Genomic DNA, 84231 nt, shown 5'->3' on the forward strand with positions numbered 1-84231 from the left:
GAAACGTATCGACTTGTAGTGCAACAGTAACAGTAGAGGACAACACAGCACCAACAGCAGTTTGTCAAGACACCACAATACAACTAGATGCTTCAGGAAACGGAAGCATCACGACTTCAGATATAGACAATGGATCAAACGATGCCTGTGGAATAGCAAGCTTGTCATTAGACCAAACGAGTTTTGATTGTACTAATATAGGTGCTAACACAGTAACGTTAACAGTAACAGACAATAACGGAAACGTATCGACTTGTAGTGCAACAGTAACAGTAGAAGATAATGTAGCACCAATAGCAATTTGTCAGAATGCAACAGTTGTATTAGATGCTTCAGGAAACGGAAGCATCACGACTTCAGATATTGACAATGGATCAAACGATGCCTGCGGAATAGCAAGTATGTCATTAGACCAAACGAGTTTTGACTGTTCTAATGTAGGAGCCAATACGGTAACGTTAACAGTAACAGACAATAACGGAAACGTATCGACTTGTAGTGCAACAGTAACTGTTCAGGATAACACAGCACCAACAGCAGTTTGTCAGAATGCAACAGTTGTATTAGATGCCTCAGGAAACGGAAGCATCACGACTTCAGATATAGACAATGGATCAAACGATGCCTGTGGAATAGCAAGTATGTCATTAGACCAAACGAGTTTTGACTGTTCTAATATAGGTGCTAACACAGTAACGTTAACAGTAACAGACAATAACGGAAACGTATCGACTTGTAGTGCAACAGTAACTGTTCAGGATAACACAGCACCAACAGTTCCTAATCTACCTGTAATTTCTGCAGAGTGTAGTGTGACAGTCCCTGTTCCTACAGTATCAGATAATTGTTTGGGAACAATTACTGGAACTACATCTGACCCTTTAACCTATACAACTCAAGGATCATTTGCAATAACATGGAATTTTGATGATGGAAATGGAAATTCTATTAATGTTGTACAAAATGTAGTGGTTGATGATGTTACAGACCCAACAGCTATCTGCCAAGATATTACTGTTCAATTAGATGATACAACAGGTTTAGCTACAATTACTAGTACTCAAATTGATAATGGATCTAATGATAATTGCGGAGTAGTTAATTTATCTTTATCGCAAAGTACTTTTGATTGTACCGATATTGGAACAAACATAATAGTATTAACAGTAGACGATGGTAATGGAAACAGTTCTACTTGTTCAGCTTCAGTAACAGTTACGAGTCCAACTATTACAGGTGGAACTTTGATAGGTCATTTGGTTGATGGTAGTGGTGATCCAATTAATACGAATCCAGATTCTAATATCATAGAAGTAACGGCATGCCCTGATGAACCTCAATATGCTTTGTTGAATTTAAGTGGTTACACTGGGACTATTTCTGGTTATGAAGTTTCAACAGATGGTGGACTTAGCTGGAGTTCTCCTTCAAACGATAGTACTAATGCAACATATACTTCACTTGCAATAACCGAGACTACTTTAGTGAGAGCTGTAATTGCTTTTGGTAGTTGTGAGGCGAGATCAAATATTGTTTACTTAGCAGTCATTCCGCCAGATATTCCTCCAACTATCGTAAGCCATAGTGATTTAACAATTTGTTTAGGAAGTGATATAACTGTTGTGGCTCAAAGTGAGTTTGGAATTAATCCTGACTTAACTGAAGGAGGATTATTCAATACATCTAACCTTAATAATTTAGGGTGGTTAGTTGATGGTATGGCTACTTGGGATGCGAGTGGGAATACAGGAAATGATACGTATTGGAAAGGAACTAATGGTCCGAAAAATTTTAACAATAAATGTTATGATTCGCCAGAAGGAAATAAATTTGGAATAGCTAGTGGTATTCCTCCATATGATAGTCCAAATCATACAATAACACCATTAACAACTCTTGAAACACCAATATTTAATACATTAGGATTAACAACTGCTACTTTAGAGTTTGATCAAGCGTATTTTTTAGAGGCTGGAGCATGGGTGAAAATAGAACTTTCATTAAACGATGGTGCAACTTATCCTATTACTTTAGATCCAGGACCTTCTTATAATTATACTGGTCCTAGCAGTACTACTTTTGGAAATGTTGGATTTGGTGGAGGTGGACCTAATGGATGCAATGGAAGACCTCAGACTTATGTCGATAATCATGTTTCTATTGATCTTCAGGATTATATTGGTCTTGTTGGTTTACGAATTAAATTTACCTATCATGGGACAGCTAATAGTGCTTGGGCATTAGAAAATATTACTATTCCACAAGCTCCTATTGATGAAGTTATAGAATGGACAGATGAAAGCGGAGTTGTTGTTACCACAGGATCAACAACAACAATTACTCCTGTTACTCCAGGAGTACAAACCTATGGTGTTACCTCTTTGATTAATGGTTGTCGTTCTGATGGAGACGAGGGAACTGAGTTTATTTCTGTTAACGCAAGTTTAGCTTATGCAGGCGAAGATATAACGCAAATTGTTGCCGAATGTGGAGAGGAAGTGAGTTTAAACGCTTATGATAATACTATAACTGCTGCTGATAATATTGTTAATGGAGTTAATAATCCTGCAATATTTACTTCAGGTACGTATCCAGGAACTGGTGTTGCTGGTGTTTGGTCTGCAGTTTCTATTTCTGGGTGTGGTAGTAGTTATTCTTTTTCAGATATTTCTAGTCCAAGGTCAAAATTTTTCGCTGAACCTGGAACTTATGAATTGACTTGGACAATACCTTCTGTTGGGTGTTCGGATGTTATGTTAGTAACTATTGAAAGTTGTCCTACTGTGGATTTTGATGGAATTGACGACCATGTAACATTTAACAATAATTATAATCTATCAAATCAATTTAGTCTTGAGGTTTGGGTTAAGCCAGAATCTGTAGTGGGTACTCAAGCCATTTTTTCTAAGCGTGATGCAAATGATTTATCTACAGGTTATGATTTAAGACTTAACAACTCTATTGTTCAATTTAACTGGAACGCCTCAGGAACTATTCAATCGTCATACCCAATATCAACAGATAGGTGGTATCATATTGCAGTAACTAACAACAATGGTACATATAGAATGTATATAGATGGAATTGAGGTTAGTACAGGAGTCTCTGGTGCTTCTCCTTCAAGTAATTCAATGAAAAGTTTAGTAGGAGCAATGGATCAAGCAAATAATGCTCCTAATAGACCTGTGAATTATTTTAATGGATGGATAGATGAATTAAGGATATGGAATTCTGCATTAACCGTTGACCAAATTCGTCAAATGATGAATCAGGAAATTGAAGATAATACAGCTGTTATTGGAGCTGTAGTACCACTAGATATTCCTGGTTTAAATTGGACTGATTTAGATGGGTATTATCGTATGGATTCTAATTGTGGGTTCTTAATTCCTTATAAAGGTATTAGAGGTCAACTTATCAATATGGATACAACTCAGCCTAACACAGCTCCTTTACCTTATACATCTAGAGTTGATGGTCAATTATGGTCTACTGATAATACATGGACAGAATTTGATGTTTGGGATGCGCCTAATAGCATTGGTGTTGACGGAGTTACTCCAATCGATTGGAATATAGTTGAAACTTCTCATAATATTGATTCAGGTAACAAGGATATAACAGTGTTAGGTTTATTGTCTTTAGTACCTAATAAAACATTAAATATTACTGACCCAGGAACCTCTCAAGATGAATACAATGATGGTCAGTTTTTAAGAGTAACTCACTACCTTAAATTGGATGGAAATATAGATTTATTTGGTGAGTCTCAGTTGCTTCAAGATGAAGGTAGTATATTGGATGTTACAAGTTCTGGTCAGTTAGAACGTGACCAACAAGGAACAACTAATTTGTATAATTACAACTACTGGACTTCTCCTGTTAGTGAATTAAGTACAACATCTAATAATAATCCGTTTGCAATTAATAGTGTTTTAAGAGATGGAACTAATTCAAATACACCATTAAGTTTGTTATGGACTACAGCTAATGACGCAATAGGAAGCACAACTCCTATTACCTTAAGTAGTAGATGGTTGTATGCTTATGAAAATTACCCTGAAGATACTTATGCTGCTTGGAGAGACTTGTCTGAAAATGATGCCCTATCAACAGGTTTAGCATTTACAATGAAAGGAAGTGGAGCAGGAGACCCAGTAAATGATGTTCAAAATTATGTTTTTGTTGGAAAACCTAATAATGGCACTATCACTACTCCAGTTACTATAGGTAACCAAGCCTTAATAGGAAATCCATACCCTTCAGCAATTGATGCTAATGCCTTTATTTTTGATAATATTCCAGGTGGAAATCCAGGAACATCTCAAAGTATAGATGGAACATTGTATTTCTGGGAACATTATGTTTCTAATTTCACTCATATTTTAGAAGATTATGAAGGCGGTTATGCAACGTATAACCTTACAGGAGGAAATCCTGCAGTATCACCTCCTTTAGTGAGTGGTAGCGGAACACCAACCAAGATACCTGGACGATATATTCCTGTTTCTCAAGGGTTTTTTGTTACAGCAAGTCATTTAGGAGGAACTATTCAATTTAAAAATAGCCAGCGTGTATTTGTTAGAGAAACGTCTGCAAACTCTCAGTTTATAAGATCTAGCAATTCAAATGCTGGTACATCATATCAGGTTGATAGTGATCCAAATCAAGACATTAAACGTGTTAGAATTGAGTTTAAAACTACTGATGGTAATATTCGCCCTTTATTATTAGGATTTGTGCCAAATAATATGGCTACTGATGGTATTGATGTTGCTTATGATGCTGAAAATGCTGATGCGGAGTTTTCAAACGACCTGTTTTGGAGAATAGAAGACAGGAATTTTACAACACAAGGAGTAGGAGATTTTGATATTAATAGTCAATATCCTTTGGCAATGTTTATAAATACCTTTGGTACTTATGAAATATCGTTAAAGGCTTTAGAAAACTTTGAAACAGATATTGATGTATATGTGTATGATGCCTTAATGGGTACTTATTTTGAAATAAATAATGAAGCTTTCCAAATATTACTAGATCCAAATGATTACTTAGGTCGTTTTTATATCACATTTACAACAGAAAGTAGCCTATCAATTGATGATGAAGTTTTTGCCAAAACAATCATTAATTACCTAAACAATACTCAAGAAATTTATATTAAAACACCTGATGTATCTGCTATTAAAAATGTGCAGTTAATAAATATGATAGGTCAAGAAATTCAGAATTGGGATAATATACAAGCATTTGAGTTAAATGGAGCAGTAAGAATTCCTGTGACAAACATTCCAGATGGAAGTTATATTATAAAAGTTAGTTCAGATAAAACAACAAATAGTGTAAAAGCTATTGTGAAAAACAACTGATCATTTTCTGTGGTTTGAATTATCTTGTATAAAGTAAATTGATAGCTTTTTTTTGTAATTTTAAGCATTGTTAAATGCTATATTATGTCTGAAGAAAAGCTAGGATTAAATACCATTTGTACACATGTAGGTGAGATTAAAGACGAACAGTTTAAAGGAGCTGTATCTCCAATCTATATGTCAACATCTTATCAGTTTGAAGATGTGGATGTAAAACGTTATCCTCGTTATTTTAATACGCCTAATCAAGAATTTTTATCCAAAAAAATAGCAGCTTTAGAACATGCTGAAGCAGCTATGATTTTTGGTTCTGGTATGGCAGCTATTAGTACTACACTTTTTGCTTTTTTAAAAGCTGGAGACCATTTGGTAGTTCAAAACACATTGTATGGAGGTACAACAAATTTTATTAGGGAGGAGTTTCCAAAGCATAATATAGAGTACACATTTACAAATGGATTTAATGTGTCTGACTTTGAAAATGCGATAAAACCAAACACAAAACTTATACTTATTGAAACGCCTTCAAACCCTCTATTAACAATTACTGATATAAAAGCTGTTGCAGATTTAGCAAAATCAAAAGGTATTGTAACCTGTATTGACAATACTTTTGCGAGTCCTGTAAATCAAAATCCTATTGATTTAGGAATTGATATTGTAATGCATTCAGCTACTAAATATTTAGGAGGTCATAGTGATATTTTAGCTGGAGCTATTGCAAGTTCTAATGAGCACATTGATACCATTTGGAATGTTGGTAAAAATCTAGGAGGAAGTTTAAGCGATTTTACGGTTTGGATGCTAGAGCGTAGTATCAAAACGCTTGGTCTTAGAGTAAAAGCCCAAAACCGAAATGCTAAAAAAATGGCTAAGTTTTTAGATGCGCATATTGACATTAAAAAAGTGTATTACCCTGGTTTAAAAAGCCATCCGCAATATGAACTAGCTAAATCGCAAATGAAAGGTTTTGGAGGTATGTTGTCTTTTGAATTAGCTGACGGATTAGACGCTAGCCAATTTCAAAAAGCATTAAAATTGATTAAACCTTCAATGAGTTTAGCAGGTGTAGAAAGCACAATGCTATCACCACATAAAACCTCACATGCATTATTAACACAAGAACAACGAGATAGTTTAGGAATAAGTGATAATTTGATACGTTTTTCTGTAGGAATTGAATCTCGAAAAGATTTAATGAATGATATTGAACAGGCTATTCATTCAGTGAAAAAGAGCCAACTAATAAGTTAAAAAAGAAATGAAATTAGATATACTTGCTATAGGAGCGCATCCTGATGATGTAGAGTTGGGTTGTGGCGCAACAATAGCCAAAGAAATTGCCAATGGTAAAACAGTAGGAATTATTGATTTAACTAGAGGTGAATTAGGAACACGAGGTACTGTTGAAACTCGAAAAGAAGAGGCTGAAAACTCAGCTAAAATATTAGGAGTTTCGGTAAGAGAAAACTTAGGATTTGCAGATGGTTTTTTTATAAATGATAAAAAGCATCAATTGGAAGTCATAAAAATGATTCGTAAATATCAACCAGAAGTCGTATTGTGTAACGCTATTGATGACAGACATATAGACCATGGTAAGGGTAGTAAATTGGTTAGTGATGCCTGTTTTTTAAGCGGACTTACAAAAATTGAAACTGAAATAGAAGGGGAACCACAGGAGCAGTGGAGACCTAAACATGTATACCATTACATACAATGGAAAACTATAGAGCCTGATTTTGTGGTTGATGTTTCTGATGTAATTGATATTAAAATGAAATCTGTATTAGCTTATAAAACACAGTTTTATGACCCTAGTAATACAGCACCAAACACACCAATTTCAAGTAAAAACTTTACTGATAGTGTTAAATATAGAGCTAGGGATTTAGGACGGTTAATAGGAGTAGAGTTTGCTGAAGGCTTTACTGTAGAACGCTATGTAGCAGTAAATAGCATATTTGATTTAAAATAATTTAAAAAAACACTTTGTAGAAAATAGTAAATGAATTACATTTGCAATCCAATTTAAAATGGTGGTTGTAGCTCAGTTGGTTAGAGCGCCTGATTGTGGTTCAGGAGGTCGTCGGTTCGAGACCGATCTTCCACCCAAAAATAAAAGCCTTTCAGTATTCTGAAAGGCTTCTTTTGTATAATGCATTTAGGCTTTAATCTTTTTTGGCTTTATCAACAATAAGTCTTTGCTCTCTATTAGCAACTTCCCAAGCAGTATAAAACACTAGGCGAGTTCTGTTTTCTAATAAATCGTATTCAATTTTATCTGGTGTGTCTGTTGGTCTGTGATAATCTTCATGAGTTCCATTATAATAAAAAATAACAGGAATATTGTTTTTAGCAAAGTTATAATGGTCAGACCTGTAGTAAAAACGGTTTGGATCAGTTTCATTATTGTATTTGTAATCTAAATTTATCTTTGTGTAATTATTATTTGCCTTTTGTAAAGCACTATCTAGCTCAGAGCTTAACATATCAGACCCAATTACATAAACATAATTTCTGTCGTCCTTATGAGCTTCATCAACTCGACCAATCATGTCAATATTTAAGTTGGCAACCGTATTTTCTAAAGGAAAAATAGGATCACTGTCAGTATAATATTTTGAACCCAAAAGTCCCTTTTCTTCACCTGTAACGTGTAAAAACAATATAGAACGTTTTGGTCCATAGCCATCATTTACAGCGGTTTTAAATGCCTCAGCAATTTCTAAAATAGCAACTGTGCCAGAGCCATCATCGTCAGCACCATTGTATACTTTTCCATCCTTTATACCCTCGTGGTCTAAGTGAGCAGATATAACAACAATTTCATCAGGTTTTTCAGTTCCTTTAATAAAGGCAACCACGTTTTCTGAATGTACTGGAGTTACTTCACTTTTAATATCAATAGACAAACTAGTATTAATAGTCTTAGCTTGGTCGTCTTCAAGGATATTTTCATAAATGGCTTTAGCTATTGTGCTGTTAACCATAAATTGTGGTAAATCAGAATCATTGTTTATTAATGAGATTCTACCTTTACTTTGCGAATTAGAAACTCGTTTGTAATAAGCTGCATATCTAGGAAAAGTAACGTCGTCTAAAATAATAATAGCTTTCGCACCTTTTTCTGATGCAACATTCTTTTTTGCACTTCTAGCTCTTCGACCTTCAGACCAAGTAGTATTTTCAGTTTTACCTGTGGTAATATAAGTTCCATCTTCGTTTTTAGGTTCACCAGCTTTAATTAATACTACCTTATTTTTAACATCAATATTTTTATAGTCTGAATAATTTTCGGCTTCAATACCATATCCTGCATAAACAATGTCATTTACCGAAAATGATTGCGTTGTTGGGCTTCCTATAGAAAGGAAATCTTCAAGATTAAGTAAGTTTTTATTGTTAAGTTGAATACTTACTTCAGGAGTTTTTCTGGCTTCAAGAGCCACTTCTTGAAAGTAATCATCATCACTTAAAGGAGATGGTATTTCTAAGTTTTTGTATTGTTGTTTTAAGTATTCTACTGCTTTTTTTTGTCCTGGTTCTCCTGTATTTCTACCTTCAAATTCATCAGAAGCATAAATGTAGAGCATTTCTTTAAGTTCTGCAGAGGTAATCGTGTTACCATACTTGGTTGGGTCAGCTGGAGCTTTAGGTTTGGAATCAACTGAGTTTTTTGTTGAGTTACAACTAAATGCTAAAGCGCTTAGAGTAACTCCTAAAATTAATTTTTTCATTAGCTGTTAATTAGTTTGGAGAGAATGTATGTAATTAAAAATTTAGCGATAATACAAAAAGTTATTGGTAACCTTGATTAAAGCTTAAATCTTTAACAGATTTTAACAACAATTTTTAACATTATTTTTTGTCGGCAACTATACGGTTTTTGGAATTGGCTAAATACCAAGCTGTAGTAAAAATAAGTTGTGTTCGTTTTTGAAGTAACGGATAGTTAATTTTGTCTGGAGTGTCAGTTGGTTTATGATAATCTTCATGCTCTCCATTGAAATAAAAAATTACAGGAACACCTTTTAAAGCAAAGTTATAGTGGTCAGACCTATAGTAATAACGGTTGATATCGCTTTCTTTGTTTAATTCATAATCGAGTTCAAGATTTGTGAAAGTATCATTTGCAATTTCAGAGATGTAATGTAGCTCAGTACTTAATCTATCATCGCCAATTACATATATATACTCAGGGTTTTCAATATGTTTTTCATCTACTCGACCAATCATATCTATATTAAGATTGGCAACTGTATTTTTTAATGAAAAAACAGGATGATCAGTATAATAAGTTGAGCCTTTTAACCCAATTTCCTCACCAGTAAGGTGTAAAAACGCAATACTTCGTTTTGGACCAAATCCTTTTTTTTGTGCTATTTTAAAAGCTTGGGCAATTTCCATTAATGCTGCTGTACCAGAAGCGTTATCGTCAGCACCATAATAGATTTGATCTTCTTTTACACCTTCATGATCTAGATGCGCAGAGATAATGATAACTTCGTCAGGGTATTCTGTACCTTTTATATAAGAAATTACATTTTGAGAACTTTTTATGTCATCAGAAAAGAATGATTCTGGAATTTGTTGGTAATAGTTGTTTTCTCCTAAAGGGGAACTTATAGCTTCATTGATATAATAATCTTTAATGTAGTTTGAAGCTTTGTGGTAACCTAACTCTCCTGTTTTCCTTCCTTGAAATTCACTAGAAGACAAATCGTAAACCAGTTTTTTTAACTCGCTAGAGTCAATGGTTTTAGAAATTTCTTTGATTTGTTGTGAGTTCTCAAAAACAATATTGTCTTTAATATCTTGAATTTTTTCGCTATATCTTTTTGTTGCACAAGAACCTACTAAAGATAGTGCTGAAGCAAAAATAAATACCTTCATCTATTAACCTCTTATTTTCAGTCAAATAAACTAAAAAAAAAGGGAATACCGAAGTATTCCCAATGATTTTTAAGCGATGGATTTTTAATCTATTTCAAGACCATCGAGTTCTTCCATATCAATATCATCAATCTCTTCAATGTCAAGATCTTCAAGGATTTCTTTAGAATCTTCAACAGATTCATCTGCACGTTCTTGGAGTTCTTCGGTATCACCAACTTCAACTTCGTTAAATACCGATTTGTAAGTGGTAATTCCTATAGATACAATTGTAAATATAAAAATATACTGAACAACTTTTTTAGATTGGTTTTGTTTTTTTGATAGGTAAAAAATTGCAAGCCCTAAAATAAATGCTACAATAGCAGGGATTAATGCAATGTTTGATAATGGAGTTACAGCTAAAACTACAGCAAGAATAGCTGCAATAAATCCTAGTATTACTAAAAATTTTCTCATTGATGTTTAATTTTTTAAGCCAGAAGCCGATTTTATTTTTAACTCACCACTTCCTACTGCAATTTTAAATTTAGCGTAAACAGGAATTTTATTTTCATCGGCAGTTAACCATAATAAGTTGTCATTAGAACCTTTAAGTACATTACTGTTATTTATAGAAATAGCTAGTTTATAGCATGTTTTTTTACCAATGTTGGTTGAAATAGTTTCAGTTCCTAAATATTTAAAATTAACAACGTTTTCTTTGTTGTCAAACAAAACAGTAAATGATTTAGAGGTTCCTGTTGAGTAGCTAGAAAAATCTAAAGTTCTCAATTTGTATAGAGTAGATACTAAATCGCGCGTGGCACTTCCTATGGATACATTCTTGTTTTCATCCCAAAAAGTTCCATCTTTTCTCTTTTTTCTTTTTAAACTTTTAACAGTACCAGTTTTATGACTGTATTTGTACTGCATAAACTTGTAATAACCACCTTCGTTTATATCTCTTTTGTAAAGATAAGGCGTAAGTGTTTTAGGGCTTACGTAGCTTTCGTATAAGTCTCTAATTTTAAAAAAATTATCCCATTTGCTATATGTGGCAGCAGTACATTTTAGCCTTAGTAATGTAGCTTTAGAGGTTTTTACCTCACTAGTTTCCATAGTTACTTGGGCTAAGTCAGTCATTAAACCTGACATATTATAAGAAGCAGTAAATGTTAATTTTTCTCCAGCGCCAACAGCATTGTTTTGAGAATAGGTGAGTGATGAGATTAAAATAGCGAGTACTAAAATAATTCTTTGCATAGGTTTTAGTTTGATTTCTATAACGAAGATAATAACATTTATTGTGCCAAATGTATTTTTAATTTATAACAATAAAAAAACGCTTCATAAAATTATGAAGCGTTTTAAGCGGAGAAAGAGGTTACCGAACTATATATATTTTAACATTGTTTAACATTTGTCATAATCTTTTAAATACCTTGTTATAACTGACTTTATATAAAAATATATATATTTGAGTTATAATAAGACATAACAAAAATGTTAACTATTCTGTCAGCTATTCTGTCAGCTATTCTGTCAGCTAGTTGTTAAATAAGGGTCTATGAAGCACACTTTTTTTCTCAAAAAGCCAAAGTCTAAAGAAAACACACTTATTTTTTTCTCTTGTTTTTTTAAAAAAGAAGGCAAAAAATTTGTTTACTCAACAGGAGAAGTAATCCATCCAAAGTATTGGAATAAAACCACAAAATTACCTTATCGTTCCGGAAGCAACGCAGCGAATAATGCATCAAGCATTCTAATGCAGCTTAATAGATACACTGAAGAATTTAATAAAATAGTTGAACGATATAAAATATTAGAGCAACCATTATCAAGAAATGAATTGAAGAATGAATTTAATAAGTTATTCAAAAAAGATGCTTTAAATGTTAATAGTTTTTATAATTCTTTAGACCAATTCATATTAGAAAAAAAGAAACTTAAAGAGTGGAAACCTTCAACAGCTAAAAGGTACGAGTATCTCAAAACTCAACTAGAAAAATTTGAAGAGGAAAAAAAATATAAATTATCATTTAACTCTATAACTGAATCTTTTTATACTACATACCTAGATTTTTGTTTTAATGATGAAAAACATTTCTCTAATACTGTGGCCAGAAATGTAGGTTTACTTAAAACGTTTCTTTATTGGGCTTACGATAAGAAAATTACATATAAAGACGATTTTAAAAGTTTTAAATCACCAAAAAAGGTAATCACAAGGCAAGAAGCTTTAACTATTGATCAATTAACAGACATTTTAGAACATAACTGTAGTACTAAAGGTTTAGAAAAGGTTAGGGATGTATTCGTTTTTCAATGCTTTACAGGATTGCGTTACAATGAGCTCTTTAGAATTAATAAGCGAACTATATTTAAAGATTACATCATTATAAAAGAAGAAAAGGATAGCTTAAAAGAAGAAAGGAAAATTCCACTAACTAAGGTCGCGAAATACATTTTAAATAAGTACGACAACAAACTACCATTGATATCCAATCAGAAACAGAATAAATACATCAAGGAGGTGCTTCAGGAAATGGAAAAATATGAACGTGAAGTAGAGTTTACACTGACCAGGAATAAAGAGCAGAAGACAATGTACAAACCATTTTATGAACGTATATCTACACACACTGCGAGAAGGACCTTTGTAACACTAATGCGTAACAACAAAGTGCCTGCTAAAACCATAATGGCGATTACAGGTCATAAAGATATGAAAACCTTTGAGGCTTATTACAGTGTTAATGATGATACAACCAGTATAGCAGTTGAAGACACTTTTAAAGCGGTAGAGTTACCTAAACTTAAAAAGGCTTGATTATGAAAGAGACTAATAAGTTTGAAGGAATATTATTTGAAAAAGTTGAAGGTTTAGAACGTAAATATGCTGGCTTGCTTTATGATTTTAGTGGAAAAGAGCAAATAGCTAAATTTCAATTCTTTAAACAAAATATAAAGTCAGATAATTTACTAATGTTAAATGACTATGTGGTTGATAAGCTTTTGAGTTTTAATGTAATCAAAACTGATCCTGATGCAGATCCGAGTTGGGAAGAAGATTTTAAAAATGATAAATTTCTAAAGAGCCATTTTTTTTACAATAAGTTCTATTGCTTGTCTAATAATTTTTTTGATGAACTATATAATCTTTTAAAATATACAGCTGAAGATGTTGATAGCTTTTTAAATCAAAAAAGCTTAATCGATTATGAGATAGATGCATATTATGATAATCTAAGCAAAGTTGAATTTTTAAAGAATAAACATACGGAGTTGTATCCAAAAGAAAGTGAACACTATTTATATTATACTGAGAAACATATTAGTAAGTCAATCTATAATTATTCAAATAGTTGGTATGATTATGTTAAGGAACAATTGTTTGACTACCCAGATGCCCTATACAATTACTTAGTTTTTGGAAATCTTATGATTCTTCCTTTTTGCTCACTAAGGAAAAAGGATTCTATATTATCAAAATGGAAAGAATGTTATGTAACACAAAGTCTATTAGCATACATTAAAGAAAAAATTACCGAGCTTGAGAGTATTTCTAAACCTGAAGTTTTACATATTAAAGAAATTATAGGTGCAGATGCATGGAAAGAAATCTTTATTAGATTAAAAGAAGCTAAAATAGTAAATGATAATTGTGAAATTATTATCAATAAAAAGGAGATAACTAAATATGGAATTATAACATTTCTAGCATTAAAAACATTTAATACTTACTTACCTCTGGAATTAAAATTTAATCCAGAGAAAAATGAGTTTGGCAATGGGGCAAGACTTGCGGAAATTTTAAGCAAAACTTTTAACGAACCAAAATTTAATAGAGGAAGGATAAGTGAATGGAAAGATAAACTATCTGGAGAGCCTAAAAAAAATAATCATCTATATCATTATTCCTCTTTTCTTAAAGAAATACAAATTTGAGCTCTTTATTAAAAGGACACACGGACATCCTTGTGTCTGTCTTATAAATACTACATTTTAAATAAATTAGGGCATAGTTTAGCGATTAGAAATTTAAAAAATTATCGCTATGACAGATCATGTTATTCAATTAGAGAAAGTTTCAAAAAAAGAATTTTTTGAACGAATAGAAAATATAATTGACGAAAAACTTTCAATATTAATTAAAGTCGATAAAGACGAAAAACTTTCTGTCAAAGAAGTTGCAGAAGAGTTAGGACTTGCTGAGCTAACTATAAGAAATTATATCAAAAAAGGGATTTTACCAGCTGTCAAAATTGGGCGAAGAGTTTTTGTGATAAAAAAAGATTTAGATTCCACTTTACAAGAAGTCAAATCCTTAAAATACCGAAGAGATTAAAAAAGATTAAACCTTGCTGTAGCACCAACATCAGCAAGGTTTATGTATTGTTTCACGTTTATAAAACACTTAGAGATGCAAGATACAGAAAAAAAACCTCGTATTGAAATCCTAGAGCCAATATTAAATTATATTGATGCTAATCAAGTTAAGTTTAACCTGGATATTATCAAGGTTCCAGTTGCTTTTCGTCCTCCTACTAGAACTCTACCAGATATATTTTCTATTAAGCTTGAGAATTTTACAAATTATCAAGTGATTCAAAGAAAAATAAACATAGCTCTAGATGCTGTTAAAGTTCAGGCTCAAAACCGTAAGGACCTCTACCAGGTTATAATGATTTTAAAAACTGCTCAATTTTCAGATAGAATCGGTGAAGTCCCATTAATAAAATTGTATAAGGATTAGTTATGACAGCAAAAACTACAAAACAACTCTTGTTGGAATCTATTATTAAGCCGTTTGAAAGAATTGAAGTTCCTCCTACAGTATTAAGTATTGACGGTGTCAGGTTTGGATCATTGGGGAACTTTTCCTGTTTAACAGGTAAGTCAAAAAGCAGAAAAACCTACTTGTTGTCAATTTTTATTGCTGCTGCATTAGATTCGGAAGAAGAAATATTTCAAAGAATTAGATCTGAAGTTTCAGGTACAAACATACTACACTTTGATACAGAACAAGCTAAGCATGATACACAGAAAGTGTCTAAGAGAATACATCGCTTATTAGAAAGAAAAGAGGAGATTGAGAATTATAAGTGTTATTGCTTGCGTCCACATCTGCCACAGACGCGAATTGCAATAATTGAAGAGGCAATATACAACACTCCAAATTTAAAAATGGTAGTAATTGATGGTATTGCAGATTTAATTGTAGGTTACAATAACGAAGAAAAAGCAACTGAAATAATTAATAAGTTTTTGAAATGGACTTTTGAATTAAACATACATATAATTACAGTTATACACCAAAACAAAGGAGATAATAACGCAAAGGGACATTTAGGGTCGTTTGTATACCAAAAAGCAGAAACGGTTCTTTCTGTTGAAAAAGATGGAAATGTATCAAAAGTTATGACTTCACATAGTCGAGGTGTAGAAATACCACCAATGAGCTTTAGTGTTAATGAGAATGATTTGCCTTTTTTTGTGGATTATATTCCAAGTGTAAACTCAAAGTCAAAACCAACTAATCCTTTTGATATGGATCCAGATGTTCATAAGAATCTGTTGCAAGATGTATTCAAGAATGAAGATGCTATAACATATAGCACCTTAAAGGAAAAAATTAAATTTTTTCTTGGTTCTTACAGTCTTCCGAATGGAGATAGTAAGTGTAAAGAGTTTTTAAGATATTATAAGGAACTCAAATATATAACTCAAGAGAAAAATCAGGGTCCTTATAAATTGAATAAACAATGGTGGGTTGGTTAGTTATATGTATATACATTCAACCAACCAACCCACCTAATAATATGTATCAGAGGTTTACTAGGTTGGTTACTGGGTTAGACTCAACCAACCTATCTATTGATAATCATATTATGGCATCTTGTGGTTGTACAACATCACAAGTAAATAGAGTTGACATTTATTGTTTCTGTAAAGAAAATACAAGAAATCGATTTTGGGGAAGGTAACGATCTGTTTCTTTTTCCTGTGCATGAGCATCATCACTTTAAGATTGAAACGTTTGATGTTGTTTGGACTTGTAACCCTACAACAAAAACTAAGGAGAGATATGATGAGTATTTTTCGTTTTTGATGAAATATTTAAAACAACATTATGATGCTGATAAAATTGAGCTTAAGAAAAAGATTTTTCTTAATTAATGAAGTAGTGCAACAACGTTGTGCAACCACACAATGATATAATGCTCTAATACTAGTAAAATAAGGGTTTTTTGTAATTAAGTTGTGTTTCGGTGTGTAAAGTTGTAGTGCAACAACGCGTGTTTGGTTTAATGAAACTACTTTGAAATGATATGCAAATTTACAAGCTTTATTTGTCTAGTTTTTTGTAGGTTTGTTAAGTCCGTTAGATAAGAGAGACTGCTTTTTGGCTTTGCTTTCATGTAATCTAACGGATTTTTTTCAGTTTATATCTATCTCGGTTTTATGTGGTTGCACAACGTGGTAGTACAACCAAACAATTGTATTGCTCTACAGTACCAGTGAAACTGAGCTTATTATGTTATTTCCCCATTTTTAGTTGTGAAAAGTTGAAGTACGACAAAAACCACTTTGCGTGAGTGTAATAACTTATTATCCTATTTTCACCCTGTTTTTATATATTTGTTCTGTCCGTTAGATAACACAGATTCCTTTTTTGGTCTACTGTTACGTAATCTAGCGGATTTTTATTGTTTTGTATTTAGCGCTTACTTGTATTTGGAATTATGTAAAAGATACTGTGATAGATGATATCTATTAAAAACATGTTAATAATAATTTTTTGCTATATTTGATTTAAATTTAACATGTTATGAGAACCCAAATTTACACTGAAAATCCAGCAGCTTTAAGAGGCTTTTTTAGCTGGTTGAAAAAAACAATAAATAACGTGGTATCTGCTGTTGTAGAAGTTTCCCGTGATCCATTCTTTATTTTAGAAATTGTACACGATGCATTTGATGGAGGTGGTTTTACTTTTGGTATTGGAAACAATAACGGTTCAGCTAATTTGTTTAGAGAATCTGGATACTTTGAACAAGTAGTTTCTTTAAATGAGTATGAAGAAAATATGCTGGACCTATGGGTAGAGCAAAGATTTTTACCATTTTTTAAGCAATATTTTTTAAGATTAAAACAATTTAGCAGTCAAACCCCCACAATAAGTAATTTTACTGATTACTATAATTCTGTGCATGAGTTTTTAGGACTGATTAAATGGTACAGATCATATGTGTTAATAAACGGAGAAAGCGGGCTTACGATGAATGCTTTAAAAGTAAGAAACCAGTTTTTAACTTTCCAGATAAACTTACTAGAAACAGAACTTAACAGCTACATCCAAGAAAAATCAATTTCTGTATCGTCAAGGTTAACATCTAAAACAATAAATACAAACGAGTACATTCAGTTGCAGTTAAACATACCTAATAGTTTGGAAATAGAGGTCTTACAGATAACACAAAACACTATAAGCGATCCAGGAATTAATATAATTAATGAGCCAACACCTAAACCTTCAGATAATACTTCAAGTACATCAGGAATAATTTGGATGCTTGTTGGATTTGGTGCAATGTATTTATTGAGTAATGAAAAAGATAAAGTAAATGAAGAGGAAACTGTAGATTAAAAGATGCACAACAACTTATATAAAATACCCTAGAAAAACTAGGGCATTTTATATTTTATTAAGTGTTACGCTACACACTTATTGAATGCTTGCTTAATAAGGATGAATAGTCATATTTAAACTTTAAATGTTTTAGCCCAGAAATATATTCTTCAGAACTCATTGTCAACTTTTTACTTTTAAGTACTAAAAACTCCAGCTTCAGAGAGGTTTCATTACACTGTTGTTTTGCTTTAAGTTCCTTTTGCTTTTCTTCGAGTAAGTTATTCTCTACCAATTTTGCTTTCTTTTCAGCTTTAGCAAGTCTTACCTTTAATTGTTCGAGTAATTTATCCATTTTCTAAATATTTTAAAATAAATATAAAGATTAAAGTGGTTTTCCACAAACATTAAAATAAGAGCTAAAATGTCATCTGAAAAAGAAAACCCTTGAAAACAGTGGTCTTCAAGGGTTTTAAGCGGAGAAAGAGGGATTCGAACCCCCGGAGGTGTGACCCTCAACAGTTTTCAAGACTGCCGCATTCGACCACTCTGCCATTTCTCCGATTGCGGATGCAAATATAGAACCCTTTTTTATTTCTTTCAAATAAAAACAACAATTTTTTATACTAAATATAATACTATAGAATTAATTTATGGAATGTATATCCTCTAAACCTATGCAAGTGTTAACTTTGCGCAAAAATTTAAAAATAAATAATGGATATAATAAATAGCCTTAAATGGCGATATGCAACAAAAAAATTTGATGCAACTAAAATTATTTCTAACGAAAAGCTAAATATAATTAAAGAAGCATTTAATTTAACAGCAACATCTTTTGGTTTACAAACTATAAGTATGGTTATTGTTTCTGATAAAGAAGTTAGAAATTCTTTAGTAGAGCATTCATACAATCAATTACAAGTAAAAGAAGCTTCACATTTGTTGGTTATATGCATACAAGATAATATTACTGATGAAGATGTTGATAAACATTTTGATAATGTTAGTAATATAAGAAACACACCAGAGCACATTTTAGCACCTTTTAGGTCAGATTTAAAAACCATGATGCAGCGAATGACTGAACATGAAAGACAACAATGGTCAGTTAAACAAGCTTATATTGCTTTAGGTAATTTAATGACTGTTTGTGCTGTTGAAAAGATAGACGCTTGCCCTATGGAAGGTTTTAAAGCTGATAGCTATGATGAAATTTTAAACTTAAAAGATAAAAATTTAAAATCTGTATTGTTACTACCTGTTGGTTATAGAGCAGAAGACGATATGTTTGCTTCGTTTAAGAAAGTTAGAAAGAATGTTAATAATGCTGTTATTGAATATTAATAATATTCGTTAAAAAAGGCTTTGCCTTAATCGCTGAATAATTTATATTTGTTAATCTTATTAATTAATACTTCACTTATGAAAAAGCTTATCGTATTATTCGTTTGCCTAATTAGTTTAAACTTTTACGCACAAGAAAGTCAGTTTAATTGGTTAACAGATTTAAACACAGCTGTTAAAGCTTCAAAAGACCAAAACAAACCAATTTTGTTATTCTTTACTGATACTAATTCAACTGAAAGTCAGAAAATGAATATTGAATTATTCAAATCTCAGGAGTTTAAAGCTATCGCTGATAAAGCAATACTTTTAATTGCTGATAACTCTTCTGAAAACAATATACCTAAGCGATTAATTATTCATTATAATAAAATCAATCAATTTTCATCATTTGTAACTTTAGATTCTACAGGGAAAGCAATTGGTACTCCAACGACTGATTTCAGTACAGAATCATTAAACAGTTATATTTCATTTTTAAATTCGCTTTAAAATTAATACATGCCAGGATTTGAGCTTTTCGGAGATGCAGAACGAAAAGAAGTAAATGACGTTTTAGAGAGTGGTGTTTTAATGCGCTATGGCTTTGATGCTATGCGTAATGGTCACTGGAAAGCAAAAGCGTTAGAACAAGAACTTCAAAGTACATTACAAGTTAAACACGCGCAATTAGTATCTAGCGGAACAGCTGCTGTATCTATAGCATTAGCTTCAGCAGGAATAGGTTCGGGAGATGAAGTTGTCATGCCAACATTTACTTTTGTGGCTAGTTTTGAGGCTATTATGATGTTGGGCGCAATTCCAATTCTAGTAGATATTGATGATACTCTAACTTTAGATCCTGAAGCTGTAAAAGCAGCAATTACCCCAAAAACTAAAGCCATAATGCCTGTGCATATGTGTGGTAGTATGGCAAATTTAGATGAGCTGCAATCCATTTGTAAAACACATAATCTAATATTAATTGAAGATTCTTCGCAAGCTACTGGTGCCACTTATAAAGAAAGACCTTTAGGAAGCATTGGTGATTTAGGTTGTTTATCGTTAGATTATGTAAAAATTATTACTTGTGGTGAAGGAGGAGCTGTATTAACCAACAACGAAAAGTATTATACAAATTCTGATCACTTTTCAGACCATGGTCATGACCATAAAGGAAATGATAGAGGAGCAGAAACTCACCCGTTTTTAGGCTATAATTTTAGAATATCTGAACTTAATGCAGCTGTTGGTTTAGCTCAACTGCGTAGGTTAGATGAATTTGTAACAATTCAAAAGAAAAATTATACAATTATTCGTGAAGCACTTTCTGTAATTCCTGAACTTACATTTAGAACAGTGCCAGAAGGAGGAGAAGAAAGTTATTCGTTTCTTAGTTTTTTCTTACCTGATTTAGAAACCTCAAGAAAAGCAGTAAAAGCTCTAAAAGACACTGGAATTGATGGCTGCTTTCATTACTATGATAATAATTGGCATTTTATTAGAAAGTGGGAACATTTAAAAGATTTAAAAACACTTTATCCGCTTTCTAAAGAAGTAAAGGATGGGTTAAAGTATCTTCAAACTAAAGATTTTTCTAAATCTAATCACTTTATCGGTAGAAATATTTCTTGCTTAATAAAATTATCTTGGACAGAACAAGAGGTTAAAGAGCGTGCTTCTAAAATGGTAAAAGCCATTCAGTCAATTCTTTAAATCCCTATTTTGTTAGGCAATTTCTTCAATGTTACATTTATTGTATACTTTGTTACAATAGTGATACTCCCTTTTTTGCTTTGATTATAGTTTTACAATGCTATTAATTGAAGGAGAAGGGAGATGACAATATACAACACTGTTGTTTCCCTTTTATTTTTAAATACTTCAAGGTTAATCTTCTATATCATTATGAAATGTATAACCTTAACTATCAAAACTTTATTTGTTGTTAATACATGTGCGGTTTCTATAATATATGGACAAGACATTAAACAAGAAAATAAGACAGATGTAAAGTAACATTTAGTTATAGAGCAAAATAAATACTGTTTACAGTTTTTTTAAATAATCGTTTTACAGTCAGTTTTAAGGTAATAGGAGATTTTAGTATAAAGATGTTTTTTGAGCATTTTAAAAACACTCAATTTTGATCAGTTAGACTAATCATGGAAAAGGACCAAATATCAAAACAATTTTATAGTAACCAAAATCAAATTGACGATTCGTCAAGGCGAACATTTTTTAAACAATTGGTACTTGGTAGTATGGGATTTTATCTTTCACCAATGCTCTTGCAAAGTTGTAGTAAAGATGATTTAGGTAAACCTCCTTTTGGCGTGTGGAAAGACATGATTAAAATTTTAGAGCAAAGTCCAGATCATTTTATTGGTAGGCGAAACGCTTTAGTTACTTCTAAAAACCCAGAAGCAATGACCAACTTTGTTAGAGATAGTTTTCAAATTATTCCTTGGCAAAGCGATTTTCTTCACCATTCTGCTAATGGTACTATTTATGGGAAAGAGATGGCTTTACGCTGCGGACTTGCAACACCTCGCGAAAAAGCTGAAATTTTAAAAGACATGCTAGTAGATGCTGGTTATGAGGCTAAAGTAGTTTTAGAAGAAACCGAAATAACCTTAGATGAAGCAAAGGCAATAGTTTATCAAAAATTAACTCCAGAATTTGCGCCACCAATTACCAATAAAAAAATGCGCAAGTGGCAAAAAATGATGGGAGTAACCAATAAAGAGGAAACTCACAAACAAATACTAGATATTGTCGAAAGTTCCGAAACACTAGCTAATAATCTTTTAAACAATATTGATAAAAAATATATTAGAGATAGAACGGTTAATTTCAGGTTTCATAAAGCCTATGTGCCTTCGGTTGTTTTTTATGAAGAAGGAGTTGAAAAATATGCGCATGTGTTTGACCCAAAAGTACCTTTTGGTAATTTACATCCTACTAACAAAAAAAAGACCTTTAATAAAGCAGGCGAATATAAAGTCCCAAAAGATGAAGATGTTACTATTACACTGTCTTGTAGAAACGCCTTAGACCATTGGAGTGAAACTGAGCTGTTAACAGGAACTTGGAAGCTTTCTGAATTATTAGGGAATCAGTTGCAGGTTCAGTTTCTCAATAATATGAGTTTTGAAGAACAGTCAGTAAAATCTATTTCTGAAATTACTTCTTTCACTCCTTGTTTTGCACTTCAAGATATTAATAAGGATGCTACTTATCTAGAGGAGCGTACAGTTTTAGGAGAACCAATAACCTTAGAAGCTGTAAAAATATTTGAAAATTATAATCCTGATAGTTTGCCTAATAATGAAGAGCCTTCAGCTATAAAAAAAGTACACTCTTTTGAAGGAACAGTTTTTCCACAGGCATTTCCAAAAGTACGATTGGAGCTAAGCCCTAAAGATGCTCAAGGAAATATTATTGAAGGTATATCAATAGGCAATTTTGAAATTACTGATAATGGACAAACTGTTTCAGGTTGGATGAATCAAAATGTGCTTTCACCCAAAATTTTATTGTTATATGATACGTCTGCAAGTATGCCTGGTGAATATGCAGGTGATAATATAAAACTGTTTTTACAGAATACCGAAGCAGCAATCAAAAAAACCTATCCAAAAGCAAAAGTAATACTTCAGCAAACGGGTTCAAACATTTATACAGCATTACTCAAATCAAAACAGTTGGATGTAGATGTAATTCTTTATGCAACTGATGGCGATAATAATGATGCATTTGATGCGTCATATACACCAATTTATGAGGCTGGTCCACCTGCTATTTTTCTTAATGTAAAACCCCAAGGTACAGTATATAAACATTTGAGAGAAAATATGGACTTTATTGAGATTGCTGCAGATGATCAAGAGCTTACCATTACTGAGATTACTAAAATTATTGATGGTTTAAAGTTTCCTACTTATGTAATAACATATTCTGCTTTTGCTGAAAAAGACGCACATAATGTAGAAGTTAAGCTAAAAGATACAACACATAAAGTCAATTTAAACTATAAGTTTCCAGAACCTAGTGACCATCTTTTAGGTAATCGTATGGTTGGACTTTATCTCACCATAAAACGATTAGGAAAAAATCCTATTAAACGTGTGTTAGCAGGTTATGAGCCTCATAACGATTTTTATGCTAATCCAACCCAACTCACCCGAAAAATGATAGATGAAGTGCACGAAATGCTTCTTGGAGGTGCAGTTATGGCTTTTGAACGAGAAGCACCAACACTTTCTATTCAGCTAACGGAGTATTTACAAGCATTAATGAGTAATCAAAACTGGTTTGAAGCTTATCAAGAAGGCAATATTAAAACAGCGGTTGAAGAAATAGCTAAAGGTGGTTTTAGTTATCCTTCTCTATTATTAAGTATGTTGCAGCCTATTCAAAATAATGTAACAGAGCAAGCCATAACCTATCCAAACGGATTTAGATCTTGTATTGTTAAATTTTCTCCAGGATTTTATAATAAGGAAACCAAGACTTCTTTCGATTTTTTACCAACTTCAGAATATCAAACTGTAAGTAGAAGTGGAACTGGAAATTTTGAGGAAACCTTAAAGAAAACAGCTCAATTAGCAATTTTAGAAGGTTACGTGTTTGAAGATAGTGCCTATTCTCAACTCAAAGAAAAACCCTTACTACTAAATAAAGCAATGGGACGAGATGAACGTTTCAGTTCGCAAGCTCTTGGAAGCGATTATCATTATTATGGAAAACAAATATTTGGAGGAGGTATTTTAAAACTTTTTGATACATCCTTACAAGTAAAATCATTTTGGAAAATAGATCCAATTAAAGGTGAACTCTATGGCATTTTACCAAACCAAACAGGTGGAGGCTCAAGAACCACTTACCAACAATTGATGGAGCTAGATAAGGTTATAGAAGGTTATAAAGAAGTCTTATCTGCCATGAATTTTGGTCTTACTGTTACTGGGCTTGGAAATTTACCATTAGGTCTTGTAGCAGCTTATAGCTTAACCCTAGTCAAATTATATGCACTAGCATCTCAAGCTTTAATATTGATGAACACAACAGGAATGGATGAAGATTTAACTATTGCACTCCAAGCTTTAGCCTGCGATTTATATAAGGAAATACTATATGATTCTTTTTATGGAGTAGGTACAGCTGCCAGCACCATAGAAAACCTAATTGGTGCTATGGGAGGAATTGACGGAGAAGATTTCTCATTCTTTAAATGCTAAATATTTAATACAATATAAAATCATGAAAGCAAAAACACATATAAAAACATTGATAGCAATTATAATGCTGCTACCAAGTATAATTTTTTCTCAAGAAGATTACGAATTATGGGGAATGACTTTTCGAGGAGGAAAATCTGATATGGGAACCATATTTAAGACAGATGAAAATGCCGAAAATCTTGAAGTTCAATACGATTTTTTTAAAACTGATGGCTATGATATAGATAGTGGAGTAATAGAAGCCTCTAACGGAAAGTTTTATGGACTGTCGCCTTATTCGGGACTTTATTTATATGGTGTTTACTATGATAGCGATAATATTGGTGGAGTTTTGTATGAATATGATCCTGCAACTGGAGTGTTTGAAACTAAATTTAGGTTTGGTGTTGATGAGTTTGAGGTGATCAATTCAACAAACGGAAAGCGTCCTGAAGGAGCACTTATTGAAGTTAATAATAAACTTTATGGAATGACTAGAGAAGGAGGAGACCATGGTGATGGAGTCATTTTTGAATATGATTACTTGCAAGATACCTTTACAAAACTTCATGATTTTAATGATTTAAATGGTAGAGCACCAGAAGGAGAACTTACATATGCTTCTAATGGAAAACTATATGGAATGACTTCTGTTGGAGGTGATTATGATGATGGTGTTATTTTCGAATTTGATCTCAACACTAATACTTACACAAAAAAGATCGATTTTGATGATAATGCACTAAACCCTGGAAGAAGACCTTATGGTTCATTGTTCGAAGCTAGTAATGGAAAGCTGTATGGCTTAACCAGTGAAGGTGGTACAAATGATTCTGGTGTATTATTTGAATATGATTTTATTACCAATACATTGACTAACTTATTTAATTTTGGATTAGCTGGAACTTCTGGAGCTTATCCGCTGGGAACATTGGTGGAAGGTCCAAACAATTCTTTAGAACTATTTGGTACAACTTCTGAAGGAGGTACAGAAGATTACGGTATTCTTTTCAAATATAATATATCAACAAGTACCTTTACTACACAGTTAAGTTTTGCATCTTCAAACAATTTAGGTTATTCGCCAGGACCTAAGCTTACTCTGGCATCTAATGACAAGCTATATGGAGTTACAGAGTATGGTGGAGCTAGTGGAATAGGATCCTTGTTTGAGTATAATCCATCTACTGGTCAATCTAGTTTACTATATGGTTTTAATATAAATTCTGGGTATTATCCATATGCTGGTCTTTTTGAAGCTTCAGACGGTAAATTATATAGCGTAGCTAATAAGACGCGTTATGGAGTAGTAGACTCTTTCAATAGTATGTTTTATAGTTTTGATTTATCTACAAATAGTTATAACCCAATTTTAAAATTTAATAGCTCAACAGATGGAGCAGGACCTGATGGAAGTTTAATATATTCTGAAAACAGACAAAAATTCTATGGCTTGACATTAAGAGGGGGAATAAATGACTCAGGCGCAATTTTCGAATATAACCCAATAAGTAATATTTATACAAGGCTACATAGTTTTGATGAACCAGATAATAGCTCTGAAATGGGAATTTTGCCAAGAGCAAGTCTACTAGAGGCATCTAATAGTAAGTTGTATGGAACAGCATTTAGAGGAGGAAGTAATGAACTAGGTATGCTGTTTGAGTTTGATTTATCAACAAACACTTTTGCTAAGAAGCATGATTTTGGTCAGGTGCTAGGTGGAACACCATTAGGTGATTTGGTTCAGGCTTCTAACAATAAAATTTATGGAATGACATCAGTAGGAGGACAAGGTGTTTACATGGAAACTTTAGTGCCTGTAGGTGTTATTTATGAGTATGATATAGACACAGAAAATTATACTAAAATTCACGATTTTAATCTAGAAAATGGGGCATTTCCAAATGGTGGATTAATTGAAGCTACAGATGGAAAACTTTATGGTATGACACTGAATGGTGGTTTGCAAGATGGAGGTGTTATTTTTGAATATGATTTTACTACTGGTTTTAATAAGTTGCACGAATTTGAGTACAATGGCATTAATGGGTTTAGACCTTATGGAAACTTACTTCAGTTTGATGCTAATACACTTTATGGATTGACTTCAGAAGGAGGTGTAAATGGAGACGGAACAATCTTTAAATATGATATACAAACCAATACCTTTTCTAAGGTTTTTGATTTTAATGATGTGTCAACAGGAGCTATACCACTTGGTAGCTTAACAAAATTAAATAACAAGCTTTATGGAGTTACCTCAGAAGGAGGAATACACGATTATGGTATTGTATTTGAATTTAACCCTCAAACCTTATCATTCACAAAAACGTTTGACTTTGATTCCCAGAACGGAAGATTACCTGTTACTACTACATTAGTGGTTTTAGACAGGAATACACTAACTACAAATATTGTAGAAGAAAATAAGATAATTGTTTACCCAAACCCAGCTCAACAAGACATACATATAACGACAGATGCACATATTACCAAAGTGTCTTTATTTGATGCTTTAGGTAAAGAAGTGTATTTAGAAATGACTGGTAATACAGTTAATGTAGAACCATTAAAAAGCGGTATTTACATATTAAAAGTAGAAACAGATAAAGGTTCAAACTCTAAAAAAATAATAATTAACTAACTTTATATCAATAATTTAATAATTTCAGTTATGAAAAAGTTAAACCAACTAATCTTATTTGTTTTAGTTTTTACAATCTTTAATTGTAAGAATGACAAAAAAACAGAATCTGTTATTGAAGTAGCAGAACATGAAGAGACTGTAAAACTACCAACCAATACAATAGATATTTTAACAAGAAGTATGGAGTTTGTTATGGCAGATACTATTACTTCTGGTTGGAATACTTTTAAGTATGACAATAGAGCAAATGAAACACACTTTTTTAGATTCGTTAAAATGCCAGAAGGCATAACTTCTGAAAATTTTAAAACTGAATCCGATCCAGTTTTTGAAGAAGGTATGGATTTAATAAACGAGGGTAAAACCGAAGAAGGTTTTGCTGCTTTTAGCAAATTACCAGAGTGGTTTAGCAAATGTATTTCTACAGGTGGTTCAGGATTGATTGCACCCAAAAGTAAAACCTATACTGCTCTTTACTTGGAACCTGGTCTTTATAGTATGGAATGTTACGTAAAGATGCCTAATGGCAAATTTCACTCAACAATGGGAATGGTAAAGCAAGTATACGTAAGCGAAACAGATAGTGGAAATGTAGCTCCTAAAGCAACAGACACAATTGATATAAGAGAAGATGGATTTCATTTTAATAGACATATTCCAAAAGGAAAACATATTTTTCAGGTGAATGTTCTTAGTCAAAAACTACATGAAAACTTTGCCTCTACTGATGTGCATCTTGTAAAACTAGAATCTCATGCAAATAGAGACACTTTAGAGTCTTGGATGGTATGGTATGACCCAAAAGGGTTTATTACACCTGTTCCTAATGGTGTTGAGTTTTTAGGTGGTTTTAATGATGCAGTACAAGGCAGCACAGGCTATTTTTACGCCAATTTAAAACCAGGTAAATACGCTTTCATCGCTGAAGTACCAAATGCAAAAGCAAAAGGATTATTTAAAGAATTTGAAGTGTTAGATTAATACTTAACGTACTCAACAATTTCTAAACCATAACCAATCATACCAACACGTTTGGTTTGTTGGCTATTAGAGATTAAACGTAGTTTATGAATGTTTAAGTCATGAAGTATTTGAGCACCAATACCAAAGTCTTTACTGTCCATTTCAATTCTTGGAGCTTTTACAACTTCACCTTTAACCTGACTATCTCTTAAAGCGCTAAGACGTTTTAAAAGATTCATAGATTGTGATTGCTGGTTGATAAAGATAATAGCACCTTTACCTTCTTCGTTTATAACTTTAAACATATCATCCAACTTCTCATCGGCATTGTTGGTTAAAGTTCCTAAAATGTCATTGTTTACTAAAGTAGCATTAACACGTGTTAATATGCTTTCATCGTTAGTCCAAGTCCCTTTGGTAAGTGCAATATGGATTTGATTATTGGTTGTTTGTTGGTAAGCTCTTAATCGGAAACTTCCAAAACGAGTTTCAATGTTAAAGTCTTCTTTTTTATCAATTAAAGAATCGTGCTCCATTCTGTAAGCCACTAAATCTTCAATAGAAATTACTTTCAAGTCAAACTTTTCAGCCACTTTAACCAGTTGAGGTAAGCGTGCCATTGTGCCATCTTCATTTAAGATTTCAACAAGAATTCCTGCTGGTTTAAATCCTGCTAAACGTGCTAAATCTACAGCAGCTTCAGTATGACCTGTTCTACGAAGTACACCTCCATTTTTTGCTCTTAAAGGAAAAATATGACCAGGTCTTCCAAGGTCATGAGGTTTAGTGTCATCATCCACCAATGCTTTAATGGTTTTTGCTCTGTCGTGTACCGAAATTCCAGTGGTACATCCATGACCAATTAAATCTACAGAAACCGTAAATTGAGTGTGGTGCAAAACAGTGTTGTTTTGTACCATCATGTTAAGGTCTAAATCTTGACACCTATCTTCAGTTAAAGGCGCACAAATTAAGCCTCTACCATTAGTTGCCATAAAGTTAATCATCTCTGGAGTAACCGTTTCAGCAGCAGCTATAAAGTCGCCTTCGTTTTCTCTGTTTTCATCATCAACAACAATTACTACTTTACCATCACGAATATCATTAATGGCTTCTTCTATAGTATTCAATTCAATTTTCACGGATTGTTTTGCGGTTTTAAGCATAACGAGCATATATTTATGCTGCAAAGATATGGCTTATTTTATATTTTTTATGCTACTTTTTGATAACTCTTCTTTTACTCTGTTTTTTAACAAGAAATAGGTTAAAGCATAAAAAGGCAGACCAATAAGCAGCAAAAAGTAATTGATTTTTTTATCACTCTCTTTGAGTGTGCTGAAAAACTTAGAAATCTTGATTGAAGATACTACAAAGTAAATCGCAAAGAATAATAGTGCAATTAAACCTAAGTTAAGTATAGTAACTGCTAATTCAGGAAGCTTATTGTTTTTAAATACAAAATGAAGTACTATAAAAACAGCAGCAATAGCATAAGACACAAATGTGGTTAACGAGTAGTCGTTAAAGTCTTTTGCAACTTTTTCAGAGGCTATAAAATTCGTATCAATGTTAATGCCTTTTTCAACTATTTCGCTTGTGTTTAAACCTAGTTTTTTAAGTTGCGCATAGGCTCTAGGTTTTACGGTTTCGTCGTAATCGTACGATTCAAAGTTTTTAATAACATCTACTAGCTTATCTTCATCGTAAGTTTCAAGCTTCTTATAACTTAGTAGAAGTGGATCATTTTCATCTTTGGGTTTTATTCTGAATAGTTTTTTAAGCGGATCTAATATGGAATCAAACTCAAATAAACCTCTATCTTTTGTGGCACGACGTGTTAAATAAATACTTAAAGGTAACATGATTAATGTTGAAAGCCATGTTGCAAAAACAGGATTGAAAGACCCATCCTGAGAACTGTTTTTAGAAAAAATTCCTATAAAATGGTAGGTCAAAAACAATAATATTGCAATAACCAAAGGTAAACCAATACCTCCTTTTCTTATTAGTGCACCAAGAGGAGCGCCAACAAAGAATAGAATTATACAAGCAAATCCTAGTGCGTATTTTTCGTGTAATGAAATGATGTGCTTGTTTAGCCACTTGGTTTTACTAGTAGCTGCAAATGATTTAGATTCTATAATTTGATTAGTACTATTAACTGTATTTGTAGCCAAATTAAGAAGTTGAACTTTGGTTTTTGTATCAAATAACTCTAGGACTTCACCTGTGTAATTAGAATCTTTTTTGGTTTCAATGTCGTCTTTTAAATTGGCAATAGATGTTCTTTCATAAAGTGTTTTAGAAAAATCTTTAAAGTCATTTGATTTTTCATTGTAAAGACTATCTATAGTGTAGTTTAGGTCGCTTACATCAAGCATGTTAAACCTGCTTTCGTAACTCTTTTCCTCGTAATCTACATCGTTTAGTCCTTCTAAATCAACATTTATAACGTACTTTTCAAAGTAACTTTTTACATGTGGTTTTTTTACATTTTGTTTTGGGTCGTTACTAATAACTTCGTCATAGTAATTACCATTGTAAAGTACTAATTGTAAAATATTAGAGTTTTCACTACTTATCAGTTCTCCAGTTTCAGAAGAAATTACAGTATAGTTCCCAACTCTTTTCGTGTTTTTTTTATGTATGTAAACATTTTTTAAGTACTGGCCTTTTTCACCGCTTTTTTCTTCTACTTTAATATTGTAGTTACCAACTTCGTTAAACTGCCCTTCGGCAATAGCCATAGCAGGTAGTGTTTTGGCAATGTTTTTTCTTAAGTTATAAAAGTTATAGTTAGCCCAAGGGATAACGTTGTTAGCAAAGAAAAATGTAACTACAGCAAGTATGAGTATAAAAACACTTAAACCTCTCATTGCTCTTTGCAATGAAATACCTGTAGATTTCATCGCGGCAAATTCATAGTTTTCGGCAAAGCTACCAAACACCATTATTGAGGCTAAAAGAATAGTAAGCGGTAAAATTAGAGGAATAAGGGTAGGAGTTACATATACAAGAAACTTAAGTATTACAGAAACCGCTAAATCTTTTCCTGCAAGTTCACTTATATACAACCAAATAGATTGTAAAACAAAAATGAGCATGAGTATCACAAACACGCTCATAAATGTTTTTAAGTACGTTTTAAGTATGTACCTATCAAGTATTTTCATTAATTAAAGCCTAATCCAATTTATTGATGTAGTAATCTTTATACTTATTCTCATCAAAAGTAAATAAGGATTTTGAAATCGGCTCATTAGTTTTAAAAGAATTAACAGTTAAAGTTGTTTTTGTTCCATTTTTACCAACTTCAATAAGGTTGTAAATATGCTTGGTTTGTGCATCAATACCTAATAAAACTTGCTTAATTTCAGAATTAGTATCAATTGGACTTAGTTTTACATATTGAATTTTTCTACCATTTACATTTTGAACAATATCCATTGTGTAAGTGTAACCATCTTCGTAAAAAGATAACATTTTACTAGGTGTGATTGTGCTTTCATCTTCAGAATTATCTGAAGAAATAGTTACTTCTTCATCATCAGGACTTATCGTGTAAAGGGTTTTACCATCAAAAATTCTAGTAGCTCCTAAAATGTTAAGTCTGTATTTTTCACCTTGCATTACAACATCACCACGAGTTTCTTGGTCAATGTTTTCACTTGTGTTTTTTAATGCATATTTAAAGTCAATACTAATGTTTTCATAGCTTTTAATCTTTGCGCTAACTTCATTAAGTAAGTTTTTAGCTGAATTTTGTGCTACTGTGCTAAAACTGATTAAAAGGACTAATGCTATTATAATTTTTTTCATCATTATGTTTTTTGTGCCTAAAGGCTTTCGTTTTCTAATAGTTGGTCTAATGCTGCTAAATCTGGTACTAAAACCTGACGTGCTTTACTGCCTTCAAAACCACCAACAATACCAGCAGCTTCAAGTTGGTCAATTAACCTTCCAGCTCTGTTGTAACCTAATTTTAATTTACGTTGCAACAATGATGCTGAACCTTGTTGTGCAGTTACAATTATTTCGGCAGCTTCTCTAAACAGCTTATCTCTGTCTTCTATATCTATATCAATACTTGTGCCACTTTCTTCACCAACATACTCTGGTAAAAGGTAAGCATCTGGATATGCTTTTTGTGCACCAATAAATTCAGTGATTTTTTCTACTTCTGGTGTGTCGACAAAAGCACATTGTATTCTTATAATGTCGTTTCCTTGAGTGTAAAGCATATCTCCACGACCAATAAGTTGGTCTGCTCCAGCTCCATCTAAAATAGTACGTGAGTCTATTTTTGAAGTTACTCTAAAAGCGATACGAGCAGGGAAGTTTGCTTTAATAATACCAGTAATAACGTTAACCGATGGACGTTGTGTAGCAATAATTAGGTGAATACCAATAGCACGAGCTAATTGCGCTAAACGCGCAATTGGAGTTTCAACTTCTTTTCCTGCAGTCATAATTAAATCGGCAAACTCATCAACAACCAAGACAATATATGGTAAGTATTGATGGCCTTCGTTAGGATTTAATTTTCTAGCTTTAAACTTTTCGTTGTATTCTTTAATGTTACGACACATTGCGTTTTTAAGCATTTCGTAACGATTATCCATTTCAATACACAAAGAGTTTAACGTGTTAATCACTTTAGTGTTATCGGTAATTATGGCTTCCTCACTATCAGGTAGTTTTGCCAAATAATGACGTTCAATTTTATTGAATAAAGTAAGTTCTACTTTTTTAGGGTCAACCAACACAAACTTAACTTCAGCAGGATGTTTCTTATACAATAGCGAAGTTAAAACTGCATTTAAACCTACCGATTTTCCTTGTCCTGTAGCACCTGCCATAAGTAAATGAGGCATTTTTGCTAAGTCTACAACCATGGTTTCATTGCTAATGGTTTTACCAAAAGCAATAGGCAATTGCATGTCAGATTTTTGAAATTTTTGCGAAGCAATTACCGAACGCATAGAAACAATAGTTGAGTTTTTGTTTGGCACCTCAATACCTATGGTTCCTTTTCCTGGAATAGGAGCAATAATACGAATTCCTAATGCTGAAAGCGATAATGCAATATCGTCTTCAAGGTTTTTAATTCTTGAAATTCTTACTCCAGCTTCAGGGACAATTTCATAAAGTGTTACTGTTGGTCCAATAGTAGCTTTAATGTTAGAAATTCCAATTTTGTAGTTATTCAGGGTTTCTACAATTCGGTTTTTGTTTTCTTCTAGCTCTTCTTGGTTTATGGTGATACCTTCAGAATCGTATTTTTTTAACAAATCTAAAGGCGGAAATTCAAACTTACTGAGTTCTAGTGTTGGGTCAAACTGTCCGAAATCTTCAACGAGCTTATTTGATAAGTTATCAGCTTCAGAAATTTCTTCTTCAAATTGTTCAATCTCTATTTCTACGTCTTCTTTAACCTCTTCAGTAACTTCAACTTTTATAGGCTCTTTTTTAGGTTCTGGTTTTGAATGGTTTTCAATAGTAGGCTCTACAGTATCTTCAACATTAAGCTCAAAAGCAGATTTGATATCTTCAGCTTCGGCAGTTAGGTCATTATCTACAGCAATTGAAGTATCATTATCAGTGGTAGTGTTGAACTCATTTTTAAGGTCTTTTTTGGCACGTTTAAAAAGATTTACAAAGGTTTGACCTGTAAATTTAAATCGGATAGCTAAATAGGAAATCAATCCAAAAAGTAGGAGTAGTGCTGTACCAATTTTACCAATGTAATCTTGGAAATAAGAGTTCATTTCAAAACCTATGGTTCCTCCAAGTATGTTGTATTTGTGCGTAAAAAAACCAAAAAATATGGATAACCAAATAACAATTAGTGTTCCCCATATCCAGTGTTTTCTTAGCTTAGTTTTATTAATATCTAGTGTAACGTAAACACCTGAAAGGAATAGTAAACCTGAAAAGATAAACGATGCAATACCAAATCCTTTAGTGATAAACAATTCGCTTAACCAAGCACCAATAACATTCATCCAGTTTTCGGCTTCTTGCTCGCGAGAAGGAAATTGACTAACGATGCTTTGATCTGCTTTTCCACTAAATAAAAACGACAAGAAAGCTATAAAGAGTATGATACCAAATATCATCAACAAACTACCAAAAATTAATTTTTGTTGGCTTGTTAATGTTAAATTCGGCTTTTTAAATTTAGAAGTTTTACTGCTTTTAGTTTTGGTTTTCTTCTTCGCCATCAACGCATTGTTAGATTAAAACAAAAATACAAATTACTAACGTTTATCCTAACGGAATTAGTATTAAAACAACTTTGGGATATAAATCACCAAAGCGCCTATAATAGCTGTAACCGATGCGATAAAAACTGCACCAGCAGCTATGTCTTTTATTCTGCCAATTGACTTGTGATGTTCAGGATGAATAAAATCTGCAATATATTCAACAGCAGTATTAACACCTTCAATACTTATTACTAAACCAATAAACGCTATTTGAAATAACCATTCGGTAGTAGAAATATTAAAATAAAATCCAGCAGCAGTAACTAGAATAGCTACTACTATCTGAATTTTTATACTTGCTTCGGTTTTGATTAAGTAAGCAGCACCTTTATAGGCAAAACCTACGCTTTTTAATCTGTTTTGTAAAAAAGACTCCTTTTTGGGCATTTGTAAATTAAGATAAAGCGTCTAATGCAGCTTTGTAGTTAGGTTCGTCTACAATTTCAGCAACTTGCTCAGTATGTGTAACAACACCATCAGCATTGATTACTACAATGCATCTAGAGTGTAAAGCTTCTAGTGGACCATCAGTAAAATCTAAACCATAAGCTTTTCCAAAACTACCATCTTTGTAATCAGATAAACTAATCACATTATCTAGTCCTTCAGCACCACAAAAACGTGATTGTGCAAAAGGTAAATCTTTAGAGATGCACAATACTTTAGTGTTGTTTAAGCTACTTGCTTCTTTGTTAAAAGTTCTTACAGATTGAGCACAAGTACCAGTATCAACACTTGGGAAGATGTTTAAAATTACATTGCTGCCTTTAAAATCATTTAACGATTTACTGCCTAAATCGTTTGTGGTAAGGGTGAAATCTGGAGCTTTAGAACCAACAGATGGTAAAGTTCCTGAAGTATGTATTGTATTTCCTTTTAAAGTTACGATTGCCATAATATTGTGATTTTTTATTTATGCTAAAATTAATGATTATTTGAGGCTTAATCATTAAAAAAAGTATAATATTTTTAAAATAGAAGTTTAAATTAAAACGTACCTACTAAACCTATTTGGTTGGAACTGAATTTAATATTCCAGCTGATTTGTTTTTCTCTTTTAGGAGTGTTGTAAGCATTTTCATCGTTTAAAAACTTATCAATACTATCTACAACAACTATACTAACAATTGCACTAAAAGCAATGTCGGTAACCCAATGTGCATCATCAATAATTCTTGATATTGGAGGAATTGCTCCAACGGTATAAATACCTGCTTTAACCCAAGGGTTTTTAAATTGTTTGGCTATAGAATGTGCCATAGTTACAGAAAGAATAGTATGTCCCGAAGGAAAGGATCTAAAAGCAGCTTCTCCAGAGAAAGGTTTAAAAGTGTAGTTGTCATAACCAGAACCAGGACGAGCTCTACCAATTGCAGCTTTACTAACAGTTTGTATTAAACCTGTAGTTATAGATGATGAAATAATTAAAACACTAGTTTTACGGACTTTTTCATTTTTAGTAAATATCCCAAACGCATATAAACCTGCATTTGCCATAAAGTAGTTTTGTGGACTACCAAAATACCAACCAAAGTCTCTTAATGGTGTAGGGAAGTCGTCTTTATTGTTTAAAGCAAAGTCGCGAATAGGCTCATCCGCTAAACTAAGTGCTGCAGTACCTGCAACAAATAAACCAAGCTTTTCAAAATCTTTAGATTTCCAATGTAGCGGTCTAGTAAAAGAATGTCCTACACCTTTTAAAGTGTATTTAAAATCATGCTTAGCTAATTGCCATATTGAAGTAGAATCTTGCTCTTGTACATCAATAACAAGCTGTTGCGCTACAGAGTTGTTGTAGGTAAACAGCATTATAGCTAGAACTGTTATTACTTTAAATCTAAGAAGCACTCTCTTTATTACAATTAAGCGTGATGGTATTTTTTTATCTTAATTCAGCTCCAAGTTGCTTTTCAAAATTAGATTGCAACTTGTTCATGATTTTGTCTATTTGCTTATCTGTAAGTGTTTTGTGCTCGTCTTGTAATGTAAAACTCACAGCATAACTCTTTTTACCTTTTGGAAGGTTTTTACCTTGATATACATCAAACAAATCAACATCTTTAAGAAGCTGTTTTTCAGTTTGCATAGCAATGGTATCTATTTGCTCAAAAGTAACATTGTCATCAAGTAAGAGCGCAAAATCACGTCTTACTTCAGGGTATTTAGGAATGTCTTTAAAAGTAATGTTATTCTGTTTAACAGTTTCTATAATGTTATCCCAATTAAAATCAGCAAAAAGTACGCTTTGGGCTATTCCAAAATGTTTCAATACTTTTTTACCGATTAATCCAAATTCTACTAATTTGACTTTTCCTTTAGATAAAGAAATACCTTCACTAAAAACATCATTTTTAATAGGAGAAACTTTTAACGAAGTTATACCAAGACGTTCTAAAACAGCAGTAATAGTTCCTTTAAGGTAAAAGAAATCACTTTGTTGTGTTGGAGCGTTCCAACGTTCAGTATTTCTGTTTCCGCTAACAAAAAGAGATAAGTGTTTGTGCTCTTCACGATTACCATTGTAGTTGTGATAAGTTTTACCAAACTCATATAATTTAAGGTTGTCTCTTTTTCTGTTGATGTTATGACTTACAGCTTCTAAACCAGAAAATAGTAAGCTTTGACGCATAACGCTTAAATCGTTACTCAACGGATTAAGCATTTCTACATTATGCTCGTCGTTTAAGTTTTGCGTTAAAGCAATGTATTTTGGATTTGTAAGTGAATTTGCCATAATCTCATAAAATCCTTGAGCAGACAATTGATTACCTACAATATTTTGCAATTTATAATCTTCAAAACGCGATGAGTTCGAAATCGAAGCATTTAATTTTTCGGTAGTTTTAATGTTGTTGTAACCATAAACTCTCAAGATTTCTTCAATAACGTCGGCTTCACGTTGTACGTCATTTCTATAGGCAGGAACTGTTAGTCCTAAACCAGCTTCAGTAACGTTATTTACTTTAATGTCTAAGGACGTAAGTATTCTTTTGATAACTTCTTTAGGGATTTCCTCTCCAATAAGTTTTTTGGCGTTTTCAAAACTTAAACGTACCTGAAAATCTTCAATTTTATTTGGATACATGTCAATAACGTCACTCGTTATTTCACCACCAGCAATATCCTGAATTAATAATGCAGCACGTTTTAGTGCATATTCAGTAATATTAGGGTCAATACCACGTTCAAACCTAAAAGAAGCATCAGTATTTAAACCGTGTCTTTTAGCTGTTTTTCGCACACTTACAGGATTGAAATAAGCACTTTCTAAAAAGATACTAGTTGTACTTTCGGTTACTCCAGATTCAATACCACCAAAAACACCAGCAATACACATAGGTTTTTCGGCATCACAAATCATTAAATCTTCTTCATGTAACTCGCGTTCTACTTCATCTAAAGTTGTAAACTTTGTGCCTTTAGGTAGTGTTTTTACAATAACTTTATTTCCTGTAATCTTATTAGCATCAAAAGCATGTAAGGGTTGACCAAGTTCATGAAGTACATAGTTGGTGATATCTACAACATTGTTTTTTGGCGCTAAACCAATGGCTTTTAATCGGTTTTGTAACCAAGCTGGAGATGCTTCAACTTTTATTCCAGAAATTGTAACTCCGCAATAACGAGGAGCTAGTTCTTTATCATTAACTTCTACATCAACTTTTAAAGTTCTGCTATCTACATGAAATGCACTTACTGAAGGTGTTATCAACTCAAGGTTAATGTCCTTTTGAAGTAAGCCTGCTTTAAGGTCTCTTGCTGTACCAAAATGACTCATTGCATCAGCTCTGTTGGGAGTTAACCCAATTTCAAAAACATGGTCGTTTTCTACTTTGAAAATTTCAGAAGCTAATGCGCCTACCTTTATTTTCTCATCTAGAACTAAAATACCTTCATGAGACGATCCTAGACCAAGTTCATCCTCAGCGCAAATCATTCCGTGGCTTTCTTCACCTCTAATTTTTCCTTTTTTGATTTTCCAAGCTTCACCTTCGCTTGTGTAAAGTGTAGTTCCTATAGTAGCGACAGGTACTTTTTGACCAGCAGCAACATTAGGTGCTCCACAAACAATTTGTAAAGGCGTTTCTTCACCAATATTTACAGTAGTAACTTTTAGTCTGTCAGCATTTGGGTGTTGTACACAGGTAAGAACCTCTCCAACAACTATACCTTCAAGTCCGCCTTTAATAGATTGAAACGACTCAATACCTTCAACTTCCAAGCCTAAATCAGTTAGGAGTTCTCCAGTTTTTTCAGGACTCCAATCTGTTTTTATAAATTGCTTTAACCAATTATATGAAATCTTCATGTGATGTTTTAAAATAGAATCGACAAAGATAAAACATTGCAGCAATGATTCAAATATTGCTAACTAATTTCTGTTTTTATTATTTAGAGCAAGAAATTTGTAGTTAGTCACTTACTTTTTGGGTAATAATTGCTCCCATATAAAAGATTTTAGTCTACCATTGAATTTTTTAATGCTCGATGTTTGTTTTTGTGTTGCACCTTGTTTTTCTTTGGAGAGTATATAATTAATCCATTTTTATTTATGCAAAAATACCTCACTTTGCTACTCATTTTACTTATAGTGTCGTGTAAAGAAAATCCTGAAAAGTTAAAAACAGGAAACTATAGAGCAACGCTTAAAGTTAATGACACATTAAACCTACCGTTTAACTTTGAAGTAACAGCACCTAAGTCCATTAAAATATTTAATGCTGAAGAAGTTATTTTGGTAAATGAGATTACTTATGCTAACGACTCGGTAATTATTCAAATGCCAGTTTTTGACGCTTTTTTAAAAGTAAAGATAGAAGGCGATATGCTTAAAGGATTTTATGTAAAAGAGGACTTGGATCGAGTTGTTGATTTTGAAGCGGAGTTTGGCAACTCTGAGCGATTTGCTACAAGCGAAAGAGTCTCTAAATATACAGTTGAAGGGAATTGGGAAACGCTTTTTAGCCCAAATTCTGTAGAAGATAAATACATAGCTAAAGGTATTTTTAAGCAAGATGGAAATAAGGTAACAGGAACTTTTAGAACCACAACTGGCGATTACAGATATCTTGAAGGTGTTATCAATGCTGATAAATTAAGCTTGTCTACCTTTGATGGAGCACACGCGTTTTTATTTACTGCTACAGTTGCTGATAGTATTATGGAAGGTATGTTTTACTCTGGAGCACATTGGAAAGAGCCTTTTATAGCAAAACGAAATGACACTTTTGAATTACCTGACGCTAACGATTTAACCTATTTAAAAGAAGGTTATGATGCGTTGGAGTTTTCTTTTCCTGATGCATCTGGTGCAATGGTGTCTTTAGCTGACGAGCAGTTTAAAGATAAAGTGGTTGTGGTGCAAATTATGGGTAGCTGGTGTCCAAACTGTTTGGATGAAAGTAAATTTTATTCTGAATATTATAAGAACAATCAAGATAAAGATATTGCTTTTGTTGCACTTGCTTTTGAGTATGCTAAAACCGAAGAAAAAGCCTTTAATAGTATAAAACGATTACAAAACGATGTTGGGATTGAATATCCTGTACTATTAGCACAATACGGAACCTCTAATAAAACCAAGGCACAACAGAAACTACCAATGTTAAACCATGTATTGTCTTATCCAACATCCATTTTTATAGATAAAAAAGGAGCAGTAAGAAAAATTCATACAGGGTTTAATGGTCCTGCTACAGGTGAAAAATATATTGAGTTTAAAACCGAGTTTGAAAGTTTTGTAAATGAGTTGTTAGCGGAAGACTAACAGCAAAAACTATTTTCTTAATCCAAACCCTTTAGGCGCTTTTAGCTTTGAGGAATCATACATGTTTATATATATTGAAACAGTATCCTTTGAACCTTCCCAAGTCACTCTATAATTGTCTAACATAGCATGACCCATTATTCCGTTTTCACTTTTTACAGGACAGCAGCTTCCTGCCCTGTAATAAGAAACGGTTTCGCCATTTGGTCCTGTTAAGGCATTAAGGTATCTGCGTTCGTTCATTGGACCTTCATTTTCACTCACTCCTCCAACTTCAACAGCATTTTTAGGAGAATATCCATAACTGTCATCGGTTGAAATTTCAGTCACCAAAAACATATATTCGTTAACTAAAATTTGAGCTTGATTTTTAGAAGTTTTCTTTATTGCACTTTTGGACGAAGAGCAAGCAATTGTAGCAATGCAAACTAAAATGAGTAAAACAATTTTTTTCATTCTATACTTTTTTTATTCAGGACTATAACCTAGTAGCTTATCAATTGTACCAGCAGTAACCGAGTGGTAATTAGGTCTTGCTTTTTTGTAAATAACAAGAGCTTCATCAACTCTGTTGGCATTCTTAAACGCTCTAAATAGTGTTTCAACATACCAACGTCTTCCTACACGAGTTAAAAAGCTGTCAATGTTTTTGTCTACATTATTGTTGTGGTAATTGTGTTTTATGGCTTGCTCAAACCATACCATAGCTATGTGCGAATTGCTTGCGTTTGAAAAATCAAAAGCATTATCAAGCATTGCTAATTGGTCTGTGGTGATGTCTTCAGGTAAATTTCTCACAAAGTGAACCCATTCTTGTGTAGTCCATTCCTTTGTAACTGAATCTTCAACTGAATTTTGATCTAAATATTTTTGAAGTGTTGCTTCAACGTTATTAAATTTATCTGATACAATTTTAGATTGATTGTCAGGAACACCTGGTTGATAAATCCATTCTTCAACATTAAAAGTGATATTGTTTTTTTGTAACAAGTTAGTATTAAGATACTCTACAAAATCTTCGGTTGTAAGTGTAGAAAAAGCATGTGTATTAAAATAGTCTTTAATGAACGCATCAAATTTTTCTCTTCCTACAGTTTCTTCTAGTGTTCTTAAAAACAAATAACCTTTATCGTAAGCGATACTGTTCATGCCATCATCAGGATTTTGTCCTTTTAAATCGAGTTTTAGTTTTGTGGCTTCAGGAGTATCTTTTAAAGCTTCAATTTCTTCGGTAAGATCTTGTCTTCCTATAAGTGCAATCATATTTGCTCTGTCATTACCATAAAGAGCTTCCATGATTCTTATTTCAAAATAAACCGTAAAACCTTCGTTTAGCCAAAAGTCGTTCCATGTAGCATTGGTTACTAAATTACCAGACCAAGAGTGAGCTAATTCATGAGCGATTAAAGAGGTTAAACTTTTATCTCCTGCAATTACTGTAGGTGTAGCAAAAGTAAGTCTTGGGTTTTCCATACCACCAAAAGGAAAACTAGGAGGTAGGACAATAACATCAAACTGATCCCAATCATATGTTCCATATAAATTTTCAGCAGCTGCAACCATGTTTTCCATATCAGAAAACTCATAGTGAGCAGCTTCAATCATAGATTTTTCTGCATAAACTCCTGTTCTGTCGCTAACAGGTTTGTATTCAATATCACCCACAGCTAAAGCAATAAGGTAAGGTGATATGGCTTGTTTCATTTTAAAATGATAAACGCCATCTTTGGTCTTTTCTTTTGGGTTTTCGGCACTCATTACTGCCATTAACTCAACAGGCACTTTTACTGTAGCATCATAAGTAATTCTAACTTGAGGACTGTCTTGAATTGGTATCCAAGTACGTGTTAATATGGCTTGACCTTGAGTGAATAAAAACGGATGATTTTTGTCAGCTGTTTGTTGAGGACTAAGCCATTGTAACGCTTCTGTTTTGTTGGTAGTATTGTAATTAACACTAATGGTTTTAGTGTCTTCTTTGATTGTGATAGTAAGAGGTTTACCAAGTTGCTCATTAAATTCACCTAATGAAAACTCGGTTGGTTGTCCATTTGCTAAAACCGATTGTACTTCAAGGTATTTAGTGTCTAATACAATGGTGTTAGAGTTATTGTTTTTTATATCATAAGTAGCGGTTCCTGAAACTTTTTCAGTATTAAAGTCTACTTCAATGTCTAAATTTAAATGTGTTATAACAGCTTTGTTTGGTTGAGCAAAAGAGTGTGATTCTTCAACATAAGTCTTAGTAGGTTCTTGCGCTTGTTCTGGCGCTTTTTCATTTTTGCAATTTGTAAATAAAGCAAATGCTGTAGATAATAGTAAAAAGGTTTTTTTCATGGGTAAATATTAATTATTGTACACTTGACCTCTGTGAGGTTTTAGTGCATCTCTTACAGGTTTCATGTTGTTTTCGTCTATAACTAAAAATGCAATTGCATGCATATCGTTAATGGCTTCAAAACCTGTTATTGTAACGTTAAGTTTTTGAATGTTAATATATTCTTTTAAGTGAATTTCATGGTGTTTAGCGGTTTGCAGTGCAGCTGGACCTCTAAAATCCCAAATGAGTTTTAGTTTACGCATTGGCAACAGATGTTCCGTTTTCAACAAAATTTTTAAAATCTTGCATGTAAAGTAACGATTGTTTTTTAAACGCTTTAGGCATAAGCTTAGTCATAATTTTCATAAAGAAGTTTAATGGGATAAACTCACTTTTAGATGTCCAAATAGTATGGCCTTCGCTATTTTCTTTAAAGTAATTTTCCTGTATGTTATTCATGCTATTGGTAGCATAAGTTGCATGAAATTCATGAGGTAGGTTTCTATAAGTAATGGTTTCAATAAGCTCCATATCTCGTTTACCCATTTTGTATTTCAGCTTCATTTTTGCACCAAATTCTCCAGGAGTACCCGAAATATGTTCGGCAGATACCAAACCACGTTGCCAATGTTTAAGGTTTTCAGGATTGTCTAGTTTTCTGATAACCGTATCAATAGGACTTTCAATAATGATTTCGGTAGTATACTTCATGGTAGTATAATTTATACGGACTAAATATAGTTAGTTTTTTTAAGTAAAATGTAAAAGTGATGTAAAAGCATGTTGTTTAATATTCTAATTGTTTTATTTTTGCTCAAATCACATAATAGACTACTAAATTTATGAATTTAAAGTTATTTGTACTTTCTGCTTTTTTTTGTTTCACAGCATTTAGTGTTGCCCAAACAAATAAGCAAGATGTATTGTTTACAGTTGATGGAGATCCTGTAAAAGCATCAGAGTTTATTAGAGTTTACAATAAAAATCTTGAATTGGTAAAAGACGAATCTCAAAAAGATGTAGATGAGTATTTAAAATTGTTTATCAATTATAAGCTTAAGATAAAAGAAGCAAAACGATTAGGATTAGATGAGAATGCTAATTATAAAAGAGAATTTTTAAACTATAAAAAACAGCTTACCAAAAACTATTTAACCGATAACAAAGTAACTGATGCTTTGGTTAAAGAGGCTTATGATCGTTTGGCTTACGATGTAAAAGTATCTCATATTTTATTCAGATTTGATACTTCAAATACTGATACTACTGCTGTTTACAATGACTTGTTAGAGCTTAGAAAACGTGCACAAAAAGAAGGTTTTGAAACGGTTTTTAACGATTTAAATGCAAACTACAAGCAGCAAAACTCACGAGCGTTAAATTATAAGGGTTACGAAACTTACGCTGAGCATTTAGGCTATTTTTCGGCATTTAAAATGGTTTACGATTTTGAAAATGTAGCTTACAATACAAATGTTGGAGAGGTATCGATGCCATTTAGAAGTAGTTTTGGATATCATATTTTAAAGGTAGAAGACAAGAGACCATCAAGAGGAGAGGTTACAGTTAAGCATATAATGGTGTCAAACAAGCAAATGGATTCTACTTTAAAACCAGAAGTACGTATCAACGAACTGTATAAAAAGATTGAACAAGGAGAGAGTTTTGAAATGTTGGCTAAACAATTTTCGGACGATAAAAGTTCATCAGGAAAAGGAGGATTATTATCACCATTTAAAAGCGGTCAATTAAGCTCAACAGCTTTTGAAGATGGTGCATTTGCTCTTAAAAATGCTGGTGATATTTCTGAGCCTTTTCAATCAGAATACGGTTGGCACATAGTTAAGCTAGTGGATAAAAAACCGTTAGATGCTTTTGATGTTATGAAACCTGAATTAGAACAAAGGGTTAAGCGCGATTCTCGTTCAGCATTAATAAATACAGCATTAACCGAAAAATTGAAATCCAGCTACAAGATTACTGAAAACGAAAAAGCCTTAACTTATTTTGAAACCTTAATTGTTGATGATTTTTTCAAAGGCGCTTGGAATGTTCCCTCAGGTTTTGATGCTAAGAAAAACTTTTTAGTTATTGGAAATACTGAGTTTAGTTATGGCGATTTTGCTAACCATCTTAAAAGTGTACAAAGAGGGTATTTAGGTAAAAACGTTTCGCCAAAAGATGTTATTTCTAAAGAATACAACGCTTTTTTAGATGCTAACCTTATTAAATACAGAGAAGATAATCTTGAGTTTGAAGATGAAAATTTTGCATTTATTTTAAACGAATACAGAGATGGATTGTTATTGTTTGACCTTATGGAAAAACAAGTGTGGAATGCAGCAGTAAAAGATACTGTTGGTCTTGAGGCTTATTACAATAAAAATTCTTCAAACTACGTTTGGGAAAATAGAATTGATGGAGTAGTTGCAACTGCTGCAAAAAAGAAAGATGTTTCTAAAGTGATAGACCTTTTTAAAGCTGGTAAAACTGTGGATGAGATAAATACTCAACTTAATACTGATAAAGAACAAAAAGTGATTTTTACAAGAGGTATTATGGACACACAACACCAATCTTTACCAAAAGATTTTGAATACAAAGAAGGACTTTCAAAAATTTACAATTACAATGGAGCTTACCATGTTATAAAAGTAGATAAAGTACTTCCTAAGAGTACAAAAACTTTTGAAGAGGCAAAAGGTATGGTTATAAGCGATTATCAAAACTACATTGAACAAAACTGGTTACAAAGCCTAAATGAAACCTATAAAGTAGAAGTTGATAATGCTGTTTTAGAAAAGGTAAAATCTCAAATTTTAAACTAATTTTGATTAAACGTTTTAGCGTTATTATAATAACTTTTGTGTGTGTTTTGTCCTGTGATTTTTTTAAAAAGACAGAAGATAGAACTCCTATTGCTCGTGTTAACGAAACCTATCTTTACGAAGAAGATATAAAAGATTTAGTAGCTGAAGGAACTTCGGTAGAAGATAGCACGCTATTAGTTAACAACTACATTACACGTTGGGCAACCCAATTATTGTTGGTTGAAGGTGCTGAACGTAACTTGCCTGAAACCACACAAAATAATTTCAATAAATTAGTAAGTCAATATAAAAAGGACTTGTTTACAAAAGCCTATTTAGATGCTTTAGTAAAGAAAAATATTGATACAACGGTAAGTCAGTCTGAAGCTGATACAGTATATTCAAAAAACAAAGAAACATTTAAGCTTAACGAAGAACTTGTAAAGTTTAGATATATCAATATTCCTCAAAATGCAATTAATCTTGACGATATAGAAAAACGTTTTAAACGTTTTGATACTAATGATAAAAGATATTTAGATTCTATTTCGGTTCAGTTTAAATCCTACTCGTTAAACGACTCTGTTTGGGTAAAAACCTCACAAGTTATTGAGAAGGTACCAGTTTTAAATGCAGAGAATAAAAAAGAACTGTTAAAAAAATCTAATTTTTTACAACTCAAAGATTCATTACACCTATATTTGATGCAAATTAATGATGTATTACTGCAAAATGATTATGCTCCATTAGAGTATGTAAAACCTACCATTAATCAAATAATAATAAATAAAAGGAAGTTAGAGCTTATAAAGCAACTTGAAAAAGATATTACCAAAGATGCAATTAAAAACAATCAATTTGAAATTTTTAACTAATACAAAGTTTCTGTTTACAGTAACAACACTGCTTGGATTTACATTTGCCAATGCTCAAGAAATTATCGAAGAAAAAGAAGCGGTAAAGTCTGTAGATACTGTTAATACTGCTAACCAACGTAAAAAAATAGATGGTGTAGCAGCAGTAGTTGGAGACTATGTGGTATTAGACTCCGATTTAGACAAGGAAATCATTCAGTTACAACAAAGAGGAGTTTCAGCTAGCGAAATGCCTTCACGCTGTCAGTTGTTTGGTAAGCTGTTAGAAGATAAACTGTATGCACATCATGCTATTCAAGATAGTATTGTGGTAAATGAGTTGGAAATCCGTTCTAACATCGACCAGCAAATGAGCTATTTAATGGAGCAAATTGGTTCAATGGAAGAGATCTTAAAATTCTATAATAAAGACTCTGAAGAAAGCCTAAGAGAAGAAATTTTTGAAATCAACAAAAACGGAAAGCTTGCAATGGAAATGCAGCGTAAAATTGTTGAGGATATTGAAGTAACTCCAGAAGAAGTACGTGAGTATTTCAACGAAATCCCTGAAGAGGAACGACCAATTTTTGGTACTGAATTAAAAGTGGCTCAAATAGTAGTAATCCCTAAAGTATCTGAAGAGGAAAAACAAAAGGTAATTGACAGATTAAGAGAATTTAAAGCTGATGTTATCGAAAATGGAGCGAGTTTCACAACAAAAGCTGTATTTTATTCTGATGATGTTGCCTCTCGTAAAGATGGTGGAAAATACTCTTTAAATAAGAAAAGACCTCAAATGGTAAAAGAGTTTAGAGATGTTGCTTTCTCTTTACAGGAAGGTGAAATTTCTGAGCCTTTTGAAACCGATTTTGGATACCATATCATTTACCTTGAAAAAATTAGAGGTCAAATTTACGATGTAAGACACATTCTTTTACGTCCTGAAATTACACAAGAAGCAATTCAAGAAGCTAAAGATAAAATAGAATTAATTAGACAACGTATAGTTGATGGCGAAATCACTTTTGCTGATGCAGCAAGAGAAATGAGTGATGAAAAAGAAACCAGACAAGATGGTGGGCAATTAATTAATCCAAAAACTCAAGATTTCAATTTTGAGTTAACTAAAATGGATCCTGAATTATATACTCAAATTCAAAACTTAAAAGACAACGAAATAAGTTTAGTGTATCAAGATGAAGATAGAGTAAACCGTATTAAGTTTAAAATCTTGACGGTTACTGATAGAATTGATGAGCATAAAGCCGATTTTGCTAAAGATTATTTAAAAATTAAAAGTTTAGCTGAACAAGACAAGCAGTACAAAGCAATTGACAAGTGGCTAGATGAAAAAATATTGGATACTTATATAAAAGTTAATGGTGAATATAGAGATTGTGAATTTAGCAGCAATTGGTTAAAAAAAGAAGAATAATATGTCTGACGTAGCAGCTGTAGAACAGTTTGTAAAAAAATATCAAGCCCTAAAAAGTGAAATAGCCAAAGTAATTATTGGTCAAGATGAAGTAGTAAACCAAATCTTGATTTCAATATTTTCAGGAGGACACTCTTTATTGATTGGAGTTCCTGGTTTAGCTAAAACCTTAATGGTAAATACCATTGCTCAAGCTTTAGGATTAGATTTCAAACGTATACAGTTTACACCAGATTTAATGCCAAGTGATATTCTTGGAAGCGAAATTCTTGATGAAAACCGTCAGTTTAAATTCATAAAAGGACCTATTTTCGCTAACATTATTCTTGCTGATGAGATTAACCGTACACCTCCAAAAACGCAAGCTGCTTTATTAGAAGCAATGCAAGAGCGTGCAGTAACGGTTGCAGGTCATCATTACAAACTAAATTTACCATACTTTGTATTAGCAACACAAAACCCAATTGAGCAAGAAGGAACTTATCCTTTACCAGAAGCGCAATTAGACCGTTTTATGTTTGCAATTAATCTAGAATATCCATCTTTTGCTGAAGAAGTTGAAGTTGTAAAAGCCACTACAACTGATGTTGCTAAAACAGTAAACGCTTTATTTACTGCACAAGAAATTATAGATTTTCAAAATTTAATACGTCGTATTCCTGTTGCTGATAACGTGATAGAATATGCTGTTGGTATGGTTGGAAAAACGAGACCAAATGCATCTACAGCTTCTGATTTGGTTAAGGAGTTTGTAGATTGGGGAGCAGGACCAAGAGCGTCTCAAAACTTAATTCTTGCTGCAAAAACACATTCTGCAATACACGGAAAATTCTCCCCAGATATTGAAAATGTTCAAGCTGTTGCTACAGGTATCCTTAGACATAGAATTATTAAAAACTACAAAGCCGAAGCAGAAGGTGTTACCGATGAGCAAATTATAAAAAGCTTGTTCTAATTTAATTCACTTCAATTATCCAGTAAATTGCTTATTTTTAAAAAGAATAAGCGGCTTTAATGCGTTCCAAAAGAGTTTATGGTTTAGATGTTATTAGGTCTATTGCTATCAGTTTGGTAGTAATATCGCATTGTACATTTTTATTTTATACAGAAACCAATAACCCAATTATACTTTTTACAAGAACTTTAGGAGCTGTAGGAGTAGATTTATTCTTTGTACTCAGTGGTTATTTAATTGGAGGACTGCTGCTAAAAAATATTGAGTCTGGTAAGACTTCATTTTCTGATTTAATAACCTTCTGGAAAAGACGTTGGCTTAGGACATTGCCTAATTACTTTTTGGTATTAGTGCTTAATGTCGTTTTACTGCTAATTCTTGGTGATGCACTACCTAAAAGTTTATGGCTTTACATTCCGTTTTTACAAAACTTTATAAATCCACATCCTGATTTTTTTACAGAAGCTTGGAGTTTATCCATTGAAGAGTATGCTTATTTACTACTTCCTTTTTTGCTGTATCTGTCTTTTTTTATGTTTAAAAAGCAGCATAAAAAGTTGTTTTTAAAGGTGACGCTCATTATGATAGTTGCACTTTTCGCTTTCAAAATAAGTTACTATTTCAATACTCATGTTACTAGTTATAAAGATTGGAGCTCAGGGTTTAGAAAAGTAGTGTTATATAGAATGGATGCTATCTATTTTGGGTTTTTATTAGTCTATATAATGAATACTTATGCTACGTTTTTTAAACAAAACCGAAAAATTTGTATTAGTATCGCATGTACTGTTTTTGGAGGAACCCATCTCTTGATTTACCATTATAGTTTGCTGCCTCAAACGCATTTAGGATTTTATGTGTTTTTTTATTTGCCTATAGTAGTGCTAAGTTGTGCTTTGTTGTTTCCGTATTGTATTCAATTAAAACAACATAAGTTTTTTGGCAAGGTCTTTTACTTTTTAAGTACACGATCGTATGCTATTTATTTAGTGAATTATTCTTTGATTCTGCTAAGTATTCAAAGGAATTTTAAAATAGAGCAATTAGCTTTTTTTGAAAAAGGTTTACTGTTGCTTTTGTTCTTGGTATTAACTTTAAGTATGTCGCAAATGATCTATGCGTTTTTTGAACGACCAATATTATTTTATAGAGATAAACATGTAGGTGATTAGGTTGTTCGATAGAAAAAACTACAATAAAGACTCGTTCTAAATAAGGTGAATTGTTAAATTTTTGTTCAACTAATAATTTAAAAGCTAATTTTTTACCTTAAACGTTGTTTTGTTATTGTTTCGTGGTTTATTTTCAAAGAAAATGCAATTTCGTTGCATATTTTAAAATGCATATTAAAATTCGTAATTTTGCTGTCTGTTTTAAATAAAGTAATGCTTATGTGCATTACGTTTTTTACAATAATAAAATATATATAAACATATATGCAAACATACAACGACTACCTTAAAGAAATTGAAGCTCGTAAACTTCAAGGATTACATCCAAAGCCTATTGATGGCGCAGAATTATTAAGCGAAATTATAGCACAAATAAAAGATGAAAATAACGAGCATAGAAAAGATTCTTTAAACTTTTTTATATATAACGTTTTACCAGGTACTACAAGTACTGCACGTGTAAAAGCAGACTTTTTAAAAGAAATTATTTTAGGTGAAACTAAAGTAGAAGAAATTACTTCAGAATTTGCTTTCGAGCAATTATCTCACATGAAAGGTGGACCATCTGTAGAAGTACTTTTGGATTTAGCTTTAGGTGAAGATAAAGCAATTGTTGAAGCTGCAGCTAAAGTATTAAAAACACAAGTGTTTTTATACGAAGCAGATACTGAGCGATTAGAACAAGCAATGAAATCTGGTAGCGCGATAGCAAAAGAGATAATTGAGAGTTATGCACAAGCAGAATTTTTTACAAAACTTCCAGAAGTTCAAGAAGAAATTCAAGTAGTAACTTATGTTGCTGGTGTTGGTGATATTTCAACAGATTTATTATCACCTGGTGCAGATGCGCACTCAAGATCAGATCGTGAGTTACATGGGCAATCTATCTTTGAGCATAACAAAGACATGCAACAAGAAGTTTTAGCTTTAAAAGAGCAGCATCCAGATAAACGTATTATGCTTATTGCAGAAAAAGGAACAATGGGTGTAGGATCGTCTCGTATGTCTGGTGTAAATAACGTGGCATTATGGACAGGTATTCCATCATCACCTTATGTACCGTTTATCAATATTGCACCTGTAATCGCTGGAACAAATGGTATTGCACCAATTTTCTTAACTACAGTTGGTGTAACTGGAGGAATTGGAATTGACCTTAAAAACTGGGTAAAACAAAAAGACGAAAACGGTAACACAGTTGTAGACGCAGATGGTGAGCCAATTTTAAAAGAGGTATATTCTGTAAAAACTGGTACGGTTTTAACAATTAATACAAAAGAGAAAAAATTATATAACGGAGACCAAGAGCTTAAAGATATTTCTACAGCATTAACACCACAAAAAATGGAGTTTATCAAAGCTGGTGGATCTTATGCTGTGGTTTTTGGTAAAAAATTACAAACTTTTGCTTGTAAAGTTTTAGGTATCGAAATTCCTCAAGTGTACGCAGCATCTAAAGAAATTACTGTAGAAAACCAAGGGTTAACAGCAGTAGAAAAAATCTTCAATAAAAACGCTGTTGGTACAACTCCAGGAAAAACATTACACGCTGGATCTAACGTTCGTGTAGAAGTAAACATTGTAGGTTCTCAAGATACTACAGGTTTAATGACGTCTCAAGAATTAGAAATGATGGCAGCAACCGTAATTTCACCAATCGTAGATGCTGGTTACCAATCAGGTTGTCATACAGCTTCAGTTTGGGATGACAAATCAAAAGCTAACATTCCGCGTTTAATGAAATTTATGAACGATTTCGGTTTAATTACTGGTCGTGATCCAAAAGGTCATTATCACGCAATGACAGACGTAATTCATAAAGTATTAAACGATATTACGGTAGACGATTGGGATATTATCATTGGTGGAGATTCGCACACACGTATGTCTAAAGGTGTTGCTTTTGGTGCCGATTCTGGTACTGTAGCATTAGCTTTAGCAACTGGTGAAGCAACAATGCCAATTCCAGAGTCTGTAAAAGTAACGTTTAAAGGTAACATGAGAAGCTTCATGGATTTCCGTGATGTGGTACATGCAACGCAACAACAAATGTTAAAGCAATTTGATGGCGAAAACGTATTCCAAGGTCGTGTTATCGAAGTACACATTGGTACGTTAACATCAGATCAAGCCTTTACATTTACAGATTGGACTGCAGAGATGAAAGCGAAAGCGTCTATCTGTATTTCTGAAGAAGAAACCTTAATCGAATCTTTAGAAATTGCTAGAGATCGTATCCAAATCATGATTAAAAAAGGTATGGATAACGAAAAGCAAATGTTACAAGGTTTAGTAGATAAAGCAAACAACAGAATAGAAGAGCTTAAATCTGGTTCTAAGCCAGCATTAAAGCCAGATGCAGATGCTAAATATTATGCAGAAGTGGTTATCGATTTAGATGAAATTGCAGAACCAATGATTGCAGATCCAGATGTAAACAACGAAGATCCTTCAAGACGTTATACACACGATACTATTCGTCCATTATCATACTATGGCGGAACTAAAAAAGTAGATTTAGGTTTCGTTGGATCTTGTATGGTACATAAAGGTGATATGAAAATTTTAGCGCAAATGCTAAAAAATATCGAAGCTCAACATGGTAAAGTAGAATTTAAAGCACCATTAGTTGTAGCGCCACCAACATACAATATTGTTGATGAATTAAAAGCTGAAGGAGATTGGGAAGTATTACAAAAGTACTCAGGATTCGAGTTTAACGATGATGCACCAAAAGCAGCTGCACGTACTAAATACGAAAACATGTTGTATTTAGAACGTCCTGGTTGTAACCTTTGTATGGGTAACCAAGAAAAAGCTGAGCCTGGAGATACAGTAATGGCAACATCAACACGTTTATTCCAAGGTCGTGTTGTAAAGGATGCTGATGGTAAAAAAGGTGAATCATTATTATCATCAACACCAGTTGTAGTATTATCAACTATTCTAGGTCGTACACCAACTATGCAAGAATACGAAGCTGCTGTAGATGGAATAGTATTAACCAAGTTTAAGCCATCTCAAAAACAATTAGTAATGGCGTAACAGTCATAACAACTTATATTCAAAAGCCCGAATTTAAAAATTCGGGCTTTTTTATTAACCTTTTTTTATGATAGTTTGAGTTGAATTTTATTAAATTATCGCTACTACGTTATGGTTGCAATATTATGCTTTAAAGGCAATGTAACTTATAACAAATCTAAATTAAAGTGATATCTTACTTAAATAAAAAGGCGTGTCACTTTTTTTTAATAATTTTAATACGTAAACACTATAAAAGAAGATTTATATGGCATTTGATATTGACATGATTAAAAAGGTTTATACTAATATGGCCGAACGTGTAGATAAAGCACGTGAAGTTGTAGGTAAACCATTAACACTATCTGAAAAGATTTTATATTCTCACCTTTGGGATGGTAGTCCAGAAAAAGCCTTTGTAAGAGGTAAAGATTATGTAGATTTTGCTCCAGACCGTATTGCTTGTCAAGATGCAACAGCGCAAATGGCTTTATTACAGTTTATGCAAGCTGGTAAAGACAAAGTTGCTGTACCTACAACTGTACATTGCGATCACTTAATTCAAGCAAAGCAAGGAGCAGCTGCCGATTTAAAACGAGCAAATGAAACGAGTAGTGAAGTATTTGACTTTTTAGCCTCTGTATCAAATAAGTATGGAATTGGCTTTTGGAAACCTGGAGCTGGAATTATCCATCAAGTAGTTTTAGAAAATTATGCATTTCCGGGAGGAATGATGATTGGTACTGATTCGCATACTGTAAATGCAGGAGGATTAGGTATGGTTGCTATTGGAGTTGGAGGTGCTGATGCTGTAGATGTAATGGCAGGTATGGCTTGGGAATTGAAATTTCCAAAGTTGATTGGTGTTAAATTAACAGGTAAATTATCTGGATGGACAGCACCAAAAGATGTGATTTTAAAAGTAGCTGAAATACTTACTGTAAAAGGTGGTACTGGAGCTATTGTAGAATATTTTGGTCCTGGTGCGACTTCTATGTCTTGTACAGGAAAAGGAACTATCTGTAATATGGGAGCCGAAATAGGTGCAACAACCTCTACGTTTGGTTATGATGAGTCTATGGAGCGTTACTTGCGTGCTACTGATAGAGAAGATGTAGCTGACGAAGCTAATAAAGTAAAAGCACATTTAACAGCAGATCCTGAAGTGTATGCTAACCCTGAGCAATATTTCGATCAAGTTATTGAAATTAATTTATCAGAGTTGTTACCACACTTAAATGGGCCTTTTACTCCAGATTTAGCTACAGAAGTAGGAACAATGACCGAAAAAGCTAAGGCAAACAATTGGCCTATGAAGGTAGAATGGGGATTAATTGGTTCTTGTACTAACTCGTCTTATGAAGATTTATCAAGAGCATCCTCTATTGCACAACAGGCTTTAGATAAAAAATTAAAAACAAAAGCTGAATTTGGGATTAATCCAGGTTCTGAGCAAGTACGATATACAACTGAACGCGATGGTATCTTAGAGATTTTTGAAAAACTAGATGCTACTATTTTTACTAACGCATGTGGACCATGCATTGGTCAGTGGGCTCGTTATGAAGACCCTAAGAATGCGCCTAAAAACAGTATTGTGCATTCGTTTAACCGTAATTTTGCTAAGCGTGCTGATGGTAACCCAAATACACATGCATTTGTAGCATCGCCTGAAATGACTGCTGCCATTGCTATTGCAGGACGTTTAGATTTTAATCCATTGACTGATAAATTAATCAATGAAGATGGGGAAGAAGTGATGTTAGATGAACCAACAGGATGGGAATTACCACCTAAAGGTTTTGAGGTAAAAGAAAATGGATACGTAGAGCCATTAGCAGACGGAAGTGGAGTAGAGGTAATTGTATCTCCAACTTCTGAACGTTTAGAGCTTTTAACACCATTCAAGCCAATTGGAGATGAAATTAAAGGTGCAAAGTTATTAATCAAAGCACATGGAAAATGTACAACAGATCATATTTCTATGGCAGGACCTTGGTTGCGTTTTCGTGGACACCTAGATAATATCTCTAACAACTGTTTAATTGGTGCTGTAAATGCATTCAATATGAAAACAAACATGGTTAAAAGTCAAATTACTGGAGATTATGCTGGTGTTCCTGATACACAACGAGAATATAAAGCTAAAGGCATTAAAACGATTGTAGTTGGAGATCATAACTATGGAGAAGGTTCTTCTCGTGAGCATGCTGCAATGGAACCAAGACATCTTGGTGTTGCTGCTGTAATTGTGAAATCTTTTGCGCGTATTCATGAAACCAACTTGAAAAAGCAAGGTATGTTAGGATTAACTTTTGCGAATGAAGCTGATTACGATTTAATTCAGGAAGATGATACGTTTAACTTCTTAGATTTAAACGAGTTTGCTCCTGACAAGCAATTAACTATTGAAGTTGTTCATGCAGATGGTAGTAAAGACACTATAAAAGTGAATCACACCTATAACGAGGCACAAATTGCATGGTATAAAGCTGGATCTGCATTAAACCTAATTGCTGCAGAAAACGCATAAACATTAATGAAATGAATACTAAAACTCCTGAAGGTTCTTCAGGAGTTTTTTTTGTTTTGTATGTAAGGATAAAGCAAGTGCTTTCGACTGAATTTGATAACTAACACAATTCAAGTATATTATGAAATCAGTTTGGTTTTTCGAGGATGTTAACTTGTTTAAAATACTGTGTCCTCATAAGTTTAAAGCATATAGAAAATCTCACGAGTTTACTTCTTATAAAAAGCAAGATTATATCTATTTTGAAGCTGATAATTCTAACAAGGTATTTCTTATAGAAAAAGGTAAAGTAAAGATTGGTTATTACAGCGAATCAGGAGACGAAGTAGTAAAAGCTATTTTAACTAAAGGAGAACTCTTTGGAGAAAAAGCCATTTTGGGAGAACGTATGCGAGATGAGTTTGCTCAGTCTATAGACAATGAAACTTCTATTTGTCCAATAGGTGTCGATACGATGCATACTTTAATGCGCGATAATGAAACCTTTAGTTTTAGAGTGTATAAGCTTATTGGGTTTAGATTTAAAAAACTAGAAAGACGTTTACAGTTGTTATTGTTTAAAGACTCAAAAACTAGACTTATGGAGTTTTTAGAGGAATTGTGTGATGAGTATGGTTATGACTGTAAAGACACAGGAAATAGAGTGATAAAACATCCATACACCCAAAAAGATATGGCGTCACTTATAGGAACTTCTAGACCAACACTAAATGTGCTTTTAAACGAATTGAAGGAAGAACATTTAATTGATTTCAATAGAAAAGAGATAAGATTATTGAAAAAAATTGCCTAATGTTAGCTAGCTAACATTTTATAATTTGTAGCTCTTTTAATTTTGGCATATAACCTTAAAAATTTATGCAATGATTAAAAGAATGTTTTTAGCAGTAGTGCTGCTTTCAGTGTTAGTGGTGTCGTGTAGTGATGATGACGATAATACTACAAGTCCAAATTCGAATTTAACGTTAAACCTTAACGGATTGGAAGCTTTAGGTGACGATTATGTCTATGAGGGCTGGATTATTGTTGATGGTCAACCAGTATCAACAGGAACTTTTTCTAGTGTTACTTTTCCACAAACCTTTTCAGTTAACACAATGCAATTAAATGAAGCAACAATGTTTGTATTGTCTATTGAACCAGCTGTTGATCCTGATCCTGCTCCAGCAGCAACAAAAATTTTAGCTGGTGCTTTTACTGGAGATTTGGCAATGGTGGATAGTAATAGTATAGTTGGTGACTTTAGCTCAGCTTCTGGTACTTATATTTTAGCAACACCAACAGATATGGATGATACTAATGAAGCTAGTGGTGTGTGGTTTTTAGACAATTCAAGTGGAAGTCCTATGACAGGTTTAAACTTACCAACATTACAAGATGGTTGGAAATATGAAGGTTGGGCAGTAATAGATGGAACTCCTGTAAGTACAGGTACTTTTACATTGGTTGATGATTTTGATGATAACGCAACAACATCACCTTTTAAAGGAGATTCGGGAGATGGACCAAGTTACCCAGGAGAAGATTATTTACAAAATGCACCTACTGGATTAACTTTTCCAACAGATTTAAGAGGAACAACAGTAGTTGTTTCGGTTGAACCTTTTCCAGATAATAGCCCAATGCCATTTACGCTAAAACCATTAGCTCACATGGTTCCAAATGATGCAATGACACATACAGTAATTAATTTAGGAGATGGACCTGTTGCTAGTTTATCAGGTTCTGTTACAAGATAATTTATAGTTTAGAGTTTAATTAATTTATAGATTTGAAGCATGGTTTCAATTATGAGGCTATGCTTTTCTTGTGTTTGGATATTCTATTTTACCTTTGAAAAAATATACAACAGCAAATGACATTTAGAAAACTTAAAATAAGCAACATTGTTTTTTTAGTAATAATAGTTTTAATGCTTATTCCTCAAACAAGACAACCTATTCAAGTAGCAATTCAGTCTGTGATTTCAAAGTTTAGTCCTTCGGTTATTGATAAAGAAGACCGAAAAAAAATAGAGTATTCTAGTTGGAATTTAAGAGATTTAAATGGCAACGAGTTTAATTTTAAGGACGCTAAAGGTAAAGTGGTGTTTGTAAATCTTTGGGCAACTTGGTGTCCTCCTTGTATTGCAGAATTTCAGTCTATTCAAGATTTGTATAATGATTATAACGAAAACGTTGTGTTTTTATTAGTTTCAGATGAATCTCCTGAAGTCATTAACGCATTCTTAGATAAAAAAGGGTATAATATTCAAATTTTTAATCCTTTGACCAAGTATCCTGAAGATCTTAGTTCAAGAAGTATTCCTAGAACATTTATTATAGATAGAGAAGGATATCTTGTGGTTGATAAAAATGGAGCTGCTAATTGGAACAGTGATAAGGTTCGTGAACAGTTAGACGAATTGCTTATTAAGTAATTTTGACTGGAAAAACTCAGTTAACACTAAGTTGGTTAAAATTAAGGTAAAAGCATAAATACTGTCTTCAATTGGTATTGTAAAAAGTCTTATGCCCAAATTTTCAGCATCATTATACCAAACCACTTCGTTTTCAATACAACTTCCTGTTAAAATTCCATTCACAATAAAAAAAGGAATAAGCATCACTATAAAGGTTAAATAGTAGGTTCTAAGTAATTGTAAATTATACTTCATAACTAACAATAGAAGTATAACAGCATAACTAAAATTAACAAGAGTGTACCATTTGCTGTAAAAGAATATGCTCAAAAATAAAAAGAGTATAATTAAACAGTAACTAAGTTTTTTAGTAAAACCTTCAGATAGTTTTTTATCTGGAAAGTAATATAAAAGTGAATGGTGAGTAAACACACATGCATACGGAATACAAATAAAAAACAGCCATTCTTCAATAGGCAAACCAAGAAATTTTTGTCCTAAAAAATAGGTGTCGTTAAAACCCCAAAAACCATTTTGTGTAAATAATACATCCCAAGGAATGTAAAACAGCATAGTTATAACTATTGAAATAGCTAATGATTTCCAGTATTTGTAAAACTTTAATTTTGGGTGAAAACTAAATAAAAAAGGAACAGATAACGAACCAATATTAAGAAGTAGGTATAAGTAGTTCATAAATTACTTTTTGAAATACTTAAAAGGAACAAACAGCATTCCAAAGCATTCTCCATCACTTTTTCCTAAGTGTTTATGATGCATTTTATGTGCACGACGAATACCTCTAGCGTACCAATTGTTAGCATTTCTAAAAAGCTTAAATCGCTGATGAATAAAAATATCGTGAACAATAAAATAGGTAGCTCCATAAGCAAAAATACCTAAGCCAATAGGTAAGCAAAACCAAACGTTTTCATAGCTCCATAAATAAAAGCAAACAATGCTTACAGCTGCATAAAACAAAAAGAAAGCATCATTACGTTCAAACCAACTGTCATGATCTTTTCTGTGATGGTCTTTGTGCAAATGCCATAAAAATCCATGCATGATGTATTTATGGGTAAACCACGCCATAAATTCCATAAAGCAAAATGTGCCTAAGAAAACTAATATCCAGTAAAGTGTTTGCATCGTTTTTAAAGTTACAATAAATTCAATTGATATTTAACATAACTCCTAGTTAAGAGTTCAATTTTTTTAGAATTTGAAACCCTAATACGTGTAGACTTTATTTTAAGTGCAGGCGTTTTCTTGAGCTTTTTTAATAATTGGCTGTAATATCTGTAAGCCATGAATACACCAAATTTAGCCTCAATTGGTAACTGTTTTATACCTTCCAAACCTTTGCTAAAATCTTCTTCAATATCATTAATTATATCTTGTTTTGATTGCTCGTCAAGTTTAGATAAATCAGCATTAGGAAAATAACTTCTGTTTAAATCTTCAAAATCGGCCTTTAAATCTCTTAAGAAATTTACTTTTTGAAAAGCAGAACCCAAACTCATAGCGCTATCTTTAAGTTTTTGGTATTTCTCTTCATCACCTTTAACAAATACCTTTAAGCACATTAACCCAACAACATCAGCAGAACCATAGATGTATTCTTTAAACTCGTCTTGTGTTAAATAATCTGTTTTATGTAAATCCATTTTCATGCTTTTCATAAAAGCAGTGACAAGAGCTTTATCGATATTGTATTTATGATACGTTTCTTGAAACGCATTTAAAATAGGGTTCAAGCTAATTTTATTGTGTATTGCTAGTTCTAAGTCTTTTTCAAACCAATGAAACAAAAACTCTTTATTGTAGTCGTGAAAAGAATCTACAATCTCATCAGCAAACCTTACAAAACCATAAATATTGTAAATGTCTTGACGAATGGATTTAGCAAGCATTTTTGTTGCTAATGAAAAAGAAGTGCTGTACGTTTTAGTGGTGATTTTACTGCACTCATGAGAAACAGTGTCAAATAGAGCTTTCATAATTAAAGAGAATGATGTTTGTTTATTAGTTCTGCAGCCAATTTCCCAGATATTAATGATGGTGGAACACCAGGTCCAGGAACGGTAAGTTGTCCAGTAAAATAAAGGTTGTTAACCTTTTTACTTTTTAATTTAGGTCGTAAAAATGCAGTTTGTAATAGCGTATTGGCCATTCCATAGGCATTTCCTTTATAGGAGTTATATTCTGATATAAAATCATTCACACAAAACGATTCTTTAAAAAGAATATCTTCTTTAACCGATTGAGAAGTTAATGCTTCAAATCGATTGATAATTTTATCAAAATAACTACTTCGTAACGCTTCAGTATCCTCAAGCCCTGGAGCTAAAGGTATTAAAAAAATTCCAGCTTCTTTATCATTAGGAGCAGTAGAATTATCAGTTATTGAAGGAAAACTAGCATAGAATAAAGGTTTTTCTGGCCATTTAGGGTTATCATAAATAGCTTCGGCATGTGTGTCAAAGTCCACATCAAAAAACAAAGTATGATGATTTACATTTTTTAGTTTTTTATTAAACCCAACATAAAATAGGAGTGAAGAAGGAGCAAAAGTTTTTTTGGTCCAATATGCTTCGCTATATTGCCTGTAGGACTCTTCTAGTAAAGTTTCGGTATGATGATAATCTGCACCACTTAAAACAATATCACAATTAATTATTTTGCTGCTGTTGGTAATAATGGTATTGGCTTTACCATTATCTACGAAAATCTTTTGAATTGGGTTTTCAGTTTTAATGGTAACACCAAGTTCTTTTGCTAGTTTTTCAAGCGCTAATATTACTTGGTACATACCTCCTTTTGGGTGAAAGGTGCCTAATCCAAAATCGGCATAATTCATAAAACTATAAAACGAAGGTGTGTCGCTTGGTTTAGCGCCTAAAAATAAAACAGGAAACTCTAGAATTTGTACTAAGCGTTTATTGTTAAATGCTTTTCTAACATCTTTTTTAATAGTACCAAAAAACTGATTTAATTTTTTAGCTGTTTGTAAATTCACAAGCTCTAGAGGAGAAACTCCAGGGTTATATACCAAATCCTTGATGGCAATATTGTAGTTGTCTTCGGCTTGTTGAATGAACTTTTTAAGTTTTTTAGAGCTTCCTGGTTCTTCTTTTTCAAATGCAATACAGATTTTATCTAAAGTATCTTCAATGGTGATAAAATCATTTTTCCCAAAATAAACACTATATGCAGGATTGAGCTTTTCTAATTGATAATAGTCTTTAGGATGCTTATTGAAATCGCTAAAAAAGCGTTCAAACACATCTGGCATCCAATACCATGTTGGACCAATATCAAATGTAAAACCATCTTTTATATATTGTCTAGCTCGACCACCTATGGTCTTATTTTTTTCGTAGATGGTTACGTCATAACCATACTTGGCTAAGTAACATGACGCAGCCAAAGACGAAAACCCAGAACCTATAATTGCAACTTTTTTCATAAATGTTTAACAAATATAAAAAAAGATTAAACAAAATAAAAATATTTATATTGAGTCTACTAAATTTTTAATGGAAGTGTAGCGTTTAATCTTTTTATTAATTGATGATTCGTCTATTTCTAAAGCTAATCTCCCTAAGATATGCAATTTGTTTTCTTTTTTTAATAATGTATCGTAAAAAGAACTGAGATAGTTGTCAATACTATCTGCGTCTGGTCTTATTGTGAAATAGGTTATAAAATCTACATAATCATAATGAGTCAGTAAATCTTCAAGACTTTTGCTTGGTACACTTGCACCTAAATAGATAGTTTGATAACCTAATTTTGTTAGTTCAAAATTCACAAACTGCAAACCGAGTTCATGAATTTCATTTTCAGGAAGAAATAAAGCATAAACTCTGTCATGTTTTTTTATTTCAGCAGTTTGAAATTGCTCAGTATTAACTAATATTTTTTGCTTTATCAGTTCAGAAATAAAATGTTCTTGTGCAGGAGTTATTGTATTGGTTTGCCATAGAAAACCAATTTCTTCTAATAAAGGAATAAATACTTCATAGAAAATTTCTGAAAACGTTTTTTCTTCTTCTAAATTCTTAAATGTATTAATGAAAAGAGCTTTGTCAAAGTTTAGTGCAGCTATCTTAAAAGTATTTAAAAGATGGTTTTCATTAGAAGAGATTGCAAGTTCCTTTGCTTTTTCAATAATTTCTTCAGGAGTTAGTTTTGCAATTTTTGAAATCTTTAAACCATTATTATAAAGAGCAGTAATGTTTAAAAGCTTTTGTAGGCTTTCAATACTGTAAGTTCTAATATTAGTTTCAGTACGGTTGGGAGCTAATAGGTTGTAGCGTTTTTCCCAAATACGTATTGTGTGTGCCTTGATACCCGAAAGGTGTTCAAGGTCTTTGATACTGAATTCGTTTTTAATGTTGTTCATCTTTTGCTTAAAAAAACTAAACAAAATTAATAAAAAAGAAGTAATTTAAAAAGTGCGCACGAGAAGACTCGAACTTCCACGACCAAAAACGGTCATTAGGCCCTCAACCTAACGCGTCTACCAATTCCGCCACGTGCGCAAAAATGAAGTGTTCAAAAATAAAAAAAGTTAAGCATTTCGCTTAACTTTTTTTTAGTGACTTGGCTGGGGCTCGAACCCAGGACCCTCTCCTTAAAAGGGAGATGCTCTACCAACTGAGCTACCAAGTCTGCCGTGTTTCTCTTAACGAGGGTGCAAATATAAAACGATTAATTTATTTTCCAAACCCTTTTTTAGATAAATTTTCGTTTTTTTGCATTTCATAATCTTATGGATTTAATAATCAATTTATAACGTAAAAATGAATTTTTTTTTAATTGGATATATGGGCTCTGGAAAGTCTACTATTGGAAGCAAACTTGCACAAGTTTTAGACTATAATTTTATAGATTTTGATGATTATATTCAATCCAAGGAAAAAAAGACTATTTCTGAAATTTTTCAATCTAAAGGAGAAATTTATTTTAGAAAAATTGAAAACATATATTTAAAGGAGTTAATAGAAGACACAACTAATACTATTATTTCTCTAGGAGGAGGAACTCCGTGTTATGGAAATAACATGGAACTTATAAAAGCTTCTAAACACTCAAAAAGTATTTATTTAAAGGCGTCTATACCTATTTTAACTGAGCGATTATTTAATGAAAAGGGAAAACGACCTTTAATTGCTCATATTGATTCAAAAGAAGAGATGGTAGAGTTTATAGGTAAGCATTTATTTGAGCGAACTAATTATTACAATCAATCTGACGCTACAATCCTTACTGATAATAAATCAATAGAAGAAATAACTGAAAAAATTATACTAGAGCTATTTTAAATACGCTTCAAAGTTTTTTCCATTAAGAACAACTTCAACATGCTCTTTTAGAGAAGTAGATAAAGAAATACCTTTAAAATCAGCTTTTACAGGAAATTTCTTATGGTTTCGGTTAACAAGAACTGCCGTTTTAAACTGCTTTAATGGCACGTTTAAAAAATGTTTAACACCATAAATAAGTGTGCTTCCAGAGTTTAAAACATCATCAATGAGAATGATAGATTTATTGGTGTATTCCTCTTCTGAAAGAGATGTTTTTATTTCTGATAACGGATTTTTTTTATCGACAACAACCTTACATAAAGTAGATTTTATATCAGAAATTTTATCAAGATTCGTCTTGAGCTTCTTTGCTAATAAATATCCATTAGTATCAATACCAGCCAAAATAATTTCAGATTCATTTACATTGCTTTCGTAAATTTGATAAGCAATACGTCTTATTTTATGTAAAATTTCTTGATGTGTTAGTATTGTATTTTTAGTGGCTGTCATTTGTAATAGTGTTTTTTCAAAGATAAAGGAGAATTTTCAATACTATTCATTTTCGTCATAAAAATCATCAATATCGCGTCTATCTTTTTTAGTAGGTCTTCCTGTGCCTTTTTTACGGTAATAATCCTTAGAGTATTTAAGTAGTTCTTGAGCTTCAAAGGCTTCTTTGGGTGTTGTATCAGTTCTATAAATGTCAACTAACTTAGCTCCAACTCTGTTAGGAGGTATATCGTTAACTGTTAACTGATAGTTGATTTGATTTTTTCGCAATTCAATTTTATCACCTATATAAACTTCTCTACTGGGTTTTACTACTTGATCATTTACTTTAATATGACCTTTTTTACATGCTTGTGTTGCAATGCTTCGGGTTTTGTAATATCTAACACTCCACAAGAATTTGTCTATCCGCATATTAAAAATATAAAAACTACGTTAATGTTGTTGTACAAAAATATTATAATATTGTATCTTGCGCTAATAAAAATGAGCAATATAAATTCAGGCAAGAGGTCTTGTTTTTGAATTGATGAAAGAAAAATTTACTATTTATGAAAATTAAAAATTACTGTGCTTTACTTCTAGTTCTGGTTTTAGGTTTTACATCGTGTAAAAAAGATGATGATAATGGTTCTACATTTGTTGAACGAGATAGAACAGAACAACAAGTTGCCGATAGAGATTCCTTGCTAGGGTATTTTGAAACTCATTACTATAATTCTTCAATGTTTGAGACTCCTGGAGATTATTCAATTTCTGATATAGAAATTTCTGAATTACCTATGGACGAAAATGGAAATTATTTAGAAATGCCTGATCCAGAAAATAATACTATGTTAAGTGACCCTGGAGTAATTGAGGTTCATACCACTACCTTTGCTGATGTAGAGTATGAATATTATATACTTAGATTAAACCAAGGAGGAGGAGATGCTCCAAATTTTTGTGATGATGTAAGGGTAAACTATTCTGGTAATATGCAAGATGGAGATGTTTTTGATAGTACTGTAAACCCTACTCAATTAGATTTAGTTAACTTAATTCCTGGATGGAGAAGAGTGATGCCACAATTTAATACAGCTAGTTCGTTTGTTATAAATGGAGATGGAACTGTAACGTATTCAGACTACGGTTTGGGAGTTATGTTTTTACCTTCAGGATTAGCCTATTTTTCTTCACCACCATTTGGTGTGAATTCTTACTCTAATTTAATATTTAAGTTTGCGTTATACCAAACTGAAATTAATGACCATGATGAAGATGGAGTACCAACTTATTTAGAGGACTTAGATAACGACGAAGATATTTTTGATGAAGATACTGATGAAGATGATATTCCTAACTATTTAGATATTGATGACGATGGAGATGGTGTGTTAACGATATATGAGGATATTGATAATGATGGAGACCCAACTAATGATGATACTGATGGAGATGGAATTCCAAATTATTTAGATGCGGATTCAACAGAATCCAATCAAGATGAAGACTAACAAAAAAAAGCCGCTTTTAAAGCGGCTTTTTTTATAATCTATTTATTTCTTTTTTATAGAATTAGTGATAAACTTAAGATAAGTTGATCAGGTCTGGTATCAATTCTACTTACAACACCTTCTCCTAAATTGTTTCCAATAAATGTAGCTTCGTTATCACTAAAACCTCTTTCGTATCTTAGGTCAATTCCAAACGATTGAAAGCTTAGTCCAATACCAAAGTTTAATCCAACTGAAAAGTCATCCTCAACTTCGCTAATGCTTATGCCATCAAACTCAGTATCCAAGATATATTGTAATGATGGTCCACCAAAAACACTTACAGGTCCTAAAACTTTAACACCAAATAATAGAGGAGCGTCAATTTTCTGCATAGTGAAATCATCGCTATCGTAATCACTTTTAGTACTAGTGTACATCAGCTCAGGTCTGAAGTAAAACTTGTTTCCAATTTTACCAAAAACACCAATATGATAACCTATGTTTCGGTCTGGGTGTTGTGCATTATCACCAATAGATTCAAAATAATCTCCATTGGCATTATAGTTTAGTCCACCTTTAAGACCAAAGCTGTTTCCGTCTTGAGCAAAAGATAAATTAATTGCAAATAACAGAATTGTAGTAATAACTAATTTTTTCATAATATTCGTTTTTTAGATTTGGATTATAGTATCAAAAACGTTGCCAAACGAATATTATTTTCTTTTCATTACTTTTTCAACAGCATTTATAATAGCAGAACTGTTAAGTCCATATTTGTCCATTAGTTGTGCTGGTGTACCAGATTCACCAAAAGTATCTTGAGTAGCAATAAACTCTTGAGGCGTAGGTTCGTTTTCAGCTAAAACTCTAGCTACACTCTCTCCTAAACCACCTAAATAGTTGTGTTCTTCAGCAGTTACAATGCATTTAGTTTTTGCTACTGAATCTAATATTGCTTTTTCGTCAAGAGGTTTTATGGTATGAATATTAATAACTTCAGCCTTGATACCTTTTTCAAAAAGCGCTTTTGAAGCTTCTAATGCTTCCCAAACTAAATGTCCTGTAGCAACAATAGTTACATCGCTTCCTTCAGTAAGATGAATAGCTTTCCCTATTTCAAATTTTTGGTCTTCAGGCATAAACACAGGAACTGAAGGTCTACCAAAACGAAGGTAAACAGGTCCATCATGTTCTGCAATAGCTATAGTAGCAGCTTTGGTTTGGTTATAGTCACATGGATTTATAACTGTCATTCCTGGAAGCATTTTCATTAATCCAATGTCTTCTAGTATTTGATGTGTTGCTCCATCTTCACCTAAAGTTAAACCTGCATGCGATGCGCATATTTTTACATTTTTACCAGAATAAGCTATAGATTGACGAATTTGATCGTAAACTCTTCCTGTTGAGAAATTAGCAAAAGTACCAGTAAAAGGAATTTTCCCACCAATAGTTAATCCTGCTGCAATACCCATCATGTTAGCTTCAGCAATTCCTACTTGGAAAAAACGCTCAGGATTTTCCTTAATAAATTGATCCATTTTTAATGAACCAATTAAATCTGCACAAAGTGCAACAACGTTTGGATTTGTTCTACCTAACTCTGCAAGTCCTGCTCCAAAACCACTTCTAGTATCTTTTTTTTCTGTGTATGTATATGTTTTCATTGTCTTAGTTGTTGCTGCTTAATAATCTCCTAAAGTTTCTGGGTTTTGTGCTAGTCCAATAGCTAACTGCTCATCGTTTGGTGCTTTACCATGCCACGCATGAGTGTGCATCATAAAATCAACACCATTACCCATTACAGTTTTTAGTAAAACGCATACTGGTTTCCCTTGCCCAGTTTTAGATTTTGCTTCAGCCATACCTTTTAATATAGCTTCAATATTATTTCCTTCTTCAATTTCTAAAACAGTCCATCCAAAAGCTTCAAATTTTTCTTTGACATTTCCCATAGGTAAAACGTCATCTGTAGAACCGTCAATTTGCTGACCGTTTAAGTCAATAGTAGCAATAATATTGTCAACTTTGTTTCCTGATGCATACATTATAGCTTCCCAGTTTTGACCTTCTTGTAACTCGCCATCACCATGTAAACTGTATACTAAATGGTTGTCATTATTTAATTTTTTTGCTTGTGCAGCACCAAGAGCAACGCTCATTCCTTGTCCTAAAGAACCTGATGCAATACGAACACCTGGTAAACCTTCGTGAGTAGTTGGGTGTCCTTGTAATCTAGAGTTGATTATTCTAAAAGTATTTAGCTCATCTACAGGAAAGTAACCAGCTCTTGCTAATACGCTGTAATAAACAGGCGAAATATGACCGTTTGATAGGAAGAAAATATCTTCTCCAATACCATCCATATCAAAGGTATTATTGGTTTCCATTATTTCATTATAAAGCGCTACAAAAAATTCTGTACAGCCCAAAGAACCACCTGGATGCCCTGAGTTTACTTTATGTACCATCCGTAAAATGTCTCTACGAACCTGTGTTACTAAATCTTCTAGTTGTTGTGTGTTTGACATGTTTTTAATCTAAGTTTTTTCTTGATGCAAAAGTAAAGTTTTATACAGATTAATAAAAAGACTTTATGAGCATTTATTAACCAAAATGATGCTTTTGCTAACAATTTTGAATTTATTAAGAAGCACATCACATTTAGTTATTTATCTTTGCCAACTCATTGAGTAAAGCATATGATATTTGAATTAAAGGGAAAAGATAGTCAAAGTAAGGCTAGAGCAGGAAAAATTACTACAGATCATGGTGTTATTGAAACACCTATTTTTATGCCAGTTGGTACTGTGGCTTCGGTAAAAGGAGTGCATCAACGAGAGCTTAAAAACGATATAAATCCTGATATTATATTAGGAAATACCTATCATCTTTATTTAAGACCTCAAACTGATATTTTAGAAAAGGCAGGCGGACTTCATAAGTTTATGAATTGGGATAGAAATATACTAACCGATTCTGGTGGTTACCAAGTGTACTCGCTTTCTGCAAATAGAAAAATTAAGGAAGAAGGTGTTAAGTTTAAATCACATATTGATGGTAGCTACCATACATTTACGCCTGAAAATGTTATGGAAATTCAGCGTAGTATTGGTGCTGATATTATAATGGCTTTTGATGAGTGTACACCTTATCCTTGCGATTATAATTACGCAAAACGCTCTATGCACATGACGCATCGTTGGTTAGACAGATGTATTGCGCATTTAGAAAAAACACCATTTAAATATGGGTACTCACAAACGTTTTTTCCAATTGTTCAAGGAAGCACATACAAAGATTTACGTATTCAGTCTGCTGAATATATTGCTAACTCTGGAGCTTTAGGAAACGCTATTGGTGGACTTTCGGTAGGAGAACCTGCCGAAGAAATGTATGCTATGACTGATGTTGTATGCGGAATTTTGCCTGAAGACAAACCTCGTTACTTAATGGGAGTTGGTACTCCAATCAATATTTTAGAAAATATAGCGTTAGGTGTAGATATGTTTGACTGTGTAATGCCTACAAGAAATGCTAGAAATGGAATGTTATTTACAGCTCATGGTACAATAAACATCAAAAATAAAAAATGGGAAGACGATTTTTCTCCAATTGATGAAATGGGAATAACCTTTGTAGATACCGAATATAGTAAAGCCTATTTGCGTCATTTATTTACTGTAAATGAATTACTTGGTAAGCAAATAGCAACTATACATAATCTTGGTTTTTATTTATGGTTGGTTAGAGAAGCTAGAAAACATATATTAGCAGGAGATTTTAGAAGCTGGAAAGATAAAATGGTAAAACAAATGGATAAACGATTGTAATGTTAAAGATATTAGATTGGTACATATTAAAGCGTTACCTGTTTACATTTTTAATGATGTTGCTGTTGTTTATTCCTATTGGGATAACTGTAAATCTTGCTGAAAAGATTGGTAAAATTCTTGAAAAAGAAGTGCCTTTTCCTGCTGTAGCGAAGTACTATCTAGATTTTACAATCTATTTTGCTAACTTATTATTTCCTTTGTTTTTATTCTTGTCAGTAATTTGGTTTACCTCAAAATTGGCCAACAATACTGAGATTACTGCCATATTAAGTTCTGGAGTTTCTTTTTCAAGGTTTTTAAAACCTTATATGATAGGGTCTACAATAGTAGCTGGTTTTGCATTATTACTTGGTTTGTATTTAGCACCTATGGCAAGTAAAGGTTTTAATCAGTTTAAGTATCAATATTTAAAAGGAAATAGAAAAGCGTTTGAAACTCAAGATATTTATAGGCAGATAAACGATAACGACTTTATTTACGTAAGCCGATTTGACCCTAATGCAAAAAGAGGATTTAAATTTACTTTAGAGCATTTTGATGGTAATAAGTTGGAGTACAAAATTTCTGCCGATAATATTACTTATATTGATAGAGATACTACATATCGATTAATTAACTACACAAAGCGAATTTTCAACGAAAACTCTGAGATTATCGAAACTACGAGACGTTTTGATACGCTCTTTTCATTTGATCTCGAAGACCTTACACCTGTTGAGTATATTGCAGAAACTTTTCAATATGGAGAGCTTAACCGTTTCATTGAAAAGGAGAAAAAGAGAGGCTCATCAAACATTGGGAGATATGAAGTCGTAAAGTATAAAAAATGGAGTTTACCAGTTTCGGTATATATACTTACTATTATTGCTGTTGCTGTATCTTCAATTAAACGAAGAGGAGGTATGGGAGTTAATCTTGCTTTTGGTATTACTATCGCAATGGTTTATGTGTTTTTCGATAAAGTGTTTGGTGTAATGGCAGAGCAATCAGATTTTCCTCCCTTGGTTGCAGTTTGGTTTCCAAATGTTATCTTTGGTATAATAGCCATATACCTTCTATATAATGCCAAACGTTAAGCTTAAAAATTATTTACACTTACATTTTTTAGTTTTCATTGCTGGATTTACTGCTATTTTAGGAGAGTTAATAACCATTGGCTCAACTGAACTTGTATGGTACAGAATGGTAATTGCTGCAGTATTAATGTATGCTTACATAAAGCTAGCAAGAATTCCTTTAAACCTTCCACCAAAAACGATACTTGGTTTTTTTGGTGCTGGTATTATCATCGCTTTACATTGGATTACTTTTTTTGAATCCATTAATCAAGCTAATGTATCAATAGCGCTCGCTATGTTTTCTACAGGAGCTTTTTTTGCTTCTTTTATAGAACCTTTAATTTATAGACGTAAAATAATTGGTTACGAAATATTCTTCGGAATCGTTGTTGTAGTTGGTGTATTTTTAATAACCCAGAGTGAAATTCAATACCTTAACGGAATAATTCTAGGCATACTTTCAGCACTTTTTTCTACAACCTTTGCAGTTATTAATGGCAAGTTTATTGAAAGGCACAACGCTTCGGTTATTTCATTTTATGAATTTATAAGCGGTATTGTTTTACTGTCGCTATTTATTATACGTTCTGATAATGCATTTAACACACAGTTTTTCACGCTATCCAATTCTGATTGGATATACCTCATAATTTTAGGATCAGTTTGTACAGCCTATGCATTTATTGGCTCAGTAGAAGTAATGAAACATATAAGTCCTTATACAGTAATACTTTCGTACAATTTAGAACCAATTTATGGTATTACACTAGCAATCATTTTGTTTCCTGAAACCGAGATTATGAGCCAACAATTCTATTATGGTGCAGCACTTATTTTTATTACTGTTTTATGGGATGCTTTACTTAAAAATAGAAAAATAGTTAAAAAGAAAAGCAGCTTAACAAGCTAAGACGATTAAAGTTTTTATATTTGTATGCTAACTAAAATTAAACGTAACTTTCAATGGAATATTTAGAATTTGAACTTCCAATTAAAGAGCTTGAAGATCAGTTGCAAAAATGCCAGATAATAGGAGAAGAGAGCGATGTAGATGTTACTGAGACTTGTAAGAAAATTGAAAAAAAGCTAAAAGAGACCAAAAAAGATATATACAAAAATCTTACTGCATGGCAACGTGTACAGTTATCACGTCATCCAAACAGACCTTATACTCTAGATCATATTAAAGCACTTTGTGGTGATTCATTTCTTGAACTTCATGGTGATAGAAATGTAAAAGACGACAAAGCTATGATTGGTGGATTGGGTAAAATTGGAGACCAAACCTATATGTTTATTGGTCAACAAAAAGGTTATAATACCAAAACTAGACAATACAGAAACTTTGGTATGGCTAATCCAGAAGGCTACAGAAAAGCATTGCGTTTAATGAAGTCTGCCGAAAAATTTGGTATTCCTGTTGTAACCTTAGTAGATACTCCAGGAGCATATCCAGGATTAGAAGCTGAAGAACGCGGACAAGGAGAAGCTATTGCAAGAAACATTTTAGAAATGGCACGTCTTAAAGTGCCAATTATTACCATAATAATAGGAGAGGGAGCATCTGGCGGTGCTTTAGGAATTGGTGTTGGAGATAAAGTATTGATGTTAGAGAACACATGGTATTCTGTAATTTCACCTGAATCTTGCTCATCTATTTTATGGCGTAGTTGGGAATACAAGGAGCAAGCTGCTGAAGCTTTAAAACTTACTGCACCAGATATGAAAAAGCTTAAGCTTGTAGACCAAATCATAAAAGAACCTCTTGGTGGAGCACATACTGATAGAGAAACCACTTTTAAATCAGTTAGTGATGCTATCGTAAAAAATTACGAAGAATTAAAAAACTTATCACCAAAAGAGTTAGTAGACCAACGCATGGAAAAATATATGCAAATGGGAGTTTACAAAGGCTAATCCTAATAAAATATAGTATTCAAAAAAACTGAAGTGCTGAACTTCGGTTTTTTTTGTCGCTATTAACAATATATATAAGTTATTAACAGTTAAATTGTTGAAGAACTGTTAAGATTGAAAGTATTAAAATTCTGTTCTTTCTTAACATTTTAGTTACATTCGCATCTTATGAAACAACCAGACCCAATAAAAGGTTATAAAGTAGATAAAAGCACTATCATTAGTTTAGAGAAAGGAAAAATACCTCCTCAAGCTATTGATTTAGAAGAGGTTGTGCTTGGGGCAATGATGATTGATAAAAAAGGGGTTGATGAGGTAATTGATATCTTAAGTCCTGAAGCCTTTTATAAAGATGCTCATAAATACATCTTTGAAGCTATTTTCAAATTATTTGAAAATAGTGAACCTGTTGACTTATTAACCGTTTCTAGTCAACTTAAAAAGGATGCGAAGCTAGATTTGGTTGGAGGTGATTTTTACCTCATTTCATTAACACAAAGAGTGTCATCTTCGGCGCATATTGAGTTTCATGCACGTATTATTCTTCAAAAATATATTCAAAGAAGTTTAATTAAAATTTCAAGTGAAATTATTGAAGAAGCTTACGATGAAACCAAAGACGTTTTTGATCTTTTGGACAATGCCGAATCAAAACTTTACGAAGTTACTCAAGGTAACGTTAAAAAATCTACCGAAACAGCTCAAAGCTTAGTAATACAGGCAAAGAAAAAGATTGAGGAGATTTCTAACAAGAAAGGGTTAAGTGGTATTCCTACAGGATTTGATAAACTAGATAAATTAACGTCTGGTTGGCAACCTAGTGATTTAATCATTGTTGCTGCACGTCCTGGTATGGGTAAAACAGCTTTAACGCTTACCATGGCTAGAAATATTGCTGTTGATTTTAACCAACCTGTAGCTTTTTTCTCTTTAGAGATGTCATCGGTACAGTTGATTACGCGTTTGATTTCTAGTGAAACAGGACTGTCTTCAGAAAAATTAAGAACAGGAAAGCTAGAAAAACACGAGTGGGAGCAACTTAATGTTAAAGTAAAAACATTAGAAAAAGCACCTTTGTATATTGATGATACACCATCACTTTCTATATTCGATTTAAGAGCAAAAGCACGTCGTTTGGCATCACAATATGGTATCAAAATGATTATGATTGACTACCTTCAGTTAATGACAGCAGGAGGAAGTCAAAAAGGAGGAAACAGAGAGCAGGAAATTTCAACAATTTCTAGAAACTTAAAAGCATTGGCAAAAGAACTTAATGTTCCTGTTATTGCACTTTCTCAGTTATCACGTGCTGTTGAAACTCGTGGTGGTAGTAAACGTCCTTTACTATCTGACTTACGTGAATCTGGAGCTATTGAGCAGGATGCAGATATTGTATCGTTTATTTACCGTCCTGAATACTACAAAATTGACGAATGGGACGATGAAGACCGTTCTCCAACCGAAGGACAAGGTGAGTTTATTGTTGCAAAGCATAGAAATGGTGGTTTAGAAAACATCAGATTGAAGTTCATTGGACATCTTGGTAAGTTTGATAATCTTGATGATTTTGACACGCCTTTTGGTAATGAATTCCATAGTAAAATGAATGCTGCCAACGATAACACTTTTAAGCCAGACAACTTCCCGTCAGCTTCTGATGCATTTGGTGCTCCAGAAGATGATGATAACGATGTTCCGTTTTAATATTTAACATTTTCTAACGTATTTTATTACCCTTTATAACAACATTTTAAGCTAAATTTGTTGTTCGGTTGAAAAAGAAAAAACGCTCCATGCTAGATCAAAGACGTACTACAAATTTATTATTGCTTATTATAGTAATCCCTTTGGTATTTTACCTTTTAAAGATTTTATCATTCATCTTTATTCCCTTAATCTTTTCAATGTTTATTGCATTATTGTTTTTACCATTAATGCGTTGGTTGGGTAAACGTAAGGTGCCAAAATGGATAAGTATAGTTGTTGTTATTCTTTTAATTTTTATAGGCTTAAAAGTAGGAGCAGAACTCATAAAGTTATCAAGTAAACAAATCATGGCTTCTAATACTGAGTTTTTTGATAAAGCAGAAGTTAAACTTGCTGATGCAAAACTATATTTAGAAGAAACTTTTGGTATTGTTTTTCAGAATGATAAAAACATGATTTCTGGTTTTTTTGAAAAGGATAATATTGGTACAACTTTCGATTTTTTAAGGAAGTTTTTAACCATGATTTTAATGACAGCCTTTTTTGTTGTGCTATGGTTGGCAGAATCGATAAATGTTCATAAAGTTTTAAACAACACTATTTTAAAGCAAAAACATGCCTCTGTAAAAGCGTTTATGAAAATAGAAAAAGACCTTATCACTTTTATCAAAGTAAAGTTTTTTGTAAGCTTACTCACAGGTATTGGTACAGGGTTAGCGTGTTTGTTTTTTGATGTGAGTTTTCCAATTTTTTGGGGATTATTTGCGTTTGTAATCAATTTTGTACAAATGGTAGGCTCGTTTATTTCGGTAATACTACTATCAATTTTTGCTTTTGTAGAGTTAGACCCAACAAGTACATTATTCTTCTTTATTGTATCCATTACTGGAGTTCAAGTGCTTTTTGGAGCTATTTTAGAGCCTATTTTTATGGGAAAATCCTTCTCAATAAATATCATTACTGTTTTAGTAATGCTTATGCTTTGGGGTTATATTTGGGGAATTCCAGGTCTTATTATGGCTATTCCAATTACGGTTTTCATAAAAATTATATTGGAGCAATTTCCTAATACCAAGAAAATAGCAAACATATTATCTGGTAGTTAGTTGAGACTGTTCTTATGTTATTTTAGCTAATATTTCCTTAAACCCTTTTATAACGGAATATTTTTTGAGTATATTTCGTCTATGAAGAAGATACTTGCCTTATTATTTTTCCTTTGTGTTACTACAGGAGCTTTTGCGTCTTATGTTTTAATTCCTATGGATGCTGAAGGACAGAAAAACCACCTAAAAGCGTATGGAGTTACCTACTGGACTTTAGAAAAACAACTAAAGGTAAAATGGTTATTGAATTATAGAGGAGGATCGTTTTTGGTTCCTGATACTGAAGAAATTCAGCGAGAATGTCAAATACGTGGTGTAAGTTTTGAAGTGATTTCTAATTCAAAAGCAGAAGAAATACTAGAACTTATTAGTAGTCCTTCACAAAATATGGAAGCTGTAGTGTTGGAAAAAGCACCAAAAATAGCTGTCTATACACCTTATGGTTTACAACCTTGGGATGATGCTGTAACCATGGTACTTACCTATGCCGAAATTCCTTACGATACCATTTATGATGAAGAAGTGCTCAATGATGCCTTATTGTTATACGATTGGTTGCATTTACATCATGAAGATTTTACAGGACAATATGGTAAGTTCTACCGAAGCTTTAAGTCTGCAGCTTGGTATATTGAAGAAAAGAAAGAAGCAGAAGCATTGGCAGCAAGATTAGGTTACTCTAAAGTATCTCAGGAAAAATTAGCAGTTGCCAAAAAAATTAAAGACTACGTAGTAGGAGGTGGATTTATGTTTGCAATGTGTAGCGCAACCGATAGTTTTGATATTGCTTTAAGTGCAGAAGGTGTAGATATTTGTGAACCCATGTTTGATGGAGATGGTAGTGATCCTGGTTATCAAAATAAAATAGATTACAGTAAAACGTTTGCGTTCAAAGATTATTTATTGGAAAGAAATCCTAATGTGTATGAGTTTTCTTCAATAGATATGACTCAAAAAAGACGTATTCCTAAAACTACAGATTACTTTACACTTATGGAATTTTCGGCTAAGTGGGATCCTGTTCCTACAATGCTTTGTCAAAATCATACTGCATTGGTAAAAGGCTTTATGGGACAAACCACTGCATTTACTAGAGATGAAATAAAAAGTAATGTGCTTATTATGGGTGAAAACAAAACCAATGGAGAAGCTAAATATATTCATGGTATTAAAGGAAAAGGCTTTTTTACATTTTATGGTGGACACGACCCAGAAGATTATACGCATAGAGTAGGAGACCCAAAAACCGAATTGGATTTGCATCCAACATCACCAGGTTATAGATTAATACTTAATAATGTATTGTTTCCTGCAGCTAAAAAGAAAAAACAGAAGACCTAATAGTTATGAAAACGTTTCAAAAGGAAATTGTTCTCACTACAAAAGAGAGAGGTTTTCATTTAATTACTTCTGAAATCATAAAGAATTTCCCTGAAATTGCTACAATCAATATAGGATTATTAAATGTGTTTATTAAGCATACTTCGGCAAGTTTAACCATTAATGAAAATGCTGATGCTACGGTTAGGGCTGACTTTGAAAGTCATATAAATGTTATGGTTCCAGAAAATCAACCTTATTACAAACACAATTATGAAGGTTCTGATGATATGCCAGCGCATATTAAGGCTTCATTAATGGGGAGTTCTGTTCAAATTCCTATTACAAATGGGAATTTAAATCTTGGAACGTGGCAAGGAATTTACTTATGCGAACATCGAAATTTTGCAAACGGAAGACGTTTAGTGCTTACTGCTTTTGGCAACTAATTCTTTGTCGTTTATCAACTGTTTTAAAATAAATTCAACACCACCTTCATCATTGCTTTTGGTTTCAAACTTAGCGACTTTTTTTACGTTAGGATGCGCATTTTTCATAGCATAGCTATAATCTGCTAATTGTAGCATTTCCAAATCATTATTGTAGTCGCCAAACACCATAGTTTCTGCTTTGGAAATACCTAAAGTGGTTTGTATTTGCTGTAAAGCATAACCTTTGTTTGTATTGATGTGAGATAAATCTAACCAGTTATTACCAGAAATTTTTACCTGTAAATCATTTTCATAGGTTTTTACATGTGGATACACAAACTCTTCAGATCCGCCAAAACTGTAAACAGCAATTTTTAAAAAATTGTCGTCTAGCACTTCAGTAAGGTCTTCAACTAATTTAAACTGCGTATAATATTCGCTAAACATGAAAATAAAATCATCATCTTTAGACTCAACATACGCATAGTTTTCACCACAAAGTACAATATGAGCATCATCAATAGTTCTCAATAAAACAATAAGTTGATGAATAACCTCAATAGGAAAGTAGTTTGATAAAAGCTGAGTTTTACCTTGTTTAGCAATACCACCATTTTCAGCAATTACAGTAATTTCATCTTTAATGTCATGAAGCTTATCAATTATACTATGGTATTGTCTTCCGCTAGCAGCTATAAAATGAATGTTATGGTGTTTTAGTTCCTTAAAAATAGAGTAGAAATTATCACTAACTTCTCCTTTAGAATTAAGAAGTGTACCATCCATATCAGTGACTACAAGTTTAACTTGAGATAGATTCATATCGCATTTTTTTCAAAAATACTAATAGGCTTTAAACTCTGTTTAAAATTAAGGTTAACTAATTGTTTTAGTGCGAAGAACCTATATGACAACCACAAGATTCTTTAGTAAAACTTTGGCTAGCTTCATGCCAAGGAAATGCTTGGTTATACTTATTGTTTTCCCAGTAAAATTGAGTTCTTTCTTTTGGTGAGTTACCAATTTCATTCATAGTTTCAGTATCGTATAAACGACCATTAACCATAGTATATATAATACTTTCAGAGTTTTTAATGTCTTCTAATGGGTTTTTTTCCATTACAATTAAATCAGCAAGTTTTCCAACTTTTAATGAGCCAATATCGTTACCAGCACCAATATAATTTGCGCCATTAATTGTTGCAGCTTTTAAGGCTTCGTGATTTGTCATACCACCTTGTTGAAGCATCCATAATTCCCAATGAGCACCAAGACCTTGTAGCTGACCATGTGCACCAAGATTTACTTTAACTCCTGCATCACTTAGTGCTTTGCAAGTTTTAGAAACTAAAATATGACCGTTTTCATATTCACTATGAGGAACCATAGTACGATGTCTAGACCTAGAATCTATAATACCTCTAGGTGTATATTTTAAGAGTTTTTCATTTTCCCAAACATTTGTGTTTTGGTACCAAAAGTATTCACCACTCATTCCGCCATAATTAACAATAAGAGTAGGTGTGTAACCTACATTACTACTTCCCCAAAGTTTTAAAACGTCTTTATAAACAGGAGCAACAGGAATATTATGTTCAACACCTGTGTGACCATCCATAACCATTGTCATGTTATGATAAAAGTTTGAACCACCTTCAGGAACCACAAAAATACCTTCTTCTCTAGCTGCTTGTAATACTTGTTGACGTTGGTCTCTTCTTGGTTGATTATAACTCTTAACCGATAAAGCACCAAAAGCTTTAGTACGTCTTACTGACGAACGTGCATCTTCAAGATTATTAATTACGGCTTTAAAATCACCATCAGCTCCATATAGAATAAAACCTGTAGAGTAGAGGCGAGGACCAACTAATGTTCCGTTTTTTTGTAACTCTGATAAAGCAAAAACTGTTTCAGAGTTTGCTGAAGGATCATGAGCTGTTGTAACTCCAAATGCTAGATTTGCATAAAATTGCCAGTGCTTTTGAGTTGTAAGTCCGTAACGGAAACCGCCAATATGCGCGTGAGCATCAACCATTCCAGGCATTATAGTTTTTCCTGTAACATCATATACTTTTGCGTTAGAAGGAATGGTAACAGCATCACTTTTACCAATAGCTACTATTTTATTTTCAGTAATAACAATAGTACCGTTTTCAATAACTTCATCACCTTCCATTGTGATTATTCGAGCACCTTTAAAAGCAATAGTTCCATTAGGTTTATCGGTTTTTACTTCGATATTAATTTTAGTTCCGTTCTCAACAAGTTCAACATCTTCTGAAACTCCAGTTGAATAATACATATTACCAAGTGTCCAATACAATTGCTTACTATCAGAAGACCAATGAAGGTTTATACCAGCATCTTTTGAAAGTTGTGTTACAGGAACAAATTTTGTTTTATCAGTCATATCAAGTGTATGACCAGATTGCGGCATTGGAGCAACATATACTTTATGAAGATGCACAAATGCTATCCATTTGTTATCTGGACTTGGTACTAATCTATTACCATGTTTTGATTTTACAAGAATTTTCTCGTCAAAACCATCAAGATTAACACTCTTGAGTTCTTTGGTTAAGTCACCAAAATATTGTCCTCCTTTTTGGTAAATAATTCGTGAATCATCAGCATTAAAACTAGGAAAATCGCCTTCTTTTGTAACAAATTTTATATTTGAACCATTAGTGTTCATTACATAAAGACCAGGATTTTTATCAAAAGTTCTTCCTTGTTCATTATTTCCACCTTCTTTTCGGTAAACAATATTTTGTCCATTATGTGAATAAGAAGGGTTTCTGTAAATTCCTTTTTCATTTGTAAGCTTTGTAGGAGTTCCTCCCGAAGCGGACACTTTATATATTGAACCAAGGTTTTCATCATTCCATGTTACATAAACGATGTCTTTTCCGTTAGGAGAAAAGCTAGGTTCAAACTCAAAATCAGTTCCTTTAGTTAAACGTTTTGGAGTTCCGTTAGGTAATTTTTGAGACCATAAATAACCTAATGCGTTAAACACTAAATGTTTTCCATCAGGAGATGTTACGGCATGTCGTATTACTTTGGCTTTAAAAGTATCAGGAGACACAGGAGTATCAAACTCAACAGCTTTAGCGATTTTTAGTGTAGCATCAACCTGAAAAGGAATATTAGTAACTTCCAAGGAATTGATATTTATTCGGTTTATTTTTCCACCAGACCAAAACACAATGTCTTGGTTGTTTGGCATCCAGTTAAAATTTGGGTATACACCAAAAATAGCCCAAGCTTCTTGTTGGTCTTTGTTTAGCTTGTCATAAAGAGGCCATTCTTCATTGGTTTCTAAATCATGTATAAATAGTACCGATTTTTCACGTACACGTTTTATAAAAGCGAGTTTTTTTCCATCTCTTGACACCTGCGGACGCGCTGCGCCTCCAGGACCTCCAGTTATTCTATCAATTTCGCCCGTTTTCATATTATATCTGTTTATGACATAAATTTGACTATTTGGGTCTTTGTTGTATTGAAAAAAACCTCCTGGATATACGTCTTCACTATAATATAAATACTTGCCATCACTTGAAATGCTAGGTTCATTCACATCTTGTTGGTCATTTTTTCTCGTTGTTAATTGTAAACCTTTACCACCAGTTTTATGATACATCCATAACTCACCAGCACCTGCAGATCGTGTAGAAGTAAAGTGTTTTCTGGCAATAAGATAATTGCTATCAGGTGTCCAAATTGCATTATTAAGAAGTCTGAAATTTTCATTAGTGACTTGTTTAGCATTATTGCCATCCAAATCCATAACCCAAATATTGTCACCACCACCAGCATCACTAGTAAATGAAATTGATTTCCCATCAGGACTAAATCTAGGCTGTATCTCAAAAGCTAAACCTTCTCTTAAAACTGTTGCTTTTCCACCATTGATATCCATTTTGTAGATGTCGCCTAACATATCAAAAACAATAAGTTTTCCATCAGGACTAACATCAATATTCATCCATGTACCTTCGTTGGTAGATAGTTTTATGTCTTTAAAATCCCAATTTCCTTGAGGATTTGAAACATTCCAAACACTGTCTTTTTTTGTTTCTTGACCAAAAACGTTAAGCGTTATTAATAAAATGAGGGAGGAGATTAGATTAATTTTATTCATCTTAATTGTAAATTATAATAAAGGTGTAAGATAAGATTTATTATCGGTTTTCACTTGAGTGATAAAAGTATAACTATGTTAAAAACAAAAAATCCGATTCATTATGAATCGGATTTTTATAAGCGAATTGTTGTTATTATTTAGGCGAACGCCTTACTTTACTTTGTTTACTATTGCTTCAAAAGCTTCTGGATTGTTCATAGCTAAATCTGCAAGAACTTTACGGTTCAATTCGATATTGTTAGCTTTTAATTTACCCATAAACTTTGAATATGACATTCCGTGTTGTCTAGCTCCAGCGTTAATACGTTGAATCCATAACGCACGAAACGTTCTTTTTTTGTTTCTACGGTCTCTGTACGAGTATTGCATCGCTTTGTCAACCGCGTTTTTAGCTACTGTCCAAACGTTTTTACGTCTTCCAAAGTAACCTTTTGCTTGCTTAAGAACCTTTTTTCTTCTGGCTCTTTTAGCTACTGAATTTACTGATCTTGGCATTTCTTAAATTTGTTTTTTGTAGTAGGCGACCTATAATTGGTACTTGCTAAATTGTTTTGCCTAACTCCAGGGTTTATAAATTATTTTAACCGATTAAAACGTTATTACTTTAAACGTAACATTGTTTTAATGTTGTCTTCGTCTGACTTATGTACTAATGTATCATGAGTCAAAGCAAGCTTACGCTTTTTAGATTTTTTAGTCAAGATGTGACTTTTAAAAGCGTGCTTTCTTTTGATCTTACCAGTGCCAGTTAGTTTAAAACGTTTCTTAGCACTTGATTTAGTTTTCATTTTAGGCATTTTCTCCTAGTTTTAATTTACGTTTCGCTTATTATTTTTAGCTGAGAGTTTCTCAGTACTTATTTTATTTTTTTGGAGCAATAAACATGGTCATTCTTTTACCTTCTAATTTTGGCATTTGCTCTACTTTTCCAAATTCTTCAAGGTCTTGAGCTAACCTAAGTAGTAAAATATGTCCTTGCTCTTTAAATACGATAGAACGTCCTTTGAAAAATACAAAAGCTTTCAATTTTGCTCCATCTTTTAAAAACTTTTCGGCATGCTTCTTTTTGAAGTTATAATCATGGTCATCAGTTTGAGGACCAAAACGAATTTCTTTAACTACAACTTTAGAAGCTTTTGCTTTTAAGGCTTTATCTCGTTTCTTTTGTTCATAAAGAAACTTCTTATAATCCATAACCTTACATACTGGAGGATCAGCTTTTGGAGAAATCTCAACAAGATCCAAACCTTGCTCATCAGCAATGGCAAGTGCTTGCTTAGTTGTATAAATTCCTACTTCAACATTATCACCGACTACTCGTACTTTTTCGGCTCTAATTTTTGAATTAATTCTGTGTTGATCTTCTTTTTCAACTCTTCTAGAGTTGTTTCTGTTTCTACGTATTGCTATGGCTATATAATTTTAATTAAACTTAATTTTTTTAAAACTGTTTCAAAGATTTTTTTATCTCTTGGTCAACAATATTCGAAAATTCTTGTACAGTAATCATGCCAAGATCTTCTCCACCATGTTGACGCACAGAAACTTTGTTTTCTAATTCTTCATTCTCACCAACAATAATCATGAATGGGATTTTTTTCATTTCGGCTTCCCGAATTTTTTTACCCATAGTCTCATTCCTATTGTCAATTAGGGCGCGAATTTCGTTATTTTCTAACAAATTTAAAACTTTTTTGGCGTATTTTTCATATTTCTCACTAATTGATAAGACAATTACTTGTTCTGGCATTAACCAAAGTGGGAAATTTCCTCCTGTATGTTCTAGCAAAATAGCTATGAATCTTTCCATACTACCAAAAGGTGCACGATGTATCATAACAGGTCTGTGAAGTTCGTTATCACTTCCTCTATATGTTAAATCAAAACGCTCAGGTAAATTATAATCTACTTGTATAGTTCCTAATTGCCATTGTCTGCCCAATGCATCTTTAACCATAAAGTCAAGTTTAGGACCATAAAAGGCAGCTTCACCAGTTTCAATTACATAATTTAGACCTTTGTCATTTGCTGCGTTAATAATTGCTTGTTCAGCTTTTTCCCAGTTAGCTACATCACCAATGTATTTGTCGGGATTTTCAGGATCCCTTACAGATACTTGAGCGGTAAAGTTTTCAAAACCTAATGAACCAAAAACGTAAAGCACTAAGTCGATAACGTCTTTAAACTCTTTGTCTAATTGCTCTGGAGTACAAAAAATATGAGCATCATCTTGAGTAAAACCTCTTACACGAGTTAATCCATGTAACTCACCACTTTGCTCATATCTATATACAGTACCAAATTCAGCATAACGCTTTGGTAAATCTTTATAAGACCATTGAGAGTGATTGTAAATTTCGCAATGATGTGGACAGTTCATGGGTTTTAGTAAAAATTCTTCACCTTCTTTTGGCGTATGAATTGGCTGAAAACTATCTTCTCCGTATTTAGCATAGTGACCAGAAGTAACGTATAGCTCCTTTTGGCCAATGTGAGGTGTTACAACCATTTCGTATCCTGCTTTTTTCTGAGCAACTTTTAAGAAGTTTTCTAAGCGCTCACGTAAAGCAGCTCCTTTAGGTAACCAAAGCGGAAGACCTTGACCTACCTTTTGTGAGAAAGTAAACAATTCAAGTTCTTTACCGAGTTTTCTATGGTCACGTTTTTTAGCTTCTTCTAGTAGTTGCAAATATTCAGTTAACTCTTTTTGCTTCGGAAATGAAATACCATAAACACGTGTTAACTGTTTATTGTTTTCATCACCTTTCCAATAGGCTCCAGCTACACTCAATATTTTAACAGCTTTAACAATTCCAGTGTTTGGTATATGCCCTCCTCGGCATAAGTCAGTAAATGAGTCATGATCACAAAATGTGATAGTACCATCTTCAAGATTTTCTATCAAATCAACTTTATAGTCATTTTTACCTTTATAATAAGATAATGCTTCGTCTTTTGATACTGAACGCATTTTAAAATCATGCTTACCTCTTGCAATCTCCAACATCTTGTCCTCTATACGCTTAAAGTCTTTGTCAGAAATCACATCATCTCCTAAATCTATATCATAATAAAAACCATTCTCAATAGCAGGACCAACCCATAACTTTGCACTAGGATACAACTCTTCAATTGCTTGTGCTAATATATGAGCCGAAGAATGCCAGAAAGCTTTTTTACCGTCATCGTCATTCCAAGTGTATAAAACCAATGATCCATCTGTCGTTATAGGTGTTGTTGTTTCTACCGTAGTATCATTAAACTTTGCAGAAATAACATTTCTAGCTAACCCTTCACTAATACTTTTAGCGACTTCTATTGGAGTAGTAGCTCCCTCAAACGATTTTATACTGCCATCAGGCAATGTGATGTTTACCATTATATTATATATATGTATGAAAATAAGAATGCAAAGATAATAGGTTAATTACATTCATACAATAATATATAATGTATAAATTTTTACATCTTTATTCATTAAGGACATATATGTATGATTAGCGTTTAAAGGCAGGCTAATCTATAGTGCCTATATGTAGAGGTGAACTATACATATAGTTAATAGAGATTAATAGTGTAGAGTTATTTTGTGTGTTTTAAGTTTATGTATATATGTGTTTAAAGTGTGCATTTTAGTTTAATGTAGTTTTTTCAGGAAGTATAAATGATAAGAATATTACATGTAAAGTATTGGTTTATAGGTTGGGCGAAATTTTTCAAGAAAAACATTAAAAAAAAGTAAAAAAAAGTTTGCGATAAAGAAAAAATAGGTTGTATATTTGCAGCCGCTAAAAACGGGAACGTTGA

At 32.6% G+C, this 84231-nt stretch carries 70 protein-coding genes and 4 tRNA genes; 38 read left to right on the forward strand and 36 right to left on the reverse strand.

What is annotated here, in order from left to right; genetic code table 11:
• From ABD011_RS15295 to ABD011_RS15310, 4 genes are all read left to right on the forward strand, one after another.
• A partial coding sequence (locus ABD011_RS15295) for a LamG-like jellyroll fold domain-containing protein (RefSeq protein WP_343799668.1) occupies positions 1 to 5372 on the forward strand: 5372 nt, incomplete at its 5' end.
• An 84-nt stretch (positions 5373 to 5456) separates the two neighbouring features.
• On the forward strand, positions 5457 to 6626 hold the full coding sequence (locus ABD011_RS15300; protein WP_343799670.1) for a trans-sulfuration enzyme family protein: 1170 nt from the start codon (positions 5457 to 5459) through the stop codon (positions 6624 to 6626).
• A 7-nt stretch (positions 6627 to 6633) separates the two neighbouring features.
• Positions 6634 to 7350, forward strand: coding sequence for a bacillithiol biosynthesis deacetylase BshB1 (gene bshB1 / locus ABD011_RS15305; protein ID WP_343799672.1), 717 nt, complete (start codon positions 6634 to 6636; stop codon positions 7348 to 7350).
• 60 nt (positions 7351 to 7410) lie between these two features.
• A tRNA-His gene (locus tag ABD011_RS15310) sits at positions 7411 to 7486 on the forward strand.
• A gap of 57 nt (positions 7487 to 7543) precedes the next feature.
• On the opposite strand, the gene ABD011_RS15315 is transcribed toward ABD011_RS15310, so the two are convergent.
• The 4 genes from ABD011_RS15315 to ABD011_RS15330 form a co-directional block, all read right to left on the reverse strand.
• Positions 7544 to 9112, reverse strand: coding sequence for a M28 family peptidase (locus ABD011_RS15315; protein ID WP_343799674.1), 1569 nt, complete (start codon positions 9110 to 9112; stop codon positions 7544 to 7546).
• Between the two features lie 121 nt (positions 9113 to 9233).
• Positions 9234 to 10268 (reverse strand): M28 family metallopeptidase, encoded by a 1035-nt coding sequence (locus ABD011_RS15320; RefSeq protein WP_343799676.1) that lies wholly within the window; start codon positions 10266 to 10268, stop codon positions 9234 to 9236.
• An 84-nt stretch (positions 10269 to 10352) separates the two neighbouring features.
• Complete coding sequence (locus ABD011_RS15325; RefSeq protein ID WP_343799678.1) at positions 10353 to 10727, reverse strand: SNF7 family protein; 375 nt, start codon at positions 10725 to 10727, stop codon at positions 10353 to 10355.
• A gap of 6 nt (positions 10728 to 10733) precedes the next feature.
• A complete protein-coding gene (locus ABD011_RS15330; RefSeq protein ID WP_129761743.1) occupies positions 10734 to 11513 on the reverse strand; it encodes a DUF3108 domain-containing protein in 780 nt (259 codons plus the stop codon).
• A gap of 304 nt (positions 11514 to 11817) precedes the next feature.
• On the opposite strand from ABD011_RS15330, the gene ABD011_RS15335 reads away from it, so the two are divergent.
• The 7 genes from ABD011_RS15335 (at position 11818) to ABD011_RS15365 (ending at position 17901) form a co-directional block, all read left to right on the forward strand.
• A complete protein-coding gene (locus ABD011_RS15335; protein WP_343799680.1) occupies positions 11818 to 13080 on the forward strand; it encodes a tyrosine-type recombinase/integrase in 1263 nt (420 codons plus the stop codon).
• 2 nt (positions 13081 to 13082) lie between these two features.
• Positions 13083 to 14198 (forward strand): hypothetical protein, encoded by a 1116-nt coding sequence (locus tag ABD011_RS15340; protein WP_343799682.1) that lies wholly within the window; start codon positions 13083 to 13085, stop codon positions 14196 to 14198.
• A gap of 109 nt (positions 14199 to 14307) precedes the next feature.
• On the forward strand, positions 14308 to 14598 hold the full coding sequence (locus ABD011_RS15345) for a helix-turn-helix domain-containing protein (RefSeq protein WP_343799684.1): 291 nt from the start codon (positions 14308 to 14310) through the stop codon (positions 14596 to 14598).
• A 75-nt stretch (positions 14599 to 14673) separates the two neighbouring features.
• Positions 14674 to 15006, forward strand: a complete 333-nt coding sequence (locus ABD011_RS15350; protein ID WP_343799686.1) for a hypothetical protein — start codon at positions 14674 to 14676, stop codon at positions 15004 to 15006.
• Positions 15007 to 15008: 2 nt separating this feature from the next.
• Positions 15009 to 16031: an AAA family ATPase gene (locus ABD011_RS15355; RefSeq protein WP_343799688.1), complete on the forward strand. Its 1023-nt coding sequence runs from the start codon at positions 15009 to 15011 to the stop codon at positions 16029 to 16031.
• Between the two features lie 150 nt (positions 16032 to 16181).
• A complete protein-coding gene (locus tag ABD011_RS15360) occupies positions 16182 to 16430 on the forward strand; it encodes a hypothetical protein (RefSeq protein WP_343799690.1) in 249 nt (82 codons plus the stop codon).
• A gap of 652 nt (positions 16431 to 17082) precedes the next feature.
• Entirely contained in the window at positions 17083 to 17901 is an 819-nt protein-coding gene (locus tag ABD011_RS15365; protein WP_343799692.1) for a hypothetical protein, read from the forward strand.
• A gap of 70 nt (positions 17902 to 17971) precedes the next feature.
• On the opposite strand, the gene ABD011_RS15370 is transcribed toward ABD011_RS15365, so the two are convergent.
• A complete protein-coding gene (locus ABD011_RS15370) occupies positions 17972 to 18238 on the reverse strand; it encodes a hypothetical protein (RefSeq protein ID WP_343799694.1) in 267 nt (88 codons plus the stop codon).
• A gap of 122 nt (positions 18239 to 18360) precedes the next feature.
• A tRNA-Ser gene (locus tag ABD011_RS15375) sits at positions 18361 to 18445 on the reverse strand.
• 155 nt (positions 18446 to 18600) lie between these two features.
• On the opposite strand from ABD011_RS15375, the gene ABD011_RS15380 reads away from it, so the two are divergent.
• From ABD011_RS15380 to ABD011_RS15405, 6 genes are all read left to right on the forward strand, one after another.
• Entirely contained in the window at positions 18601 to 19230 is a 630-nt protein-coding gene (locus ABD011_RS15380; RefSeq protein ID WP_343799696.1) for an NAD(P)H-dependent oxidoreductase, read from the forward strand.
• Positions 19231 to 19308: 78 nt separating this feature from the next.
• Complete coding sequence (locus tag ABD011_RS15385; RefSeq protein ID WP_131509012.1) at positions 19309 to 19722, forward strand: thioredoxin family protein; 414 nt, start codon at positions 19309 to 19311, stop codon at positions 19720 to 19722.
• A gap of 9 nt (positions 19723 to 19731) precedes the next feature.
• A complete protein-coding gene (locus tag ABD011_RS15390) occupies positions 19732 to 20925 on the forward strand; it encodes a DegT/DnrJ/EryC1/StrS family aminotransferase (RefSeq protein ID WP_343799699.1) in 1194 nt (397 codons plus the stop codon).
• Between the two features lie 449 nt (positions 20926 to 21374).
• A complete protein-coding gene (locus ABD011_RS15395; RefSeq protein ID WP_343799701.1) occupies positions 21375 to 24452 on the forward strand; it encodes a hypothetical protein in 3078 nt (1025 codons plus the stop codon).
• Between the two features lie 22 nt (positions 24453 to 24474).
• Positions 24475 to 27081: a choice-of-anchor tandem repeat GloVer-containing protein gene (locus tag ABD011_RS15400; RefSeq protein WP_343799703.1), complete on the forward strand. Its 2607-nt coding sequence runs from the start codon at positions 24475 to 24477 to the stop codon at positions 27079 to 27081.
• 30 nt (positions 27082 to 27111) lie between these two features.
• Positions 27112 to 28065 carry a hypothetical protein gene (locus tag ABD011_RS15405; RefSeq protein ID WP_343799705.1) on the forward strand — a complete coding sequence of 318 codons (954 nt, stop codon included), beginning with the start codon at positions 27112 to 27114 and terminating at the stop codon, positions 28063 to 28065.
• Here the strand turns inward: ABD011_RS15405 and ribB are convergent.
• The 8 genes from ribB to pheT all read right to left on the reverse strand — a co-directional run bounded on the left by ribB (position 28062) and on the right by pheT (position 38628).
• Complete coding sequence (ribB, locus tag ABD011_RS15410) at positions 28062 to 29213, reverse strand: 3,4-dihydroxy-2-butanone-4-phosphate synthase (protein ID WP_129761750.1); 1152 nt, start codon at positions 29211 to 29213, stop codon at positions 28062 to 28064. The two genes, ABD011_RS15405 and ribB, sit on opposite strands and share 4 nt — an antisense overlap.
• Before the next feature lie 33 nt (positions 29214 to 29246).
• Complete coding sequence (locus tag ABD011_RS15415) at positions 29247 to 31223, reverse strand: LptF/LptG family permease (protein WP_343799707.1); 1977 nt, start codon at positions 31221 to 31223, stop codon at positions 29247 to 29249.
• Positions 31224 to 31233: 10 nt separating this feature from the next.
• The gene (lolA1, locus tag ABD011_RS15420) at positions 31234 to 31869 is read right to left on the reverse strand and encodes an outer membrane lipoprotein periplasmic chaperone LolA1 (RefSeq protein ID WP_129761752.1); all 636 of its coding nucleotides are present in this window, start codon (positions 31867 to 31869) and stop codon (positions 31234 to 31236) included.
• A gap of 17 nt (positions 31870 to 31886) precedes the next feature.
• Positions 31887 to 34274 carry a DNA translocase FtsK gene (locus ABD011_RS15425; RefSeq protein WP_343799709.1) on the reverse strand — a complete coding sequence of 796 codons (2388 nt, stop codon included), beginning with the start codon at positions 34272 to 34274 and terminating at the stop codon, positions 31887 to 31889.
• 63 nt (positions 34275 to 34337) lie between these two features.
• Positions 34338 to 34706, reverse strand: coding sequence for a diacylglycerol kinase (locus ABD011_RS15430; RefSeq protein WP_129761754.1), 369 nt, complete (start codon positions 34704 to 34706; stop codon positions 34338 to 34340).
• 7 nt (positions 34707 to 34713) lie between these two features.
• Positions 34714 to 35214, reverse strand: coding sequence for a thiol peroxidase (tpx, locus tag ABD011_RS15435; protein WP_343799711.1), 501 nt, complete (start codon positions 35212 to 35214; stop codon positions 34714 to 34716).
• Positions 35215 to 35306: 92 nt separating this feature from the next.
• Entirely contained in the window at positions 35307 to 36128 is an 822-nt protein-coding gene (locus ABD011_RS15440) for a phosphatase PAP2 family protein (RefSeq protein WP_343799713.1), read from the reverse strand.
• Positions 36129 to 36201: 73 nt separating this feature from the next.
• On the reverse strand, positions 36202 to 38628 hold the full coding sequence (gene pheT, locus ABD011_RS15445; protein ID WP_343799715.1) for a phenylalanine--tRNA ligase subunit beta: 2427 nt from the start codon (positions 38626 to 38628) through the stop codon (positions 36202 to 36204).
• A gap of 243 nt (positions 38629 to 38871) precedes the next feature.
• Here pheT and ABD011_RS15450 point away from each other — a divergent pair, with 243 nt between their 5' ends.
• Positions 38872 to 40086, forward strand: coding sequence for a peroxiredoxin family protein (locus ABD011_RS15450; protein WP_343799717.1), 1215 nt, complete (start codon positions 38872 to 38874; stop codon positions 40084 to 40086).
• Between the two features lie 9 nt (positions 40087 to 40095).
• Here the strand turns inward: ABD011_RS15450 and ABD011_RS15455 are convergent, their stop codons facing one another.
• The 4 genes from ABD011_RS15455 to ABD011_RS15470 are packed head-to-tail and all read right to left on the reverse strand — an operon-like array spanning position 40096 to position 43117.
• Positions 40096 to 40542, reverse strand: a complete 447-nt coding sequence (locus ABD011_RS15455) for a 2-dehydro-3-deoxyphosphooctonate aldolase (protein ID WP_343799719.1) — start codon at positions 40540 to 40542, stop codon at positions 40096 to 40098.
• A 12-nt stretch (positions 40543 to 40554) separates the two neighbouring features.
• Positions 40555 to 42423: a M1 family metallopeptidase gene (locus tag ABD011_RS15460; protein WP_343799721.1), complete on the reverse strand. Its 1869-nt coding sequence runs from the start codon at positions 42421 to 42423 to the stop codon at positions 40555 to 40557.
• A 9-nt stretch (positions 42424 to 42432) separates the two neighbouring features.
• Positions 42433 to 42669 carry a hypothetical protein gene (locus ABD011_RS15465; protein WP_129761762.1) on the reverse strand — a complete coding sequence of 79 codons (237 nt, stop codon included), beginning with the start codon at positions 42667 to 42669 and terminating at the stop codon, positions 42433 to 42435.
• Positions 42662 to 43117, reverse strand: a complete 456-nt coding sequence (locus tag ABD011_RS15470; RefSeq protein ID WP_131509028.1) for an SRPBCC family protein — start codon at positions 43115 to 43117, stop codon at positions 42662 to 42664. Before ABD011_RS15470 ends, ABD011_RS15465 begins: the two co-directional genes overlap by 8 nt.
• A gap of 131 nt (positions 43118 to 43248) precedes the next feature.
• On the opposite strand from ABD011_RS15470, the gene ABD011_RS15475 reads away from it, so the two are divergent.
• From ABD011_RS15475 to ABD011_RS15520, 10 genes are all read left to right on the forward strand, one after another.
• Complete coding sequence (locus tag ABD011_RS15475; RefSeq protein WP_343799723.1) at positions 43249 to 45234, forward strand: peptidylprolyl isomerase; 1986 nt, start codon at positions 43249 to 43251, stop codon at positions 45232 to 45234.
• 38 nt (positions 45235 to 45272) lie between these two features.
• The gene (locus ABD011_RS15480) at positions 45273 to 46091 is read left to right on the forward strand and encodes a peptidyl-prolyl cis-trans isomerase (RefSeq protein WP_343799769.1); all 819 of its coding nucleotides are present in this window, start codon (positions 45273 to 45275) and stop codon (positions 46089 to 46091) included.
• Complete coding sequence (locus ABD011_RS15485) at positions 46054 to 47505, forward strand: peptidylprolyl isomerase (protein WP_343799725.1); 1452 nt, start codon at positions 46054 to 46056, stop codon at positions 47503 to 47505. The genes ABD011_RS15480 and ABD011_RS15485 overlap by 38 nt, the downstream gene beginning before the upstream one ends.
• A gap of 1 nt (position 47506) precedes the next feature.
• On the forward strand, positions 47507 to 48460 hold the full coding sequence (locus ABD011_RS15490) for an AAA family ATPase (RefSeq protein WP_129761766.1): 954 nt from the start codon (positions 47507 to 47509) through the stop codon (positions 48458 to 48460).
• A gap of 59 nt (positions 48461 to 48519) precedes the next feature.
• A complete protein-coding gene (locus ABD011_RS15495; RefSeq protein ID WP_343799727.1) occupies positions 48520 to 49632 on the forward strand; it encodes an acyltransferase family protein in 1113 nt (370 codons plus the stop codon).
• 264 nt (positions 49633 to 49896) lie between these two features.
• Positions 49897 to 52677, forward strand: coding sequence for a bifunctional aconitate hydratase 2/2-methylisocitrate dehydratase (locus ABD011_RS15500; RefSeq protein WP_343799729.1), 2781 nt, complete (start codon positions 49897 to 49899; stop codon positions 52675 to 52677).
• 247 nt (positions 52678 to 52924) lie between these two features.
• A complete protein-coding gene (locus ABD011_RS15505) occupies positions 52925 to 55189 on the forward strand; it encodes an aconitate hydratase (RefSeq protein WP_343799731.1) in 2265 nt (754 codons plus the stop codon).
• 121 nt (positions 55190 to 55310) lie between these two features.
• Positions 55311 to 55982 (forward strand): Crp/Fnr family transcriptional regulator, encoded by a 672-nt coding sequence (locus tag ABD011_RS15510; protein WP_131509035.1) that lies wholly within the window; start codon positions 55311 to 55313, stop codon positions 55980 to 55982.
• Between the two features lie 70 nt (positions 55983 to 56052).
• Positions 56053 to 56928 (forward strand): anti-sigma factor, encoded by an 876-nt coding sequence (locus tag ABD011_RS15515; protein WP_343799734.1) that lies wholly within the window; start codon positions 56053 to 56055, stop codon positions 56926 to 56928.
• A 116-nt stretch (positions 56929 to 57044) separates the two neighbouring features.
• Positions 57045 to 57608: a TlpA family protein disulfide reductase gene (locus ABD011_RS15520; protein ID WP_343799735.1), complete on the forward strand. Its 564-nt coding sequence runs from the start codon at positions 57045 to 57047 to the stop codon at positions 57606 to 57608.
• Here the strand turns inward: ABD011_RS15520 and ABD011_RS15525 are convergent.
• The 7 genes from ABD011_RS15525 to ABD011_RS15555 all read right to left on the reverse strand — a co-directional run bounded on the left by ABD011_RS15525 (position 57585) and on the right by ABD011_RS15555 (position 62267).
• Positions 57585 to 58286, reverse strand: a complete 702-nt coding sequence (locus ABD011_RS15525) for a lycopene cyclase domain-containing protein (RefSeq protein ID WP_343799737.1) — start codon at positions 58284 to 58286, stop codon at positions 57585 to 57587. The genes ABD011_RS15520 and ABD011_RS15525 overlap by 24 nt on opposite strands.
• Before the next feature lie 3 nt (positions 58287 to 58289).
• On the reverse strand, positions 58290 to 58739 hold the full coding sequence (locus ABD011_RS15530) for a sterol desaturase family protein (RefSeq protein WP_131509039.1): 450 nt from the start codon (positions 58737 to 58739) through the stop codon (positions 58290 to 58292).
• 11 nt (positions 58740 to 58750) lie between these two features.
• Entirely contained in the window at positions 58751 to 59590 is an 840-nt protein-coding gene (locus tag ABD011_RS15535; protein ID WP_129761773.1) for a phytoene/squalene synthase family protein, read from the reverse strand.
• A gap of 2 nt (positions 59591 to 59592) precedes the next feature.
• Positions 59593 to 61059: a phytoene desaturase family protein gene (locus ABD011_RS15540; protein WP_343799740.1), complete on the reverse strand. Its 1467-nt coding sequence runs from the start codon at positions 61057 to 61059 to the stop codon at positions 59593 to 59595.
• Positions 61060 to 61104: 45 nt separating this feature from the next.
• The gene (locus ABD011_RS15545) at positions 61105 to 61998 is read right to left on the reverse strand and encodes a MerR family transcriptional regulator (RefSeq protein ID WP_343799742.1); all 894 of its coding nucleotides are present in this window, start codon (positions 61996 to 61998) and stop codon (positions 61105 to 61107) included.
• A 53-nt stretch (positions 61999 to 62051) separates the two neighbouring features.
• Positions 62052 to 62137 (reverse strand) — tRNA-Leu (locus ABD011_RS15550).
• Between the two features lie 57 nt (positions 62138 to 62194).
• Positions 62195 to 62267: transfer RNA gene (locus tag ABD011_RS15555), tRNA-Lys, on the reverse strand.
• A 131-nt stretch (positions 62268 to 62398) separates the two neighbouring features.
• Between ABD011_RS15555 and ABD011_RS15560 the strand changes: the two genes are divergently transcribed.
• Positions 62399 to 62920 carry a shikimate kinase gene (locus ABD011_RS15560; protein ID WP_343799744.1) on the forward strand — a complete coding sequence of 174 codons (522 nt, stop codon included), beginning with the start codon at positions 62399 to 62401 and terminating at the stop codon, positions 62918 to 62920.
• On the opposite strand, the gene ABD011_RS15565 is transcribed toward ABD011_RS15560, so the two are convergent.
• Together ABD011_RS15565 and ABD011_RS15570 are read right to left on the reverse strand one after the other, a co-directional pair.
• Entirely contained in the window at positions 62912 to 63415 is a 504-nt protein-coding gene (locus ABD011_RS15565; RefSeq protein WP_343799746.1) for a phosphoribosyltransferase family protein, read from the reverse strand. The two genes, ABD011_RS15560 and ABD011_RS15565, sit on opposite strands and share 9 nt — an antisense overlap.
• 42 nt (positions 63416 to 63457) lie before the next feature.
• A complete protein-coding gene (locus ABD011_RS15570) occupies positions 63458 to 63829 on the reverse strand; it encodes an RNA-binding S4 domain-containing protein (protein WP_129761778.1) in 372 nt (123 codons plus the stop codon).
• A gap of 137 nt (positions 63830 to 63966) precedes the next feature.
• On the opposite strand from ABD011_RS15570, the gene ABD011_RS15575 reads away from it, so the two are divergent.
• Positions 63967 to 64911, forward strand: a complete 945-nt coding sequence (locus ABD011_RS15575; protein ID WP_343799748.1) for an FKBP-type peptidyl-prolyl cis-trans isomerase — start codon at positions 63967 to 63969, stop codon at positions 64909 to 64911.
• A 53-nt stretch (positions 64912 to 64964) separates the two neighbouring features.
• Here the strand turns inward: ABD011_RS15575 and ABD011_RS15580 are convergent, their stop codons facing one another.
• The 3 genes from ABD011_RS15580 to ABD011_RS15590 are packed head-to-tail and all read right to left on the reverse strand — an operon-like array spanning position 64965 to position 67424.
• Positions 64965 to 65552: a porin family protein gene (locus ABD011_RS15580; RefSeq protein ID WP_129761781.1), complete on the reverse strand. Its 588-nt coding sequence runs from the start codon at positions 65550 to 65552 to the stop codon at positions 64965 to 64967.
• 54 nt (positions 65553 to 65606) lie between these two features.
• The gene (locus ABD011_RS15585) at positions 65607 to 66560 is read right to left on the reverse strand and encodes a transketolase family protein (protein ID WP_129761782.1); all 954 of its coding nucleotides are present in this window, start codon (positions 66558 to 66560) and stop codon (positions 65607 to 65609) included.
• 18 nt (positions 66561 to 66578) lie between these two features.
• Positions 66579 to 67424 carry a transketolase gene (locus ABD011_RS15590; protein WP_129761783.1) on the reverse strand — a complete coding sequence of 282 codons (846 nt, stop codon included), beginning with the start codon at positions 67422 to 67424 and terminating at the stop codon, positions 66579 to 66581.
• Positions 67425 to 67595: 171 nt separating this feature from the next.
• Here ABD011_RS15590 and tgt point away from each other — a divergent pair, with 171 nt between their 5' ends.
• The 8 genes from tgt to ABD011_RS15630 all read left to right on the forward strand — a co-directional run bounded on the left by tgt (position 67596) and on the right by ABD011_RS15630 (position 76289).
• The gene (gene tgt, locus ABD011_RS15595) at positions 67596 to 68726 is read left to right on the forward strand and encodes a tRNA guanosine(34) transglycosylase Tgt (protein WP_129761784.1); all 1131 of its coding nucleotides are present in this window, start codon (positions 67596 to 67598) and stop codon (positions 68724 to 68726) included.
• A complete protein-coding gene (locus ABD011_RS15600) occupies positions 68726 to 69805 on the forward strand; it encodes an LptF/LptG family permease (protein ID WP_335976250.1) in 1080 nt (359 codons plus the stop codon). Before tgt ends, ABD011_RS15600 begins: the two co-directional genes overlap by 1 nt.
• Entirely contained in the window at positions 69792 to 70697 is a 906-nt protein-coding gene (locus ABD011_RS15605) for a DMT family transporter (protein ID WP_343799755.1), read from the forward strand. The genes ABD011_RS15600 and ABD011_RS15605 overlap by 14 nt, the downstream gene beginning before the upstream one ends.
• Before the next feature lie 53 nt (positions 70698 to 70750).
• A complete protein-coding gene (locus ABD011_RS15610) occupies positions 70751 to 71704 on the forward strand; it encodes an acetyl-CoA carboxylase carboxyltransferase subunit alpha (protein ID WP_129761787.1) in 954 nt (317 codons plus the stop codon).
• Between the two features lie 168 nt (positions 71705 to 71872).
• A complete protein-coding gene (dnaB, locus tag ABD011_RS15615) occupies positions 71873 to 73411 on the forward strand; it encodes a replicative DNA helicase (protein ID WP_129761788.1) in 1539 nt (512 codons plus the stop codon).
• An 89-nt stretch (positions 73412 to 73500) separates the two neighbouring features.
• Positions 73501 to 74520 (forward strand): AI-2E family transporter, encoded by a 1020-nt coding sequence (locus ABD011_RS15620; protein WP_343799758.1) that lies wholly within the window; start codon positions 73501 to 73503, stop codon positions 74518 to 74520.
• A gap of 81 nt (positions 74521 to 74601) precedes the next feature.
• On the forward strand, positions 74602 to 75861 hold the full coding sequence (locus tag ABD011_RS15625; protein WP_262733611.1) for an asparagine synthetase B: 1260 nt from the start codon (positions 74602 to 74604) through the stop codon (positions 75859 to 75861).
• A 5-nt stretch (positions 75862 to 75866) separates the two neighbouring features.
• Positions 75867 to 76289 carry a secondary thiamine-phosphate synthase enzyme YjbQ gene (locus tag ABD011_RS15630; RefSeq protein WP_343799760.1) on the forward strand — a complete coding sequence of 141 codons (423 nt, stop codon included), beginning with the start codon at positions 75867 to 75869 and terminating at the stop codon, positions 76287 to 76289.
• Here the strand turns inward: ABD011_RS15630 and ABD011_RS15635 are convergent.
• From ABD011_RS15635 to thrS, 6 genes are all read right to left on the reverse strand, one after another.
• The gene (locus tag ABD011_RS15635) at positions 76263 to 77093 is read right to left on the reverse strand and encodes an HAD family hydrolase (protein ID WP_343799762.1); all 831 of its coding nucleotides are present in this window, start codon (positions 77091 to 77093) and stop codon (positions 76263 to 76265) included. The two genes, ABD011_RS15630 and ABD011_RS15635, sit on opposite strands and share 27 nt — an antisense overlap.
• Positions 77094 to 77160: 67 nt before the next feature.
• A complete protein-coding gene (locus ABD011_RS15640; protein ID WP_343799764.1) occupies positions 77161 to 80421 on the reverse strand; it encodes an amidohydrolase family protein in 3261 nt (1086 codons plus the stop codon).
• A 153-nt stretch (positions 80422 to 80574) separates the two neighbouring features.
• Entirely contained in the window at positions 80575 to 80919 is a 345-nt protein-coding gene (gene rplT, locus ABD011_RS15645) for a 50S ribosomal protein L20 (protein ID WP_129761793.1), read from the reverse strand.
• Positions 80920 to 81023: 104 nt separating this feature from the next.
• Positions 81024 to 81221, reverse strand: a complete 198-nt coding sequence (gene rpmI / locus ABD011_RS15650; RefSeq protein ID WP_129761794.1) for a 50S ribosomal protein L35 — start codon at positions 81219 to 81221, stop codon at positions 81024 to 81026.
• A 64-nt stretch (positions 81222 to 81285) separates the two neighbouring features.
• On the reverse strand, positions 81286 to 81834 hold the full coding sequence (gene infC, locus ABD011_RS15655; RefSeq protein WP_202865202.1) for a translation initiation factor IF-3: 549 nt from the start codon (positions 81832 to 81834) through the stop codon (positions 81286 to 81288).
• A 31-nt stretch (positions 81835 to 81865) separates the two neighbouring features.
• Positions 81866 to 83803: a threonine--tRNA ligase gene (gene thrS, locus ABD011_RS15660; RefSeq protein ID WP_343799767.1), complete on the reverse strand. Its 1938-nt coding sequence runs from the start codon at positions 83801 to 83803 to the stop codon at positions 81866 to 81868.
• Between the last annotated feature and the right edge of the window lie 428 nt (positions 83804 to 84231).

This window comes from Gaetbulibacter jejuensis, from assembly GCF_039524015.1.
In the GTDB taxonomy this organism is placed as follows: Bacteria; Bacteroidota; Bacteroidia; order Flavobacteriales; family Flavobacteriaceae; genus Gaetbulibacter_B; species Gaetbulibacter_B jejuensis.

Coding starts and splice junctions, on each gene's coding strand:
- ABD011_RS15300 (WP_343799670.1), top strand. CDS start 5,457: ATGTCTGAAGAAAAGCTAGGATTAAATACCATTTGTACACATGTAGGT.
- bshB1 (WP_343799672.1), top strand. CDS start 6,634: ATGAAATTAGATATACTTGCTATAGGAGCGCATCCTGATGATGTAGAG.
- ABD011_RS15315 (WP_343799674.1), bottom strand. CDS start 9,112: ATGAAAAAATTAATTTTAGGAGTTACTCTAAGCGCTTTAGCATTTAGT.
- ABD011_RS15320 (WP_343799676.1), bottom strand. CDS start 10,268: ATGAAGGTATTTATTTTTGCTTCAGCACTATCTTTAGTAGGTTCTTGT.
- ABD011_RS15325 (WP_343799678.1), bottom strand. CDS start 10,727: ATGAGAAAATTTTTAGTAATACTAGGATTTATTGCAGCTATTCTTGCT.
- ABD011_RS15330 (WP_129761743.1), bottom strand. CDS start 11,513: ATGCAAAGAATTATTTTAGTACTCGCTATTTTAATCTCATCACTCACC.
- ABD011_RS15335 (WP_343799680.1), top strand. CDS start 11,818: ATGAAGCACACTTTTTTTCTCAAAAAGCCAAAGTCTAAAGAAAACACA.
- ABD011_RS15340 (WP_343799682.1), top strand. CDS start 13,083: ATGAAAGAGACTAATAAGTTTGAAGGAATATTATTTGAAAAAGTTGAA.
- ABD011_RS15345 (WP_343799684.1), top strand. CDS start 14,308: ATGACAGATCATGTTATTCAATTAGAGAAAGTTTCAAAAAAAGAATTT.
- ABD011_RS15350 (WP_343799686.1), top strand. CDS start 14,674: ATGCAAGATACAGAAAAAAAACCTCGTATTGAAATCCTAGAGCCAATA.
- ABD011_RS15355 (WP_343799688.1), top strand. CDS start 15,009: ATGACAGCAAAAACTACAAAACAACTCTTGTTGGAATCTATTATTAAG.
- ABD011_RS15365 (WP_343799692.1), top strand. CDS start 17,083: ATGAGAACCCAAATTTACACTGAAAATCCAGCAGCTTTAAGAGGCTTT.
- ABD011_RS15370 (WP_343799694.1), bottom strand. CDS start 18,238: ATGGATAAATTACTCGAACAATTAAAGGTAAGACTTGCTAAAGCTGAA.
- ABD011_RS15380 (WP_343799696.1), top strand. CDS start 18,601: ATGGATATAATAAATAGCCTTAAATGGCGATATGCAACAAAAAAATTT.
- ABD011_RS15385 (WP_131509012.1), top strand. CDS start 19,309: ATGAAAAAGCTTATCGTATTATTCGTTTGCCTAATTAGTTTAAACTTT.
- ABD011_RS15390 (WP_343799699.1), top strand. CDS start 19,732: ATGCCAGGATTTGAGCTTTTCGGAGATGCAGAACGAAAAGAAGTAAAT.
- ABD011_RS15395 (WP_343799701.1), top strand. CDS start 21,375: ATGGAAAAGGACCAAATATCAAAACAATTTTATAGTAACCAAAATCAA.
- ABD011_RS15400 (WP_343799703.1), top strand. CDS start 24,475: ATGAAAGCAAAAACACATATAAAAACATTGATAGCAATTATAATGCTG.
- ABD011_RS15405 (WP_343799705.1), top strand. CDS start 27,112: ATGAAAAAGTTAAACCAACTAATCTTATTTGTTTTAGTTTTTACAATC.
- ribB (WP_129761750.1), bottom strand. CDS start 29,213: ATGCTTAAAACCGCAAAACAATCCGTGAAAATTGAATTGAATACTATA.
- ABD011_RS15415 (WP_343799707.1), bottom strand. CDS start 31,223: ATGAAAATACTTGATAGGTACATACTTAAAACGTACTTAAAAACATTT.
- lolA1 (WP_129761752.1), bottom strand. CDS start 31,869: ATGAAAAAAATTATAATAGCATTAGTCCTTTTAATCAGTTTTAGCACA.
- ABD011_RS15425 (WP_343799709.1), bottom strand. CDS start 34,274: ATGGCGAAGAAGAAAACCAAAACTAAAAGCAGTAAAACTTCTAAATTT.
- ABD011_RS15430 (WP_129761754.1), bottom strand. CDS start 34,706: ATGCCCAAAAAGGAGTCTTTTTTACAAAACAGATTAAAAAGCGTAGGT.
- tpx (WP_343799711.1), bottom strand. CDS start 35,214: ATGGCAATCGTAACTTTAAAAGGAAATACAATACATACTTCAGGAACT.
- ABD011_RS15440 (WP_343799713.1), bottom strand. CDS start 36,128: ATGCTGTTTACCTACAACAACTCTGTAGCGCAACAGCTTGTTATTGAT.
- pheT (WP_343799715.1), bottom strand. CDS start 38,628: ATGAAGATTTCATATAATTGGTTAAAGCAATTTATAAAAACAGATTGG.
- ABD011_RS15450 (WP_343799717.1), top strand. CDS start 38,872: ATGCAAAAATACCTCACTTTGCTACTCATTTTACTTATAGTGTCGTGT.
- ABD011_RS15455 (WP_343799719.1), bottom strand. CDS start 40,542: ATGAAAAAAATTGTTTTACTCATTTTAGTTTGCATTGCTACAATTGCT.
- ABD011_RS15460 (WP_343799721.1), bottom strand. CDS start 42,423: ATGAAAAAAACCTTTTTACTATTATCTACAGCATTTGCTTTATTTACA.
- ABD011_RS15465 (WP_129761762.1), bottom strand. CDS start 42,669: ATGCGTAAACTAAAACTCATTTGGGATTTTAGAGGTCCAGCTGCACTG.
- ABD011_RS15470 (WP_131509028.1), bottom strand. CDS start 43,117: ATGAAGTATACTACCGAAATCATTATTGAAAGTCCTATTGATACGGTT.
- ABD011_RS15475 (WP_343799723.1), top strand. CDS start 43,249: ATGAATTTAAAGTTATTTGTACTTTCTGCTTTTTTTTGTTTCACAGCA.
- ABD011_RS15485 (WP_343799725.1), top strand. CDS start 46,054: ATGCAATTAAAAACAATCAATTTGAAATTTTTAACTAATACAAAGTTT.
- ABD011_RS15490 (WP_129761766.1), top strand. CDS start 47,507: ATGTCTGACGTAGCAGCTGTAGAACAGTTTGTAAAAAAATATCAAGCC.
- ABD011_RS15495 (WP_343799727.1), top strand. CDS start 48,520: ATGCGTTCCAAAAGAGTTTATGGTTTAGATGTTATTAGGTCTATTGCT.
- ABD011_RS15500 (WP_343799729.1), top strand. CDS start 49,897: ATGCAAACATACAACGACTACCTTAAAGAAATTGAAGCTCGTAAACTT.
- ABD011_RS15505 (WP_343799731.1), top strand. CDS start 52,925: ATGGCATTTGATATTGACATGATTAAAAAGGTTTATACTAATATGGCC.
- ABD011_RS15510 (WP_131509035.1), top strand. CDS start 55,311: ATGAAATCAGTTTGGTTTTTCGAGGATGTTAACTTGTTTAAAATACTG.
- ABD011_RS15515 (WP_343799734.1), top strand. CDS start 56,053: ATGATTAAAAGAATGTTTTTAGCAGTAGTGCTGCTTTCAGTGTTAGTG.
- ABD011_RS15520 (WP_343799735.1), top strand. CDS start 57,045: ATGACATTTAGAAAACTTAAAATAAGCAACATTGTTTTTTTAGTAATA.
- ABD011_RS15525 (WP_343799737.1), bottom strand. CDS start 58,286: ATGAACTACTTATACCTACTTCTTAATATTGGTTCGTTATCTGTTCCT.
- ABD011_RS15530 (WP_131509039.1), bottom strand. CDS start 58,739: ATGCAAACACTTTACTGGATATTAGTTTTCTTAGGCACATTTTGCTTT.
- ABD011_RS15535 (WP_129761773.1), bottom strand. CDS start 59,590: ATGAAAGCTCTATTTGACACTGTTTCTCATGAGTGCAGTAAAATCACC.
- ABD011_RS15540 (WP_343799740.1), bottom strand. CDS start 61,059: ATGAAAAAAGTTGCAATTATAGGTTCTGGGTTTTCGTCTTTGGCTGCG.
- ABD011_RS15545 (WP_343799742.1), bottom strand. CDS start 61,998: ATGAACAACATTAAAAACGAATTCAGTATCAAAGACCTTGAACACCTT.
- ABD011_RS15560 (WP_343799744.1), top strand. CDS start 62,399: ATGAATTTTTTTTTAATTGGATATATGGGCTCTGGAAAGTCTACTATT.
- ABD011_RS15565 (WP_343799746.1), bottom strand. CDS start 63,415: ATGACAGCCACTAAAAATACAATACTAACACATCAAGAAATTTTACAT.
- ABD011_RS15570 (WP_129761778.1), bottom strand. CDS start 63,829: ATGCGGATAGACAAATTCTTGTGGAGTGTTAGATATTACAAAACCCGA.
- ABD011_RS15575 (WP_343799748.1), top strand. CDS start 63,967: ATGAAAATTAAAAATTACTGTGCTTTACTTCTAGTTCTGGTTTTAGGT.
- ABD011_RS15580 (WP_129761781.1), bottom strand. CDS start 65,552: ATGAAAAAATTAGTTATTACTACAATTCTGTTATTTGCAATTAATTTA.
- ABD011_RS15585 (WP_129761782.1), bottom strand. CDS start 66,560: ATGAAAACATATACATACACAGAAAAAAAAGATACTAGAAGTGGTTTT.
- ABD011_RS15590 (WP_129761783.1), bottom strand. CDS start 67,424: ATGTCAAACACACAACAACTAGAAGATTTAGTAACACAGGTTCGTAGA.
- tgt (WP_129761784.1), top strand. CDS start 67,596: ATGATATTTGAATTAAAGGGAAAAGATAGTCAAAGTAAGGCTAGAGCA.
- ABD011_RS15600 (WP_335976250.1), top strand. CDS start 68,726: ATGTTAAAGATATTAGATTGGTACATATTAAAGCGTTACCTGTTTACA.
- ABD011_RS15605 (WP_343799755.1), top strand. CDS start 69,792: ATGCCAAACGTTAAGCTTAAAAATTATTTACACTTACATTTTTTAGTT.
- ABD011_RS15610 (WP_129761787.1), top strand. CDS start 70,751: ATGGAATATTTAGAATTTGAACTTCCAATTAAAGAGCTTGAAGATCAG.
- dnaB (WP_129761788.1), top strand. CDS start 71,873: ATGAAACAACCAGACCCAATAAAAGGTTATAAAGTAGATAAAAGCACT.
- ABD011_RS15620 (WP_343799758.1), top strand. CDS start 73,501: ATGCTAGATCAAAGACGTACTACAAATTTATTATTGCTTATTATAGTA.
- ABD011_RS15625 (WP_262733611.1), top strand. CDS start 74,602: ATGAAGAAGATACTTGCCTTATTATTTTTCCTTTGTGTTACTACAGGA.
- ABD011_RS15630 (WP_343799760.1), top strand. CDS start 75,867: ATGAAAACGTTTCAAAAGGAAATTGTTCTCACTACAAAAGAGAGAGGT.
- ABD011_RS15635 (WP_343799762.1), bottom strand. CDS start 77,093: ATGAATCTATCTCAAGTTAAACTTGTAGTCACTGATATGGATGGTACA.
- ABD011_RS15640 (WP_343799764.1), bottom strand. CDS start 80,421: ATGAATAAAATTAATCTAATCTCCTCCCTCATTTTATTAATAACGCTT.
- rplT (WP_129761793.1), bottom strand. CDS start 80,919: ATGCCAAGATCAGTAAATTCAGTAGCTAAAAGAGCCAGAAGAAAAAAG.
- rpmI (WP_129761794.1), bottom strand. CDS start 81,221: ATGCCTAAAATGAAAACTAAATCAAGTGCTAAGAAACGTTTTAAACTA.
- thrS (WP_343799767.1), bottom strand. CDS start 83,803: ATGGTAAACATCACATTGCCTGATGGCAGTATAAAATCGTTTGAGGGA.